A 115,343-nucleotide genomic window follows, 5' to 3' on the forward strand; every position below is an offset into this window, starting at 1 on the left:
TTAAAGCTCTCGTCATTTTCAAAATAATATGATTTTCCTGGGATTTCACCTTTTCGGATTGGTCTTGTAGTATGCGTTACTACACGAGGAATATTATATTTTTCTGTTAAGTATTTTGAAATTGTGGTCTTTCCTACCCCACTTGGTCCAGCAATTATGATAATTCTTTGCAAAATATTACTCTCCCGCTTGAAATCGACTATTATATATAATAGTATTTCACTATTGTAAAACATTTCTGTACAGAAAAGGGAGTTTTTTAAATGAAAAAAGCTGACGTAAAGATTGGACAAATTTTAGCTGCTACTTCTGAAGAGGAACTTAAGCATCCTTTTCAAGGAAAAGTAGAAAAAATTTACGAAAATTCTGCTTTGCTAGCTATTACTTCATACGATCCAGAAGATGAATCTTCAGTTAATGAATTAAACAATAAAATGGTTATTAACTTTAAGAACTTAAAGAAAGTTAAATCACCTGCACGTGGAAAAACAGCTGCAACTAATGATGTAAAAATTTCTAAAGTTCAACCAGATAAAACTAAAAAATCAAAATAAAAATTATGCCTAAACAAGTTTTATTTTTTTAATAAAAGGTATCGATAATCATATGAAAAAAAGGCTACAAACATTCTTATTTTGGTTTATCTTAATCCAACCATTTCTAGATATTTATTGGTTATCCAGACCACCACTTCTAAAATTCTCACTTCCATCGATTTTGAGAGTTTTAGGAGTTTTTATTGCTATTATTTTATTCTTTAGCATCAAAAGTAATTGGCAAAGGTTAAAAAAACAATGGTGGATTATTACTTATATTGCAATTTTAATCCTCTATTCGCTTTGCCATTTATTCTCTGTTAAAAACTTTACTGGTGTAGATCCAACAAGCTTTGGCTATTCGACAAAAGTTGAGATCTTTTACTTAATTCGAGCTTGTTTACCCTTGATAGTTATCTATATCACTCCATACAGTGATTTTAAAACTAAATACTTTTTCAGAGTAATTCAAGCAATTTCGGGTTTATATTCCTTAACGATTGTCATCTCAAATCTCTTGGTTTTTTCGCTAACTTCATACCATACTACAGGAGCTAAGCAAATCAGTGCCAATATTTTTTCTTGGTTTACTCAAACAAATTATCCTTTTAACGCTTTAGCATCTAAGGGAATATTTTTTCAAGCTAACACTCTATCAGCTATTTTATTTATGATTATGCCGATTATGCTCTATATTCTTTATAAAGAGTTTAACCTCTTAAATATAGTGCTAGTGAGTGCACAAGCCTTAGCAATGTTAATGCTAGGAACAAAGGTGGGAAATTTTGGCTTAATTATTAGCTTAGTTATTTTCTTAATCATCTTCTTATTCCATAGCTTAATTTTGAAAAATACCAAGTTTTCAGCCAAATTTCTAATTACATTGATCTGCATCTTAGCTGCTTCTAGTGCTATTTTTCCTTATAGTCCAACGCTTAGAAGATCTTCGCTTGAAAATGGCGTAGCTCAAAAAAGAAGTAATCTTGGTGACAAAAATAGACTCGATCAAGAACTTGACTCTGGATTAAAAAGATATAAGGGGCAAAAACAAGAAGAATATCTAAAGAATTTTATTAAGAAAAATTATTGGGTCTATTCTTTAAAAAATGACTTAGTTTTAGATCATTATTCCTACAAAAATGATCCCTATTATTGGCTTGACGTCATGAAAAGGCCGGCTACTGAGCGATTAAACTATCGACATCTTGAACAAGATATTCTTAGTCGCGTCATGAACAATGATAAAAATAAACTCAATAAACTTTTTGGTATTTCCTTTAGCCGTGAAAATAATATTGCTCCGCTAGAGCGTGACTTTTTAGCGCAGTATTATTCAATGGGATTGCTGGGAACAATCTTATTAGCAGTAATCTACATATTTGTTCTTGGCTATGGAATTTTTTACTGGTTAGTCAATAAAAATTCGAAAACTTTATTGATCTCTTCCCTGCTCTTATCGGGCGGCTTCATTTTATTTGCTGCCTTTTATGCAGGTAATGTTCTTGAATACTTATCAGCAACCTTAGTGATGGCATTTATCTTAGGATTTTTATTACAAAATATCCGTTATAGCAGAACAGCTAAAAAGCTAATGAAGTAATAAACAAAAGACCTTATCCCGAATTTTCAATCTTCGGAATAAGGTCTTTTTCTACATAAATTCTTCTACTTCAATTCTCTCACAAAAGTACGGTCAGGTACTCTAATCAAGTAATATCGAGCTGCAGTCTTACCAGCATGCATTCTAAGGCCGTTATACCAATTTTTCTTGTAAGTAGCAGTATATGTTGCCACATAGGCACTTTGATAGCGCCCATCTGCTTGAACTAATTGCTTAGCAGAATATGGAATAGCTGCTGCTTGAACCGACATTGGATTCTTACCATCAGAAATGGTAGCGTAATTGCTTTTAACAGTTACTCTGTTTCCATTGCTATAGAAAGTATATGTTTGAACAGGCGCTTTCTTATTATCAGATCTAGCGGTAACATAGTATGAACGTTTATTACCAGCTGTTAAAATCAATGGCTGATATTCAATTTTACTAGATAAAACTTGTTTATTTTCTAAATCAGGATTGTAAAATAAAGTGATGCTAAACATATAGATCGCACCGCATAGAAGAACTAAAACCTCTAAGATGTCTAGCAGAGTAGTCTTCCATTCAAATCGCTTACGATCTTTTACAATCATCATTAAGTGACGTTTACGAATATTTTGTACGATAAAAATCAAATACAAAACAAGTATTAACCAGGCCAAAATACCTAAAATATTCCATCCAAGTGTCATAAAGGACCCTCCATTTTCTTTAATTTAAGTATACGGTACTTATGGATGTTTTTAAAACTTTTTTTAATTTGACTTTATTAGAAAAAGTCGCGACAATTGAATACGTAGAAGGTAGTTTTGGTATATAGCGTTAGGCAAAACTATGGTAAAAATAGCTTTTTATACAATTACAGGACAAACGCAACGATTCATAAATAAAACGGGGCTTGATGCACATCGGATTGAGGATGCTCATCCTCAATATCAAATGAATGATAAATATATTTTGATCTTGCCGTCGTATCAAGATTTTATGATGGATTCTGTTGTTGATTTTTTAACATATAAAGATAATAAAGAGAACCTTTTAGGTTTAATAGGATGTGGCAACCGTAACTTTAATGATCTTTTTGCTCAAACGGCAAAAAAGATTTCTGTTACATTGCACGTACCGATTCTCTATTTACTTTAGCTAAGTGGCAACTCGGCTGATGTCAAAAACGTTCGCCAAATTGTCAAAGAAGCTTGTAAAAAGGAACGAGGCGCACAAAAAGATTTGCCAGTTCAAAATCCATCTCTTAGCAATATTAGTTTCTTAAGTGACTTCAGGCAGAAAAATGAATAAAAAATCTTATTATAAAGCAAGTAACTGGAATGCTGTCGAAGATCAAGTAGATCGTTCTGCTTGGGCAAGATTAAATGATATTGTCTACGAACCTCGTCGTGTTCCAATTCATAAAGACCGAGATGAATTTTTCCATCTCCCTAAAGCTGAACAAACTATGCTCCTACATAGCTTTGGTTCTTTAGCTCTTTCATCTACTCTCCAGATGAAAGTTTCACTTTCAAAAATTAAGCAAGATGCGGAAAATTCCGAAGAAGCTGCTGTCTATAATGCATTGCAATATTTGGAATCAATTAATAATAAAGCCTATGGTCATGCTCTGAGTGAATTTTCTATTTCCGATGAGCAACGAGATGAGGCTTTTAATTGGGCAAACCAAAATCCATATCTGCAAAAAAAGATGAGACTTTTAAACACAGTCTATCAGTCAGAGAATGCAATTCAGAAAAAGGCAGCACATGTTTTTCTCTCAACTGGTTTATATCATTCGTCATTCTTTGGACCCCTATATTTATTCGGACAGCATAAATTACCACGAACAGCGGAATTGATTAAATATGCACTTAGAATAACGACTTTAAATGGTATTTATACAGGAATTAAATTTAGACGTGACTACTTCAAACTCTCTAAAGAAGAGCAAGAAAATGTTCACAACTGGGTATATGGGTTATGCGATAGATTATATGCTAATGAGCTTAACCACATTCATCTTTTATATGAAGACACTGGTTTAGAAGATAAGGTTGAACATTATATTCATTACACCTTAAACAAGGCACTTATGAACTTAGGACAAGAGCCCAAGTATCCTGAAAATGTTGAAACTTTAGATCCTACTTTAACAACAGGTTTGATGGAAAGTGCAATGATTGAAGATTTCTTCTTTTATACAAATGCCCATCCAATTCTAAAAATGCGTGAAATAAAGAAATAAGGAGTTAGCCCTCAAGGCTAACTCCTTATTTTGTCTTTTTAGCTTTCGTCTTTGATTCTGGTTTTTGATAATTACGAATGACCTCAATTTTCTCTTCAATTGCTTTAACCAGTAAGTCGCTATACTTATCTGGATCAGCCACAATTTTATCACTTGAGCCCAAAATATCGATTCTAAAGTGTGATACATTTACATATTCTGAAATAGTTTCAAAATAAATATTTACTTCATATTCATCTTCATTATTACAAAAATTGCTAATTTTTTTGTAATTAGCAAAGGGAAGATTAATGATGTTACTCTCTAATGCAAAAGTCATTGGTCTTCTTCCACTAATTGCAAGTTGCGTTTGAATAAGTGAATTATGCTTAAAAGCTTGGACTGCTTCACCAATCATCTTAGTTGCAATTTTCTTTAATTTAGTTTTTGTTATTTCACTATACTTAATTGTTTCAAGATCTTGAAGATAATCTTGTTCTTCAATTTTTTTAGTTAATTCTTCTTGTTTAATTTTCACGATAAAAATTCCTTCATGTATCCTTTTTTCATTACTAAGATACTCAATAAATCTTATTCATGCAACCGAAAAAAGTTAGATTTGATTAATCAAACTGTAAAGCAAAGCTAAGTAGTTCCATTACCTTAAGCATATCTTCTGGTCTAAGATGATCTGCTGGTTTTTCATCTAATAAACGCATTCTAGAAAAGGTTTGAATTTGTGCTGCATTTACTCGTCCATGAACCCGATAGCCTAGCAAGTCTAGATATGTCGGAAAATGATTGCCGTGTGAAGTAATGGGACAGAGCATTAAATAATTAGTTTTCTCATTGTATGAATTAGAGGACACTACAACTGCAGGGTGCTTCCCCTTCATTTCCTGTCCAACCGATGGTGAAAAATCCGCCCATACAATATCTCCTTGTTTAAATCTAATCTTCGGCATGACGTAATTCCTCCATAGCCAAATTTTCCCAAGCTTCCCTTTCTGGTCCTGGTACATCTTCAAATTTAGCATCAGAGGTATAAGGATTCGAAATTTTCGGTATTAAGATCAAACTACCATCAGATTTTTGATGAATTGTATACTCAGTTCCTACCTCTACTTTAAACGAAGCAGGAAGTGAAAAGCCTACTGAGTTACCAACCTTTTGAGTTACAATATGATGAATAGATATTTTCATAAGTTTTTACCTCATTAAGTTACTTTCAAAAATATTGTAGTACTAAAAAAGACTAACTTTCAAAAGAAAGCTAGTCTTTTTGGCGAGAAACATACAAAAGTATGTCAGGGTCTTTGTTTCACAGCCAAAGGAGCCCATCATCAGCACTTCCCGTGCTTTGACTTCTAGAGTCCAGATGATCTCTGTCAAAGAACGCATCTCGCGTTTTCCTCGACTCGTCGCATCTATAATTATACTAAATTTTTCTTATTTTTTCTATTATTGCGCGTCTTAAAAAAGATCTCGCCCATCAATTGGGCCAGCATAAAACCCATTGCAATCGCAATTGTGACAATTGCCACTCGTAAAATTAAGTCTTCTGCATCAGACAGCTGCCCTTCTACCATTGCACGTACTGCCTGATAGGCTGGCACACCTGGCACAAGTGGTACAACACCGGGAATGTTGAAAACAGTTACGGGGCATTTTTTAATTCGAGCAAATACTAAACCTAAAATTCCAACGCACAATGCTCCTAAAAGATTAGATCCTAATCGGCCAATGCCAATTCGATTAGCCAACCAATACAAGATCCAACCCGCACTCCCACTGACACCGCATAACACAAGAGCACGGTGAGGGACATTAATAATTAGTCCAAAGCCCACAGAAGCAAGCCAGGCAAACACTAAATTAACAATTATTTCTAACCAAAAAGGCATCACATCACACCCCATAATAACTTAATTGCAATACCGATGCCGCCACCAAGAGCAATAGCAGTTAAAACTGCCTCTGTTGTTCTAGCCATCCCCGACAATAAATCACCACCAAACAGATCTCGCAGAGCATTAGTTATCGCCACTCCAGGCACCAATGTCATCAAGGATCCGATTAAGATATTATCGACAATAAGCTTAGGAAACAACTTGCAAGCAAAAATGGTAATTACTCCCATAAAAATTGCCGTCACCATTTCAGCTAAAAAACGAATATTAGTATAGCGTTTAATAGCTAAATACACAGCATATGATAAACCGCCAATAACAGCTGCTGCTGGAAAATCAATCCAGTCATAATCATCCATAAATAAGACCATCAAAGTCGGACTCAAAATTGCAGCTCCAATAATTTGAAGCCAAATTGGAAAATCTGGAATAGAAATTGAAATCTGTTGAAGTCTTTCCTGTAATTCCTTCAAAGTGATTTTTTCGGCAGCAAATTCACGTGATAACTCATTAACCCGGTCTACCAACTCTAAATTAATGTTTCTTTTCTTAACTTGCGTAACTTGAGTATAGGAATGTTCACCTAAACTCATAAATATTCCAGTTGGAGTTGTAAAACATCTAGCACCAGTAATACCTGCGTTGCGGGCTATTCTCATCATCGTATCTTCAACTCGATAAGTTTCGCTGCCGCCTTCGATCATTAATCTACCTGCTTTTAAGCAAGTATCGAGCACTTCAGCGGCATAGTCTTGACTCACATGCTCTTTATTCATTTTTATCCTCTAAAATACTTATCTATTCATTATTCATTTTTTCAATATCGATTGTCTTGTCAACCCAGTTTCCTCTAAAGAAGTCTCTTTCGTGACTTACAATAATTACTCCACCTTTAAACTCAACAATTGCCTTTCGCAAAGAATCTTTAGTAGCAATATCCAAGTGGTTAGTAGGTTCATCTAAAAACAATAAATTAGATGGTTCAAACTGCATCTTGGCTAGTTTAACCTTTTCTTGTTCTCCACCAGATAACTCCCTTAAGGGACTCATTGCTTGCTGAGCCGTCAAACCCATTCTAGCTAAAGCTTGACGTAATTCTCTAGGACGCAATCGTGGAAATTCTTCTTGTAAATATTGCAAAGGCGTCATATTTTTATTAGGCCAAACGAGATCTTGCTGAAAATATGCCAGCTCAGCAGTTGAAGATAATTCAAAATTACCATAAATTGGTTTCAATTTTCCTAGCAATGTCTTCAATAAAGTAGTTTTCCCAATTCCATTAAAACCGGTTACTGCTACCTTTTCACCATTTCCAACAGAGAAATTAAATGCTGACTTAACTAACGCCTGATCATACCCAATTACCAAATCCTGAGTTTGCAGCAGCAAGTTTGAAGCTGTATCAACATAGGGGAAAACGACATGCGCTTTTTTATTATTTTGTGGTGGCGTTAAAATATCCATCTTTGCTAGTTGCTTTTCCCGCGACTTAGCACTCTTAGATCTTGAACCAGCTTTATTCTTTCTAATATATGCTTCAGTCTTTTTGATTTTTCGTTGCTGATTGGCATAAGCTTTTAAATAACTCTCTCGGTCAGCTTCTTTTTGTCGTAAGGCATGTTTTAAATCCCCGCTATAGCGAGTAATGGTGCCAAAATCAATATCAATAATGCAGTTGGTAATTCTCCCTAAGAAATCATAATCATGTGATACTACAATAAAAGCTCCTTCAAAATCATTTAAATAATCAGCTAACCAATCAATGTGGTTAACATCTAAATAGTTCGTCGGTTCATCTAAAACTAAAACATCAGGATTTTGTAAAAGAAGTTTAGCCAAAATCAATTTAGACCGCTGTCCACCAGAAAGCTTAGCTACATCTCGCTCATAACCTAAATCAGCTAAGCCCAGTCCTGTTGCTACTCGGTCAATCTTAGTATCAATATCGTAAAATTCCTTTTCTTCAAGGAGAGTTTGAATTTTACCGGCTTTTTCTAAGAGAGAGTCATCCCCATTTTCACCATATTTCACATAAAGGTCATTCAATTCTTTTTCTTTTTGAAAAAGATCGCTAAATGCTGTTTGTAAAAACTCTTTAATTCCTATACCTGCTTTAAGTTTGGCATACTGGTCTAAATAACCGACATGGAGTTTATTTTGCCACTTAACCTCGCCCTCATCTTGGGTAATTTCACCAGTTAGAATCTTAATTAAAGTCGATTTACCAACTCCATTTTGCCCAGTTACCCCCATATGGTCTTCTTTATTTAAAACAAAATTTGCGTCTTCGTATAAAGTTTTATCAATAAAAGTTTGGCTTAGATTTTTAACCGTTAATAAGCTCATTATTTCCTCTAGTCTAGATTATTTTCTTGATCTTTTAATTTATTTTGTTGCTTAGCATCATATTCTTGCAAAGCATTCAACACTCTTGGCCATTGTCTTTTAGGAATAATTAGTTGGAGTTTATTGTGATAAATTGGAAAATCACTGGCTTTCATCCCTGTTATTTTTGCTAGTTCTTCATCTGTTAAATGATACTTGGCCACAATGGCTTTAATTTCATAAGATGCATGTCCCCTAAAATATGAAAGAACATAAAAGAATGCTGCAAAAATACCTGCACATAAAACAGCCATTGGCAGAGAAAAATGAAATGTCCGTTGCGCAATAAAAAACACTGCAATAAATGCAATCAGTGCAGAAATTATCCCGTAAATGACTGGAAAATACTTATTTTGCTTCATTTTTTATCATCCTTTTTATTACACTAGTTTTTCAAATATTACATTCAATTTACGCAAATAACTTTTTTGTAAAAAAATGTAAATTGTGTTTTATTTTACTGCAATAATCCTCTTATATAATACAGTTTGTTAAGTAAATTAAAAATGACTTTTTAAATATCATTAGTGTAACACGATTACCATTCAATTATTATTAAATTTACACTTAAAAGGAGTAAACACTTTGACACATAAGAAGGGAATTTCAGTAGTACTTATTGCCCTACTAGGTTGCGGTTTTCTTACAAATTCAGTTACTTCCAAAGCAGCTGATCAAGATACTAATTTTAATGTTTCTAAAAGCCTAGTTGAAAATACAATTAAACCAACTCTTCTCAGTAAAAAATTTAAAGAAGAACAAATCAAAGAATTTAGAGAAAATAAATTAGTAGAAATTAAGTTTGAAGAAAAAAGAATTAATCATGAAAATTCTAATTCTCAATTAGGTAATTAAAACTTTGCCAACAAGAGTTGCAGTTATCAGACAAAATCACTAAGATAGAATCATCAACAGATATCTAAAAAAAAAGCAGTTAGCGTTTCGCTAACTGCTTTTTTCTTAATTTCCATCCCATGGAATCGTATCAGAATCTTTATCATAAATAACATAATTTCTAAAGTCTTCTGGATCATTCCAGTCTAGACCTTGCTGTAAGCTATTTTGTCTTGTTTCTTGATTACGTAATTTTTCTTTCTTTAAACCTAAGCTAGAACGGACCAAATCTGAGACGCGTTGTAATTCTTTAGTAGAAGCTACTTGCATTGCAGCAGAGCCAATCCAAACATTATGTCCATGAATATAGCCACTCTTAATATCCTGCGTACAACTACGATAGTTCATTGCAATTGAAAGCATATCATCAAAAGTTAGGTTAGTTTTAACATACTTGGCAAAGACTTTGAGAATCTTACGATAATTTGTGATTGAGTTAACTGACATTCCTTTACGTACAATGTCATTAATGACCTGTCTTTGTCGCATTTGTCGGCCGTAATCGCCCTTAGGATCTTCTTTACGCATTCGAACGTAGTCTAGAGCTTCTTTACCATTCAAGTGCTGCTTACCCTTTTTGAAATGCGTGTGATAAGTAAAGGTAAATGGAACATTAACATCTACCCCTCCTAAGGCCTCTACCATGCTCTCTAAGGCTTTCATATTAACTTCCATATAATAGTTAACTGGGGTATTTACTAGTGCTCTAACCGTTCGTGTAGCTCCTTTACTGCCACCAATTTGATAAGCTGAATTGACCCGGAACATGTAGTATCTTCCCTCACCCTTACCATCTCCCTTAATATCAGCTAGCAAGTCCCTAGGAATTGATGTCATCGTTGCTTCTTTTTTCTGCGGATTCATAGTTGCTAAAATCATCGTATCTGAATTTCCGCGATCGTGCCTACCTTCAATTCCTTGGTCAACACCAAGAATTAAAATAGAGATTGGCTTCTTCTGAGAAATTAACTGCGAAGTTTTTCCAGTCCCGCGATAAGCCTGCTGCACCGAACTCATAGCTGAGAAATAAGCATGAGCAAAATAGGCTACGCTTCCGCAAACAAGTAGAATTGTTAAGAGACCTACCAGGCGAGCAAAGTTATTTCCATTCTTAATATTTTTTTTATTCGCCGCAAAAACATTATTTCTTTCTAGTTTTTTATTTGGCTTATTAGGTTCATCTGGTCTCATTAATTTTTGACTCCTCTGGCTATTAGCTTACCTTTTCATATTACAAAAATCACTGGCTAAGCACATTAGTTTCATTATTAAAAAATTTTTATTTTTTAGCAAGCGAAATAATGTTCTATAATGGTGATTAATAAAATTTGTATCACAGAAAGAAGGAAAAAATATGGCTCTTCCAACAAGAAATGAAGTATCCGATGATCTTAAGTGGGACTTAAGTCGTGTTTTTAAGAACGATCAAGAATGGGAACAAGAATATAAGCAGGTTGCACAAGAAATCAAGAACTTAAGTAAATTTAAGGGAACACTTGCCAAATCTGGTAAAGATCTTTACGAAGGAATTACAGCAATTTTAGCTGTAAATCGACGCTTAGAAAAAGTATATGTTTACGCTACAATGTCAAGCGATGTAGACACAAGCAATAATCATTACCTCGGTTTTGTTGCTAAAGCACAAAGCTTAGCTAATCAAATGAGTGCTGCAATTGCTTTTGTCGATCCTGAAATATTATCTATTCCAGAAGAAACCCTTGCTAAGTTTATGCAAGATGAACCACGTTTAGAAAATTATCGACACCGCCTTGAACAGATTACGCAAAAACGTCCTCATACCTTGCCAGCAAATGAAGAAAAAATCATTGCTGACGCTGGAGATGCAATGGGTACATCTGCTAATACCTTCAACGTCTTAACTAATTCTGATATGGAATATGGCTACGTCCAAGATGAAGACGGTGAAATGGTTCAATTATCTGACGGGCTATATTCACTTTTAATCCAATCTCAAGACCGCAACGTCCGTAAAAACGCCTTTGACGTGATGTACGCAAGCTACGGACAGTTTGAAAACAGTCTTGCTTCAACTTTATCAGGTGAGGTAAAAGCTCACAATTTTAATGCTCGCGTACATAAATACAATTCGGCTAGAGAAGCTGCTTTAAGTGAAAATAGTGTACCAACAGCTGTTTACGATACATTGATCAAGGAAGTAAATAGCCACCTTGACTTACTTCACCGTTACGTTGCATTAAGAAAGAAAATTCTAGGCTTAAAAGACCTTCAAATGTACGATATGTACGTACCATTAACCGGGAAGCCAGTTCTTTCTTATAACTTTGAGGAAGCAAAAGCAGAAGCAAGAAAGGCCTTAGCTCCACTAGGCGAAGACTATTTAAAACATGTTGATTATATTTTTAATAACCGCGTAATTGATGTGGTTGAAAATCAAAACAAGGTTACTGGTGCATATTCAGGTGGTGCTTACGATACTGATCCATATGAACTACTTAACTGGGAAGATAACCTTGATTCACTCTACACTCTAGTCCATGAAACTGGTCACTCTGTCCACTCTTGGTACACAAGAAACACTCAACCTTATGTCTATGGTGATTATCCAATTTTCGTTGCTGAAATTGCTTCAACTACTAATGAGAATATTTTAACCGAGTATTTCTTAGATAAAATTACTGATCCAAAGACCCGTGCATTTGTCTTAAACCATTATCTGGATTCGTTTAAAGGCACACTCTTCCGTCAAACTCAATTTGCGGAATTTGAACAATTTATTCATGAAACTGATGCTAATGGTCAGCCGCTAACAGCTGACGTACTCGATGAATTTTATGGCAACTTAAACCAAAGATACTATGGAGATAGCGTAGAACCTGGTGGAGAAATTGCTATGGAATGGTCACGTATTCCTCACTTCTACTACAACTTCTATGTTTACCAATACGCAACAGGTTTTGCAGCTGCAACTGCACTTGCTAATAAAGTTGTCCACGGTACTGAGCAAGAACGTGATGCTTATATTAATTTCTTAAAATCAGGCTCTTCAGATTACCCAACGGAAATTATGAAACGAGCTGGCGTTGATATGACTAGGGCTGATTACTTGAGGGATGCTTTTGATACTTTTGAAAAACGTCTTAATGAATTTGAAAAAATCGTTGATGAATTAAACGCTGAAAAGTAGGGTTCACATCTAAATAAGCTGGTAGATTTAATTTCTACCAGCTTTTTCATTAGCTATTTTATTTATACATAGTGACGATCTTTTCTAGCTCTTTATCAGAAATCAGTTTCAAATTTCTAACAAATTCCGTAGCTTTTTCTAAAGTTCTGCCACTATTCAGTTGATTTTCGAGAATAATTTTGGCAGAATCAATTTTTCCTTGTTCTACACCGTCTTTTCTACCTTCTGCATATGCTACTTTCCCTGCTATTTTAGCAGCAGCCTGTTCACGTTCTAGCATTCTTGTTTCGTAAAGCATAATCTTCTCCCTCGTTTCCGGATCTTCGTTGATTTCTTTAATTCTTCTTTGCGCGTAATCGAAATGCTTATTTAAATTTACAGGTTCATTGTTCATTAATTTAGCCAAGGCTTTTAAGTCTTCACTCTGCCCTTCAGCTGAAACTTGTGAATTAATGATAATCTTTGTTACACCTTCCTGCAATTGTTTTGACCTATCTTGATCGGAATAAGTATGATAAGACTCATAAAATTTATCATCTTTCTTAGGCTTAAAATTACAGAAAAAAATAATATAGGCGTCTTTCAAATTTCGATAGGTCTTGCCTTTATTTAAAGTATAGCGTAGATCAAGTCTTGAAAGATAATAGCGCATGCGTCTACCAATATCATCCTGATCCGTTGTTTGCATTTCTATATTAAACACGCGTCCTTCATGATCTGTAACCAAAACATCAAGTCTAACTTCTTTAGCTTCGTTCTTACGCTCAGAATTATTAATCTCAACTTGCTTATCTAGCCAGTCTATTTTCTTAATTTTCAGATCTGGAATAATAATTTCAAGCAAATACTTGCAGAATTCCTTATTTTCCATCACCATCCCAAAAACTTTATCTTCCGTGAACCCAAACCAGGGTTCAATCTTTTAACCATATGAGCAAATCCTCTCTAAAAATATTTGAGGAGTCATCCCATATGTTTATTACGCAAAGTGAAGATGTTTTTTCTGAAAAAATACTATTATATCCCGATAAAAAAAAGTTCTTAACCCCAATGAAGTTAAGAACTTTTTTTTTACACCAATTTAGCAAACAAACCAACTAAATAAAGAAATACACAAGTAATCAACAAGTATAAGCTTCCCCACTTAACGGTTTCCTTCAAAATTTTTCCCTCTAAGCCTTCTTTATTAATCGCACCAGTAGCTACTGCAATATTCTGCGGTGATAGCATCCCTGCCGTAGCTCCTGTCATATTCGACGCTACAATCCAGTACTTACTTACACCCAAAGATTGAGCAGCCGAATATTGTAAATTACCAAACAAGACATTAGCTGAAGTAGCAGACCCTGTTAAAAATGTACCAAGTGCTCCAATTAACGGTGCAAATAATGGGTAAGCTGGTCCAAGCAAACTTACTAAGGCCAAAGCCAAGGCATTTGTCATCCCCGCATAAACCATTACTTTAGCTAAACCAACAATTGCACACACTGTAACAGTCGTCATGCCAATTGTCTTTAAAACATTGACAAGAATTTTGAACATTTTATTAAAGCTTAAACCCTGGATTTTTCCACCAATTAAGCCAGCTAATAAAATTAATGTTCCTGGAGAAGAAAGCCAGTTAATTGGAAGATCATTTGGATTCTTTCCTAAATAAACATGTAAATGGGTAGTTACACTAGTTAAGAAGTTATTCACAGGTGGACAAAGGGACGAAGCAAGTAAAACAAAAACAAATACTAAGATGAATGGCGAGCAAGCTTTTATAATCTCGCTAATACTTTCATTTTCTACTTCTTCTACTGCACCAGTTTTTCGCTTTGTGAGCCACACTGTAATTAAAATTGAGAACAATGATCCCACTAAAGCTGGAAGTTCTGCACCGGTAAACTTAGCAATAATAACTTGCGGAATTGCCATTCCTACTCCTGACATTAAAGTAATAAAGACAATTCCCTTAAGTGCTTTAACACTTTTACCAGTAAGAATTACCAAGATAAACGGTACTAAAATAACCAAAATGACCAGCTGTAAAGTTACAATAAAGCCCAATTGCACCTCATTAAGATTAGTTACTTCAGCTAATGTCAAAACCGGCAAGCCAATTGCTCCAAAGGCCGTTGCTGTACTATTAGCAACTAAGCAAATTACAGATGCTTGAATTGGCTCTAAGCCTAATGAAATCAAAATACCAGCACAGATTGCCACTGCTGTACCAAAGCCAGCAATCGACTCAAGAAATCCCCCAAAGCCCCAGGCAATTATTAACACTAAAATTCTTTTATCAGTGGTAATAGACGATAGCAACGTTTCAATCGTCTGCATACTCCCTGATTCAGTTGTAATCTGGTAGACAAAAAGCGCCGCCAAAATTACATACATAATTGGCCAAATTCCCATTATAATACCTTCCAAAGCTCCAGAAAGAGTATTAATTAAGGGTTGTTTAAACATTAAAACAGCGTCCGCGATCGTAATAATTAATCCAATCGTACATGCTCTTGAAGCAGACATCCCAATAATTCCAAGCGAGATTATTAACCAAAGAATTGGTATCAATGCCCATAAGAAATTTATCCACATAATTTTCCTCATTTAAAAAAGTAATACTATTTAATTTTATCCTTTTTCCACATTTTAAGGAAATTTAAAAAACAAAAAAACCTACAAAAAAGCTTCTGCTCTTGTAGGTTTCACAAAGATTACTTTTTAATTGCATGTACGCCATAAACGAATAAATAAATTCCAACTTCAATAATTGAAATAAAGAAAGTCACTGGCAAATTAGTTACATATCCTAAAACTAATCCTGCCCAAACACCAACTAAGGCAATCCCAACTGACCAATATAACATAGCCGGGATTGTTTTGCCTAAATAGCGGGCACTTGAAGACGGCAAAGTTAATAAGATAAAGACCAATAATGATCCAACAACTTGCGCACCAATTGAAACAGCTAAGGCCAAGGCGATTAAAAATACTACCGAAACTAAACTGGTATTAATATGATGGCTAATTGCACCAACATGGTCAAACGAATCATAATTCAACTGTCTTAAAACTAAGAAAATGATTGCTAAAACAAAGAGAGACAGGATAACTAATTGAATAACTCCCTCTCTATCAACGCCAATAATTGAGCCAAACAAGATATTAGTAGCATAGCGACTATTACCACCAGCAATAGCCAAAAATAGCACACCTAGGCCAATGAATAAGGCTGAAATTGCACTTATTGCGGATTCCTTCTGGTCGCTTTTCATTGATAATTCACCAACGCTAATTGAACCAAGCAAGGTAAAGAGAACCATTCCCCATAAAGGAACCCAGCCAATCCACACTGCGAAAGCAGCCCCAGCAAAGCCAATTTCTGAAAGAGTATGGGCTAAAAATGAAAATCCTCTAGCCACAACATATACACCGACTATTCCACAAGTAATGGCAATAAAGGTACTAGCTAGAAATGCATAACGCATAAAATCATACGCAAACATTATTCTTCCCCCACCTCCTCAGTTAAGTCTTTAATTTTACCAGCTACTAGACCTTTGTCTTTAAATAAAAGATAGTCCTTCATATATTTCTTTGCTAAAGGAATATCATGAGTTGTGAATAATACAGTCATTGCATGCTTTTCATTCAAATGCTTAATTAACGACATCAATTCTTCTTTAGCAACAGGATCTAAACTAGCGGTTGCCTCATCTAAAATAATAAAATCTGGCTTGTCTAGTAAGGCTTGAGCTAAATATGCGCGTTGTTTCTGACCACCAGAAGCCTCACCCATTCTGGTATTTTGAATATCTAACAGATGAGTTTCTTTTAAAATTTGATTTACTCTTGTCTTTACTTGGGCATTTTTAAACAAAGGAGTATTGAGTTCTACAAAAGCCCTAATTGAAAGTGGGTAATCAGCATCCAAATTTCTAAACTGAGGCACATAACCAACTTTAGTATCAGTTGCAAATTTAAACGAGCCTGTTGTTGCTTGTAGCATTCCCATTAAAATTCTAATTAGGGTTGTTTTACCTGTACCATTTGCACCAAGTAAGGCCGTCATTGATCCCCTAGTTAAGGCAAAATTCAAGTCCTTAAAAATTACCTTATCTTCAAATTTCATTCCCAGGTCTTTAACAGTTAAGATATTAGTCATCTCACCCTTCCTCTCTTTATTTCATAAACTGATCCTATTTATTTTCGATATTAGCTAGATTTTGATAATTTTCCTTCATCCAAGTTAAGTAAGTAGTGTGATTTGGGATAGTTTCACGAACGTTTAGAACTGGAACACCATTCTTTTTGGCTAGATTAACAAAAGATTTAACCGTTGAGCTGCTTGCCTGCGTATTATTAACAAAAAAGGCTATTTTCTTTTCTTTAATATCAGTATTCATCTTGTTAATCATCTTAGGACTTGGATCTGTACCATTCTCAATGGCTTCTTCAAATTCCTTGTCGCCTATCTTATAACCCGCTTCCTTTAAAGCATAATCAAAAACGGGTTCACTAACAAAGACTGGCTTTTTATTGCTCTTATCAGTCTTAACTAGCTTCTTAATTTTATCAACCTTAGCTAAATACTTTTTACCATTAGCCTTAAAGTAAGCTGCATGCTTCTTATCTAGCTTAGATAAGCGTTTAACTAAATAATCCACATACTTAGTTGGCATATTTAAATTGTACCAAATGTGAGGATTATCGCCGTTCTTTAATCCCATTAAGTCTTCACCAACTAAAACTGGCTTTTTATTAACAGATTTAGCTAACTTATTCATCCATGAGTCATACCCTAAGCCGTTAGCAACAATAATATTTGCCTTAGTTAACTTCTTAGCATCAGCAGTTGTTGGATCAAAATCATGTGGGTCAACACTACTTTTATCAATAATTGCCGTAGCTGTACCATATTTTCCAACAATATTTTTAGCAATGTCTGAATAGACATTAGTTGTTGTAACGATCGAGATCTTATCTGATTGGCTAGCCGCTTCTTTTTTATTGGCACACGCTGTAGTCACAAGCGCTAAAAGTCCCACTAGCCCAATAATAGAAATAATTTTTGTAATTTTAGATTTAAAATTTTGCATATATTTTATCCTCCTGTGCAAAACAAAAAAGCATTAAGTTAGAAAATTCAGCATAAATTCTAACTTAAAGTTAGACTAAGCTACTTTTTTTATTATGTCAATAATTTTTAGATAGACAAATAGCACCAAGACGTCTCAGACTTGATGCTATCAATAAGTGTAAATAATAAAAATTTTGCTGAATTTTTAATTTAATGCTTTTCTCTAAAATTACATCTTTATATAAACATATTTTTATATCTTTGTCAAAAGAGATTATTAAAAATCTTCCTTAACGTGCTGTCTTAAAACATCCAAAATCTTAATTACATGTTTATCTTCTAAACTATAGTACCGCTCCTGCTTAACCTGCTCACTTTTAACAAGTTTAGCTTCCTCTAGTATTCTTAAATGTCTAGAAATAGCCGGCTGACTTACATCGAATTGCTTAACTAAGTTATTTACACTGCTTTTTTGGTGATCATTCAAATAATACAGAATTTGTATTCGAATGGGGTGGTTCAAAGCCCTGGTAACTCGAATAATTTGTTCGTTCAACTCGTTCACCTATCTCAATTTATCATTTAATTATGAGAGTAATTCAAGAATTTTCTTCTGGACGCTTGAATCCTCACTTGATCCAATAATTTGATTTGCTGCCTTTTTAGCTTCAGGCAAGGCTGTTGCTGTCGCAAAACTAGTTCCTACGTACTTAAGCATTGCTTCATCGTTTCCGCTATCACCAAAAGCAATCATCTCACTAGATTTTATCCCTAATTTCTTACCAAGATATTCAAGCCCAACAGCCTTATTCATCCCCTTAGTCTGCATATCAATTGAAGTGCTTGCACCTGCTACAAAATCAATTTGCGAATAAAGTGAACGCAACTCAGATAGAATAACTGGCATGATTTCAGCTGGGACGTTTAAACTAACTTTAAAAATACGATCATCAATTTCTTTAAAGTTATCAACAACTTGAATTTTATTAAAAAATTTAGTCATCTCTTGAGCAAATTTTTCACCATCACTTTTTCTTACGTAAGCACTAGTTACTCCAGCGACAACTGCTTGATATGGCAAATTTGAAACAATTTTCAACATTAAATCATAATCGTCATCAGATAGATCTGCAATTTTAAGAATCTCTTGTCCATGAGCAACTAAAGCACCATTTTCCGCAATAAAGTATATCTTACGATTATAGTCTGGAAAACGTGAAAAAATATTCTCATACTGATTACCACTCGCAACTACAAATTTAATATCGCGATCTTGCATAATTTGAAATTCTTTTTCAAAGAGTTTCTTATCATAAGTCTTATTTTCTTTTAACCAAGTACCATCCATATCAGTTGCGATAAGCTTAATCATTTTTAATCTCACTTTCCACTTTTATTATCCACACTCCACTATACTAAAAAACGCCACCCGGAGGTAGCGTTTTTCACAAAACTATTTTTATGCAACTAGCTTAGTCTAATTCTTCTTACGTTTTCTAGTGCCAGCTAAGCCTAAAATTGACGCAATTGTTGCTAAGCCTAGTCCAATAATTCCTACATTAGCATGTTTATGTCCTGTTTGAGGTAATGAAGCCTCATTAGTCGTTGCTGCTTCTACCTTTCCAGGTTCGTTATGTTCTACAGTTGAGACATTCTTAGCTGTATTATCAATAGAAATATTATCTGGAAGAGTATCAGCGTCAGATTTGTCTGGTTCTGTTGTTTCAGTTGGTTGTTTTTCTGAAACTTCTGGCTGTTCGGATTCTACTGGAGCTTCTGGTTCTTCTGGCTTGTCTGGTTCAACTGGCTCTTCTGGCTTGCCTGGTTCAACTGGTTGCTCTGGTTCTTCCGGCTTACCCGGTTCAACTGGCTTTTCAGGTTCTTCCGGCTTGCCTGGTTCAACTGGTTTTTCAGAATTCTTACTGTAAACTACGGTTTCAGTAATATCCTCAGTATCACTATCTACATTTTCAACACTGCCAATTTCTTTTTTATCGGCCGTGTAGCCAGCAATTTCTGGAGAAATAACCTGTACAAATGTTGTGCCATCAAGTGCAGTCCACTTAATTCCATCAGAAACTTTTCTACCATTTTCATCTAAAATAATGATTTCACCAGTCACTTTATCAATTACCGCTGTACCACGGAATCTTAAAGTTTGAACCACATCATCCTTTGCCTTAGTTCCGTCAGCGTAAACGTACTTGATTGTACGAGTAATGGTCTTATCTAAAGCAATTGAATCAAATGGATATTTCGGACCTTCAGGGTTGTCTGGATTAATTGGATCGTCCTCTGTGAACTTATCATCAGGAGTAACAGTAATTGTACCGTGCTTGAATATCACATAGAAGATCTTAGTTGTTTCGCCAAATTTACCACCAGTGTAACCGTCTTTAACTAGTTCGTAGCCTAAACTTTCGTAGTATTTGATCTTGTCAGCTGTACTGTAATTGATTGACTCATTGTATTTGCCATCAACCGTTGCTGTTTCAAGTGCTTTACCTGTAGTTTCATCAACGTAGATAATTTCAGCTTTCGCTGCATTAGCTGTGTAGACAACTTTAGTTTCAATATTCTTGCTGTCTTGGTTAATTCCTTCAACTGCATTCACAACTGGCTGATCTGGAGTGTAGCCACTAATTGTTGGAGAGATCACTTCAATGAAAGTTGTGCCATCCTTTGCTGTCCAAGTTAACTTACCTGGAATTGGTTTACCATTTTCGTCTAACTTAACATTACCGTTTTCATCTACTTCCACGTATTGGCCAGTTACCTTATCAATCACACCAGAACCAGTGAACGTTAAAGTCTGAGTATGACTTGGTTTAGCTACAGTACCGTCTGCGTAAACGTAGTAAATAGTATGTGTTACATCTTTATTCAAGTTTGCAGAGTCAGTTGGATATTTTGGTCCGTCTGGGTTATCAGGATTGATTGGCTCATCTGGTTTTCCTGGATTATCTGGATTTACTACCACTGTACCATGCTTGAATGTTACATAGAAGGTCTCAGTTGCTTCGCCAAATTCACCACCAGTGTAGCCATCTTTAACTAATTCATAGCCTAAGCTTTCATAGTACTTGATCTTGTCTGCTGTACTATAGTTGATTGTTTCATTGTACTTGCCATCTACTGTATCTACTTCTAGCTCTTTGCCAGTAGTTTCGTCAACATAGATAATTTCAGCTTTTGCTACATTAGCCGTGTAAACAACTTTAGTTTCAATATTCTTGCTGTCTTGGTTAATTCCTTCAACTGCATTCACAACGGTCTTATCTGGAGTGTAGCCACTAATCATTGGAGAAACCACTTCAATGAAAGTTGTACCATCACTAGCTGTCCAAACTAGCTTACCTGGAATCGGCTTACCGTTTGCATCTAACTTAATGTTGCCATTTTCATCAAGAACTACGTATTGGCCAGTTACCTTATCAATCACACCAGAACCTTTGAAAGTTAAAGTTTGTGTATGACTTGGTTTAGCGGTTGTACCATCAGCGTAAACATAGTGAATAGTATGTGTTACATCTTTATTCAAGTTAGCTGAATCGCTTGGGTACTTAGAACCATTTGGATCATCTGGATTAATTGGTTCATCTGGTTTTCCAGGATTTTCTGGATTTACAACTACAGTTCCATGTTTGAATGTTACATAGAATTTCTTAATTGTTTCACCATATTCACCACCAGTATAGCCATCTTTAACTAATTCGTACCCTAAGCTTTCATAGTACTTGATCTTGTCTGCTGTACTATAGTTGATTGTTTCATTGTACTTGCCATCTACTGTAGCTATTTCTAGCTCCTTACCAGTGGTTTCGTCAACGTAGACAATCTCAGCCTTAGCAGAATTAGCTGTGTAAGTTACAGTATGAACATAGTTTTCACTATCATGTGCCACATTTTCAACACCATCGATTTGCACGTGACTAGGTGTATGACCTGTAATTTCTGGAGATGTAACAGCTAAGAAACTGTTTCCAAGCGTAGCCACCCAGTTTAACTTACCAGGAACTGGCTTACCGTCTGCATCTAGCTTAATGTTGCCATCTTCATCAACTTCTACATATTCACCAGTTACTTTATTAATGTGGCCAGATCCTGTAAATGTAATTGTCTGAGTATGGCTTGGATTTGCTGTTGTGCCATCAGCATAAACATAATGAACAGTATGTGTCACATCTTTATTTAAAGCACCGGAATCAGTTGGATATTTAACATCTCCGCCTGGATTAATGTTTTCACCAGGTTTTCCAGGATTTTCTGGATGAACGTGAACTACACCATGTTTAAATGTCACATAGAAAGTCTTAGTTGTCTCACCAAATTCACCGCCATTATAGCCATCTGAAACTAATTCGTAGCCCAAGTTTTCGTAGTATTTAATCTTATCAGCTGTACTGTAATTGATGATATCGCCGTATTTTCCATTTAGCATTACAGCTTCTAGTTCTTTACCAGTAGTCTTATCTACAAAAATAACCTTTGCATCGGCATCATTTGCAGTGTAAGTAACCACAATTACATTGCTTGGCATATCATGGGTCACTTTAGTTCCAGCAACATTAGCTTTGTCGGGTGTATAACCAGTTATAGTCGGGGAGCTCACTTCAGTAAACTTAGGATCTGAAACATTTGCATTCCATACAAGTTTGCCTTCAATTGGTTCCCCATCATCGCCAAGAATAACTTTACCGTTTTCATCAAGAACTACGTATTTTCCAGTTGTCTTATCTACAACTCCATAAGCAGTAAACTTAACAGTTTGCTTGTTACTTTCAGCTGCTGCATTTCCATTTGCATAAACATATTGGATCTCTTGAGTTACTTCTTTGTTGTAATCTTCTGATCCATAGACTGGACTGTCAGGATCTTTAGGATCAATAATGATCAAATCTCTAGTTAAATGAACCTTAAACCTGTTCTTGGCCTCTTCTGCAGAATAGTAGTAATCTTTACCGAATTCGTAATCACTACTTACAAGTTTGTAGCCATTATTTTCAAACATTTTAAGCGTAGCTTCAGGATTTAAATTCCAACTAATGATGTGATCAACCTTACCATTAACAGTATCACTACCGATAACTTTTCCAGTTACATCATCAATATATTGAATCTGAGCAGTTTGCTGATTTGCATAGTAAAGAACTTCCTCAGTGATGTTATCCGAGTTACCACTTACTAAAACTGATTCTACTTGCAACCTATTTGCACCGTATCCTGAAATCTTTGGTGAATTTACTTGAGCAAAAGTATAGTTAGCATTGCCGTCTTCTGCAGTCCAAACAATATCGCTAATCCAAACTTTATCTACAAAGTCATATTGACCTTTTCCAATAAAGCTAACCTTTTGAGTAACAGAACTAGCAGCTACTTGCCCTTTATTAGGACCATCAGCATAGACATATGTAATGACACGATTTACTTCTTTAGTTTGTGAGTTTTCAGCTATTTTATGTTTCAGCGTAATTACATAGTCATTGCAGCCTGGGTTATAGTCTGCATCTCCAAAGACCGTAGTATACCCTAAAGGATTATTCACTAAAATGTAGCCATTATTTTCGTAATTCTTAATGCTGCCTAAGACGTTATCAATAACCTGGTAATTAATTACTTCACCATAATTTCCAGCAATATTGATAGTAGTACCAAGTTGTTTTCGAGATGTTTCATCCCAGAAAACAATTGTTCCTACCTGAGCTTTTTTATCGTAAATGATATTTTCTATCTTTAACTTTTCATTCTGCTCTACTTTATCTGCTGTACTCCACTTTTGATTAGTAGTGTAACCAATGATATCTGGAGATTTAAGAGATTCAAAAGTTGTCTTATCAGCAGTCCATTTTAGACTAGCATTTTTATTAGTAATCTCAGTAGCAATTAAGTCATTACCTACTTGTTGGGTACCAGCAACTAGGACAATATTTCCAGTTACTTTATCGCGATAACCAGTAGCAGTGAAAGTTGCTGTCTGAGTAGTTGAAGGACGTAGCTCATTACCCACTGTATCTACATAGTGAATATCTTTTTGAACTGTTTGCGATTCATTAACTGCTTCAAGCACATGCTTTAATTGAATTTCAAAGTTTAAATCATGTACACCAAACTGTGTTCCAGGTCTATAGTTATTACTAATAACTACATAGCCACTATCAAGCAAACTAGAGAGAGTAGCGTCTAAATCCACAAAGTTAATTTGAGCATGTACTTTTCCAGTAGCGTTTAATTGAGCAAGACTATTACGATCATTGTCCATATCAATAATTGTAATTGTAGCTTTTGCATCTTCACGTAAACGGTAAATTACTTTGATATCTTCACCTGGATTTTCAGGAATTACATATTCAATATCAGCAATGTATCCTGCAATAATTGGCGTATCGGTTCTACCAGCCTCTGTTGGATCAGTTAAGTTATTATTAAACTTCACAGCATCTCCAATTTGATTACCATTTTCATCAACTGGAATAATTGACCCCAAGTCCTTGTAAATAAACTGTACTTCATGAGCTGAGTCAGTTACGAATGGATTTCTTGCAGTAAAGTTATTATGAGTAAATTTAACTGATTTACCAGCTTCTACAGTATGACTTTCAATCACACGATCCATGTTACTGCCGTCATACATAAGAACTTCCATCTTACCTGTAGCATCAATTTGACGGTAAACCACAGTAAAGTCAACTGTTAATTGGTTAACAGTACCTTCTGTTCTATTGCCAGAACTGTAGTAAACCTTCTTGTAGTAACTACCATCACCAAATTGAGAAATAGTTCCAGTAAATAATCCACTAGGAATATTTGAGCCATCTAAATAAAAGCCATCAATTAGTTGTTTGTATTGATCAACATTATCGATAACAAATTCTTGTCCTGTCCAACCAGAAACACTAATATTAGGATATTTATCAGTACCTGGAATTTCAACTAAATTACCATCTTTATTATGGTAGTAGTACTTAATTACAGATTCTTCAGTATGAACTGGAATAATTTCACCAACTGAACTTGCATCCAAGTTAGTAATATTTCCTAGGCCATAGACAATTTTTGTGCTACCCACAACTGTCGTAGCATTACCAACAGGCATTGAACTACCACCAACTGTGATATTAGATTTACCACTGTTTACAATTAAAAAGTCTCTATCGCTAACTTCAATTTTTTTGAAATATCCAGCTTTAATGATATGCTCAGCTATCAGATTTTTATAATCAGCATCAGTCACGTAAGCATATAGATTTTCATCAGTTAAATCATTACGGTTTACAGATAGAATAAGTTTCTTATTACTACTATTCCAAGTTCCAGTATTATTTAAATTCAAAATCTGATATATATACTTGTCATTGCCAATTAAAGCACCAGCTTCTTTGGGATATTTATCTGTATCAGTTGCAGGAATAGTCACAGAAGCCTTACTTTGAACTTCTTTAACATCTGTTTGACCGGTAGTTTGATTGTTTTCTTCTACTACAGTTTCTTCAATTGGAGAAACTGCATTTTCAATCTTCGTTTCAGCTTCAACAGGAGCAGTTTCTGCTACCTTATCTGTAATCTCAGTTTTAGGTACTTCTTCTGTTGCAACTATTTCTGTGCTTTCACTTGAATTATTCGTTTCTACGCTAACTGCCTTATATTCTTCGTTAGCTGTTTGAAGATTTTCCACATTAGTAGTTCCTTCTTCAACAGAAGGAATACTATCGTTTTTGGACTCATTATTTTGTTCATATGAGGGAGTTAAATTAAGCTCAACTGATTGACTATTACTTAAGTGTTCAGTTGCTTCTGTACCTCCCCCATTTGTATTTTGAGCAGTCAGATTATTATCAATTGTTGTATTTTCAACTTCATTGTTTGTTTCTATTGAAGCCACTTTTGCTTGTTCTGCATTCAGAGCTTCACTTTGCTCTTCAGTACTTACTGTATTTTCAACATTTTCTTTTAAGCTATCAGCTAGATTACTTGTTACATTTACACTCTCTTCTTGAGCAACTGTAGTATCAGCTTTAACTGTTCGACCATTAACTCCCATAAAGGTTAACCCAATCAATACAGAGGCAGCCCCTACAGTAAACTTACGAATAGAGAAGCGTGGCTTTTGCGGTCTAATTTTCCGCATTTTTTCACTATAATTGTTCTTGGAAACCATAATTTTACCCTCATACTTCTAGTATTAGGTGAGTATTAAGTTATAGCTTTCATGCTAGCGATTAATTTATATAGTAATCGCTTACTTCACCTTTTATAATATTTATTTTTTACAATAAGTAAGTATACTGAGGATCTATGATCCAATTGTGTACAATTTGTGATTTTTGTGTGAATCTGCGGCTTGCCGATGTTATAAATTATTTGCTATATATCAATACATAATGCGGTACCATAAATACCATAATTTTAATCCTATACAAATCGCAAATTTCTATATGTTATTTAATATACAAAAAAGCAAGATCCGATAAAATTGGAATCTTGCTTTTAAATTAATTATTTTTACTCATCTGGATCTTTAGAAACAGGTTTCTTCCAGAAACTCATGATTAATCCAGCTACAATAGAACCAATAATTGTAGCAACAAAGTAAAGTAGAATGTGGTTAGATAATGGAGATACCCATAATCCACCATGAGGAGCTGGTACTTGAATATGCCATAATCCTACAAGTAAGCCGCCCACTGCAGAACCAATTACACAGGAAGGAATAACACGACCTGGGTCAGCTGCAGCAAATGGAATAGCACCTTCAGTAATGAATGAGAATCCTAGAATCCAGTTTGAAACACCAGCACGACGTTCTTCTTTAGTGTAACGATTCTTAAAGAAAGTAGTACCAATTGCAGTAGCAAATGGAGGAACCATTCCACCTACCATAACAGCTGCCATCATAACAGCTGCAGTTGCAGAATGCGGATCATTAGCAAAAGCACCTGAAGCAAAGACGTAAGCAGCCTTGTTGAAAGGACCACCCATATCGATAGCCATCATCCCTGCTAGGATTAAAGTTAAAATTACGAGGTTTCCAGTCCCCATACTATTCAAGAAGTGGGTAATAGCAAAGTTAATTGAACTAAAGATTGGGTTGATGATGTAGAACATAATCAACGCAATGAAGAGTAAGCCCAAGATTGGGTAGATCAACATTGGCTTCATACCTTCTACAGATTTTGGAAGTTTAGCAAACAACTTCTTCAAGCCAATCATCATATATCCAGCGATAAAACCTGCGGCAATACCACCTAAGAAACCTGCTGGAGATACAGCATGAGCTTGAACATTAACTTGTAAGCCGTTAGTCCCATTAACAATGGCTGCCATGTAACCACCAACAAATCCTGGCATCAAAGCAGGCAAGTCACCGATTGACTCAGCAATATAAGCAGCTAAAACTGGAACCATGAAGGCAAAGGCCAAGTTACCTGCACTGTTTAAGAAAATAAATGCAGGATTCTTAGCACCACCAGCCATATAGTTTTCAACGATAAAGGAGATGGCCATTAAGATACCACCACCAATAACGAATGGAAGCATGTGGCTAATACCACTCATTAAGTTCTTGTAGATCGAAGCCCATAAACCTTGTTTTTCTTTGGCACTATCATCGTTAGCACTAGCATTACTATCAGCATGATAAATCGGAGCTTTATTTTCTAAGATATCTTCAATTAACTCTTGTGGATGATTAATACCATCAACAACAGGCTTCATCACAAGTTCTTTGCCATCAAAACGTGGCATTTCAACTTTCTTATCAGAAGCAATAACAACACCTTTAGCGCGCTTGATCTCTTCAGGAGTAAGTCTGTCTTTCACACCTTCAGAACCATTAGTTTCAATTCGAACATCAACGCCTAATTTCTTACCAGCCTTAATTAAAGCTTCTTGAGCCATATAAGTGTGAGCAATACCATTAATACATGCAGTAACCCCAACAATTAGAGGTTTTTGCTCATTAGCAGGCTTAGCTGCTTCTTTTGCAGCCTCTGCTTTTCTTTTTTCAGCATCAGCCTTATCTTGAGCATCTTTTTCAGCTTCAGCCTTTTTAAAAATATCAATTACTTCTTCTGGCTTAGTTGCTGCCTTCAAAGCATTCACAACATCTGGATTAATTAATAAACTAGATAATTTGGCCAATGCTTGTAAGTGCGTATTATCAGCACCAGCTGGTGCTGTAATCATAAAGAATAAGTGGACTGGTTGACCATCAAGAGAATTATAATCAATTCCCTTAGGACTCTTTGCAAATAAAACAGCAGCACGGTTAATATATTTGTTTCTTGCATGTGGCATCGCAATCCCATCGCCAATACCAGTTGTTGATTCTTTTTCACGAGCCCAAATTGATTTAATGAATTCGTCTTCGTTATTTACAACGTCTTGCTTTACTTCAAGATCAGCCATTTCTTTAATTGCTTCTTCTTGAGTAGTAGCCTTAAGATCCATAATCATTAAATCAGGACTTAAAAGATCTTCAATTTTCATGAAAGTAACTCCTTATCCTAATTTTATTTTTAACTACTTTACTTCTTCAACTGTAATTTGTGGCAAAACAGTATCGATTTGACTCTTAACTGCAATGTCTTCAGTAAATGCAGTAGCTCCGCCGCAAGCAGATCCCACTTTTAATGCTTCAACAACATCATGAGTCTTGTAGTAAGTACCTACGAAACCAGCAATCATTGAATCTCCAGCCCCAACAGAGTTAACTGCAGTACCAACAGCGGCACTTGCATGATAAATGTGGTCCTTAGTTACTAGATAAGCACCATCACCCGCCATAGAAATCATGACATTTTGTGCTCCCATATCTAAAAGCTTCTTAGCTGCTTCAAGCATTTCTTGATCATTTGCAAAGCTTGTATTAAACAAAGCAGCTAATTCATGATGGTTAGGCTTGATAACTAATGGGTGATACTTCAAAGTTGCAAGTAAAGCTTCACCAGTTGTATCAATTGCAAATTCGGCACCGGCTTCTCTAATAGTTGGTAACAATTGCTCATAGAAATCTGTTGGTAAACTTGGTGCTAAACTACCGCTTAATACAACAATATCGCCTTCATTAAGATCATCCAAACGCGCCTTAAATGCAGTAATTTCTTGTTCATCAATCTTTGGACCAGCCGCATTAATTTCAGTTTCTTTTTGAGCATGAACTTTTACATTAACACGGGTATCATCAGAAATAGTTACAAAATCACTTTCAATTTTTTTAACGTTTAATTGGCGAACCAATTCCTTGCCAGTAAAACCACCGACAAAGCCCCAAGCGGTATTATCAACATCAAGTTGGTTTAAGATTTGCGAAACATTAATTCCCTTGCCACCAGCTAAAAATTGACAATCATTTGAACGATTAACGCTACCAGCATCAACCTTTTTTAATTGCATAACATAATCTAATGCTGGATTAACTGTAACAGTATAAATCATGACCGAGCCTCCTCAACTCTGATTTGTTTAGGTAGAAGATTCTTCTTGCCTATATTTAAATGGTTAGTGATGAGTATTGCCTCATTGATATGTGCAAAGCTTGCAAAATTTGCTGCTCCAATCTTACTACTATCCATTAAAACGAAAGCTTCTTTTGCTTGTTCAATAGCAGTCTTTTTTATTCCAGCTTCTGCAGGATCTGGAGTAGTAAATTGCCCTTCTGTTGTTAAACCGTTGGCACCAATAAATGAAACAGATAAATTCATTTCCTGCAGTTGTTTCATTGCAGTATTACCTACCACAGCATGTGTTTCAATCTTCGCCTCGCCCCCTAACAAGCGAGTCTGAATACCATTCTCTAAACATGCTAATGCAATATCAACACCATTGGTCAACACATGTAAATCCTTAATTTCTCGCAAAAATGACACCATTTCATACGTTGTCGTTCCAGCGTCAAGGAAAATATGATCTCCACTAGTAATATGGTTTATTACGGCAAAACGAGCAATTTCACGCTTCTTATCAACATTAAGATTAAATCTAACCTGCTGTTCAACATCGCGTGAATAATCTTGCAATGAACGTGCACCACCATGTACACGTACAATTACACCACGTTTTTCTAATTCAATGAGGTCACGGCGAATTGTTGACTCTGACGACTTAGTCAACTTACATAACTCATTAACACGACAGATACTATGATTATTAATATAACTTGCTATCGCTTGTTGACGTTCTTCAGTCAGCATCGTTCATCATCACCTCGTTTAATATGATAAACGCTTTCAATTATAAAATCAATTATTTTTCTTCAAAATCGGTCATATTCATTCATTATTAGTCATAACTAACTTCATGAAAAGCTAAGCCTAAATAAAAAAGCTAACGACTTAATCGCTAACTTTTAATTTATTATCAAATTTGTATATACTTTTGATCCTTAAAAATAAAGTCTATTTTCTTGTCCATAGCTCTAAGCTCAATTCTTTGATAGATCGGTTGATAGCCATGTTTTTTCAAATTAATACTTGTTCTATTTTTATCAATATTTATCTCATACAAATTATATTCACCATTTTTATAAGCAAAATCAGCACCATTATCCTGATAATGCGTATAGTTACCATGTTCGCCAAACACTCTAAAGATCATCTTTTCATCTGGTTTAGATGAAATATGATTCTTCAATTTTCCCCAAGGCAAAATCGTATCTTTCTTAATAAATAAGGGCAATTTATCAAGCGGCGCATTAACTAAAATTGTATTGTTACCACTATACGTAACATTATTCCAAAAATCAATCCATTCACCTTGCGGTAAATAAACAGATCTAAAGTTTTTCCCTTCTTCAACTACCGGTGCAACTAAAATTCTCGTACCAACCATATATTCATCATTCATATTTTTAACCATTGAATCAGTTGGATAGTTTAAAACTAAAGGTCGCATAAGTGGTAAGCCGTTTTTACTTTCTTTGACAAACAGGTCATAAAGGTAAGGAATAAAGTGATAACGAAGCTGCAAATATTTACGGTACGTTGATAAAGTTGGCTCGCCAAATACCCATGGTTCCTGCGAGCGTGTTCCTAAAGCTGCATGATTTCGAAGAAGTGGACTAAAAATTGCAGCTTCAATCCATCTTGTTAATAATTCAGGTGTAGTATCAGCACCAAATCCGCCAATATCAGTTCCTGCAAATGCAAACCCGCTCATTCCAAGATTGCATAACTGCGGAATCATCATTTGTAGATGAACCCATAAGCTTTGATTATCACCAGTCCAAACAGTAGAATATTTTTGCGTTCCAGCATAAGCAGCACGAGTAATCACGAATGGTCGCTTGCCACTTGCTTTTTTTAAGCCATTATAAGTTGCTTTAGCCATATTATGACCATAAACATTGTGTATTTTACCATGTGTTGATTTTTTATCTTCATCACTAAAAATGATATCTTCAGGAATTTCTCCATTAAATGAAGCTGGTTCATTCATATCATCCCAAATTCCGTCAACGCCTAAGTCAACTAAGAACTTACAATTTTCTGCCCACCATTTTCTAACTGCTTTACGACCAAAATCAGGATAAACCGCATCCCCAGGCCAAACCTTATTAACATAAACTTGACCATTTGGCGCCTTGACAAAATAACCTTTTTTAAGTCCTTCTTGATAAATCTGATAAGATTCATCTTTTTTCACACCCGGGTCAATAATTGTAATAATGTGCAAACCTAATTTATGCAATTTATTGATAAATTTCTTGGGATCGTCATAGGTATCCGTCCGCCAAGTAAAAACACGATAGCCATCCATATAATCAATATCTAAATGAATCGCATCACATGGAAGATGATATTTACGCATTTTATCAACAATTTCTCCCACTTTCTCAGCACTAATGCTGTATCCCCAACGAGACTGTTGATAACCTAAAGTCCATTTCTGCGGCAGCGGCGTTCTACCAGTTAAATAGGTATAGTTTTCAACAACCTTTTTTAAACTACTGCCGCCAATAATGTAATAGTCAATATTTCCATCATCAGCTGCATAGTAGTAATACTTATTGCTTTCTTTTCCTAAATCAAAATAACTATGATACGTATTATCGAAAAAAATTCCATAGGGATGATTGTTTTTTAAACCAATTAAAAATGGAACAGATTTATAAAGTCGCATAAAGCTCTCTACTTGGGGCTCTGGATTATCAGTATTCCAATTTTCATAAGCATAGTGGCGTTTATTTAAAAATCCCGTCTTATCTCCCAAGCCGTAAAACTGTTCGTCTGCTGATAATTCCTTAACTAGTTCATAATAATGACTATTCTTTTTTGTACCAGCTACTACCTCATGTCCTTCAGATTCTGCTAATTTTTGATGAGTGGCATCTACTTGCCGATCAAGCGGAATTCGGTTACCGCGATAATCAATAATTAATGGATTTTCTTGTTCATCGTAAACATCAATTTTTTCATCATCATAAATTTTAATAATTAGTTTTGAAGTCTTCAGTTCAAAATAATTAGCTATTTTTTTAACTTTAAAACTTGTTTCTTTAGTCTTACTTCCTTCAATTGCATAAGAATTATTGCTACACCCGCGATCTTGAAATACACGAACTATTTCAGAAGTTAAAACAGATAAAGTAAGAATGGAATTAGTAAACTTTATTTTAACTTGATTGCGATCGATTATATATTTTTCCAAATTATTTCTATTCATATTCAGCCTCATCATCTTGTATTCGCCTCCAATTTTATCATAAAAAAGACCGCTCTCCTTTTGAACGAAGAGCAGTCATCTAATATAAATTTTTATTCTTTTATTCCTTGCAATGCACGTTTCATATTTTTCCACATGCCATTATCATCAGTTTGTAAAATTAAACTTGGGTAAATTTTTCTAATCCACAAAATCGATCCTATTAAAAATATCACTAAGATTACCATTGAAACCCCAGCTTCTAGATTTGTCGCATTTCCTTTAATTAGCCGAAGTGGCATTAAGAAAGAAGATAAAAATGGTACATAAGACATAATTATTGCAAAAATACTGTCGGGGTTATTAGACAAACTCATGCTGCTGAATAAACCAAGTAAAGTCAAATAAACTAGAGGTTGAACCGCCTTATTAGCATCTTCTGCCTTAGTTACAATTGCACCACAAACCGCAGCATAGACAATATATAGGATCAATCCTAAAATCACGAATACTAATCCCCATGAAATTATTTGTCCTAAAACTTGATCAATTGCCGGTTTTACTTGAGCAAAAGTTTCTTTAACTCTATCAATTTGTGGAGCTAAATAATAAAATCCAGAAAACATTAGTGCATAAATTATTAATTGTGTAAGAATTTCCATGAAAATCCCTAAAACTTTACCATCAAAATAATTTCCACCTGGCATACTTGAAAAGATCATTTCCATGATCTTAGTCCCTTTTTCACTGGCAATATCTTGCGCCATAATAGTGCTATAAGTCTGAACCAAAAAGTACAAAACAAAAATCAAAATCCAAAAAGTAGCCGTTTTCAAATTTTTCTCATCATTTGCATCCAGCTTTTTACTATTAGTTTTTTCAGTAAATTTAACTTTTTGAGAAAGTGATTTTAGCTGCTGCTCACTAAGTTTTGCATTCTTTAGATTAAGTACTTGTTGCTGGGCGTTTAAGCCTCGCATCAATTCTTCTTTAAGATCACTATCAAGTCTTTCCGTACCATAGTAAGTCGCTTCTAACTGAGCAAAAGTATTTTCAACGACAATATAGCCGCTAACGTCTCCAGCCTGATATGCTTTTTCAGCTTTTGTCTTATTCTTATACATATCAAAATCTTTGGTTTTCTTTAAAGGCTGAGCTAAACCCTCGTTTTGGCTCACAATACCCACTTTTGTATTATCGTCAAAAGCCGAAGACGAACTCATTCCAAAGAAAAATGAAATAATTAACACAATAAATGGTGCAAAAATCATCAATAAAAATGACCAATTTTTAACTTCCCTGCGGTAGGTTTCTTTAGCTACTAACCAAGTCTTATTCATTATTTTCACCGGCTTTCAATTTAAAGATTTCATCTAAAGTTGGTGGTTCTTGATCAAAAGTTTGCAAATATTCTCCATGAGACAAAATTTTAAAAATTTCTTGGCCATAATTAGCTGCTGCTAGCCAAAGCTTATAAATACCATTATTTTGTAAAATAGCATTTTCTACCCCAGGTAATTTCTTGACCTCATCAAGTCCTAAATCTGTCCTAATAAATAGACGTGTTAGGCCAAAATTATTTCGCACTTCATTTACCATACCATTTAAAACAAGATGACCATTGTTAATCATCACTACATCATCACATAATTCTTCAACATTAGACATATCATGATCAGAAAATATAATTGTTGCACCACGCCTTTTTTCTTGGAGAATTACATTTTTAATTATTTCAACATTTACGGGATCTAAACCACTGAATGGCTCATCTAAAATAATTAAATTTGGCTGGTGAATAAGTGTTGCAATTAGTTGAATCTTTTGTTGGTTTCCTTTAGATAGGCTCTTGATTTTATCAGTAGTCTTGCCCTTAACTTCTAATTTCTGCATCCAGTCTTGCAAATCATGCTTTACAGTATCTTTTTTCATACCTTTTAAACTAGCTAAAAAACTTACTTGGTCTAAAACTGTCAGTTTAGGCATTAAACTACGCTCTTCTGGCAAATACCCCACAGAATTGTAGTCACGGCTTGAAAAAGAATGATTATCAATAGTAATTTTGCCCTGATACTTAACAAACTTCAGAATGCTATGAAAAAGAGTAGTTTTTCCTGAGCCATTTTTACCGATTAAGCCTAATATTTTTCCATTATCTGCTTTGAAGTTAATATCAAATAAAACTTGTTTACTTCCAAAGCTTTTATTCAAATTTTTTACTTGTAACATAGCTTTTTCTTTCTAAATAAATTCTATTAAAGTTATGCCCAATTATATCAATATTCCTCCTAGAAATCTTTTTTTATATCAAAAAAGCCTCTCAGCTGTCTAAATCTGAGAGGCTTTACTTTATTTATACATATATTTTGCAGTTGCTTCTTTAGGATCCATTCCATTACGAATCTTCAAAGCAAGTTCAATTGAAACATCAGCAATAATTGACTGAGGATCAATCACATTATAAGGATGATCTTGTGCCTTTTCTTGAGCAAGCGATAATTCCGTACATCCCAATAAAATTACATTGCAACCATATTTATCATGCATTGTCTTCAAGATCTTATGATACAAATCATGATCAACAATACCCTTTTCCTTAATATCACTGTAAATTAATTCATTGACCATAGGCTGAATTTCGGGACCACCTAATTCTACCTTCTTGCCAACGCGTTCTAATTCGTCCACATACAAATGATCATAGATAGAACCTTCAGTTGCAATTAAGCCAATTTTTTCTTCCTTAGGAAAATCATCTACAAATTTATGCACAGCAATCCGCATCATGTGTAAAAATGGTACATCAGTTAATGCAGCCAAATCGTCATAAAAATAATGTGCGGTATTACATGGCATTACAAAGAAATCAGGATTAAGCTTCGCTTGACTTAAAACATCATCTTTTAAATCATAGAAAAAGTTAGGCTTACTATGATCCATGATATAAGCAGTTCGATCGGGAATTTGAGCATCATTTACTAAAATATAATTCAAATAATCTTGGTCTTTAGCGATTTTAACTCGGTGATTAATTAAGCGGACATAACTTTCAGTTGCGATTGTCCCCATTCCGCCAATAATTGAGAAAAAGTGCTTCATAACTATTCCTCATCGTCTTTTTCTAATTCATTAATTACACTTTCAGCCACTTTAATATCAGTTGGATATGGTGTATCTACTCCGCGAATCTTTTGGAATGGATCTGCACCCTTCCCGCAAATTAAAACAATATCATCTTTATTAGACATTGCAATTGCATCATGAATTGCTTTTTCACGGTCTAATTCAATTGTGACATCAACTTTTTCATGATCAATGCCAGCATCAATTTCTTGAGCAATATCCATTGGGTCTTCAAAACCAGGATCATCGGTAGTCAAAAATGCCTTATTTGCATATGCAGTCAAACTTTCACTAAATCCAGGGCGACGTGATACTCCCTTATCCCCAGGAGCTCCAACAACTACAATGATCTTTGGATTATTGAATTCACGTTGCATAAAGCTCATTAAGGCTATCATTGAGGCCTTATTATGTGCATAGTCAACGATAACTGTTCCATGGTTCTTTGATGGTAAAGTTTCCATTCGACCTGGAATTGTTACGTGACGAATTCCTTTAGCACACTCTGCATAGCTTTCACCAGCAAGACCAGCACCAATAATTGCAGCAGTACCATTCATCTCGTTGAAGTCACCAATCATTTGAAGAGTGTAATCTCCAGCGATTGGTAATTTCTTAGCTTTTTCAGAAGCACAGAATAACTTAAATTCAGTTTCCTTCATGTCTGTTTCAACTGATTGGAAACGGAAATCAATTGGTTGTTTTAAGTTAGGATTTTCGAAATCATTTCTAGCAAACAAATAGATACTATCTGGATTAGTAGTCGTAGTTGCTGCTGCATAAATTTCATCAAAGTGGTCTGACATTGCGTTAATAATACACTTACGCGAGTTAACCATTAATTGTAATTTACAATGCAGATAATCTGCGAAGTTAGGGTGTTCATTTGGACCGATATGGTCTGGAGTAATATTTAAGAAAAATCCTAGATCATAGGTTAAACCAAAGACACGATTTTTCTTATAAGCTTGACTAGAAACTTCCATTACCAAATGAGTCATACCATTATCAACAGCTGTTCTCATATCACGGAACAAGTCTAAACTTTCAGGCGTAGTCAAACTAGACTTGAACTTATCTTCAGGCTTTGGTCCGACAATATCATCTACTGATGAAAATAAAGCTGTTCGACCCCCGTTAATTTGGTCAAGCATCCCTTTCAAGAAATAAGCAGATGTAGTTTTACCTTTTGTACCAGTGAAGGCTACAACATATAAATCATCTTGCGGGAATCTGTAAAAAGCAGCCGATAAAAGAGCCATGGCTTTAGTTACGTCTCTAACAACTAAAGCATGCATTCCTTTACCTTCTGGATATGGTTGTTCTGCTACATAACAAGTAGCTCCACTATCTTTAGCCATTGATAAATAAGTAGGTCTAAAGCCTTTACCCTTACAGAAAAACAAGGTATTTGTTTTTATATCACGTGAATCATATGAAATATAATTCATTTTAGTTGGAACCGCATCTTGTACTGCACTTGACTTAAGCAAGTGGTGTTCCTTCAAAATTAAGATGCAAGTGTTTAAAGAAATGCTAGAATCGCTCATTTTTTCTCCCCAATTTTTTAATCAATTCAGCCTAAATTATAGCACACCATCATTTTGCTTTGGGGCTATTGAGTGGTAGTTGAATAATAAAACTAGTTAATTCTGATGTTGACTGACACTTAATTGTCCCGCCATGTAAGTCAACAATACTTTTCGTAATCGCTAAACCTAATCCAGTACCGCCGGTTTTTAAATTTCTTGAACTTTCTACTCGATAGAAGCGATCAAAGATTTTTTGCAAAGAATTCTTAGGTATCTGCTCCCCATTATTTTCAACTCTAAGTTCTACAAACTTATTATTCACCTTATTGGCAATTAAATTAATTTCAGTTGCGCCATGACCATATTTCAAGGCGTTTGAAATCAAATTATTTAGCATTCGCACAATCATTTTAGCATCAGCATCAATTACTAAATCTCTTGGTCGTGTTACTACATTAAAGGTAATGTTTTTCTTTTCTGCTTCTAATTCAAAACCAGCTGCTACCTGTTCAAGCATTGAATTAACATGGAGCGGTGCTAAGACTAGTTTATTATTCGTTGACGAACGAAGCGTAGTGTATTCAAATAAGTCTTCAGCTAAAGCTTTCATTTGGAGAGCTTTATCATAGGCGATTTTAATATATTTAGCTTGATCCTCATTTAGTTCGCTACTCTTTAATAAACCCAAGTAGCCTATAATTGAAGTTAGCGGTGTTCTGATATCATGAGATACGTTAGTAATCAAATCATCCTTTGATTGCTCAATCTGGCGCTCTTCTTCCATTGAAGCTACGGTACTATCAACTAAAGCGTTAATTGAATCGATTACCTTTTGTAAATCTGTCTTTACTACAAAAGGAATTCGATGATCAAAGTGACCATCAGCTATATAATGTAATTCTTCAATAACATGCCGCAGTTGCATTTGACGATATCTCCTAATTAATCGCCAATAAACAACAATGGCATCGCCCACTAACATAACACCAACAAAAAGTCGTTGCCAAGACCATAAATGCATTCCATTAGCAAAAGTAATTGTCTTTTTGAGAAAGAATATACCATTTTCTAAACGTGGATCATTCAATACTGCCAAATTAAGCAAAATAATAATCGAAAGATTCAATAGCAAAAGCAGAATAACAGTTATAACACCTTCGCCAAATAATTCACTTTTTTCTTTCGTGGTTAGGATTACTTTTTGTTTTTTCATCCTTCCTAAGCCTCTACTTTATAGCCTACTCCCCAAACTGTTTGGATAACTTCTTCTCCATCAGTTGCTTTTTGAATCTTATCACGCAAGTGAGAAACGTGAACCATAACTGTTTTAGCTGAAACAACCGATTCTTGTTGCCATACTCTTTCAAAAATTTCATCTGCACTAAATACGCGATTAGGATGACTAGCAAGCATATATAAAATTCCAAACTCTAAAGCAGTTAATTGAATAACTTTCCCTGTTAAAGTCTTAACTTCATGTGAGTCCTTATTAATTACTAAGGGTCCTACTTCTAATACATCTGGCTTGTCGTCTTTGACTTCTTTTTGACTGCGACGGAGCAATGATCTTACTCGCGCCATTACTTCTAATGGGTTAAATGGCTTAACAACATAATCATCTGCTCCAGTAATCAATCCTTGAATTTTATCCATATCGCTAGTCTTAGCTGAAACAACTAAAATTGGAATTTCTGAATCTTTTCTAACCTCTTTAATAACTTCAATTCCCGACCTTTGTGGCATCATAATATCAAGAATCATCAATGCAATCTCTGGATTAGTAGAAAGTTTAGTTAAGGCTTCTTTACCACTATAAGCGGCAATTGGTTCATAACCTTCATTTTTTAAATATATACTTAATAATTCAACGATTTCTTTATCATCATCAACAACTAAGATCTTCATGAGGAATGTCTCCTTATTCTATATTTATCACGTAAAAAAACTATTATTAATATTTTACCTGTTTTACATCTATTTACCTAAATTAAACCACGTTTTTAAAGAATCATAAAAAATGAACCCTAGAAAAAATATCTAGAGTTCATTTTCTAACTAATCTAATTCTTTTTTACCAGTATACAACTCGTAATAATAGCCTTTTTGCTTCAAAAGTTCTTCGTGATTACCACGTTCAATAATATGACCATGATCCAGAACTAAAATGAGGTCTGAGTTAACAATGGTTGATAAACGGTGGGCGATCACAAAACTAGTTCTACCAGCAAGCAAGTTATCCATCCCTGCTTGAACCATTCGTTCAGTCCTAGTATCAATACTTGATGTTGCTTCATCTAAGATCATCACCGGTTCATCAGCAATCATGGCTCTAGCAATACTTAATAACTGCATTTGACCTTGTGACAAATCGCCACCATCTCCATCAATTACAGTCTCATATCCATCATCTAGCTCATGAATAAATTCATCAGCATGTGCTAAACGAGCAGCTTGATAAACCTCGTCATCACTCGCATTTGGTTTTCCAAATCGAATATTGTCCATGATTGTACCAGTAAAGAGGTGCGTTTCTTGTAAAACAATCGATAAAGAATGGCGTAAATCATTTTTTCTAATTTGAGAAATTGGAACGCCATCATACGTAATCTTTCCAGACTGAATCTCATAGAAACGATTAAGCATATTAGAAATAGTCGTCTTACCAGCACCAGTTTCACCGACTAAGGCAACTTTCATACCCGGTTTAGCATCAATATTAATATCGTGCAAAATTTGCTTTTCAGGAACATATGAAAAGTTCACATGATCAAAAACAATATGTCCTTTAATTGGAACTTTTTTAATATCACCATTCTTCTCAGGAACATCCCAATACCAACTATTTTTAACGTCGGGATTGGCCGACATAATAACGTCGCCATTATCAACTTCCGAAGGCTCATCTTCTAACTCAAAAATTCTCTGCGCACCAGCTAAAGCCAAAACGATTGAATTCAATTGCTGTGAAATCTGAGCAATCGGCATACTAAATTGCCGCGATAATTGTAAGAAAGAAGCAATTGCACCTAAAGTCAATGGTGCCCAGCCGTTAATTGCTGCAGCTCCTCCGATAAAGGCAATTAATACGTACAATAAATTTCCCATATTACCCATAATTGGGAACAAAACGGTCGCATAAGTATTAGCCTTCCCAGATGCTCCACGCAGTTCTTCATTAAATTTATCAAAGCCCTCTTCAGCTTCAGGTTCATGTGAAAAGACCTTAATGACTTTTAAACCATTAAGCATTTCTTCGTCATAACCGTTAATTTGACCTAATTTATTTTGTTGAACCTTGAAGTAGTAGCTAGACTTCACAGTTAAAAATCTAACAATTCCAAATGATAGACCAAAAATAATAAAAGAGAATAAAGTCAATTGCCAGCTTAAACTGAACATTGCCACAATAACAAAAATCAAACTTAGAGCTGAATTCAAAAATTGTGGTAGCGATTGTGAGATCATCTGCATTAAGGTGTCGATATCATTAGTATAGCGACTCATGATATCACCATAATTATTTTGATCAAAGTAAGCAATCGGCAGAGATTCCATGTGGGTAAATGTCTCATTACGAACCCGGAATTGAACTTTTTGAGCTAACACTCCCATTAGCATGCTAAAAAGATAGTTAGAAATAAAGCCAATTGCATAAATTCCAAACATTACTAAAATTGCATTCAGTAATGGACCATAGTTAGGAACCTTTTCATGCAGTAAGGGAGTAACATATGTATCAATTAATCGCTCAATGAATAAGGATCCAATTACCGCTGATCCAGCTGCCAAAATGATAGTAATTACTGAAACGATTAACATCCAAGGACTAGTAGTTAAGACTACTTTTAGCAGACGACCTAAAACTTTAAGACGATTTCCTTTAGTTTGTTGTTTTGCTTGATCCATAAAGTTCTCTCACCTACTTTCCTGCATTATTTTCTTCTTGGAACTTAGCGATTGAGTGATAAAGCTCATTAGTCTTCATTAGCTCCTCATGAGTTCCAATTGCTTGAATGGTACCATGATTCATAACAATAATCCGATCAGCGTCTTTAATTGAAACAACTCTTTGCGAAATAATAATCTTAGTCGTTGTTGGCATATCTTTAGCCAAAGATTCACGAATTTCACGTTCAGTTGTTGTATCAACTGCGGAAGTTGAATCATCTAGAATTAGAATTTCCGGATTCTTTAACAATGCACGTGCAATCGTAATTCTTTGTTTTTGACCACCAGAAACATTATTTCCGCCTTGTTCAATCATAGTATTATAGCCATCTGGCATTTCACGAATAAAGCCATCAGCATGTGCAATTTTAGCAGCAGCTACGACTTCTTCGTGCGTTGCATTTTCATTTCCCCATTTTAAGTTTTCTTCAACAGTTCCACTGAACAAAACATTCTTTTGTAAAACCATTGCAACTTTATCACGAAGAGCCTTTAGTTCATATGACTTAACATTATGTCCAGCCACTCTAACTGCACCAGATGTTACATCATAAAGACGCGGAATCATGGAAACTAAAGTCGATTTTGATGAACCAGTTTCACCAATAATACCAATTGTTTCACCTGGCGTAATATGTAAATTAATATCTTCTAAAGCATAATGCTTTTCATCTGGCGAGTATTTAAAGTTAACATGATCAAAAACAATATCACCGTTTGTCACATCTTTAAGTGGTTTACGTGGGTTTTCAATCGCTGACTTTTCAGTTAAAACAGCTGCAATACGTTTACCACTAGCTTCTGAAATAACCAATTGCGTAGTAATCATAGCTAGGATGTTTAAACTAAATAAAACAGAGTTTGAATATGAAAACATTGAAACTAATTGTCCAGTTTGCAAGCTTCCACCAACAATTTCTTTAGCACCAAACCAGCAGATTGCCAAAGTCGAAATATTAAGAACTGCCATTACAACTAACGCATTAAGTGACATGATTTTCTGCGCAGTTGAGAAAAGCTTATAGATAAAACCTGAAGATTTTTCAAATTTTTCAATTTGAGCTTCTTCTTGAACGTAAGTCTTTACTTCACGAATTCCACGAATATTTTCACGAACATCTTGATTCATTACATCGTATCCTTTAAAAATACGTGGAAAGTAAGGATATGCACTTTTAATAATTAATGCCAAAATTAAAACAAAGATTGGAGCAATTACCACAAAGATTAAAGATAGTCTTGGACTAATTATGACTGACATAATAATTGAAAAAATTAGCATCAGCGGTGCACGAACGGCAATTCTGATTAGCATTTGATAAGCGTTTTGTACATTAGTTACGTCTGTAGTAAGTCGCGTTACCAAACTAGCGCTAGAAAATTTATCAATATTGCTGAAAGAAAAATCTTGAATATGATAAAACATATCTTTTCTTAAATTAGCTGCAAAGCCGGCTGCTGCATGTGCAGAAACGTAACTGGCAGCTGCACCTAAAGATAAGGAAATTAAAGTTAATACGAAAAGGATTAGGCCCCATTTATTGATGTATCCCATATTTCCTTTCATAATTCCCTTATCAATTAAAATACCAACCAAGTACGGGATCAGCATTTCAATTAAAGCTTCACCTGCAACTAGGACTGGGGAAGTCAATGACAATTTTTTATATTGCCGAATTGACTTACGTAACACATTAACCATATAAAACCCCCGTTCTTTTAACTTAAAAAAGATAAAAATAAATAGACGCCTCGCGCCGTCTATTCATTCCTCTAACAAACACATTATTTGCTATCTTTATTTATACTGTAGACTACTTTAATTAAATAGTCACGCTTTAACTTCTGCGATTTCTTCTACGTGCTGCAATCTCATTTTCACGTTTAATTTGCAGTGGATCGACAACGTGATACTTTTGACGGAACCATCTGCGGACAAAGAAAGCGATAACTGCTAGCACAATGTAAACCCATGGATTAAGAACTGGGTTAATCACACGTAAGAATGGCATTGAAGTAATTGTAATCCACACCATAACTATTCCGACTAGGAAGATTCCTATTAAGACTACCTTCCACGTCGATGGTCGTTTGCTCTTTTCTCTGGTTACTAAATCGTTATAATATGCCATCAAAATACCAAACAAGATGGTAACAGAAGCAACAGTTAAAATTCCCATCTGTTGCACACCATTTTGTTGTTTAGAGTTCATATTAAACAATTGTACTACGCCAAAGAACCCTGCAAAGATCACAAAGTAAAGTAAGCCATTATCTACTGCATGCATCCAGAACTTATTCTTGGGTGCTTCTTTTTTTGGATTAGCAATTTCAATTGCTTTTTCTCTTGGAGCTTTTTGGTACAAGCTGGATGCTGGAATACCTTTACGTTGTGCAACAATAATTTCTGGCAAGATTTGATCAATTGCAGGTTCTACTTGATCCATAGTGTAGTTTTGATCTTCTGCCAGAAATTTTTCCAAACGAAAGACATAATCTTGATTTTTATTACTTAACTTCTTTCGTAATTCTTTTGGCGGCATCTTCTTAATCTCTTCTTCACGAGAATTTTGTTCATGTGCCTTTTTTAATTTCTCTTGTTTTACGTTACCTACTGTTGAGTTTTTAGCTGCTTCAGTATTTTCACTCTTGTTTTGATCTTTTGGATCCATTCAAAAAACTCCTAAACATTAAATCTAAATTCAATAATATCACCGTCTTGAACTACGTAATCTTTTCCTTCAAGACGAAGCTTTCCTGCTTCCTTAACTTTTTGCATGGTTTCAAGTTTGTCTAAGTCATCAAATGAAACAACTTCTGCTCGAATAAATCCACGTTCAAAGTCTGAGTGAATAACACCAGCAACTTGTGGTGCTTTCATCCCTTCATGGAAAGTCCAAGCACGAGTTTCAGGACCACCAGCAGTAAAGAAAGTACGAAGTCCTAAAATATGATAAGCAGCCTTGATTAAACGATCAAGACCAGATTCTTCAACGCCTTCCATTTCAAGAAATTCTTTTCTTTCATCTTCATCCATTGAAGCAATTTCTTCTTCAGTAGCAGCACTGATACCTAAAGCTTCAGCATTTTCACTTTCAGCATGCTTTTTGACAATTTGGTAATACTTATCACTTTCAGGATCAGCCATTGAGCTTTCAGCAATATTAGCAACATAAATAACTGGTTTAGAAGTAAGTAAAAATAGCCCCTTTACAATCTTTTGTTCATCTTCATTAAAATCAATTGAACGGGCAGCCTTTCCTTCTTCAAGAACAGGTTTTAACTTGTTCAAAACAGCCATTTCAGCCTTAGCTTCTTTATCACCTTGTTGTGCAACTTTTTGAACTTTTCCAATTCGACGGTTAACTGCATCTAAGTCCGCAATCGCCAATTCAAGATTAATTGTGTTGATATCTTCTTCAGGATCAACTTTACCAGTAACTGAAGTGATATTGTCATCATCAAAAGCTCTTACTACATGAACAATTGCATCCGTTTGGCGAATGTTTTCAAGGAATTTATTTCCAAGTCCTTCACCTTTAGATGCGCCCTTTACTAAACCAGCAATATCAGTAAATTCAAAAGTGGTATGAACAATCTTTTTAGCTGGAATTAATTCTTGAATGCGAGCTAGACGACTATCTGGAACTTCAACCATCCCCACATTTGGTTCAATAGTAGCAAATGGATAGTTTGCCATTTCAGCACCAGCCTTAGTAATCGCGTTAAACAAAGTAGATTTACCAACATTTGGCAATCCAACAATACCTGCAGTTAATGACATTATATTTCTCCTCTTAATTGGTTTTATTCAAAGTGTGGTACAGCAATGTTTTCCTTTGGAACATAATATTCTTCTTTTAAGTTAACTGGATCATTTGCTGAATGCAGCACCTTTTTTAATTTTTTATTGAATTCTGCTCGAGGCATCATAATTAAATGACCGCACCCTAAGCATTTAATGCGAATGTCTGCACCCATCCGCAAGATTTCCCACTTGTTTTCACCACATGCATGTGGTTTCTTCATCTGCACTACATCGCCCAAATGATACATGAAAAATCACTCCTAATTAATTATTTATCTAAATTTATCCCTAGTAAATCTAAAATTCGATTTAATTCATCAGTCGAAGCAAAATCAATCGCTAAATGACCATTTCCCTTTTTGCTTTCTGTAATGTTTACGCTAGTTCCAAATTTATCAGTTAATTGAGATTCGCTAGCTCTGATAAAAGCAGACTTTTTAATAGCCTTCTTCTTAGGCTTCTTTTCTTTTTCATTTAACTTAGCCACTAATGACTCTAATTGACGAACAGTAATTCCGTTCTTAACCACTTTTTTAGCTAAGTCATCGATTCCATCCTTATCTTTTAAGCCAAGCAGTGTTCTTGCTTGCCCCATTGATAATTCTCCTCTTTGAAGAAGACGTTTAGTCTTTTGCGGCAAGGTAAGTAAACGAAGATAGTTTGCAATATATGGACGAGACTTTCCTAATCTTTTTGAAACTTCTGCTTGAGTTAAGCCTAAGTTTTTTTGAAGCATCTCATAAGCTTGAGCTTCTTCTAATGGTGTTAAGTCTTCACGTTGCAAGTTTTCTAGAACTGCAACTTCCATCATTTGAGCTTCATCAAATTTACGAATAATTGCTGGAATGGTCTTTTTCTTAGCTAATTTAGAGGCACGAAAACGACGCTCACCTGCAATAATTTCATAGCCGTTAACCGATTTGCGAATAATAATTGGTTGAAAGACACCATTTTCTTTAATTGATTCAGACAACTCTTTTAGACTCTTGTTATCAAAGGTCTTTCTTGGTTGGTAGGGATTAGGCCTAATTTCATCTAAAGGAATTTCTGTAATTTCTTCAGTTTCTTGCACTTGTGGGCTTTCATCAAATAAGGCTTCTAACCCACGTCCTAACCCACGCTTTTTTGGTTCTTTAGAGTTTCTTACCATGAGCTTTCAACACCTCTTTTGCTAAGGAATCATACACTTGTGAACCCCGAGATTTTGGAGCATATTCTGTAATTGGCTTACCATAACTTGGTGCTTCAGCCAATTTGGTAATTCTCGGAATAATTGTCTTATACACTTTTTTATTAAAGTAAGATTGAACTTCCTTAACAACTTCAGCGCCCAAATTCGTTCTTGCATCTAACATAGTTAGTAGAACGCCTTCTACGCCCAAGTTTTTATTAAAGTGCTTTTGAACTAAACGAATCGTATTTAATAATTGGCTTAGCCCTTCCATTGCATAGTATTCGCTTTGTACTGGAATTAAGATAGAATCTGAAGCAGTGAAGGCATTAATTGAAAGTTGCCCCAAAGATGGTGGACAGTCAATCAAGATAAAGTCATACTCATGACTAACCTCATCAATTCCTTGTTTCAATCTAGTTTCACGTGCCATCATTGATGTTAATTCCATCTCAGCACCAGCTAATTGAATTGTAGCAGGAACTGCATCTAGATTTTTAGTTTCAGTATGATGAATTGTCTCAGACAGGGGAATTTCATCAATTAAAACATTATAGATATCCTTATCTACAGTTGATTTTTCAATACCTAAACCAGACGTTGCATTTCCTTGAGGATCAATATCAACAATTAAAACCTTATAACCATGATTTGCAATGCTGGCACCTAAATTAATTGTCGTCGTTGTTTTACCGACGCCACCTTTTTGATTAGCAACCGAAATAATTTGAACCATATTTACCCCTTTGCTTACTTTTTAAGCAATTCAATAGTAATCTTGTAGGAATCTCCCTTTTTATCTTCTTTATACTTCACAGTCATTCCCGAATCTTTTGCCATTTTAATTGCTTTTTTAATGGTATTAATTTGTACTTTAAAGTCATTAGCTGTTCGAACTTGAACTTTTTTCTTAGGCTTCTTCTCTTTTTCAGGCTTATTCTCTTCAAGCTCTTCTTCTTTGGCCTGCTTCTGTGCTTCAAGGTAGCCGTCAAGATCTTTTACCATCTCTTCAGTTTCTTTTACAGTTAGACCATTTTTAATAATTTCACTGACAGCCGTATCTTGGTCTTCTTCATTTAAAGCTAAAAGTGCACGACCATGACGTTGCGAAATCTTCTTATCAATTAAAAAACCTTGTACCTTAGGAGTTAATTTTAGCAATCTAATCTTATTAGCAATATATGATTGGGTCTTTCCCATTTGCTCTGCTAATTCAGTTTGAGTTAAGTTATTAACTTTCATCAATTGAACATAAGCTTGTGCTTCGTCAATTGGATTTAAGTTCTCACGCTGCAAGTTTTCAACTAATGCCAAAGAAGCGGCTTTCTCATCGTCCATATTCTCAACAATAGCTGGAATTTTAGCCCACTTCAGTGATTGAGCTGCACGAAAGCGTCGCTCACCTGCAATAATTTCGTATTCACCTTCAGGGCCATCAGCTGGCTTACGTAAAATAATAGGTTGAAGTAGTCCTTGTTCTTTCAAAGTAGCCGCTAATTCTTCAATTGATTCATCGCTAAAAGTATGGCGTGGCTGATAGCGGTTAGGCATAATTTTATCTAGTTCAATTTCTTGAACTTGCTTACTTTCAGGAATCTTTTTTTGACGATTGCCAAATAATGAAAATGCCATAATCTAAATCCTCCAATTAAATTTAAAGTGGTTTTCTATTCGGTGTGCCAGCCTGACGTGGATACTTCTTTGGCGTAGCTTTTACTTTTTTAACAACAATCAAGGTGCGTTCATCATCCGTATCAGGAAGCGTCAATTCTTTCACTTCTTTAACGCTTCCACCTAATACTTCAATTGCATTTTTAGCTTCTGCTAACTCATCCTGTGCTTTAGGTCCTTTAAGGGCAACTAAATATCCATCAACCTTAGCTAAAGGTAGACAATACTCGCTCAAAACACTCATTCTTGCCACTGCACGTCCAGTAACCAAATCAAATTTTTCTCGTAAATTTTTATTTTGTCCAGCATCCTCTGCACGACTATGAACTAGAGTAACTTTATCTAAACTTAAATCACTTACAAGTTCATCTAAAAACTTTAATCGTTTACCTAAAGAATCAACGATGGTAATGCTTAAGTCTGGGCACAAAATTTTAATTGGTAAAGATGGAAATCCCGCTCCAGCACCTACATCACATAAACTCTTCTCACCTTTAAATAAGTCTGAAAATTCTAAAAGAGGTGTAATGCTATCAAAGAAATGTTTTAAGTAAACTTCGTTTTTATCAGTAATTCTAGTAAGATTGACCTTTTTATTAAATTCAATTAATTTGTTATAGTATGTCGCAAACTGTTCTTTTTGCTTACTACTAAGCTTAAAGCCGTAATTTGCGAGTTCTTCTGCAAAAATTTCTGGATTCATTTTTCACCCGTGAAACCTAGTTTCACACTCCTAATTTACCGCAATTAAAGTCGGTTAACAATACTATCATCATCATAAACTAACGTATTTAATTATGTAGTATTTTTTAAGAATCGTCAAAAAACAACTAAGTCTGAAAAAATATGTATTTAAATCAATATCTATAGGCTATAATGATTAGCAAAAGGGGTTAAATTCATGATTGTTACGCTTATTGTGATTCTTTATCTTGGCTACCAAACCTACAAAGGATACCAGCTGGGATTTGCTCAACGTGTTATTAATATGATTTTTGGGGCAATTGTCTTTGCTGCTGCAATTTTAGGTCAAAATAGCCTAGGAAATTGGTTCTACCAACAATTCTCAGGTAATCTAGTTCCAACAACTGGTAATGTTAGTCTGGAATTAATCGGTTACCGTTTCTTAGCTTTCTTCGTAATTTGGTTTATCGGAAAGATGATTCTAAAAATATTCAAAGGCTGGCTCCCTAAACGAGATCGTACTAATAAAGGGCTAAGTAATCTGTTAGACAATGTCCTCGGAGCAATTGTTTCATTTATTGCAGCTTACTTCTTAATTTACGTTGCCTTATCTATGTGCCAAGCTTTTCAAAATCCTTGGTTCATCCAGCAAACAGTCGATTCACCAATTTTACGAGTGATTATTTACAACACTCCAGGTTTATCTAACGGGGTCTTTAAGACAATCTTTGGTATTAGTCGAACTGTAGGTTAATATTTCACAAAAAAAGATTCGGAAATTTCCGAATCTTTTTTTATACGCCGATTCTTTCAATTGAATCATCATCGTACACAAATATTGCACCATAGCGACCGGCTTTATCATTTTTCCATCCAGGAATAGATCCACCAGCAAAAAATAGTCGTTTACATTCAATCTCTGCTTGAACCGAATCCCTAGTAAATAATGTAACCCCTGCCACATGAGTCTGAACTGGATATTCAGTCTTAGGGTCAATAATGTGGTGGTATTTTTTTCCATTAATTTCTAAAAAGCGTTCATATGTCCCACTAGTTACAGCTGAGCATTCGTGAACTGTCGCAGTTGTAAGGTTATCTCCACGCTTCTTTTTCGGATCTTGAACACCTAAAATCCATTCGCCACTTGCCCTTTTTGGAGAACTATTTACGAATAAAACATTGCCGCCTAAATTGATAATCCCAGCTCGTACATCGTATGCACGCCAAAGGTCTCTAATTCTATCTGCAATATAGCCTTTAGCAATACCTCCTAAATCAAGTTCCATCCCTTTTTTAGTTAGGAAGACAGTCTGGTTAGCATCATCTAAAACAACATCATCAGGATTAGTTAAGCCCATCTTCGCTTTAATCTGTGCATCAGTAGGAACATGTGCGCCTTTAAAGCCAATATGCCAGAGTTTTACAACTGGTCCAATAAGCGCATTAAAGCCAAAATTTTGCTTACTTTCATAAACTGCTAATTTAATTAAGTTATATGTACTTGCCGAAACTTGAACAGGATGAAGACCTGCGGCATGATTAATATCCATCACTTCAGAATGATCACGATTTACAGTTAAGCGATCCTCATATCCCGCAATTAAATCAAAGCTCTGATCTAGGATTTTTTCGTTTTGATCGCCATAGATCTGTAAAGTAATAACAGTACCTAAACCACGACCAACTTTTGAAATTGGAGTTGAAGCATAGTTCTCTATCATTTTGATGCCTTCTTTGGCTCTAAATATAATTCTCTTAGGCTTTGAATCAATTCATCATCAATCTTCAAAACATTCTTAATATAGTTATCAAGACCAGCATATTTTTCATCAATTAATAAAAGAGCTGTATCTAAGTATTCATTTGCAACACTTGCTAAACTTCTAACGTTGGCACGTAAAACCACACCGCCGCCTTCATCAATTATCTTTTGATTCATCATAGCCTGATATCTTCCGAGCATTAAGTTTGAAAATAGATAATCTTGTCTGATAGTTTCCATATCAACGCCTAAAAGATACAAAATTAAAACTGTAGCTAGACCAGTACGATCTTTTCCTTCAGAACAATGAAAAATAATTGCACCATCTTTAGTGTTAGCAAAAATATTCAGCAAACTTCTAAATGCCTTTTGTGAGTATTCTTGGCTAACGGAAGAATAATATTGATGACACATCGTTTTAAAACCAGCATATTGATCTTTAGTATAGGTCTTCTTTAATTGCGCTATCTTTTGATCCGTTTCTGCACTTTGATTGCCATGAATTGGATTATCAATATGTTCTATTCCCGCTGGTATAACATCAGGAGTAATTTTGATTTCTTTAGGTGAACGTAAATCAATAATTTTAGTTAAGCCATAATTAAGTAAAAAAGTTTCATCTTCTTTGGTCATTTGACATAATTTACCAGTTCTAAGAAGACGGTGCATTTTAATTTTACGGCCATCAAAACCTACATAGCCTCCCAAATCACGTGCATTAGGCACATGCTCTAGTGGTAAAACGTTGGGCCTAATCATTTTGTAATCCCTACTTTTCTAATTTTTTAAAAACAACTTTTTGTCCTGGCTCAATATGTGAAAGCAAACTACACTCATTAGCACAAACCTTACCAACTATTCTTACTTCTTTATCAGCTGGTAAGTTACGCTTAGCAATATGGACTTCATCGCTGTTTAAGCCATTACTATTAATACTAATAGTTCCAGCTGGACGGTCTAAAGGCAACTCTTGAGCTTCAAGTTGGGGCAATTTTCCTTCACAATGTAGTCTAACGATATCTTGAGCGAGATACAAATAATTATGCCACTGATTTTCTTCAAGAAGTGAACTTTCTTCATCTATTACATGAAGTGTAATTGCATGTTCTTTAGTATAACGCGCGAAAGACTTGATTGTTTCGCTAGTTAGACGATCACCTACAATAACATTGCTGCAAGCTAAGCCTTTCAAGTTAAGAGCAGCAGCTAAGGGGTAAACACCTCGTTGAGATTCAAGCGTAGTCTCTCCAGCAAAAAATGGACCTCTCTTAACGCCATCTCCTGAAATAAAAGCTGCCGTTTCTAAATTACATTTACGTAGCCATTGATTTTTCTTCTTAAACCAATTTTCATCCATTCCAGTTTCTGATTGAGAATAAAAATCAAATAAAGCCCTAATATGATCAAAGTTAGCTGCTTCTTCTTTTAAATGGGTAATATCTTCTGGCTGCAAATAAATTGCATTTAAAGATACCCACATAGATTTAGATAATTTAGATACAAACCGCATCAATACTTGATCATTAATTCTTAAGCCTGCAACATTGAGTGTCTTTAATTTTTCTACATCAGCTAAATCATAGCCTAAATAATGTAAATCATCTTGCGACACATCAGCCATGACCTTTAATTCTAGATCCTTGCACCAACTAGTTAACTGATTTAATCGCTTTAAAATTGTCTCTGCTTTGTCATTTAATCCGGTCAACGAAGTAAATACCTCGTTAAAACCAGCGTTTCTCATTCCCAGCAAATAATTATGGTCATCCGCTGTTAAATCTTTATCCAAGTAAACTGAAAAACCGAGCATCTCAATCTCTCTTTTCTAAGCTTTGTGAAAATGCTTTCTTTCATTAAAATGATAAACTTTAATGACAAAAAAAGCTAGATAGAAAATATCCATCTAGTTCTTTTTCACAATGCAAAAATAAGACTTTACTTATTTTTTAGCTTGTTCAACAAATTTGACAAAATTGTTGAATGCCAAGTCAATCGCATGGATTGTTTCTTGGTCTAATAGATCCCCAGTATTTTTATCAAATTTATCTGCAGCATGCCCAATTAAAACTTCATTTCCTGGCAAAACATTAGCACTTTGATCAGGTGAAAGTAAAATTTCACGCATTTCTTCTTGTGCTCTTGAAGCTCCTTGAATACCATAAGATGCACCCAAAACCATAACTGGCTTCATTTTCATCACATCTGCATTTCCTTGAGCGTGGCTACCAGTCCATTCCATTGCGCTCTTCAATGAAGACGGGATTCCGTGGTCATATTCTGGTGTAGCAAAAATCACACCATCGGCTTCACGAATTTTATTTTTAAATTCTTCAACCTTGCTATCTGGTTGTGCTTCTTTCTTGAAACGAGGTAGGTCAGCAATTTCATATACTTCAATTTCAGCTTGATCTTGATAACGTTTAGCCATAAATTGTTCCAAAAATCTGTTATATGAAAAATCTGCATTCGTACCAACAATTGCTAATAATTTCATGTTCTACCTCCCTACTTGCAGTTACCTACTTCAGAATAGAAAACGTCGAATTCATCAAAGAAATGGTCTAAAAACTTAACAGTTCCATCTGGTAAATCACCATTTTCATCAAATTGTTCTGGAGCAGTTCCCATCATAAATTCATCTCCATTAAACACTTTAGCGCTAAAACCTGGAGAAGAAAGTACCATCTTTAAATGACTTTGTCCACGAGCAGAACCTTGTGGCAAAACTGAGGTCCCTACAATAACCACTGGTTTATCCTTAAACGGATGCTCAGCTGATGAAAGCCATTCTAAAGCACTCTTTAAAGATGAAGGAACTGAGTGTTGTTGCTCTGGCGTAGAGATTAAGACTGCATCAGCTTCAGTTACTTTCTTAGCAAAACTAGCCACTTCAGCAGGTTCTTCGACTCCCTCCTTAAACATTGGAAGATCTCTAACTTCTCCTAATTCAATGTCATATCTACCAGTAAAATGCTTTTTAATAAATTTTAGCAAATCACGATTATAAGAATGATCTGCATTGCTACCCACAATTGCAAAGAGCTTCATTTCTACGTCACCTTTCTCTTAACTATCTTTCCCTTAAATTATACGTTTTAACTTTATAATTTTGAAAGCTATATTTTAATTTTAACAAAAAAACACCACTTTCACTTGAAAGCGGTGTTTAATTAATTCATAAAATTAGCCTAGACGTTCTTCAAGAGAAGCATCGGTGTCTGCAGCAAATAATGGATTTTCTTCCACATTAGTAAGACGGTCATTTAGCATCGCATCATGGATTTGCGCCTTCAAAACGCTAACCATTTGCGCTTGCGTAAAGTTTGCCATCTTGTTAATGAGTAAAGTTGCTAATCCAGTAGCAGCAATCCAGTTGGCAATGACAATATGCTTGAGTCTTTCATCAGAATATTGTTCTGCATCAAATTGTTGCTTGAATTTTTCGATTCCAAGTCCCATCAAAGTATCAACAATCATTTGATTGCCAAACTTACCATCTACAAACATTGCTCTAAATAAATCAACATGTTCTTTTGCAAAGTACAAGTATGAAAGATCTAAATCAATCAATGGTTCACCTGTAAAGTTCTGTTGAAGAGTGTTAGACTTCAATTCATCAGAAATTCTTGCTAGAACTTGATTACGTAAATCCTGCATATTTTCAAATTCAAGATAAATTGGTTGGGTTGAGCAGTTAACTGCCTTTGCAATATTTCTTGCAGTTAAACTTTCAATTCCACCACGAACTGCTAATTTATAAGCAGCATCGAGAATTCTTTGCTTGTCTATTTCTTTTTTTCTAGCCACTTTAATTACCTCACTTAATTATATTATCAACATCAACACATAGAGATCATCTAAAAATAGCAGAAATTGTCTAACATCTGTTATTTTCTCCGTGACTATATTATAACAAAAAAATGAAAATGTGGAGAATTTTATCTCAATTTCTATAATCTTTTAAATAAACTCGAATCATCATCCCCAGTAAATTGATCATAATGGGAATTGACCATTTCAATAACTTGTTGTTTATCTAGGCCTTCATTTGCAGCAAATGCAAAAAATGCGGCTGAAAGAATATATCCTTTTTCACGATTATCAACTAAATTGTCAGAAAATTCCATATTAATGGTATTATCTTTGTAATCAGTTGTAAGAATAATTTTTTTATCTTCTGGTAATTCTGCCATTTTAATGCCCTCACTTATTTTTAAGTTTTATACGTTATACAATATAGATTATATTATATCAATAGAAAGTGTGAAACCTATGACATCTCCTGTTGGACGTTCTTCTTGTACATCGATTTTAATTGGTAAAAAAGCCACTGTTGATGGCAGTGTAATTATTGGCCGTAATGAAGATGCAAAAACCGCCTGGCCAAAGCATCTTGCGTTTAACCAACATCAAATAAAGAAAAATAACATTTTTAAATCAAAAGATAATAAATTTCAAATAACACTACCTAATGAATGTTTTTCTTATTCCTCTACTCCTGAATGGACAGATAAATATGGTGTATTCGAAGAGGACGGAATCAATGAATATCACGTTGCAATGAGTGCTACAGAAAGTGCTTATGCTAATGACCGTGTCATGGCTGTTGATCCCTTCGATGAAGAAAAAGGCATCCTAGAAGAAGCAATGATAACGGTTGTTCTACCTTTCATTAGGTCTGCTCGAGAAGGAGTAGAACGCTTAGGTAAAATCATCCAAAAACATGGAGCTGCCGAAGCAGACGGGATTTTATTCGCAGATAGAGATGAAGCCTGGTATATGGAGATTGGTTCTGGTCATCATTATGTTGCTCAGCGTATTCCCGACGATTCTTATGCCGTAGTAGCTAATCAATTAGCAATTCAAGTAATTGATTTTAATGATAAAAAGAATTTCATTACCTCTCCTGGCATTCAAGATTTCGTTTATCAAAATAATCTCTGGCCAAAGAATAAACCATTTAATTTTAGATTAATTTTTGGTACACATGATGATTCAGACTTAACTTACAATACGCCTCGTGTTTGGAGTGGGCAAAAACTTCTAACTCCATCTGTAGAGCAAAATCCCGAAAGTTTTGACTTGCCATTTATTAGAAAACCCGATCATCCTGTGTCAATTCAAGAAGCACAACGTGTCTTAAGCGACCACTTCAATGGTACAAAATATGATTTAACTAATTCTAAAAATGAGGGTCAGCCTGCTTATCGCCCAATCGCGGTAGCTACTACTCAAGAATCACATTTACTACAACTTAGAGATAATGATATGGTTCATTGGCTAGCAATGGGAATAGCTGCTCAAAGCGTTTATATTCCTTTCTATCCTCAAGGAACTAAAGTACCTACGATGTTTAAATATGGCAAAGAAGAATTTACAACTAATTCTGCCTACTGGGTATTTAAAATGGTTAGCGTCTTAGTTGATCGAAATTGGAGTAAATATGCGACTGATTTAGTTAATACACAAAAAGCAACTAATCTAACTTTGAATAAATTACGAGTTGAATACGACAAAAAATTAGCTCAAGAAAAAGATAATGCTAAAAAAATTGATCTAGTCAATGAAGCAAACAAAAAACTAGCTGATGTTGCTATTAAGAACTATCAAAAATTAATTGCAAAACTTATCACTGCTCAAACGGCAGATTCTCCATTGAGATTTAGGATTGATCCTAATTTGTAATACGTTCATAAAAAATACGCAGACACTTTATTGGTGTCTGCGTATTTTTTTATTTATCTAAATAATCTTTAGGAATTTTATCTCCAAAAGATAGCAACTTTTGATACCAAAAGTAGGAGTCCTTTAAGTAACGTCGATAGCTTCCATTTCCTAAATCATCCAAATCAACATAAATCAAGCCATATCGCTTGGACATTTGGGTAGTTGATGCTGAAATCATATCCGTCATTCCCCACATACAATATCCCATCAACTCTATCCCATCATTTTCTAAAGAAATTAGCATTTGCCTAATATGCTTACGCAAATAATCAATTCGATAATCATCATGAACTTTTCCACTTTTAGTCAAACTATCTTTTGCGCCTAATCCATTTTCTACAATAAATAAAGGTTTTTGATAGCGGTCATATAAATTAATTAATATGATTCTTAATCCCACTGGATCAATCTGCCAACCCCAATCACTAGTCGGTAAATATTTATTATAAACTCCCTCAGTTCTATTTGCTTTCGTAATTTTTAAGCCAGTAGTATCAAAAGCAGTACAAATAGAAGAGTAATAGGAAAATGCCACAAAGTCTGCCGTATTATCTCTAATTACTTTTAGTTCTTTTTCCGTTATCTTCACATTAAGTTTTTTGAGTTTTGATAATAAATTTAACGGATAGTTACCACGAATTTGAATATCGCTAAAATTATAACTTTCTCGCATTACTTGTACACTTTTTAGGCTATTTCGAGGATCGCTATTGTAAGGATAAACCATCGTGCTAGTAATCATCGAGCCAACCAATAGATCAGTATAGTTCTCATGAATATATTTTGTAATTAACGCAGCTGCAACGAATTGATTATGCATTGCTTGGTATATAACTTTTTCAAAATTTTTATTTGGAAATCTATCTTTAACTAACCCCGCTGAAGAAAACGGATGACGTAAAATACTATCAATTTCGTTAATAGGAATCCAATATTTCACTTTTTTATGAAAATGATCTACAACAATTTTCGCAAATCTCATAAAATAATCTCTGACTTTTGGATCATACCAAGCATCATAATTTAAAACTAAATTTAATGGCATTTCATAATGTGACAGCGTAATAATTGGCTCAATATTATATTTATGTAGCTCATCAAATAAATTGTCATAAAATTTTAGACCTTTTTCATTAGGTTCAGGATCATCACCATTTGAAAAAATTCTACTCCATGCAATTGAAGTTCTAAAGGTATTAATTCCAGTAGCAGCAAGTTTTTTTATATCTTCAGGGTATGTATGATAAAAATCGACCCCGTGTCTCTTTCCCCAGCCATCGCTTTTCTTGTCTTTAATAGCTTTTTGAATCTCAGAGCTGGTTATATCATTTGCAACTTTATAACCTGCCTTAGCTTTTTTAGGATCATAACGTTCACAATCAGCAATTGAAAGTCCTTTGCCATCTTCATTCCAAGCACCCTCTACTTGATTAGCTGCTGTCGCAACGCCCCACCTAAAGTCTTGAGGAACATGATAATATTTCATACTATTTTCTCCTAAGCTAATACAATGACATTGCTACTCGTTGTAACATCTTTTTTCTCATCCTTTTTATTTACAACTGGCAATACTTCTAAGAAATCTTTACTATTCAACACAATCATCATAACTGTTGGATCATAGCCGGCTTTTTTAATTTTATCAATATCAAAATCAACTAATTCCTGTCCAGCTTTTACATGGTCCCCCTTTTTTACTAATTGTTTAAATCCATCACCATTCATTTGAACAGTATCAATACCAATATGAATTAAAACATCTGCATCATTGTCTAAATGTAATCCAATTGCATGCCCAGTATCAAAAGTAGCTGTAACTACCCCATCATCAGGTGCGTATATTTTACCTTCACTAGGAACAATTGCAATTCCTTTACCCATTACTCCACTAGCAAAAGTTTCGTCATTAACCTCACTAAGTGGTTCAACAGTTCCCTTTACAGGGCTCTTTAAATCATGCTTTTCATGAGTTTGTTCAAATTTTTCTTTTTGCTTATTTTTTTCTGACTTTTCGTCTACAGGATCATCAAATCCGATTGCCCAAGTAGCTATAAATGTAGCTACACTAGCAACAATAATTACAATAATAGCTTGAATGACAAAATTTTCAGTTTTAGAAACCCACATTGGCAAACTTAAAAATGCAGGAGTTACGTAAATAAAGGCTTTAATCTTCATAAAACTTGCAACAACACCAGCAATTGCACCACCAATCATTGCACCATACATAGGTTTCTTTAATGGTAAGTTAACACCAAACAATGCTGGTTCTGTAATTCCGCCTAAATAAGCAGTAGCACTTGATGACAATGCTAAACTCTTTAATTCTTTGTTCTTACTCTTCATACCGACAACCAATGAAGCAGCTGCTTGAGACATATTTGAACATAATGCGACTACACGAATAATTGGATCGAATCCTTGAGTAGCTACTAATTGAATACTAATTGGACTTAAAGCTTTGTGAATACCGATTGAAACAAGCCATGGATATGCAGCTGCTAAGATCGGAATAGCCACAATACCTGCATTGTGGAATAGCCACATAGAAATAAATCCAATTCCTTCTGAAATCATGTTAGAAATTGGCCCAATTACTAGGAAGATTAGTGGAGCCGTAATTAACATTGTTAACATTGGCACCATAAAAATCTTAACCATGTTAGGAGTATATTTCTTAACATACTTGTAAATGTAAGACATAATCCAAACAGAAATAATCGCAGTAATTAAAGTAGAAGAGTACTTTATCAACTGTACCGGCATCCCTAAGAACTCCACTGGCTTTTTAGCTGCAACCATTGCTGTCCAAATTGGGTGCTCAGTTACTAAGCCCATAAAAGCGCCCAAATACTGATCAGTATTGAATACTTTAGCGGCAGAAAATCCAATAAAGGCTGGCATAAAGAAATATCCAGTATCAAAAATTAAATTCAAAATTTGATATGTCTGACTTTTATCTGACAGTAGGCCACTAATTGTTAAAATCAGGAGTAAAACTTTACCCATACCAGCACCAGCAAGTAATGGAATAGCTGGCGCAATGGATCCTGTAATAACACTGATTACAGTGTCGAAAATATTTTTCTTTTCTTTAGGCGTAGACTTATAATTATCGTCATTTTCAATATTAATCATTTTAACCAAATCGTTGTAAACATCTTCTACGGTGCTTCCAATAACTAATTGATATTGTCCAGCCTTTTTTACAACTTGCAGAACGCCCGGAATTCTTGCAGCGGCTGCATCATCTGCTTTACTTTCGTCTTTCAAAACAAATCGTAATCTTGTTGCACAGTGGACAACTGATTGAATATTATCTTCTCCACCAACAGCGGCTATGATTTGTTTGTTCATCTTTTCATAACTCATTTTTCTTCTCCGTGTACGATCTTGTTAATATGTATAGCTAAATACATAATTTCTTCATTGTTTAATTCATAATTGTATTTTTCCGAAATATACTCTTTTATCTTCAAAGCACATTTATAAGCTTCAATATCACTATTTTTTATTACATTTAAAATTTCTCTACTTAAGTCTCCAAAGCTTGATTGATCTTTTTTATACATCATTGCCTTCCAGAAGAACTTCAAATGAACGGCAAAACGATTATAATTTAAGGATTGATAGTCAATATCAATATGAAAATAGTATCTAACAATCTTAGTAATTGACTTTATAAAATCAACAGATTTACTAAAGTCACTGATATCATTCCCAAGCTCTCCACTAATGATATGTACCGCAATAAAACCTGCTTCATCTTCTGGAAAATTCAAATCAAATTGCGCATCTAACAACTTTAAAGCCCATAAACCATATCTGTATTCTTTTGGATAGTAATTTTTAACTTCCCAAATAAATTTATTACTTAAATACAAACCCTTTTTCGCTCTTTCTACACTTGTAGCAAGGTGATCTGTCAAAGTAATATATACACTATCAGCTAATTCGATATTCTCTTCATGTTTCAATCTATCCACAATTTTTTGTGAAATTTGAAAGAAAATAGGATCTGTTTCATGAATTGTCTCTAGCAATAACTTTCTTTGACTATCAGACAATGGCGTAAAAATTTTATATATCTTCCGCTTATCAAACTCATCCCCAACTTTTTTACCATAAGCAATACCTTTACCAAGAGCTATAATTTCTTCATGATCTTGGTTTTCACTAATCACAGCGCTATTGTTTAAAATTCTAGTTATCTTCATCTTGCCTCCTTTAAAGCAACAAAAAAGCCCACTTAGCCCTTTATCAACAGGGTTAAGTGGGTTTTGTGCAAAAAGTTGCTACAATCTCACTACATTCACTTTTCGCATATTATGTTACCGCTTTCTTGAATATAGTTCAAGATGAATTTTATCCTTTTTTCAAACTTAAACGTCCATCTAACATTTCATAGATTTTATCAGAATACTTATTAAGCCTTAAATCATGGGTAACTAAAATAATTGCCTTTTCTTTTTGTTTAGCTAGGCTTTTAAATAATTTTCCTACTTCTTCAACTTTTTCACTATCTAACGAAGCTGTAGGCTCATCAGCTAAAATAATTGCTGGATCTGCATATAGAGCTCTTGCGATTGCAACTCTCTGCTGCTGACCACCAGATAATTCTTTAGGATATTTATTTATTAATTGCATAATTCCTAATTCATTTAATAAATTATCCAATCTGTCTTTACTCATATTGCCACTTTTTTTAACTTTATCTACTAAAATAAATTGCTCTTTAACAGTCAAATATGGCACCAAATTATAAGCTTGAAGTACAAAGCCTATTTTATCTAATCTTAAGGCATCAGCTTGTTTAGGCGAATAATTCGTTACATCTTTTCCACCAATAAAAACTTCACCAGAAGTAGGTTTCTGAAGGGCTCCCGCAATCGTTAAAAAAGTACTCTTACCAGCTCCGGAAGGACCTTCAATTAGAACAACTTCTCCCTCTTTAGCTTCAAAGTTCACATCTTTAAGAGCGTCGACCTTAGCATTTCCTTGGCCGTATGATTTACTGATATTTTTTAATTCAATTACTGACATATAGAACTTTTCCTTCCTTAAACAGCCTTTGAAGGGTCAACTTTAAGAATTGATTTAATTGGAATCAAACCACCGATTATTCCCATTAAAATCATCCCAGCAAAAGTCGAAATCATAATCCATGGTGCAAAATTAATTGGCACAGTAGCCGGCATCACGCTAACTGTAATGAGCATCAGAATATATGCTAAAACCGTACCTAAAATCACCAAAATAAGCGATTGACTTAACGTTGCGCCAATTAAAGTCTTGCTTGGAATTCCTTGTGCTCTTAAAACCGCATAATTTGGCATCTTTTGCATCGTTAAAATATATAAAAATACCGCAATAATAATTAATGAAATTACGAACAAGAAACCAATCATTAATTCAAAAGTTGAATTTTGAGCAGTATAGCCGGGCAACTTATTAATAAAAGTTTGCTTGTCATAAGATTTAACATTCTTAGCTTTGAAATCTAGGTTCTTTTTAGAAATAATCCCAGAAGCTTCAACATTTGGGGCCATTGGACGTAATTTTCTCCAAGTTGCCATCGTACCATAAGCAATTGGAGCGATATTAATTTTGGCATTTTTTAAGAAACCAACAATTTTATACTTTTGATCACTTCCATTTAAGGTAACTTTATCACCCAGACGATAACCGCGATCCCACATAATTTGATCAACAGCTATTTCATTGTTATGTCTAGCTTTTCGACCAGAAACAAGTTCTAAATCTTTATATATGTATTCGTCTTTCTTTAAACCGACAAATTGAGCAGAAATCGTCTGATGTTCCTTCTCTTTAACCACAATAGGTACTAAGCCAACGAAGCTATCATTACTGGTCTTTTTAAAGTCTTTCAAATCTGCCTTAGTAAGAAGTGACTGACTCAAACTTACATTAGCATTGTCATTCAATACAACTGATTTTGTTTGCCAACTGTTAACTGCCTGCGTATTTTGCGAAGCTAAACCAACTGCTAGCGATGAAAGCATAAAAATTAAATATGAAATTAAAAAAATCATCAAAGTAATTAAGCCATAACGCAATTTTTCGTATTTTATTTCTTTTAAAGCTAAAAACATTTTTGCCTACTTTCTTTGCAATAAACATAAACTTTCATGATAACGTTTAAGGATTTTTGCTTTATTCTTTTTATCAAACAAGGCTAAATCGATTGCTTCATGAGTTAAAACCATCGCAGCCCAAACTTGAGAGTTCAAATTTAGAAAAGCATCTTTTTGCTTCTCATCTTCTCCTATAAAGGCTTGATTTTGACTAAGGTGCAATTTAATTAAATCAAAATAAATACTATTTTCTGTCTGATCAATAAAATTAACAGTCATCTTATAAAAAAATTCTGGGTCAAATTCTTTTAGCCTTGTTGGTGGTCCCATATGGACCTCTTTCATTGCTAAACTATAGAGATAACCATATGCATCTTTTAAATCTCCAAAATATTTATAAAATGCTCCCCTAGCAATACCTGCATCCTTTACAATCCGCGCTACTTGAGCCTTAGCTAAAGGATAAGTACTAAATTCTTTCAAGAGTGCCTGTGCAATTTTTTGCTTTTTTTCATCCGATAGATTTATAAATGTTTCACTAACCATATCATTTCCTCTTGTGACACCGTGTCATTTTTAATACAGCTTAAGTTTATTCTTAAAGTGACACCGTGTCAATATTTATGAATAAAAAGATCTCATGCCCTCTTTCTGCATGAGATCTTAATTATGCTAAAACTCGATTATAGTAAACTAAAGTACCAAATTCTTGGTTAATATCCAATTCTGCTAGTCCACAATTTTGCATTTGATCAAAGCACTTAATATCACCATTAGTTAAAAAGTGAGCACAAATCATTCTACTTACCACACCATGGCAGACTACTAAAACTGTGTCAGTTTAATGCTTTTGGTACAAATCATCAAAGAATGAAGCAATTCTTCGTCTGAAATCTTCTCGTTTTTCAACGTCTGAAGCATACTTATAAATATTATCGGTAATTAGACCTTTTTTATTAAAAGCATCTGGATACTTCTTCCGATATTCAAACGAAGATTTTCCATCCCAAGAACCATAATTTAATTCTTCAATTCGCTTATCGGTTTTGATTGGAGTTTTATTACCTACAAAAATTCTGGCAGTTTCTTGCGCTCTTTTTAAAGGACTAGCATAAACTGCATCAAATTGACTAGGATCAAAATTTTTAGCTGCTTTTTCTGCATAAGCACGCCCTTCTTCGCTTAGATCGGGATCAACGCTTGATCCTTGAATCATCCCTTGCTTGTTCAATTCAGTAGTTCCATGACGTAAAATTACTACTCTCATAAAATCTTATTACCTCTTAGTTCCGTAATATAAAGGCTCTGTCCGATTAAATGTCATTAACCGTGGTCGCTCAATATCATCTTTTTCAAAATGAAGTTCAGTAAAACTGACATTTCTGACTGTCATTACATCTTCAATTTTTAGTTTAAACCATCTAGCTATTAAACTCCTAATTACAAAACCATGACAGACAACCATAATCGTTTTGTCATTAGAATATGGTTGAATTTCAGCTAAAAATTCTTCAACTCGATCAGCTACCTGCTCAAAAGTTTCGCCATTTTTAGCATATTTTGTATATTTGCTATTGATGGTTCCTAAATCATCAAATGCATCTGGATATTTTACCTTCAATTCTTCCGCATGTTGACCTTCCCATGAACCGAAATCCATTTCTTTAAGCCGATCATCAGTAATAATATCTTTTTGAAAATCAGTTAAAATCTGCGCCGTTCTTTTAGCACGAATTAAGGGACTAGCATATACTTGGTCAATTTTATTATTATCAATTATTTTACTTACTTCTTCTACTTGTTTCACGCCAGCTTGGCTTAAGTTAGGGTTACTAGTACCGCCGGAGATTACATCTGAAGTATTGTGCTCACTAACTCCATGTCTCACTAATAACAAATCCATATCATCACAATCCTTTATTTACTATTCAAGAAAATATTATACTAAAGATTCATTAAGCTACTAAATTATCTCACATGTCAGACTATAATGAAGTTAAAGAAAAAGAAAGTAGGCATTTATATGGCAACAATTACAATTGAGCGCGATGGCTTGAACTTAGTTGGAACTCGTGAAGAACCTTTTGGAGAAATCTATGACATGGCAATTATTTTTCACGGTTTCACTGCTAACCGCAATACACTCCTTCTAAAAGAAATTGCTGATGAACTACGTGACGAAAATATTGCTAGTGTGCGTTTTGATTTTAACGGTCATGGTGATTCTGATGGAGAATTTGAAAACATGACTGTTCTAAATGAAATTGAAGATGCTAATGCAATTTTAAATTACGTTAAAACTGATCCACATGTACGTAATATTTATTTGGTAGGGCATTCTCAAGGTGGTGTTGTTGCTTCAATGCTTGCCGGACTCTATCCAGATATTATTAAAAAAGTAGTCCTTTTAGCTCCAGCTGCTACTTTAAAAACTGATGCTCTCAAAGGGAGTACGCAAGGCGTAAAGTATAATCCGGACCATATTCCAGATCGCTTACCATTTAAAGATCTAACATTAGGCGGTTTTTACTTACGCGTTGCGCAACAATTACCTATTTACGAAGTATCAGCTCACTTTACCAGACCAGTCTGCTTAATACACGGTACAAATGACACAGTTGTCTCCCCCGATGCCTCAAAAAAATACGATCAAGTCTATGAAAATAGTACTCTTCACTTAGTTGAAGGTGCAGACCATAGCTTTACTGATACTTATCAAAGAACTGCAGCTGATCTAACTGCAGAATTTTTACAAAATAGTAATACTTTTTAATTATAAGCAAAAAGAGAAATCGACACCGATCTCTCTTTTTTATGCTTCAATAGTCTTTTTGAACTGATCACCAGCTAATTGGCGGTAGTAATTTGCTTTAGTTGCTTGATAATAAGGAGTAAGCCAGAGCCAACCTAAACCTAACGGAATAGTAGCTAAAATTGCCCAACCAATAAAACTTAAATCTAATAAGAATAACTCACCCTTATGACCATCCATTAATTTGCGGCTTTCACTAATTGCTTCAGTTGGTGCAATATCTTCGCCGGCTTCAGCCAGATCCTTAACAATGTATGGTGCCATTGAATAAGAATATCCTTTAACAATTCCTGGGATAATTAAAAGAATTGTCCACAAAGAAATAAAAATATTAACGAGCAAAGATGTTAATAACGTTGGCAAAAACTTACGACTAGTAAATCCAGAAAACATAGCGCTAAAAATATTTTCAATCTTTTTACCATCTGCTAAGGTTAAAAACGTATAGGTAACACCATATAAAACCATTCCGCCTAGAATTCCAACGCTAAAGGAACTAGTCAAACTAGCCATAATTGCGCCAACCAAACATAAACCAACTGCCCAGAACCAATTACCACGTAATTGTTCTTTCGCATTTGATTTTAACTCAGATCTTTTCATTTTTATTCTCCCCAAAATTAGATATAAGAAGAATTTAGCATTTATCCATATTAATTACAAGTGTTTTTTAAAGACGTAGGTTTCTTTGGAAGAATCTGCTGCAGAAAATAGATAACCAAAATCAGAAAATTTTTTCAAATCTTCTGGATCATTAATTTGTTCTTTAGCCATAAAACGCACCATTTCTCCACGCGCCATCTTCGCATGAGTAGCACTTTGACGCCATTTTCCATTTTTATTCTCTAAAAACTTAATTGTGATCATTTTTTGACCATCTTTTAAATACGGAGAAATCAAACGTGAATACTCTAAAGATGCTAAATTAATAACAGTTTCTGCATTATTAAATAGTTCTTGATAAGGTAAGTCTCCCCAAAAATGATACAAACTATAGTCTTTAAATCCTGTCATTTGCGTTTTTAATTCTAAGCGATAGGAAATCACACCATCAAATGGTCTCAAAATACCGTAGAATCCCGATAAAATACGTAAATGATCTTGAAGATAATCTAATCCTTCTTGAGGTAAAACATCTCCAGCCAAATATTGATATTGAATCCCTGAAAATGCCAAAATCGCTGGAGTCAGATTTCTATCAAGCTTACTGATCAAAAAATTCCTTTGATTTGCTCGGACAATATTATTATTTGCTCTCCACAAATTTTGTAACTGCTCGAAATCTCTAGTCTTCAAAAAATCTAACAATTCTTGCGTCTTGTTTAAAAAAGCAGGCTTAGATCTAACTAAAAAAGTGTCTTGATCAACTTTCATTTTCTTAGCAGGAGCGATAATTATTCTCATATTATCTGACATTAGCAACCACGATAAATAAAATAATTAAACTAATAACTGCTAAAATAGCAGAAATAATTAATTCCACTTTTCTCTTTTTCTTATCTTGCGGATTAGCTGCAATGTACCTAGCACTAGCTGCCACGCTAATAAACAAGAACATAATGAACAGCCATAAAAACAACCCAATAATATTTGGTAATGCCCAATAAATTTGTAAAGAAACTAAAACTGCCAACACTAACGTACTAATAATTAAGCCACGCAAAAAATTAACATTTTCATGCTTATGATAATGAAGTACTGTTTGATAGCCAAAATATACGATAAAACCAATTGTAATATATAAAATAATGTTGAAAATAACCATTTTTTTCCCTTCTATAGTCATCTTAATTATACGTGAAACTATTTTGCTTTGCTTAAAATTTCTTTTCCACTTATAATCAATCTTGAATACGACATAGAAAGCGAATAATAAAATGTGTGAAAAAGAAGATTTAAATATTGGGCTTGTTTTGCAATATCAAGTTGCTCCTAAAGGTACGATTAATGCCGACGCTCTGGTACGCCATGCACGCGACTTCGGTTTTAGAGGAGTAAGTATTAAAGATGGCGACGACTCACAAGTGGCTGCTTTACAAGATGCTTGTCAAAAATATGCAATAAAGTTTTGTCAAAAACGTCCAGCAGAAAAATTAATCTCTCCTGACGTATTAGCTAAATTAATTGCTGCTCGTCTAGATGACATGAATATCTATTTTGAAGTTAAATTAAACCAAGATGGATCAATTAATAACGAATCAGAGCCAGCAATTGAAACTTTGCGTAAGTGGATTGATCGCTTCGGTCATGCATATTATGAAAGCCGTGCTGACCACGAAATTAAAGCAGATGAAGATAATGTGCACGTCTTCTACAATGCGATTGCCAAATATCAACGCTATATTTTTATTCATATTCCACTTGAAGATAGCATTGAATTAAAGCACGTTCCTCATGTTGAAGAAGCAGCTTGGATTGATACTCGAAACGAAGTAGAATTTGATCAAGATGGTGACCATTTGCATTTAAAGCTGAATCGTAAAGCTGATAGTGAAAAATTTTCTGTCTATGGCTTACGTCTCCAGCTCCACCGTCCAGAAGATGATTTAGGTAAAACTGAATATTAAAAAATAAAGAAGATATCACGAGCCAATTTTGCCAAGATATCTTCTTTATTTTCTTTATCTATTAATTGAACGTGCCATTCGAGAAATCGTATGGTTCATCCCTCTAATCGTCTTACTTAATTCAAAAATAGTCTCAGTAGGCGAAACTACTCCCCAGGCTGCATCACCAATATGTTGCACGTCAACGCCGCAGATTTTATTTTGTAAGGCAATATCATGAACAGTTTGAGCACCAGAACTTTCCTGACTAGTTCCGATTGTACTCATCACTAATCCTCCATGTTCATGAACCATTTTTACTATTTTGATTAATTCTTCGCTAGTAAAACCTGGAACTGTGCCAACAGCTGGAACTAAAATCACGTCTGCTCCTGCATCTAGAAAAGCTTTAACTGATTCTTCATTAGCAACTGGTTCATCTACTCCAGCTCCATGCATTTTTCCGGCAATAATCAATCCTGAAAAGTTTTCCTTAGCTGTTTTTACAGCTTTAGCAATCATTTTATTAGTTACGCCTGTACCAGGATTTCCAGTAAAGCAAACAAAGTTAAATCCAAGCTTTTCGGCAGCTTTTATTGAGTCAGCCGTTGCAGTCCTACCTAATGAAATTTGTAATTTTGTCGATTCCATCTTTGCACTATTATCGACAGGCTCTAGATTTACTCCAATTGGTCGACCTGTTAGTTTTTGAAGTTTCTTAACTGTATCTTCTGGCTTGTCCACTGTTAATCCACTTACTTTAGGGTTCAAAGTATCGAATAAATTCAATAAGATTAAATCAGCCCCAAAAGCAGCCGCAATTTCTGAAGTCGTCAAGCCATCAATTGCCGGCTCAATAACTACATTTTCACTTAGTACAGTTCTACCTTCACTAGCTTTGATGCTTTGTTTTAATTCTGCACCATTCATCTTTAAAATTTCACTGGCATTTGCACTTATAATTCTAGTAACCATTTCTCTAGCCTCTTACTTTTTTCAACCAATTGACGTTTATTGAATGCTGCCATAAATGGGAAGTAAATCAAAATATTGGCGTAGCAATAACTGGTATATACCCATACTATCATGAAGCGCTTTCGTCAGGCAATATCAAAATAAAGTTTAATAACTTATTCGCATAACTCCGATTATCTTCAAAATCTTTAATAGTTTCATTTAATTCAGCAAGTTGATCGGTAATAATTCCATTTACATTGTCATACATCATCTTCATCATCATATTTGGGGTATTAACCGTCCAAGCATAAACAGGCTTGTTCTGTAATTGCGCTTGCCAAATAAAGTCATTATTTAAAGTTGAGTATTCCATAGAGTATCCATTGGCCACGCTTTGAGGATAGGTGAAATTATATGGCTGAATATATAAAACAAATAACTTAGGATTAATCTGATGCAAACCTTCAATCACTCTATAGTCTAACGATTGAACTTGATATTTTCGTTTAATAATTAATTTTCCATATTTCTTATTAAAATTCTGAAGCATCTTAGGCGAATCATTTGGCGTTGTCTTAACTTCAATCAACAATTTTTGTTTTATTTTAGCAGCGGCTTTTAAATACTGATCAAAACTAGCAATTTTGGCCTGATGTCCATCTTCATGAAGCGTAATTCTAGTTAGTTGCTTTAAAGTTAGATCTTTTGGCGTTTTATTAATTCCAGCTAATTGTTTTAAATTTTCGTCATGCATAACTACGAATTGCTTATCTTTTGTTTCATGTAAGTCAATTTCTACATAATCTGGATGAAGCTTGGCCGTCTTTTTCAAAGCTGGAATAGTATTTTGTACGCCATTTTTATTACTTACTCCGCGGTGTGAAATGGTAAGCGGACGCTGCATATCGATTTCTTTTAAATATAAAACATTGTTTGCACCAGCAGCAAGTGTAAAAACTAGCATTAAACATAAAGCTAGCATTTTTAGTTTTATTGTTTTTTTAACTTTACTTTGAAGCTTAAAACTCTTTAATGGCGCCACCACAATTAAAAGTGAAACAACGCTAATCCAAATTGCAACTAACTCACTGACTAATTGAACCAGTAAAAGATTAAATACAGCAAAGCTAAAACTGATATTTCTCGGCAAATGATCTAAGCCTAATTGGCAAAGATAAATTAACAGATTAAAAATCAATAAAATTATACTTACACTAAGCCCTAATACTAACAGGCGACTCAGGATCTTCCACCAATACTTATGACTAGTTAATTTCCAACTTTCCTTCATAGCAAGAAAAGTCTTTTTTCTTTGATAGATCATAATTGGAAGCGTCAAAATAAGACGAATACCCAAAATGAAAGCCAACAAGTAAAAGATTATTAATCCACTAGCAAGCCAAATATTCCGTGTCATAAAATCTAAAATAAATTCTGGAATTTGAACCTTAGCTAGTAATGGTGTTCGATAAACTAGATCAGCAAACGGAACAATTAACAAGAAATACACTGCTAGTAGCAAAACTGAACTAATTCGAACTGATCGATATGATTGCCATAGTTCTTTAAATAAGGCCCTCAATGAAAATCTTCCCTGAGAAATTTCCCTAATTCCTAATAATATCAGTGAAAATTCACCATAAATTACTAGAAGTAAAACAATCAATTCAAGAATTAAACAGAGAAACATCAAAGTGTGTGTACTGATAATCGTAATAATATTTTGATATGAAATAAACGGAATTGCGCTAGCTTTTAAAATAGCTGTAGTAAGATACCTAAAAAGCGGAATAATAAGCACCTGCGTAAAAAGATCAATTCCAATAAATAAAGCTATATATTGAAGCCAATATTTTCTGAAATTATTAGTATACTTATTTATTTCTTGAAAAATATTCTTCAAAAATCTATCCTCCATCGTTATGTTCTTGTTGCTATTGTATCCTTTAGAGCATAAAAATAGGAATCCTAATTCTCCCCGGATTCCTATTTTTCAATCTTAGCAGTTTTTACATGTGAAAAGATCAACTTACTTAATTCTTGGAAGAATAAACGATCTTCTATATCTCTTCCCTTATAACTACTTAATACAGTACAAAATACTGGTGCTTTCTTAGTCATAAACGCACAAACTTCATGACGCGCCCGCCTATCTCGACCCAATTTATTGTAGGTAAGAATATTATCACCATAAAAAGTTAAATCAGTTGGAATAGTATGATTGCTTAAGGCGTTACGAATCAATGCACAGAATGGATTTTGAGTGGTCATCAAATGAGTAATTAGTTTATCAACACTAGTGGCTGTACATTCATTATCTTGCCCACTAGCTGAATAACGCATTAATTCTCTTCCTAATCTTAAACCAGGATAGTTTTTCTTTAGCCACTCATCAATTTCATAAATATCAAATTTTTCAATTAATAAATTAGTAGCCACATTATCTGTTATCGCACTAGTTAAGTAAACTAAATCTCGAACACTCCAATTAGTGCGACGCAGATCCCCAATAATTCCGGCACCTCGTACCCGTGATAGATCAGTGACTTCCATTTCTTCATTCACAATTTCAGGATTGTTTTTCCACTGGTCCTCAATATATGCAGCAATCGCAAGGTCAATCAAACTTCCTGCTGGGAAAACCTTCTCAGCTTGATGTTGATACATTACTTGGTCGCCATATTTAACAATTACACTTGCATCGATATCATACTGTTGGATGATTTCAGTAATTCCATCCTTTAACATAAAGCTATCGCCTTCCTTATAGAATTAGACAAAACTTAACTTATGTTATCTTATATATTATGTCAGTAGTTTTATTTATAAAATCATTTTAAAACTTTTTATTATCCTGCCGCAAGATAGCTGCAAATATTCAAAGAAAAAAGCTGCTTAAAGCAACTCTTTATTAGCTATTTACAATAATTATTTAATATAATAATGGAATACCGTATTATTCATTTAATTGTTTTAATTGATTAGTTATTAATTCCGTTTCTCTAAATCTTTCTTCTAATCTTGGTAGTTCCTGGTTAATTGTTGCTAAAAATAAAACACTTGAAACAAACATCTCAGAAAAAAGTGAATTAATAGCCCCTACTCTGAGTAGCTTTTCATCAGTTGATACACCTAATACAACATCTGCGAGCTCGACTAAAGGAGACTGACGTGAACGTGTAACGACAATAATTGGAGTATGATTTTTACGAGCTTGATCCGCCATTAACAATATTTCCTGCGTTAATCCACTATAAGAAAAGATTACTAAAGCATCCGTAGAATGCGAATAGCAAATTCGCTCTAAGGCAATATGAATATCCTGATTAAAAACCACATTCTTATCACTACGAATAAATTTATAATAAAGGTCTTGGGCTGGTAAACTTGAAGCCCCTACTCCAGCTAAATAAATTCGATCAGCATTCTTCAAGAAATTAATCGCTTGATTCAAGGCAAGCCCATCAATTAAATGAGCTGTCTGCTCTGTATTTTTCTCAATACTTGATAAAAGTTTCTGTAATACAATATGTGGATTATCATGATGATCCACAATTGGATCAATAGTTTCTTCGTTGTCCTGCGGCGTATCTTGAGCTAATTGAATTTGAAAATCCTTAAGCCCTTTAAAACCAAGTTGCTGACAAAACCTAATCATTGAAGCAGCGCTGGTTTTAGTCATCTTTCCTAGTCCTTGGGCATCTTCTTGTAAAAATGTTTTAGGATGGGCCAGTAAGTAATCGGCAATCTTCTTAGATGCCCCTTTAAAGTTAGGATAATTATTTAAAACTTTTGTTGATAAATCCATAGTGTACCTCTTTTTCTAATACAACATTTTAAGGTACTGAAATATTATTTCAAGACTTTTGCACAAAGTTTAATAGCCTATTGGCTTCTCTTCTTAATGTCTGATTATCATTACATTCAGATAATTTATAACCTACAAAATATGGTGGGGCATAAAATCGTGGAATGATCTTGCAACAGATTCCGTCTTCATTGGGATAGAAGAATAGATTATAAGAATCGCATCGACCGCCATACATTTCTTCTAAAATATATCGCACGCCGTTTTGAATCCAATCTGCCCAAGAGTTTAAGCCACTGTTTTTTAATAAATTGATATTTATTTCCTGAAATCCTTGTATAGGGTGAGTTGCAAAATTAACATCCATATTATTTGTTTCAAAGACCTTAATTCCAGTAAAATTATTGGCATGAATATACTTATAGCCGTCTTCTTTATCTAATCCTACAATTTGCATATGTGGATGCGATAAGGATCCATTAGACTTGGGACCAAAATTTTTATACCAAAGGACTGACTCAAATTTGCCACTTTGCCGCATTTTATTGAAACACTTCAAGGCAAATTTCATCAATTCTCGGTTATATTCTTTTGAATAGTTGCTTACATCCCCATCATGGTCATCAGATTCAATCAGTACTGTCTGTTTTGTATCTTTCAATGTTGGGAATCGGTTAGCTAGCCAAATCATTGGTCCATTTATTTGATAGATATCGGTTAAGTTATCAACATCGCAAAAAGGGCAAGTATTATCTCTTTCAGCATTAAAACTGGACGGCTTATCTTTAGCTATTGCAAATTCAAATATAAGTGGATCGTTATTCAAGTTTTTACTCCTCTCCCTAAAAAACATTTGCACTTCAGTCCCTACTCTACTATAATAATCTATGAAGGCGATTAAAGCGCTTTCATATAACATTTTGTAGCTTTCCTTAACTTTACTCTTTCGGTCACTTTTCCGAAAGAGTTTTTTGTTTGCTTAAGAAAGTACAACTCCTAGCTCCTTAGCCTTAGCATCTTGAATCAAACCTGCTATTCGATCAGAAACATGATCATGCTCGATATCAATTGCATTTCCTAGTTTAAAATCAATAGCAATTTTTACTAAATTTAGATATGCATCTTCACTATCCAGTTCAGTTTTTCCGCCGAATTTTTTACTGCGGAAAGTAATTAAAATCGGCGTTTTATCCATAATCGTCTTAACCTTATTGGCTACTTCCAGCAGTCTGTTCATTAAGACTACATCCTTAAAATAATCAATTCTCCATTCCATCATTTCGGGCTGGAGTTTTTTTATTTCTTGCGCCTGTTTTATTACATCCTCTTCACTTAATCCTTTATTAACTAATGTCAAAAAGGTTTGATCATTCACTGCTACTTTTTTCTTCTCAAAACTCATCTTTTTTCTCCAAATAAAAAATTGCTACCTAAATTATAGTAGCAATTTTATTTTCATTCATTAAAAATTATCTCGTTTAATACTACGGATAATTGCAATTACAAATACCAAAATACTACATCCCATTCCAAAGTAGGCCATATAACCAACACTAAACATTTGTCCAATTTGAGCCGTATTAATTTGGTGATTAATCGCAAATTGATTAGCCCATTGATGAATTAAAGTTGGAGTCAAAATGAACAAAACTGTTGAAATACCAGATCCAACCAGCATGGCACGACGTGAATAGGGTTCTCTAAAGAATTGAGCTAAAACACAAATTGCAGGTGCGACCATTAAAAGAAAGGTCCAAATCATAATCCATCTACCTGCAGAGTCATTCATAAATTGACCACTATTGGCAGCATAACGATATGTTCCCCATAAACTGCCACCCAATAAGTTATCAAGTAACCCAACTGCATTTGCTCCTTGAGCAGCATAAACATTATTGGTACTAGCAGCTGCACCTTGCAACATTTTTAGCATATCTTGCGAGCCAGTAGTTTGAAAATTAATGGTTACAACTTGCCGCATATAAGTAGATAAAAACATAATCATCGATGCTCCCAGCTGCAGTGCCTTGAGTAAATGAAGCGTCTTATTTCCACCTAATTTAAACTCTAAACTAAGAGTACGGTCAGGATTTTTACTTTTGACAATAATAAATACACCTGCAATTGCCACAACGATTAAAATTGCAAGACCAAGCCACCACTTAGTCATAATAAAGATAATTGCCAAGACGATTAAGGTTACTGAAACATACGGACGATTTAAGAATAAATCCCAAACATTTACCTTACCGTGACTTGCTAAACGTTGACGATATTCTTCTCTTGTTAAGACATTTTGATTTTTTTTATCTTTAGAATCTTGTATTTTGCTCATTACTCTCAACCTTTACCTTATTGTGCTAATCAATATTAGCATGTTACACCATGTTCCGCATTAACTTTTTAAGAAAATTAACCAACTTAAGCAGATCGTGACATTTGTCTTTAAGGCACTATGCTATAATATTACTATTGAAAAGTAAGAAGTAAGTTCAGGATTGGGATGACTATGTGAGCAAATCACACGCTTATAATTTGCCAAATGGATGGCATAAAACATTCTATACACTTTGGCTAGGCTGTTTTATTACTGGTTTAGGGTACTCAATGACGATGCCCTTTATTTCCTTATTTATGGCTGAACTGGGTCACTATAATAAACTACAATTGAATTTATATTCTGGTCTAGCTTTTGCCATGACTTTTATTGCCCAAGCCATTATTTCACCTTATTGGGGAAACTTAGCTGACCGCAAAGGTAGAAAATTAATGTGCATGCGTGCTGCTGGCGTTATGAGCTTAACCATATTTATTACTGGTCTTGCTCAAAGTGCTTTCTTTATTATTTGTATGCGATTCTTACAGGGACTATTTTCTGGCTATATCAACAATGCCACTGCTTTAATGGCAAGTGAAACGCCGCATCAACGTAGTGGTTGGGTAATGAGCCAAATGATGACTGCGGGAACGGCTGGTAATTTAGTTGGCCCACTAATTGGTGGAGCTTTGTCTAGTGCCTTAGGTTACAGGATTCCTTTCTTTATTACTGGCGGACTAATGTTTTTAACATTTTTAGGAACGTGGTTATTAGTAAAAGAGGACTTTACTCCAGTTTCTCGTGAAAAGATGAAGCCAATGGGAGAAATAATGCATGGTTTACCTAATGTTAAGTTAATCATCATTATGTTTGTAACCACAATGATTGTTCAGTCATCAACTATGTCAATTGATCCCATCGTTTCTTTGTACGTAAAATCTTTAATGCCCCACAGTAACAATATTGCCTTGATTGCCGGTATTGTTGCAGCTACACCAGGGCTTGGTACAATGCTTTCGGCTTCTCATATTGGTCATTTAATGGATCATATTGGAGCTGAGAAAGTTCTGCGTTGGGGATTACTGATTGCAACAATCTTGTTTATCCCGATGACTTTCATTCCTAATGCCTGGTCACTAGCTTTCTGGCGATTTCTTTTAGGTATTGTTAGTGCTGGATTACTTCCTGCTGCTCAAACAGTTCTAACTTTAAATGTTCCACCAGAAGCATTTGGTAGAGTATTCTCTTATAATCAATCTTTCCAAGCCGTCGGGGCTGTCTTAGGGTCTTTACTCGGTTCAACAATTTCTGGTATGTTTACTTATGAATGGGTATTTGCAGCAACTGGAATTACGCTATTGATTAATTATTTAATCATGCAACTTTCCGCTCACCATCAAAATGCCTAACTTGTTAAAGGAGTAATTGTAATGAAAACTATTGGTATTACTGCAAGCATCAAAAACAATCAATTAGTCGTTGATCGTAGCATTATTGATACTGTTGTAAAGCTAGGTTATCTTCCGCTTGTTTTTGCTCCAGTGAGTTTAAAAACAATGCCATTACCTAACGTTAATTTTGATGCTTTAATTCTTAGCGATGGTCCTGATATTACACCAATTTTTTATAATGAAGAGCCACTTCCCGAACTCAGAGAAACGGATCCACACCGAGATCAGTTTGAATTAAATTTGATTAAAAATACTCATGATTCAAACCTCCCAATTCTAGGAATTGGGCGCGGGATGCAAATGTTAAACGTAGCCTTTAACGGAACGCTTTTCCAAGATATTTATGTTCAAAATTCTGGAGCAGGTATTCAGCATATCCAAAAGAATGATTTATCTTTAGAAAGTCATCATGTCAATGTAACTGAAGAAAGCGAACTTGCTAAGGCTGTTGGTACACATCCTTACGTGAACAGTAATCACCATCAAGCAATTAAGACAATTGCTAATAACTTTAATATTGTAGCAACTGCGCCTGATGGCATTATTGAAGCCATTGAATCAACTGACCAAACAATGCTAGGAATTCAATGGCGGCCTGATAAATTATTAGATGATCCAAAGCAAGAAAAGATCTTTACTAACTTTTTTGATAAATTGCAATAATAAAATAAGAGCTAGAGAAAAACATGATTCTCTAGCTCTTATTTTATTTACTAATCTTTTTTACCCTCACATAAATTCAAACGAACTATCTTATTAAACATTGCCTTTTCTTCAGGTGAAATCTTATGAGCAACTTCAATTACTGCTACATGAGGATTTTTTAATAACGTTTCATGGATTGCAAAAGATAAATTAGGATCTAGTGCACTTGTTGCTTCATCTGCTAGTAAAATTGGCCGGCCTGATAAGAGTGCCCGCGCAATTTCAATTCGTTGAATTTGACCACCAGACAAGCCGTTTCCGGCTTCGCCAACCTTATGATCTAGACCTTCTTTTTTTACTAATTCATCTAATCCTGCTAAATGAATAACCTTCTTTAGCTTCTCATCACTAACTTTTCTACCTAAAGTAATATTAAAGCGTAAGGTATCATCGAACATAAATGGTTTCTGGTTAACGTAAGAAAAGTAATTATGAGCCTTAGCCCAATCCCCAGTTACATTTTCTCCATTGATTAAAATTTTACCTTCTACTGGGCGCTTTAACCCTAACATTAATCGTAATAAAGTAGTCTTTCCCCAACCACTTGGAGCCATAAGTAAAATTTTTTCACCAGGCTTTACCTGTAAATTAACATCAGTAAAAATCGTATGCTTATCAGATTTAGTTTGATAAGCAAGATGTTCAACATCTAGTCCTTCAAACTTCTCTGGTTTTTCTGAGTTTTCAATTGCTTCATAGTTAAGAGCCTTTTGCGTCTTCTTCCACATTGGCACAGTAGATTTAACTTGATTAAATTCATTAAATAAAGTTACAACAGGCGTAATGAAGTTCATTGCTAAGTCAACCATCATAAATAGTGTACCCACGCTTAGGCTTCCCTGCATCATCATGATGCCACCAATTGTACATGGAATAATAAAGCAGAATAATTCTGCAGCAGAATAAATTAATTCTAGTGCCCAAGCTTGCGTTAAGTTCATATTACGCAAGGCATTTTCCATATTTTGAGCTGAATGCGTTGCTCTCACTACAATGTTATTTCTAACATTATATAGCTTAGCTGACTGGGCACCATTTAAAGAATCAGAAACATTTTGCGTATAGCTTGCATTGGTTTTGGCCCAAATTTTTGACTTTTTAGTAATAATTTTACTAGTAAAAATTTGCACAACTGCTGGAGCTGCCATTGCTACCACAAAAATAATCGTCATTTGCCATGAATTATACAAGGCAAAAGCTAATGAGCCAATGAAAGTTAAGCCTTGATAAATCATATCAAGTTGCGCTGTAATTCGATTAGTTTCAATTTGCTTTAAGTCGTTAGTCATAAGCGACAAACCATTTTTAATATCAGGATCACCTTGATCAACTAAATATTGCAAATTAGCCCGTTTAAAGACCATATTAACATCACGAATTATGCCCATTTTTACCCGCTCATAGATAAAATTACTCAGCATAAAGCAGAGCTGTCCTAAGGCAGTCAAAGCTGCTAAACGCACTAAATGCATTACATCTTTTGAATGTGATGATGCCACATTTAGCATAATTTTAATCATATAAGCTACAAATAAAATGTTACAAGCCTTGATCGCAGCTAAGATGGTAAAACAGATCACCTGACTTCGTCTTGCATATTTTAAGCTCATCTAAAACTCCTCACTTTAGTTAAGACGTTAGTTTATTATATATGGCTTTATTTTCTGAATCAAATACACAAAAATAGATCTTAATATTAAAATTTTGTTGTTTAAGCCAATTCTTGGTAGTTTCGACCGCAATTTTTGCAGCCTCTACTTTTGGATAACCATAAACGCCTGTTGAAATACACGAAAAAGCAATTGAATGAAGATTATATTGCTTAGCTAAGTTCAAACTATTTCGATAGCAAGCTGCTAATAACTCAGCATCTTTTTGAGCAAAATTAGGATTATACACAGGACCAACTGTGTGGATAACATATTTAGCAGGTAAGTTATAACCCTTAGTAATTTTAGCTTCTCCAGTATCACAGCCATGAAGTGTTCTACATTCTGCCAGTAATTCTGGACCAGCCGCACGGTGAATCGCACCATCTACTCCACCGCCACCTAAAAGCGTTCGATTAGCTGCATTGACGATTGCATCAACTTTTAATTTGGTGATATCTGCTTGAATTACTTGAAGATCATTCACTAACTCTCACCCTTTCTAATATTTCATATTTATATTTTATCTCATATACAAAAATAAGCTCATCCCCACACGGAAATGAGCTTATTTTGATTTAATCATCAATAATTATCTCTTAGTAACTGCGATTAAATCGTCGCCATGTTTCTTGTCTACGCCATCAATACGTTGAACATTTGCATAACTAGCTGTGTTAGTAATAACAGTCATAACAGTTGTGTCGTATCCTGCTTTCTTCACAGCATCTAAATCAACAGTTCCTAACTTTTCACCTTTTTCAACATGTTGGCCTTGTTTTACATCACTAGTAAAGCCTTCACCCTTCATGTTGACAGTGTCAATACCAATGTGAATCAAGACTTCTGCACCTTCATCAGACTTAATTCCGTAAGCATGCTTAGTTTCGTAAGCAACGGTGATTTCACCAGTGACTGGAGAATAGATAGTTCCTTCACTTGGAACCATAGCAGCACCCTTACCCATTGCTTCAGTTGAGAAGACTGGATCTTTAACATCTTTTAAGCTTTCTGCCTTACCTGAAACAGGTGCAACAATTACTTCATCATGTAATTCTTTATCTTCTTTGATAATTTGATCAGCCTTTTCTTGTTGTGCAACTTGATCACCAGCTGATTCAACAGTACCAGATTCTTCGACTACATCTTCTTTGAAGTGGCGCTTACCATATACAAAAGTTAAAGCAAAAGCAACAATGAAACTAATTGCTACTGAAAGTGCCCACATTGGAATGCTCTTTGGCACCATTGATAAGAAGCCAAGGAAACCAGCTGAACCAAGAGCAGCAGCAGTAACATGCATTAAGCCAGCAAAAGCGGCACCTACACCTGCACCAATTAAAGCACAGAAGAATGGGAACTTGTACTTCAAGTTAACACCAAACAATGCTGGTTCAGTAATACCCAGTAAGGCTGAAACACCAGATGAACTTGCTAAGCCCTTAACTTTTTCATTCTTAGTTAAGAAGTAAATCGCAAAAGTAGCAGCACCTTGTGCAACGTTAGCCATACATGCAGTAACAAAGATAAAGTCACCAGAACCACGGCCACGTGCATATTCAGCTAAAAGTTGAGTTTCAACTGCTGGGAAACTTTGGTGAAGACCGGTAGTAACAATTGCTGAGTAAGATAAACCAAAGATACCCATACCAAAGGCACCAGTTGTGTTATATAACCAAACAATTGCAGCAGTAATTGCATCTGACACACCTTTAAAGACTGGTCCAATAATTGTAAAAGTTAAGAAACCAGTAATCATGATTGAAAGAAGTGGTGTGAATGTGAAGTCAACTGCTGATGGTAACCACTTGTGGAATCTCTTTTCTAAGAAAGCCAAAAGCCAAACAGCTACTAAAACTGGGATAACTTGGTATTGGTAGTTAGTTTGAGAAACATGTAAACCAAAGATGTCCCAATATTTACCAGCCCCACCTAAAGCAGGCGTGGTCATAATCATACCAATAGTTGCACCTAAGAATTGGTTAGCTCCAAAACGTTTAGCTGCAGACATACCAACTAGGATAGGCATGAAAATAAATGGAGCAGCTGACATTACCTGAATGATCTCAGATAATCCCTTAACGTTAGGCGCCATTTGAACAACTGATTTTGCTCCGAATAAACCTGGAGAAGTTAAGAAGTTGTTCAAAGCCATTAACAAACCACCAGCTACTAAAGCTGGAATAATAGGAACAAAGATGTCAGACAAAAGTTTAATAAAGGCCATTACTGGATTAAACTTTTGATCCTTTTGAGCAACTTTCTTTAAGTCGTCAGTTGAAAGTTCTGATAGACCTGTCATTTTAATTAATTCATCGTAGACGTTGTTAACATCCCCAGGTCCTATAATAATTTGAAATTGACCATTAGTTTTGAAAGTTCCCTTGATATCTGGATCGCTATCAAGCATCTTCATATTTACTTTACTATCGTCTTTTAAGACTAAGCGTAGACGCGTAGCACAGTGAGCAGCGGCTACTAAGTTGTCGCGACCAACAGCTTCAATGACTGTTTCAGCAACTTTTTTGTGATCCATGTCTGTCTCCTCCTCAAAATTGTGTAAGCGTTTTAAATATTTTACATATATTATGATAGCGCATTCTAGTTTTATGTCAAGCGCTTATCACAAAAAATATCAGCATTTTGATACTTTCTTGCCATTTTCAAGGTATGTTATCAATGAAAGTGCTGCTATTCGTTTGACATACATAATATTTTTAGTTACTATCTCTATATAAGAATGCGTTTACATATTCAATGAGGTGAATAGTTATGGAATGGACAAGAGAACAACGTTATCGTAAATACAAAGATTGGGATGCACAGACCTTATTAGATCTCCAAGCTCAAGCAGCAACTTCCCCGTATCAGATGCACTATCATATCCATCCACTTTCAGGATTACTAAATGATCCTAATGGTTTTTCTTACTATAATGGCGAATATCATTTATTCTGCCAGTCATATCCTTTTGGTCCAGTTCACGGAGTTAAATCATGGATTCACTTTGCTTCTCCTGATCTAGTTCATTGGCATTATTTAGGACCCGCAATTGATCCCGATAGCGACTTAGACAATGCTGGAGCATATTCCGGCTCAGCAATGGAACATAACGGAAAACTTCTATTAATGTATACGGGTAATCACCGCGATGAAGACTGGACTAGAATTCCTTATCAAGTAATTGCCGAAATGGATGAAAATAATCACATTACTAAACCTGATAAGGCAGCAATCTTACCACCAGATCATGTTAGCGAACACTTCCGCGATCCACAATTATTTCAACATAATGGTAAGTATTATGTTTTACTTGGTGCTCAAGATGCTAAAACTAAGAGCGGTCATATTGATATTTATGAATCAGATGATCTTGAAACTTGGCATGAAAATGGTTATTTAGACTTGGGTAAAAACGAAATGGGCTACATGATTGAATGCCCTAACTTAGTTTTCGTTGACAACTACCCTGTTTTAATTTTTTGTCCTCAAGGTTTAGATAAATCAATTGCCGACTATCAAAATATTTATCCAAATATGTACTGGATTGGCAAAGATATTAACTTAAGTAAAGCCCAATTTACTCCGCTTCAAGATCATCCAGCTAATTTAGATGATGGCTTTGATGTATATGCCACACAAGCCTTTAATGCTCCAGATGGAAATGCTTATGCCATTTCTTGGGTAGGTTTACCCGACTGTACTTATCCAACTGATAAAGAAAATTGGGCTAATTGCTACAGCCAAGTTAAACGTTTAGAAATTAAAGATGGCGTGTTATATCAACATCCTGTAGACGCAATCAAAAATTTACGTCATAATGAAAAACAGCTCAATGATGAAAAAATAATTAGTCAAAAGGCCGGTAAACAATATGAATTAAAACTTCACTTAGCTGCTGGTCAAGCTGGAAAATTACATCTAGCTTCTAATGAGGATTTATCTGCAAGTTTAGTAGTTGACTTCAATACAGCTCAAGATGCTAAATTAACGATTGATCGTGCTTCAAGTGGTCCAGCTGTTAACCCAGATTACGGTGCAACTAGAACAATTGAACTTAATGCCAACCAAGACTTAGATCTAGATATTTTCGTAGATGGCTCATTATGCGAAATTTTCATCAATGATGGTCGCCATGTTGCAACTTTACGATTCTTTGCACCAAGCTCAAATCAAAAAATTACCTTTGACAAAGATACCAAGTACACAGGACGATTATGGAGCATGAATTCTATATTATAGGAAGATGACAATGGTTAAATTAACCGACGTAGCTGCTAAAGCAGGCTGTTCTGTAACTACCGTTTCACGAGTAATTAACAATTATGGCTATATTAGTCAAAAAACAAGAAAAAAAGTTCACGAGGCAATGAGAGAGCTGAACTATCAACCAAATTCTGTTGCCCGCTCTCTTCAGGGAAAGAAAACCAAACTTATTGGTTTAATTTTTCCAGATGTATCTAATCCATTTTTTGGTGAATTAGTTTCTAAAATTGAAGATCAATTATTTAATCATGGCTACAAGACGATCCTTTGCAATGCTGGCAGTGATACAGAGAAGGAACGTACCTATCTGCAAATGCTCATGGCTAATCAGGTAGATGGGATTATTGCTGGAGCTCATAATCTGGGCATTGAAGAATATCAAAGAACGGGTTTGCCAATCGTTTCGTTTGATCGTAAACTCTCAGATAACATTCCAATTGTTAGTGCCGATAACTTCAAGGGTGGCAGTTTAGCTACTCAAGAACTTTATAATCATGGTGCCCGTCATATTTATTTTGTAGGAAATCCAACTCTAGATGGGCATCCTACGCAAAAGAGATTGCTTGGCTACAAAGAAACAATCAAGGAATTGCAATTAACGGAACATATTCATCCAGTAATTTTTAATGAAACTCTTGCACTAAAAGAAATGGCAATTAAAGACTTACTGGAGAATCATAAAGTAGACGGGATCGTAGCATCTGACGACCTTACTGCTCTTTTGATCATGAATATTAGTCACGAATTAGGAATTAAAATTCCTAAAGATTTAAAGATTATTGGATTCGATGGAAGTAAAGTAGTACGTGATTTTGAACCACGTCTGTCTACAATTGTTCAACCTATTCCTTCAATTGCACAACTACTTGTTAAGCTTTTAGAAAAGCGAATCGACAATCCTACTGAAAAATTAGATAACTATACATACTACTTGCCAGTAGAATTACTTAAGCGCGAATCTAGCGGAAACTAAGAAAAAGACTTTAGACATTTTTAGTGTCTAAAGTCTTTTTTACTCCAAATACAATTTTCTAAAATCTTTCAAATCCTGCTTTGAAAAACCCAATTCCTTCGTAAAATAATTTTCAAAACCACCATACCCAGCATCAATTGTTTGCGTAATTCCTTTAACAGCCGTTCCCTCTCCTTCAGTAACATTCATTCGATTAACCATTTTAATCATCTCAGAATCACTTGGGAGCTGCTTTTTAAGGCCAAAAGTATACAACTCATTAGTTAATAAATAGTCGCGTGCAATGGTATGCTCGTCAATTCCAAGTCCTTTTAAAATTAGAGCTGTTGTCATCCCTGTACGGTCTTTTCCAGCACTGCAATGATAGACTAAGGCTTCATTTTCAGGCAAAGTAAGTAATGCTGCAAATACGCGTGCAAAAGCTTTTTGACTAGCTGGGCTCAAAATCACATTTTGATAAATCTCGCCTAAATAACTGTCAACTTTAGGAATGTGATGCAAAAAGCGATACAGCTTATGACTATCATTAACAAAATTACCACTGCTATCTTCCGCATAGACATGACAATCCCAAACTTCAACACCCTGCCATTTTCGATCTGGCGCCATTACTTGTTCATTGCTAGTCCTTAAATCACAGTCTACTGTGACATTCATTTTTGCTAATTTTTCTTCGTCGCGTTCAGTTAAGCTGCTTAATGAGTCAGAGCGATAAATTTTTCCCCACTTCACATGTTTACCTTCATTATTTTCATAGCCACCGATATCACGAAAATTTACAGTACCGTCAAAAGTAATTAAGCGATTATGTTCCATAGCTTCTCATCCTCTATCTTATTGTCTCTCATCTTATATTCTAGCTTATTTTCTTAAGGAATTAAGTATTTAAGACTTAGGCACTTACTTTATTTACAAAATCTCTAGCGATAGTTTTAGACATAAATACAGAACACTTTCACTTTGTTAGTTTCTTATCTATAATTAATAGTAATAATTTACCAGTAAATAACTTTCAAGGAGGATTGCACAATAATGTCAAATGAACACATAGAAGCTCTAACAATTGCTGGTCATGATAGTGATGGTAGCGCTGGGATGCCAGCTGACTTACATGCCTTTTACGCACGTGGCGTTTATGGTATGGGGCTCTTAACTGCTGCCGTTGCTGGAAATTCGCAAGGAATTTTTGCTCAACAATTAATGCCATTAGATTTTATTCAAAAGCAATTCGATGTCTTAAATGATGATTTCAAAATAAAGGCCGTTAAGACTGGAATGCTTGCTAATAAAGATATTATCGATGTAGTTGCTAAAAACTTAAAACATTATCAAATGCAAAATATTGTACTTGATCCAGTGATTATTACTAAACATGGTGCCACCCTTTTAGCAGATGATGCATACCAAGCATTTCTAAAAAAATTAGTACCACTTGCCACAATTATTACACCAAACTTTTTTGAAGCACAAAAGCTAACCGGTCTTGAATTGAAAAACGAGTCTGAAATCAAGCAAGGCGCTAAAATGTTACAAAAAATGGGTGCAAAAAATGTTTTAATTAAAGGCAGTCATCATAATGACAGACAACCAGAAGTTAAAGATTACTTACTGTTAGATGACGGCTCAGACGAATGGCTAACTAAACCTTACTTTAAGACTGATCGAGTTAACGGTACGGGGGATACTTTATCAGCAGTAATTGCAGCCGAACTTGCAAAGGGGAACAATGTAAAAACTGCGGTTAAAATTGCCAAAGATTTCACCTATGAAGCACTTTCACATCCCATTAACGTTGGTGCAAAATATGGTCCCATTAACCATCTAGCTGCTCAAGAAGAAATGAAACAATAATTTTTACTAACTATGATTTAAGACAATTTTAAGTTATACTTTGAACATACAATTTAAATAGGGATGATAATTATGGCAGATAAAACAATTAAAATTGCATACTTATATGAAGACTTAATGAATACTTATGGAGATTCAGGTGACGTCAAAGTAATTCGTTACTTACTTGACAAACAAGGCTATCAAACTGAAGTTGATAACATTTCTCTAGATGACAAATTCAATGCTAACGACTACGACTTTTTATTCTTTGGCGGCGGTCAAGACTTTGAACAAACTGTTGTAGCTAAAGATCTGCCACGTCATAAAGAAACAATTGAAAACTATATCAACGCTGGTAATCCAATGCTTTGTATCTGTGGTGGTTATCAATTAATGGGAGATTATTACAAGACTAATTCTGGGATTACAATCAAAGGCTTAGGTATTCTGCCCCTTCATACTGTTTTTAAGGCTGATAAGCGGATGATTGGCGATACTCGTTACATGACTGAATGGGGCGAAGTAAAGGCCTTTGAAAATCACTCTGGACAAACTTACTTTGATAATACTGATATGCTTCATCCTTTCGGCGAAATGATTGAAGGCTATGGTAATAACCCACAAGATAAAGTTGAAGGCTTACGTTACAAGAACTTTATTGGTTCATATTCTCACGGACCTTTGCTTCGAAATACAAATGTCGCAAATGCGATTGTTAAGATGATTCTAGAACGTCACAAGGAGCGTACTGCTAATGAAGTTGAATCCGTTTAGAAAAGAAAGCCTCAAGCGTTATTTGGGTACTGATAAGCACTTTGCCAAAACGCTTGGGGCTTTTGACTTATTAACTATCGGTATTGGCGCAGTTATTGGTACTGGAATTTTTATTTTACCAGGTACTGTTGCCGCTAAAGAAGCTGGCCCTGGTGTAACTTTATCATTTTTAGTTGCAGCTTTAGTTTGTACTCTAGCAAGTATGTGTTATGCGGAACTTTCCTCTAGCATCCCAGTCGCTGGCTCAGCCTATTCCTATGGAAATATTCTTTATGGAGAAGTCATTGGCTGGATTCTAGGCTGGGCACTGATTCTAGAATATATGCTATCCGTTGCGGCTGTTTCTGCTGGCTGGGCTTCTTATTTTAATTCGCTGCTCCATAGTTTTGGTTTACATATACCACATCATTTTGAAGGACCGTTTGATCCCCTAAATGGTACGTACCTAAATTTATGGGCGGTTATCAGTGTTTTATTAATTGGAATTTTACTCTCACGTGGAATGAAAACATCCATGAAATTTAATAATGCAGCAGTTTTAATTAAGATTGCTATTATATTTATATTCATTGGTGTTGGTTTATTTTTCATTAAACCGAAAAATTATCAACCTTTCACTCCCTATGGTACAACTGGTGTTTTACGTGGCGCTACAACGGTCTTTTTCGCCTTTCTAGGCTTTGACGTTGTTTCATCCTCAGCTGCCGAAGTTAAAAATCCTAAGAAAAATATGCCAATTGGAATCATTGGTACCTTAATTGTGGCAGCCCTTCTTTATATGGGAGTATCAGTTGTTTTAACTGGAATGGTAAACTACAAGCAGCTAGATGTAGCAAATCCCGTTGCCTACGCTTTAAAATTAGTTAACCAAGGCTGGGTAGCTGACCTCTTATCAATTGGAGCAATTGTGGGAATGAGTACAATGATGCTTACCATGATCTATTCAAGTTCACGTTTAATTTATTCTATTGGCCGTGATGGATTATTGCCAAATTTTTTAGGAAAAATTGATAAGCATGGCCTTCCAGAAAATGCTCTTTGGATTGTAACCATCGTTATTGCTTTAATGGGAGGGTTATTTTCACTAGAAGAACTTACTAGCTTAGTTTCAATTGGAACGTTACTTGCCTTTACTTTCGTATCTTTCGGCGTCATTTTATTGCGCAGAAGAAAAGATATTCCTGAAGGCGACTTTAAAGTCCCATTTTACCCAATAATTCCAATTCTTTCTGGCCTAGCCTGCATTGGAATGATGTGCTTTTTATCAGTTAAAACTTACATTTTTGCTGGTATTTGGTTCCTATTTGGATTATTTATTTACTGCGTTTATGGATATAAGCATAGCAAGATTAGTAAAAGAAATAATTAGTTAGCAAAAAAGCTTAGTTACTGCACAAATACGTGTGCTATCAAGTAACTAAGCTTTTTCTTATCTTTTATGTTTGGGTTCCCAGTTAAGGGCTAAAACGGCACAAATAATCATAATTGACCCAATCCAATCAATTGGCGCCATCACCAATCCAAAAATAATTACAGAACCAATTGTAGCTGAAACCGGCTCAAAAGCATCTAACAAACTAGCAGTTGATGGTTTAATATAGCGAAGCGAGCCCATCATCCATTGAAAAGGAATTAAGGTACCTATTACAATCACGCCAGCCATCAGCCAAAAAATATTAATATTGTTTGGAATCTTCGGCCATACAGGATGTGCAAGTGCCAAAGCTATTCCTGAAAAAAGTAATCCCCAACCTGTAACTACAAGACTTGAAGTATGATCAAGCAATCTACGTGGAATCAAAGTATTAGTAGCTACGCCGACTGCAGAAATAAGGCCCCAGAATAAGACTGATGGGGTCAAAGATAGTTGATTAAAATGACCATGTGTAGCTAAAAAGAAAACACCTAAAAAAGCGACGATAGCTGCAATAACATCTACTGCCCGCAATACTTGGTGTTCAAATACTACCATATAAAATAAGACAAAAAATGGCCCAATAAACTGTAAAACGGTCGCAACTGAAGCATTTGCCTGTTGAACCACGATAAAGTAACAATATTGCACAGGCAATAAACCTAATAACCCATAAGCAATAACGGTAATCGCATCTTTTTTATCAGTCATTGTTTTTAATGGCTTTTTTCCAGTTACCTGGGCAAAAATCAAAAGCAAAATTCCACTTAATACCATTCTTACCTGAGAAATCCAAATCGGCGTTATACTTGCACTGATATTAAAGAGTCCCTTAGCAAATAAACCCGAAATCCCCCAAAAAACACAAGCTAAAGCAGCTAAGCATGTCCATAATCTCTTTTTCGTCATATCTTTCCAACTTTCCTAATCTTATGCAAGACTCATCATAACATACTGCCAAAAAATTATCTTTTTCCTCTTGCTTTTTCAAAGTAAATCGATTTAAATATAATTAATATAAAAATTAAAAAGCAATGAAGAGACGAGTAGATAATTTTATTCTTTCAGTGAATTAGCGTTAGTGAGAAGCTAGTAGACCCTGAATTATCGAATAACACTTTTTCGCTGTGCTGCTAGCCTAAATTACAGTAAGCTACGCCGTCATCGGTACGTTATCAAGCCGAGGAGCATGATTGTGCTCTATTAAGCTGGTCTATTTTTAGACAATTTAGGTGGTACCGCGGAAAAAAGCCTTTCGTCCTGAGAACATCAGGAGTGAAGGGCTTTTTCTTTACTCTTAATATTTTTTCTAAGGAGTATATAATTATGACATTGATATTACCTAAGGACTACCAACCAAGTCTAACCATTCGTGATACTGAAGCCGCAATTGTTTTCATTAGAGAAACTTTTCAAGACAAAATTGCTGAAAAATTAAATGTTCAACGAATGTCAGCACCAATGTTTGTTGAAAAATCTACTGGATTAAACGACAACTTAAATGGTGTTGAACGCCCCGTTTCTTTTGATATGAAAGCTATGCCTAACGATACAATTGAAGTAGTTCATTCACTAGCCAAATGGAAACGTCTGGCACTTAAGCGCTACGGATTTGGAATGCATGAAGGTCTTTACACTAATATGAACGCAATTAGACGTGATGAAGATTTAGATAATTTCCACTCAATTTACGTAGACCAGTGGGATTGGGAAAAAATCATTTCCAAAGATGAGCGTAATATCGATACCTTAAAAGATACTGTTAAGCAAATCTTTAAAGCAATCAAAGAGACAGAAAAAGAAGTTGCAGCCCGCTACCCTAGCTCTACTTATCGTTTACCTAGCGAAATTACATTTATTACTACGCAAGAACTCGAAGACCGCTGGCCTGATTTAACACCTGATGAGCGTGAAGATAAAATTGCTAAAGAGAAAAAAGCTGTATTTTTAATGAAGATTGGAGATAAGCTAAAACGTAGTGGTAAGCCACATGATGGTCGCGCACCAGACTACGATGATTGGCAATTAAATGGTGACCTCTTATTTTGGTATGAACCTTTACAACGTAAATTAGAAATCTCTTCAATGGGAATTCGTGTCAGTGAAGAATCACTAAAAACGCAACTAAAAAAAGCCCATGCCGAAGAAAGAGCAGCTTTGCCATTTCATAAAATGCTTTTAAACGGAGAGCTTCCTTATACAATTGGCGGAGGAATCGGACAATCTCGTTTGTGCATGCTTTTACTCGGAAAAGCCCATATTGGAGAAGTTCAAGCTAGCATCTGGCCTCCAAAAATGATTGAAAAATGTGAAGCAGCTGGAATGCAAATGTTATAAAAAAGGAGTATCGGTTGATACTCCTTTTTTAATACATTAAATTATTAGTTACTGGTTGTAAGATACGCCTACTATTTTCCTGCATTACTAACTTTCGTTTTCCCGTAATCATCCACAAATAAATGCATACCGGAACGACTACTGAAATAATGGCAACTAACCATTCACCTGTGCTCCCATTCCAAGTACCAGGTTGATCTCCATTTTCTTGTAAAAAGATCAAAAAATCCATAAAGAAGTGCATCAACATTGTCAGCCATAATTTACCAGTATATAAATAAACAATCGCAAAAAACAATCCTATTCCAAATGCAAATGTAACTTGAGCAACAGTTGGTGCCAATTTTTGCCATCCCAAATTATCGAAATGAAGTAAGCCGAAAAACAAAGCACTGATAAAAATAGTTATTGGGACCTGCCATTTGCTCTTTCTCAAAGCATATAGCAATATGATAATCATTAAGTACCGATTCATTTCTTCCATTAACCCAGCTTCAGCTGCTTCGCTAAAACTATTTAGAGTAAACTTCATTGGATCAGCATGATAGGAAAAAAGGATAGAAAATAGATTATTACCCTGTCCACCAAATGCATTCCACAAAATATCAACAATCCCAAAAGCAATCAAAAAGACCAATACACTGTTAGAGAAATTAATTGATCTGTGGAATTTCAAATTGAAGTTAAAACTATAGCCCCATCCCTGTGCTAAAAAACAGCCTAAAATGATATAAGCTACGGCAGCCCAAAGACCAGTTGATATAATAGTATTAAAGAATTTATTTCCCGGGATATGACCTAATGTGCTAGCTTCCATTACATTTTCCATCATTAAAAAGACAAGAATTATGCGTGGAATAATCCAATTAACATCCCCAGCTATTGCGATGATAAAAGGCACTAACCATACTAAGCCGATTAGTAAAAAGACACTTGCTACTAAAATCCCCATTTGTGGCCAAGTTTTAGCTACTGCATTCATTAGTTCAATCCAGCCGCCTAAGGACAATAACGGCCAAAAGATAATCATCAACCAGCGATTAAAAGTATTAACTTTAGGTGGCTTTCTCTGCCAAAGAACTAGTAGTAACATCAAAACTAACACTGGCGAGAAAAAGATTAATAAAAATACTTCGTTATGTTGCACCCATAATTGATGTCTCAAACCTGGATTAAGATAGAGAAAAATATAAAAAATTATACTTAGGACTAATTCCGCAATTAATGCATAGCGTGCTTTTTCTTTCATGTGGTTTAACTTCTTCCTAGTATTACTAACATATTCTCTTCAGTATACAAAAAAGGACTACCTAAGCCAAACTGCCTAGTAGTCCTTTCTTAAATTATTTACTAGCCTTACGATCTTTTCTAGAGATAATGAACATAATTAATGGTAAAACAATAAATCCAAAAATCATCATTGCTATTGCATACCAATTAATTCCAGTTACTTGTCCACTTGCATTAACCACACCAAATTGTGCTTTCCAGTTATATTCAACTAATAAGAAAATAACTAAGACGATTGAAAGAATTGGAACAACAATATCAGTCCATATGTTCTTCTGGGCATCTAAGACAGGTTCTGCAGTCTTTCCACGATAAAATTGGATAACTGCTAACGGAACTACAATGAAGCCTAGAAAACGTACCATTGCACTTAATGTAATCAAGTTAACCATGTTATATTCAAATGCCATTGGAATTAAAATTGCAAGTAATACTGAAATAAAGAACGTTCTAATTGGAAAATTATTCTTGGTTCTCTTAGTTAAACTCTTTGAAAATTGGTTTTCACGCGCCATTGCTTCCAAGATTCTTGGTGCATTAAAGCTAGAAGCAACGTTAATACCAAACATTGAAATTAAAGCACCTACTAGAATAACATCCCTTAAAATCTCATTTTTAAAAATTGCTGCAATCGCTACAACCTGCTTAGTTGTCATCAAGGCCTTAGGATCAAGCACCATCGCAACTGCAACAACACCTATATAAACTATCGCAATTACGATGATTGCTAAGGGAATAGCACGTGGTAAATTCTTAGCTGGATTTTTCATATCCTCTGAACCAGAAGCAACGGATTCAAATCCAGTAAAGGCATAAAAAGCTGATACAATTGCCATTACAAAGCCTGTAGTAGTTAAAGTTGGCACAATCTTTTGACCATTTTGAGTAATTTGATCTACTTCATTTAAGTTGCTTGAAGCCCCAGTCATAATTAATAATACTACTCCAGCAACAATAATTAATACTAAGGCAGCTAACTTACCAAGTGTTGCTAAATTCATGACATACTTAACAACCTTTTGACCAAATAAGTTAATGATCGTAATAACAGCCATTAAGATCAAAAAGCCAATGGTCACACTCATCGTTTTGTTTGGATTACCACCAAAAATAGAAATTGTTGATTTGATAACTCCAACTGCCATAACACCCCAAGCTACACTTGCAGAAAAGTAACGTAAAATCCCCATATAGAAACCTACATTATTTCCAAAAGCTGCCTTTGAATATGCATAAGCAGCACCAGATTTAGTTACATATTTTGCAGCCGCCGCAAAAGAAACAGCTAAAATAGAAGCAAAAATTGCCGCTATAAAGTATACAATTAACGCTTTTGATCCAGCCTGTTGAACAACGCTACCTGGCGTCAAGAATATTCCTGAACCAATAATTGAATTAATGGCTAAAAGTACAATCGACCAAAAGCCTAATTTACTTGTTTCATTCTCATTCATCTATTATTAACTTCTCTCTACTCTCTTTTTGCATTATCAATAATATGTTTAAATAAGTTATTTTGATAAGAAACAACGCGGTGAAGCATTTCAGGATGCCATTGAACAGCAATCACTGAAGCATCTTTATTTTCAATTGCTTCTACTACTCCATCAACACAACGAGCTGAAACCTTAAACTCAGGTGCAACATCTTTAATTAATTGATGGTGAAAAGAATTTGTCTGTATTTTTTCTTTTCCCAACAATTCAGCAATCTTAGTTCCTGCAACTGTTTCAACAGTATGAGTAAGTAAAGTTGGCGTTTGTCCCTGATTGTGTTTTAAAGTTTTTCCTTTTCTATAGCTTAAGTCTTGGTATAACGTTCCCCCGTGATACACATTTATTATTTGCGCTCCACGACAAATTCCTAAAACAGGGACCCCGTTTTCTTCAGCTAACTTTAACAATAGCATGTCAAATTGATCTCGTTCAGGCCAAATATCTCCTAATTTTTGTTCTGGTTCTTCCTTATAATTATGAGGATCAACATCATGTCCACCAGATAAAATTAGACCCTGCACATTTAAAAGTTGTTCCTTAATCACTTCTTCATTTTCATTAAAGGGAATAATATAAGGAATTCCGCCATTCTGGATAACAGAATCAACATAATCTTCATTAACATAGCTACGACGATAACCTGGAAAAATACCACTATCATCAATGATTACAGAACCAGAAATGCCAATTATTGGTTTCATGTTGCACTCTCCTTTAACTTACTTTTTACCAGTTAGATTTAATTATAGAGTATATATTCTACTACGTAAATACCACAAGTTAAAATTAGCACTTTTTTCTCACAGTTCACTAATTTTTTGTTTCAATAAAAAAATCATCCTTTTACAGGATGATTTACAAGCTATTTTTTCTTTCGGTGCTTAATTGCATAAACAATTGCTGCTAATACTAGGACACCGGCTCCCACAGCAACAGAAACTCTAGTTTCTGGATTAATAAACATAAAAATAACGATTATTAGCAACATTACAAAGGCAAAATAATTTGAATATGGGTATAGCGGCAGCTTAAATGGATGTTTATTCATCAAATGAGCATTACTTTTTCTAAATTTTAATTCAGCAATCAAAATTACAAACCATGCTACCATCCCTGGTAAAACTGAAGAACTATAGACGATGACAAATAATTCTCCCATTGATTTATTCATTGTTGAGACAATTAGGTTTAAAACGAAGCCGAGTAAAATACCAACAGTAATACCAATAATTGCACGATCAGGAACAATATGCTTTGATAGCTTACCAAATATCTTTGGCGCTTCTCCTTCATGAGCCAATTTAAAGAGCATTCGACTAGAGGAATAGATTCCAGAATTTGCACCCGATAAGGCTGCTGTTAACACAACGAAATTGATAATCCCTGCCGCTGCTGTAATTCCGACCTTAGTAAAAGTTTCTACAAATGGTGACCCAATATTACTTAGCTGGTTCCATGGATAAATGGTGACAATAACAAAAATTGCTCCAACGTAAAAAATTAATATACGCCATAAAACAGACTTTACGCTCTTCACTATTGCTTCTTGCGGATTTGCAACTTCTCCAGCTGAAATTCCAATTAATTCTATTCCTTCATAAGAACCTGCAATAATTGCCATTGAAAAAAAGAAGCCTTTCATTCCACCCGTGAAGAAACCACCATGCGACCATAAATTACTAAAACCAAGTGGTTTTCCATGATTACCTACACCAAGTAAAATTACCAGCAAACCCAAAATAATCATTAATATAATTGTTACCACTTTAATCATTGCAAACCAAAATTCTAAAGCTCCATATGCTTTAGCACTAGCCAAGTTTGCTAATAGCAAGAAAGCAATAATAATGATACCCGACCAAAACACACTAACTTGGGGCCACCAAAATTTTAAGTATTCTGTAGCAGCGACAACTTCAGAAATACCAACAACAATGTACTGAAAAACATTGGCCCATTCTGCCAAATATCCGGCTAAAGGAGAAATATATTCTGTAGCATAATCAGCAAATGAACCTGTTCCAGGACTAACATAGAGCATTTCGCCAAGTGCCCGCATTACAATATATAAAATTAACCCCACAAACATATACGCTAATAATACTGAAGGTCCTGTCCATTTTATAGTTGAAGTTGATCCCATGAACAAGCCAACACCTATTGCCCCACCGAGAGAGAGCATTTCCATTTGGCCTGCAGTCATGGATCTTTTTAATTTAGGAGGATGATTTTTCTTATTTTCCATCAACACCATCCTTTCTATGACGAATCAGATATACAATTGTAGCTATAATTAATACCGCTGCTCCAACTAGTACAGAAATCCGAGTTTCTGGATTAATAAGCATAAATACTACAATAACAATTAACATTAAAAATGCGAAATAATTAGAAATAGGATATAGCGGCAACTTAAACGGATGATCAACTAGCAAATCTTGATTATTATGTCTAAATTTTAGTTCTGCAAGTAAAATTACAAACCATGGAATCATGCCTGGTAACACTGAGGACGAGAACACGATTACAAATAAATCCTGCGTAGATTTATTAATCGTAGCAGCAATCATATTTACAACAAATCCAATCAATATTCCCCCGGAAATACCTAAAATTGCATGATTAGGAACAATACGCTTGGATATATGACCAAATGTCTTAGGCGCATCCCCATCATGAGCTAATTTAAAGAGCATACGACTAGATGAATAAATTCCAGAATTTGCACCTGATAATGCGGCCGTCAAAACCACAAAATTAATGATACTTGCTGCTGCTGTAATTCCTACTTTGGCAAACGTAGTTACAAAAGGTGATCCAATACTGCTTAATTCATTCCATGGATAAATGGTAACAATGACAAAAATTGCTCCAACATAAAAAATTAGAATTCTCCATAAAACGGATTTGACGCTTTTTATGATTGCTTCTTGTGGATTAGCAACTTCACCAGCAGAAATTCCAAGTAATTCTATTCCTTCGTAAGAGCCAACGATAATTGACATTGAAAAGAAAAAGCCTTTTACGCCACCAGTAAAGAAACCACCATGTGACCATAAATTGCTAAAACCAGTTGGTTTTCCTCCATTACCTACACCAAAGAAAATCACAATGAAGCCCAAGATGATCATCAAAATAATAGTTACAACTTTGATCATAGCAAACCAAAATTCAAGAGAAGCATATGCTTTTGCACTTGCTAAATTTGCTAAAACTAGAAATAAAATGATAATTATTCCCGACCAAAAGACATTAACCTTGGGCCACCAAAATTTTAAATATTCAGTTGCCGCTACCACTTCAGACATTCCAACAACAATATATTCAAATACATTAGCCCACTCTGCTAGATAGCCAGCTAATGGATGCACATACTCAGTTGCATAATCAGCAAATGACCCAGTACCTGGATTTACATATAGCATTTCTCCTAAGGCACGCATTACAATGTATAAAATTAAGCCGACAAACATATACGCTAATAAAACGGATGGTCCCGTCCATTTTATTGTAGAGGTAGATCCCATAAATAATCCGACCCCAATTGCACCGCCCAAAGATATCATTTCCATTTGACCAGCAGTCATAGAACGCTTTAACTTCGGAATTGACTTTTTATTTCCCATTACTTAATGCCACTCCTATAAAAAAAACTAGCAGTCACTCGAGAGCTAGTTTTAAATATCAACAAATTGATTAATGTCATTTTAATACAGGTAAGCAGCAATTCCAAGAACTTTTTGACAAAAAATAAGGAACTCAGTCCTAAAACCAAGTTCCTTTTTAATTTCGTGTAAAATTACGTTTGATCTTTTGCCAAATTGTAAGAGCTCTTCTCATATTGTTTGCTGGAACATGCTTTCGAATAGCACGCAAAGTTGGCTTTACATGTCTTGCAGCAAAGATAAAACTACCATTTTTTTTAGTGCAAATCTTAAATCGTGGAATATATTTTCCACCAAAATATACATCTGCTACTACAACAGTTACTTCGTTCCAAGGAATCTGAACATAATCATTAGGATTGTTATCACTATAGAATTCGAATCCCTTGTCACCAACAAGAATTTTTCCATATGTAGGAATTCCTCTAAACCAAGTCGCAGTATCAACATATTCTGATTTTGTATTTAGTGATTGAACCATATAAAAACCTTTTCATATATAAGAAAAACGGTCTAGAGCAGACCGTCTTTTACTTATTATTGTTATAGTAAGCCAATTACGTGACCTAAAATACCAACAACGAAGATACCAATAATAATAACAATTGGTGAAACTTTCTTCTTTAGTAACCACATACATAAGAAAGTTAATAGCAATGCAGCAAGACCAGGAATTAAACTATCTAAGTTTTGTTGCAAAGTTGTTTCCTTAATTTTATCTAAGGCCATACCATTACCTAAATTATATTCAGATAATGCTTTGTGAATACCTTCTGCTCCCTTTGGAAGAGCGTTCCAATCGATGTAAGCACCCTTTTGAAGTGGAACACTTGAAACAACTGGCTTAAAGTTAATCGTTACCCAACGTTCAATTAAGGCACCGATAACAAACATACCCATCATTGAGGCACCACGAGTGATCTTTTGTAATAAACCACCTGAAGCATCTTCAGTAATCTTAGTACCAGCTTTGTAACCCATTTCTTGAGTGTACCATAAGAATGCCATACGAATTACATTCCATAATACAAAGAATAAGATAGGACCTAAGATGTTTCCGCTCAAAGCAAGTGAAGCACCTAATGATCCAATAATAGGACGAACTGTGTACCAGAATACAGGATCACCAACACCAGCTAAAGGACCCATCATACCAACTTTAACACCTTGAATGGCGGTGTTATCAACATCAGCACCATTAGCCTTATCCTCTTCTAGAGCAAGAGTAACACCAATAATAGGTGATGCTAAGTAAGGGTGTGTGTTAAAGAATTCCAAGTGTCTCTTTAATGCAAGAGATAAATCCTTCTTTTCTGGATACAATTTTCTTAAGGCTGGGATTAAACTGTATGCCCAACCACCGTTTTGCATTCTTTCATAGTTCCATGAACCTTGAAGGAAAGTAGAACGCCACCAAACCTTAATACGATCTGATTTACTTAAAGTTAATTTCTTTTTTGCAGTTTCAGTCATTTATAATTAGCCTCCTCTCGCTCAAATTTTAATAGTCATCCAGGATGTCGCCCAATGGGTCGCCTGAACCAGAATTAGAGTTATTATTGTTTCCACCCTTAGAACCTTCAAGAGCAAGGTACATAATAGCAAGTGAAATACCAATACCACCAAGAGCGATCAAAGTTAATTCCTTAACAGCTGCTAAACAGAAACCAATAATGAAGAATGGCCATACTTCACGGCTAGCCATCATATTAATAACCATTGCGTAACCTACGGCAACAACCATACCACCACCAATGGTCATACCTTCGTTCAACCATGCAGGCATTGCGTTTAAGCCAGCCCGAACAACGGAAGCAGGAATGGCAAGTAATAAAGCTGCTGGAATAGCAATTCTTAAACCTTGTAAAGCAACAGCAATCATTTGCCAACGATCAATAGCTTTCCAGTTAGCTTCTTCTGCTTTTCTATCCATAATATGAACAATAGCAACTGAAATAGTACGAACTAACATAGTTAAGAATAATCCAGCAACAGCCAATGGAATAGCAATACCAATAGCAGTACCAATACCCTTTTGTCCTTGTCCACCTTGTACCAAAATAATAGTTGAAGCAACAGATGCTAAAGCAGCATCAGGCGCAACAGCAGCACCAATATTAGCCCAACCTAAAGCAATCATTTGTAGTGAACCGCCAAGAATAATACCTATAGTTAAGTTACCAGTAACTAAACCAATTAAAGTACATGCCACTAGAGGTTGATGGAATTGGAATTCGTCAAGAATCCCTCCCATACCTGCAAAGAAGGCAACGATCACTACCAGAATCATCTGAATAGCATTCATTTATAAAAATCCCCCTATAATTTATTTCTTTTCATCAACTAATTTTTGAGCTTTTTCCAAAAGTTCATCCATATTTTGCTTACCATCAGAAGGAACTTTACGGACATCAAACTTAACGCCCAAATCTTTTAATTTTTTATATGTATCAATATCTTTTTGATCCATTGCCAAAACAGTATTGACATTAACTTTACCATCGCTATAAGCCATGGAACCGATATTCAATTCTTTGATATCCATTCCACCTTCAATAGCTTTAAGCGCGTCTTCTGGATTTTCAAATAAAATTAATGCTTTAGTATTTCCAAACCGTGGATCTTTTACTACTTTAAGCATTTTATCGATTGGAACAACGTTTGCAGGTACACCAGCTGGAGCGGCTTCCTTAATCATTGTCTTACGAATTTTATCCTTAGCAACATTATCTGAAACAACAATAATCCGATTTGGATTCATTGCTTTAGTCCAACCAGTTGCAACTTGACCATGAAGAAGACGTGAATCGATTCTAGCTAAAACATATTTAATGTGGCCATCACCGATAACAGTGCCTTCTGGAATTGCACCTTGTGGCTGTGCGTCAGAACTAGAAGCTGATTTAGCAGTAGTCTCTTTAGGCATAAGAGATTCAGGTTGCGTCTTAATTCCATCACGACCTGGCTTAACAATGGCTTTGGCAATATCATGGGCATTATCACTTCCCATTCTTTGACCTAAAGCTTCAATAACCATTGGTAAGTTCATACCAGAAACAATAGCCCAAGTATCTTCATGTTCTTTAACAAGATTGTTTGCTTGGTTAAATGGCGTACCTCCCCATAAATCGATCAAAAACAAGACTTGGTCTTGATCATCAAAAGAAGCAACCGCCTTTTCCATCTTAGCTCTAATATCATCAGGACCTTCATCCGGCTTCAAAATCACATGAGCAAGATTTTCTTGCTTACCGAAAATCATCTCAGCAGATTGAAAAATTCCATCAGCAAAGCCACCGTGACTAGCTAGGACAATTCCTACCATTTGATTTCCCCCTTAATCAAAATATCTTCACGAATACTTTATAGCGGAATAAATGTATACGTTTACTTTTAATATCATACCATTTTTTTGCTGAAAATGCTTGCATAATAGCAAAAAAATTCAAAAAATAATATCTATACAGAATAAAAAAAGAGAGAATGAAAATATTTTCGTTCTCTCTCTTTCATTTCTTCATTTACTTACTCCGGCTGTCAGACTCGAACTGACGACAACCTGATTAACAGTCAGGTGCTCTACCAACTGAGCTAAGCCGGAATATTAAAAAAGAGCACGGCGACTGCCTACCCTCGCAGGCAGTTTCCCACCAACTACTCTCGGCGTTAAGAAGCTTAACTTCTGTGTTCGGCATGGGAACAGGTGTATCCTTCTTGCCATCGCCACCGTACTCTTTCTGAGCTTTTACACTCAAAACTGAATATAATCTTCCGCTCTAAACCTTTGAGCTTTGGTCAAGTGCTCGACTGATTAGTACTAGTCCGCTCCACATATCGCCATGCTTCCACTCCTAGCCTATCTACCTCATCGTCTTTAAGGTGTCTTACTGCTTGCGCATCGGAAATCTCATCTTGAGGGGGGCTTCGCACTTAGATGCTTTCAGCGCTTATCCCTTCCATACATAGCTACCCAGCGATGCCTTTGGCAAGACAACTGGTACACCAGCGGTATGTCCATCCCGGTCCTCTCGTACTAAGGACAGCTCCTCTCAAATTTCCTACGCCCACGACGGATAGGGACCGAACTGTCTCACGACGTTCTGAACCCAGCTCGCGTGCCGCTTTAATGGGCGAACAGCCCAACCCTTGGGACCGACTTCAGCCCCAGGATGCGACGAGCCGACATCGAGGTGCCAAACCTCCCCGTCGATGTGAACTCTTGGGGGAGATAAGCCTGTTATCCCCAGGGTAGCTTTTATCCGTTGAGTGATGGCCTTTCCATGCAGTACCACCAGATCACTAAGCCCGACTTTCGTCCCTGCTCGAGGTGTACCTCTCGCAGTCAAGCTCCCTTATACCTTTACACTCTGCGAATGATTTCCAACCATTCTGAGGGAACCTTTGGGCGCCTCCGTTACATTTTAGGAGGCGACCGCCCCAGTCAAACTGCCCACCTGACACTGTCCTCCAGAACGCTCAGCTCTGCGAGTTAGAGGATCCATCAAACAAGGGTAGTATCCCAACATTGCCTCCAGTAAGACTAGCGTCCTACTTTCTCTGGCTCCTACCTATCCTGTACATGTTTAACAAATACTCAATATCAAGCTACAGTAAAGCTCCATGGGGTCTTTCCGTCCTGTCGCGGGTAACCCGCATCTTCACGGGTATTATAATTTCACCGAGTCTCTCGTTGAGACAGTGCCCAAATCATTACACCTTTCGTGCAGGTCGGAACTTACCCGACAAGGAATTTCGCTACCTTAGGACCGTTATAGTTACGGCCGCCGTTTACTGGGGCTTCAATTCAAACCTTCGCTTACGCTAAGCTCTCCTCTTAACCTTCCAGCACCGGGCAGGTGTCAGCACCTATACGTCATCTTACGATTTTGCAGATACCTGTGTTTTTGATAAACAGTTGTTTGGGCCTATTCACTGCGGCTGATCTTTTACCATCAGCACCCCTTCTCCCGAAGTTACGGGGTCATTTTGCCGAGTTCCTTAACGAGAGTTCTCTCGCTCACCTGAGTGTTCTCCACTCGACTACCTGTGTCGGTTTGCGGTACGGGTAAAATTGCTCTGGCTAGAAGCTTTTCTTGGCAGTGTGACATCATGACCTTCGCTACTTTGATTTCACTCCGCGTCACAGCTTGAAATCTAAAAATAAGCATTTGACTCATCTTTTTTCTTACTGCTTGCACATGTTTTTCCAGCTACATGCGTCATTAGCCTCCTGCGTCCCTCCTTTGCTCTTATCGAACAATTTCAGTACAGGAATCTCTACCTGTTGTCCATCGGCTACGCCTCTCGGCCTTACCTTAGGTCCCGACTTACCCTGGGCGGACGAGCCTGCCCCAGGAAACCTTAGTCTTTCGGCGGATAGGATTCTCACCTATCTTTCGCTACTCATACCGGCATTCTCACTTCTAAGCGCTCCATTAGTCCTCTCGATCTAACTTCTCCGCACTTAGAACGCTCTCCTACCACGCATATCCTTTGATATGCATCCACAGTTTCGGTACTATGCTTAGCCCCGGTACATTTTCGGCGCAGCGTCACTCGACTAGTGAGCTATTACGCACTCTTTAAATGGTGGCTGCTTCTAAGCCAACATCCTAGTTGTCTACGCAACTCCACATCCTTTTCCACTTAGCATAGATTTGGGGACCTTAACTGGTGATCTGGGCTGTTTCCCTTTCGACTACGGATCTTATCACTCGCAGTCTGACTCCCGTGCATTGATATCTGGCATTCGGAGTTTATCTGGATTCAGTAACCCCTGACGGGCCCCTAGTCCAAACAGCGCTCTACCTCCATTATCATTCACACGAGGCTAGCCCTAAAGCTATTTCGGAGAGAACCAGCTATCTCCAAGTTCGTTTGGAATTTCACCGCTACCCACAACTCATCCCCGCGATTTTTAACTCACGTGGGTTCGGTCCTCCAGCGTGTTTTACCACGCCTTCAACCTGGTCATGGGTAGGTCACTTGGTTTCGGGTCTACGTCATGATACTCTCTCGCCCTCTTCAGACTCGCTTTCGCTCCGGCTCCGTCTTTTCTGACTTAACCTTGCACCATAACGTAACTCGCCGGTTCATTCTACAAAAGGCACGCCATTACACTTTAATGTGCTTTGACTACTTGTAGGCACACGGTTTCAGGTTCTCTTTCACTCCCCTTCCGGGGTTCTTTTCACCTTTCCCTCACGGTACTGGTTCACTATCGGTCACTAGTTAGTATTTAGCCTTGCGAGATGGTCCTCGCGGTTTCAATCGGGATTCCTCGTGTCCCGACCTACTCAGGATCCTGCTAAGTCTCTCTGCAATTTCGCTTACGGGGCTCTCACCCTCTCTGGCTTATCTTTCCAGATAATTCTGCTATCGCTTCAAGTACTTTATTGCAGTCCTACTACCCCAACTGGCAAGCCAGCTGGTTTGGGCTCTTTCCTGTTCGCTCGCCGCTACTTGGGAAATCGATTTTTCTTTCTCTTCCTGCAGCTACTTAGATGTTTCAGTTCACTGCGTCTTCCTTCAACAGCCTTAACAGCTCTTGATAATACCTCGCGGTATTGGGTTCCCCCATTCGGATATCTCCGGATCATCGCTTACTTACTGCTCCCCGAAGCCTTTCGTGGTTCGTCACGTCCTTCATCGGCTTCTAGTGCCTAGGCATTCACCATGCGCCCTTTTCTACTTGACCTATTTCAAGTTGAGTTTCTCTCTCTTCTCGGTCGCTCTTCAATCTGTTTTTTCGATTGTCTCGGTTTTTTGCTTTAGATTATATTCAGTTTTCAATGTACTAACCCTTGAGACACAAGGTCTCAATGGAGGCTAACGGGATCGAACCGATGACCTCCTGCGTGCAAAGCAGGCGCTCTCCCATCTGAGCTAAGCCCCCATCATTGCCTTTTATCAAAGCTTTCACTTTGAATGGGCCTAAATGGACTTGAACCATCGACCTCACGCTTATCAGGCGTGCGCTCTAACCAGCTGAGCTATAGGCCCGATTGTGCTTGGCTTGTTATTCAAGTTGTTTGAGGTAATACCCTCAAAACTAAACAAAGTTTCTCAGTGTGCTTCCGCTTGGCTTTCTCGATGACTTCTCTTTAGTGCTCTCGCACTCTCCATCATCTTTCGCCTTCCTTAGAAAGGAGGTGATCCAGCCGCAGGTTCTCCTACGGCTACCTTGTTACGACTTCACCCTAATCATCTGTCCTACCTTAGACGGCTGACTCCTATAAAGGTTATCCCACCGGCTTTGGGTGTTACAGACTCTCATGGTGTGACGGGCGGTGTGTACAAGGCCCGGGAACGTATTCACCGCGGCGTGCTGATCCGCGATTACTAGCGATTCCAGCTTCGTGTAGGCGAGTTGCAGCCTACAGTCCGAACTGAGAACGGCTTTCAGAGATCCGCTTGCCTTCGCAGGTTCGCTTCTCGTTGTACCGTCCATTGTAGCACGTGTGTAGCCCAGGTCATAAGGGGCATGATGACTTGACGTCATCCCCACCTTCCTCCGGTTTGTCACCGGCAGTCTCATTAGAGTGCCCAACTTAATGATGGCAACTAATGACAAGGGTTGCGCTCGTTGCGGGACTTAACCCAACATCTCACGACACGAGCTGACGACAGCCATGCACCACCTGTCTCAGCGTCCCCGAAGGGAACTCCTAATCTCTTAGGTTTGCACTGGATGTCAAGACCTGGTAAGGTTCTTCGCGTTGCTTCGAATTAAACCACATGCTCCACCGCTTGTGCGGGCCCCCGTCAATTCCTTTGAGTTTCAACCTTGCGGTCGTACTCCCCAGGCGGAGTGCTTAATGCGTTAGCTGCAGCACTGAGAGGCGGAAACCTCCCAACACTTAGCACTCATCGTTTACGGCATGGACTACCAGGGTATCTAATCCTGTTCGCTACCCATGCTTTCGAGCCTCAGCGTCAGTTGCAGACCAGAGAGCCGCCTTCGCCACTGGTGTTCTTCCATATATCTACGCATTCCACCGCTACACATGGAGTTCCACTCTCCTCTTCTGCACTCAAGTTCAACAGTTTCTGATGCAATTCTCCGGTTGAGCCGAAGGCTTTCACATCAGACTTATTGAACCGCCTGCACTCGCTTTACGCCCAATAAATCCGGACAACGCTTGCCACCTACGTATTACCGCGGCTGCTGGCACGTAGTTAGCCGTGACTTTCTAAGTAATTACCGTCAAATAAAGGCCAGTTACTACCTCTATCTTTCTTCACTACCAACAGAGCTTTACGAGCCGAAACCCTTCTTCACTCACGCGGCGTTGCTCCATCAGACTTGCGTCCATTGTGGAAGATTCCCTACTGCTGCCTCCCGTAGGAGTTTGGGCCGTGTCTCAGTCCCAATGTGGCCGATCAGTCTCTCAACTCGGCTATGCATCATTGCCTTGGTAAGCCGTTACCTTACCAACTAGCTAATGCACCGCAGGTCCATCCAAGAGTGATAGCAGAACCATCTTTTAAACTCTAGACATGCGTCTAGTGTTGTTATCCGGTATTAGCATCTGTTTCCAGGTGTTATCCCAGTCTCTTGGGCAGGTTACCCACGTGTTACTCACCCGTCCGCCGCTCGCTTGTATCTAGTTTCATTTGGTGCAAGCACCAAATTCATCTAGGCAAGCTCGCTCGACTTGCATGTATTAGGCACGCCGCCAGCGTTCGTCCTGAGCCAGGATCAAACTCTCATTTTCCTTCTTGAAAATGAGCTTTTTATCGTTTAGCTCTAAAACTTTCTTTGAGTTATCTCAAATTTATTGCTTGCGAATTGACTTCGCTTTTGTTTGGGATTTTTATATCCCGCACACTTTCAGCGAAACTTTGTTCAGTTTTCAAGGTACTACCGTTGCCGTGTGACAACTTTTATATTATATCATGCCTCTTGAGTTTTGACAAGTCTTTTTTCTCTTTCTCATCTCTCTCAAATGACAGCTTTATAATATTATCATCTTTCTGCTCTCTTGACAAGCTTCTCGTTTTGCCTCCTCGCTCTGCTTCTTGCTTGCCTCAAACAGCATGTATTACTTTACAGACTTTTCTCCTTTTCGTCAACCCCTTTTTTCTAAAAATTAGCAATATTTTTTTAGAGTGCTAAAAAAGGTCTCATTTTGTGAGACCTTTTATTGTTTTTGTAATTTAGAATGTCTTACACCATACGTTACATATACAACTATTCCAGCTATTAACCAAATTCCTACCATAATTTTTGTCATTTTTGGCAGCATCCAGATGAAATATACGCTCAGCAATCCAGATATTATTGGTAAAACCGGATAAAATGGCATTTTGAATCCATTATTTACAATATTTTTTCTATGACGAAGCGGAATAATTCCAAAAGATATTAAAGCAAAAGCAATTAAAGTGCCAGCATTTATTAAAGACGCTAATTCCATCAATGGGACTAACCCAGCAAAAATAGCTGCTACTATAGTAGAAACGATTACAGCATGATCAGGAATCATCTTTTTAGCATGTACACTCCCCATTGAGTCAGGTAATAATCCATCTCTTCCTAAAGCATAGAGTAATCTTGATCCACCTAGTAGCATTGTAATCATTGCCGTAAAAATTCCTACCAACGCCCCAACTGTGATTAACTTATTCCAAGCAGTTAATCCGACAACTTTTAGTGCATATGCCGCTGGATCGTCAACATTTAATCGCTTATAGTTGACCATCCCAGTCAAAACTAAAGAAAAACTAACATAAAGTAATACTGCAATAATTACTGTTCCCATAATTCCTTTAACTACATTTTTAGCAGGATCTTTAGTTTCAGCACTATTAGCTGCTAAAGCGTCAAAGCCAATGAAAGCAAAGAATACTGTCGCTGCTGCTGTAGAAATTCCACCCATTCCTAATGGCGGAGTTTGAAATTTCTTAGGATAAAAAGGAACATAATTTTCTGCCTTAATATAGAAAAGTCCAATCACAATAAACAAAATGATAATAGCAACCTTAATAATTACTGCTATGTTTTCTACCCGTTTCGATAAATTAGCGCCTTGATATAAAATTAGAGCTACAATCAAGACAATCAAGACTGCAGAAAGATTAATTACTCCGCCCTCCATTGGTCCCGCTTCAAGAGCCTTAGGCAAATGAATACCAATTGGCGCCAAAATATTATTATTAAAATAAGAAGCAAAACCTGTTGCTTCGGCAGAAACAGCCAAGAAATATTCTAATAGTAGTCCCCATCCGATTATCCAACCCACAATTTCTCCGTAAATCACTGAGCCAAAAGAATAAGCAGATCCAGCCACTGGCATAGCAGAGGAGAACTCAGCATATGCCATTCCAACCATACCAGAAACAATTGCCGCTAGCAAAAACGAAATCGCAACAGCAGGTCCAGCATGTTGAGCAGCTTCATGACCAGGTAAAATAAAAATGCCTGTTCCAATAACTGCCCCAATTCCCAGTGCAACTAAATCACGTGCATTTAAATGTCTAGTTAAGCGAGAATCCGCTTTTAAAAAAGTATTTACTGGAACTTTCTTAAAGAAATTTTTCATTCCAATTCTCCTTAATTTATTTTTAATTATTATACCTGATTTTGTCGGGAATTCTACCCTATAATTAAAATTAATTAAAAAAAGAGACGGTGAATTAATCCACCGTCTCTTTTCAAGCAAAATAGTATTAACTATTTATTTTCTTTTTTATCAGCTTTTTCAGCTTCTTTAACGTCTTTCTTTTCTTGTTCGCGTGTTTCTTTATCAAACAATACGTCTTCAAGTACTTCACCATTTAAGTATAAGTGCTTATCGTCGATGGTGAACTTAACTTCCTTAGTATCAGGCTTAGAAACAATTAACTTAGCAGCTGGGGTTTCAAGATCTTGTTCAACAACTCTTCTCAATGGACGAGCACCGAATTCTTTATCATATCCCTTCTTAGCCAAGTACTTCTTAGCATCAGCAGTAACATGAAGTTTGATGTTTCTCTTAGCAAGTGATTTCTCCATCTTAGCTAAGTAAAGATCTAAAATCTTAAGCATATCTTCGCTAGTCAATGAATTGAATGGCACAATTGCATCAAGACGGTTCAAGAATTCTGGTCTGAAGTAAACTTCAAGTGCCTTACGTAAAGCATCTTGATCGTCACCCTTAAGTAACTTGTCAGAGTATCCAGCGTTTGAAGTCATGATGATGATAGTATCCTTGAAGGAAATTGTTCTGCCTTGTGCATCAGTCAAGCGACCATCATCCATAATTTGAAGTAAGGCATTGAAGACTTGTGGGTTTGCCTTTTCAATTTCGTCAAGCAATATCAAAGAATATGGTTGGTGACGAATCTTTTCAGTCAATTGTCCGCCTTCACCATAACCAACATAACCTGGTGCTGAACCAATTAACTTGTTAACAGCCATTTGGTCTTGGTATTCTGACATATCCAAACGTACTAAGGCATCAGCCTTACCGAACAACTTAATTGCTAACTGCTTAGCCAATTCAGTCTTACCAACACCAGTAGGACCAGTAAGTAAGAATGAACCAGTTGGACGGTTAGAATCCTTAAATACTTGCTTACGAGCAATTGCATCAGTGATGATATCAATGGCCTTATCTTGGTCAATGACAACCTTCTTCAAGTCAGCAGCTAAGTTAGCGTTCTTTTGAGCTTCATTTGCATTAATTTCACTCATTGGAATACCAGTCTTAGTTTGAATCAAAGAGTACATATCTTCTGGTGTAACTTTAAGTTCACTAGCTTTACCCGCAGTCTTGAGATCTTTCTTGAGGTCTTCAATTTCTTTCTTAAGCTTAGCAGCTTCATCATATTTTTCATTTTTAGCTGCTTCTGCCTTTTTACCTTCTAAGGCATGAATCTTATTCTTGATTGAAGTTTCATCCTTTTGATCCATCCCTAAGGACTTCTTAGCACCAGCTTCATCCATTAAATCAATGGCCTTATCTGGTAAATGACGATCATTGATGTAACGATTTGAAAGTTCAGCAGCAAGCTTTAATGCTTCTGGATCGTATTTTACGTTGTGATACTTCTCATATCTTGGAGCTAAGCCTTTCAAAATTTGAACAGCATCTTCAATCGTTGGTTCTGGTACTTGAACTGGTTGGAATCTTCTAGCTAAAGCTGGATCCTTTTCGATTTGTTGGTACTCACTAGTAGTAGTTGCACCAATCACACGAATTTCACCACTTGCTAATGCTGGTTTCAAAATATTAGCAGCATCCCCAGAATTGTTTTCTGAGTCAGTAGAACCTGCCCCAACAATATTATGTAATTCATCGATAAAGAGAATAACATTCTTGTCACCCTTAGCTTTATCAATAATCTTCTTTAATTTTTCTTCAAAACTACCACGAAGAGAAGTACCTGCAACTAATTCATTAATGTTCAACTCAATAATGTGGGCGTTCTTAAGTTTTTCAGGAACGTCTCCATCAACGATTCTTTGAGCTAAGCCTTCAACTACTGAAGTTTTACCAACACCAGCAGGTCCAGTTAAAACAGGATTGTTCTTCTTACGTCTACTTAAAATTTCAATAACTTGGTCAATAACAGCTGTACGTCCAATGACAGGATCATATTTACCCTTTTTAGCTTGTTCAGTTAAATCAACACCAATTGGCTTTTCCTTTTGTTGTTGGCCATTTTGTGCTCCTTGTTGAGGTGCTTGACCAGCACTATATCTCATTGGTTGTTGACCATTGGTCATTCTTCCATCATTGAAAAAGTCTCTGTTTAATTCATTAAACAAATCATCAAAATTGTAGTTTCCATTGTCAAAGTATGCCATGCTTTACACACTCCTCATATTCTCAAAAATTTTAGCACTTGTAACTAATGAGTGCTAACTACTCACATTTTTTATTATAACAGGTTATCCACAGAAAGCCAAATATTATATCATGTTTTTTCCACAGATTATTTTAATTTGTGAACAAAAGAAGCACAATACGCTATTCAAAGTGCATTGTGCTTAAATAATTTGTGAATTAATATGTCAGATTTGTTTCTAAATTATTTGTTTTTATTATTTTTCCAATCTTTTAATTATTTAACTTTTGGTCTTGCTTTTTTCGACTTCCTCTTGGTCTTTGACCATTTCCTTGCGTGTTATCTCCAATAGTGCTTTCAAGCAAGTATTGTTCAATTAGCTGAACTACTTGCTTATTCTGCGGCAATGATGAGTGCTGAGCATCAGCTCCAGTAACAGTCATCGTAGTATAATGTTTTACTTGATTTTGGAAAATATATTTTCCTGCAGCTACACTACTTTCTGGAACCAACCCATCAGATTCATAATTCTGTCCGCCTGATACAGAATATACATCTAAGTTCTGTGGTATTTTCTTTCGATTCTTAATAAAATCATTTAACATTTCAGTCTTATAATCAATATTACTTTCATTAAAGTTATACGGAGTACCTAAGGTCATTAATTTCTTGATCCGAATTTCATCACTATAATCGTCATAATAATTTTCTAGCCAATAAGTCCAAATCAATCCCCCATTAGAATGTCCAAAGGCCTTAAAATTATTAAATTTGTACTGCTGACTAAGTTGCGCAAATGCTTCATCAAACCAACCGGCTTGTTTTTTAATATTAGCATAGCCATCATGATTGTTTTCAAAACCTACAACAATAAAAGGCTCATTATCATTACGGTTGATTTTTCCACTATATTTCAGCGTTCCATCCTTTTTTACTTGAATTTTCAATAAACTATGCTTTTTAAAAGTATCTTTATTCAGTAAATTAACTAATTCATTAAATCGTTCAGTCGTAGCACTAGAGCCCGGAATCATAATGACTGGTGACATTTGTGATTTTCTTCTTTCAGCTAAATCATGATTGGCACTTTTGATCCAGAAAAAAGTAGGAATGGACAAAACTATTAAAAAAATAAATGTTCCTAGTAAAAGTAGGCGGTTTTTTGACACCCTTTTTTTATTTAACATGTTTATACCCCGCCTCCTTATCATTTAACAAATCAATTTCATCCTGGACATCCTTAGACATTTTAATGATCGGTAAATATAACAAAATATCCAAAGCAAAGAGTAACATCGAAAATACTAAAGCTTGCCACGTTCCATTTGTAGCAATAAATGCTACTAAGGGGCCTGGTGTGCCAGATAAGACATTATAAGCCGAAGCTGGAACCAAATGGACTGCAATCATGCTAGCAGCTAAAAGCATATTCATAACTGGCAAAATTACATATGGAAATAAAAATAGTGGATTAAGCATAATAGGTATACCTAGAAAAGCACCCTGATTAGAACCGAATAATGTCGGTATAAAGCTCCAGCGTGCCACTCTAACAATGCTGCTTTTTTTAATAAAAATTAAAATACCAATTAATAAAACTAAAGTTAAACCGCTACCGCCAAATTTTCCATAAGATTGATATAAAGAATTACCAATATAAGGATTAGGTACATTCCAGCTTGAACCATGAGTTAAAGCATAGTTCAGATTAGCAACATTAGTCGCACTATCGCTACCTGCCGTCAAAGATGCTAAAGGTTGACCAATTCCTAGCCAATTAAGTAGAAGTGCCAAGAGCAATAAAGGAATAAATACTCCTAAGTTTAAATTATTCTGACCTTGACTTTGGAAAAATTGATAAAAATTAGTTGCTACTACACGCACATGCACCAAACTAGTTAAAATTCCAACTATTAAGCCAATTACCCAAGTTGCAAGCATTGGGCGGAAAGAATCAAAGGCTCTTTGCTTAATTTGCTGTGCGCTCTCTGTATGCCGATGGTGATACTCAACTCCTAAAAATCTAAAAATAAGCCCAGTACCAAAACCTATTAAAAGGGCAAATAAAAAGCTATTAATATTTAAAAAACGCCAATTAAAAGAAAGCTGAAAATCTCTCGTGTCTCTAAAACGATACGCACACAAAAGCAACGCTAACATTCCTGAAACTCCAGCCATTTGAGCATCTTTTTGATAAAGACGAGCAGTATACTGAGCTGAAAAATAGGCGGTAAACAAACCAAAAGTGCCAAATATTACACTGGTAATGCCTTGACAGGAATACCATGCCGCATTAAACAAATGGTCAGGCAACCATTTATCAAAATAGAAAATATTTGATATCAAACTTGTAGGTGAAAAAACACTCTGCCATAAAAATTGGAAAATACTTCCGACAACGGCCAAAGGCATTAGCATCATCAAAGTTCGATCTGCTACTCTAAAAAACGCTAGTCTCCGAAGTCGAACGATAGTTTTAAAAATTATTTTCTCCATATTTCTCTAATCCTTAGTTCTTTAAGTCTAACCTTTAGTTTAAATTAAATATAAAAAGAAACCTATCATTTTTCATTAAAATATCGCAAAAAATACAAAATTCGGGAATCATTGATTCGATAAAGAACATGATATAATGATAAAGAAGATAACAAGGGAGAAAAATTATGGCTAAACGAAGTTTTTCTATTAATGATGAAACTGACCGTCTACTCAATTACTACTTAAATCGTTCCGAAAAGGATTGGGACTCAGTAATTAATGAAGCAATTAAATATTATATCTGCGATCATTTAACACAAAAGCAAGTTCATGAAGCAATAAAGCATACAGGAAAAGATGCTTTTCCAGCAGATGAAGTTCTTCGTAATTTTAATAGCAGCTGGATGAACGGCGATGCTTAATATGGATTGCATAAAAGACTATCTTAGGTCAAAATGAAAGTAGCATTATTAAAAAGAAGCTGACAAACGTCAGCTTCTTTTTATACGATAAATCTTAATTTAAAAGGAGGAACACCCATGTTAAAAAAGCATGCGCTAGACCCTATTAAGTTAATTTGGCTATTTGCTGGTTCTTTAATCATCAATACCGGCGTTAGTTTTATTTGGCCACTAACTACAATTTATATTCACAATTATCTTCATGAAACGCTTACTATAGCTGGTATTGTATTATTTATTAACTCAGCTTTTACAATGGTAGGAAATGCACTAGGTGGCTTTTTATTTGATAAGTGGCATCCATATCAAACGCTTTTAACTGGCGTAAGCATTTCTACACTATCCACTTTTTTATTAGTCCTCTTTCATGGCTGGCCAGCATATCCAATCTTGTTAATTACTCTAGGCTTAGGGAATGGGATCGTAGTTACTGGTCTAAATTCTATCGCTACTCTAATTAGGAGTCGAAATGCTTCTTATGTTTTTAATGTTTTATATTTTACACAAAACCTAGGACTAGTATTTGGCTCGTTAATGGTTGGATTTATTTTACCCTTTGGTATTACTTATATTTTTCTACTTGCCTTTATTATGTTTGCATTCTTAAGTATCGTGGTTTTTCTTGAATATCGCGGTTTAAATCAGGCTCATGCTGCAAAAGGTAAAAAAGTAGCTGAATCAGAATATCAAGAAAAAATTCCCTATGGTGCAAAAAAAGCTATTTTCTCTATCTTAATTTGTGTTCTAGCAGCGTGGATCACATATGAGCAATGGAACTCGAACATTTCTTCCTACATGTTAGGCTTACATATGAGTGTGCGTTTATACAGCTTGCTTTGGACTTTAAATGCTGTTTTAATCGTACTCATTCAACCTCTTTTAACTTACTTCGACGATTGGCTAACTCAGCACTTACACGGTCGTTTATATATTGGCTTTAGTCTATTTGGACTAGCTTTCTTGTTGCTAATCGGAGCAAATCACTATTTCAGCTTTGTCTTAGCTATGGCTGTCCTTACTTGCGGAGAAATTTTAGCCTTTCCTGCTGTCTCCACTTTTGTTAATGATCGGGCAAGTAATAAAGATAAGGGAAAATATCAAGGTATTGTCCAATCAGTTACTTCAGCTGGTCGTGCTTTGGGACCACTAATTGGTGCCTTAGTAATTGATAATTTTTCTTACTTAGTTTTATTTATCTTTTGTACCGTTCTAGTTTTAATTTCCGTCCTTCTATTTGCAATGATTAATACCTATAACAAGAAAAAGATCGCTAAATAGCGATCTTTTATTTTATCTAATTTCATAAGAAAAGCCTAATTCCACCAACATCGGAATCAGGCTCACACAGTGTTAGGTACCGTTATTCTGACCAAATAAAAAGCGACGTTTTCGCTACCGTAGAAAACGCACTTTGTTACAACGGTACAGGTAAATCTTAGCACAGCAATCTTACTTACACAACCAGTTTTAGCGATGCTTAAATGGCAAAAAAGAGATGGAAAACATGTTTCCATCTCTATGAAGTAGCCTTTATCAAATTTTCCATAAGATCATTACACATCTGTCTTACTTTAAAATAATCCTTAACCGGATAATTAGACTGAATCACTAATACATCCCTTGTATCATTAGAAATTCGATAGTATGTTGTGTAACCATCTCCAGAACCATTTGAAGAATGAAAATCAGGGAAATTGTAAAAACCAGCATTATACTTAGCAGGATCAGAAGGAGTATAGACTTTTTGTACTGAAGAAGGTTTGATTATTTCTCCATTTAAAATAGCACTAGTAGCTCGATACAGGTCTTTATTGGACATTACCAAGCATCCTGCTCCTAAGTCCCCATGTACCTTATCAGCTGAGATAAAGTGCGGGACTAAGTATCCCTGAGAGCTCTTTGTATAAGGGATTGCAACCTTAATTTGCTTATTCTTAGGAATATCCCAATAAAACTCAGTTTCAGACAGACCCAATTTTTTAATATAAGTATCTTTCACAAGGTTTTCATAAGAACGATGAGTTACTTTTTCCAAAATACCTGATAACAAAATGTAATTAATTGACGAATATACACGTTGATTATAGTGCCGTTTATCAAAAATTACATTGTGCTTGATGTCATACTTAATCCCTGCTTGGTTGTTTTTGAAGACAGGAGTTCCATAATTTGACTCATCTTTTCCTTGTAAACCAGCCTCCATAGTTAGAAGCTGCTCAATCGTTATTTGATTAGCATGCGGAACTTGAGGATAAAATTTCGATAATTTGTCACTAAGCTTTAGTTTCTTTCGCTCAACCTGTTTCATAACTAAAGTACCAGTAAAAACTTTATTGACTGAATTAATGAAAAAAGCAGTCTTCGGCGTATTACGCACTTTTTTACTGATATTAGCATAGCCAGTTGACTCATTAAGAATTACTTTATTATTCTTAATCGCCAAGACGTTACCAATAATTCCTGCCTGTGCTAGTTTTTTTTTATATCTGTCGCTACCTTACTTTTAGTATTTGGCATTTTTACGTCAGATTTATTACCCCAGGCTTTAGTGAAGTAGTAACTATCAAGTTTGTAATTAACCGGATGGTTCTTTTCTTCCATAAATGGCTTAACATATTGATCTACTTTTAACCAACCGTTCCAGCCAAGGTGAATCGTATCTTCCATGAAGAACTTCTTTCCACCATCTTTTGATAAATCGGCGATATTGTTAAAGCCCTGAGAAGTAAGTTGTTTAGTAATTTTAGCAACGCACTCTTGATACATTGTTTGAGATAAGCCGGTGTACTTAGCCCATTTTTCATTAACAGGTGGAATAATAAACAGAACATTCACATGTTCATGAGCTAACTCATTTAATACTAATTCAAAGTCAGCATATTCTGGCGACTTAGTGTAGTCAAAGCTTCGCTGGGAATCTTTTAACTTCTTTAAGTGCTTATTATTTAGTTTCTTATCAAAGAAACCATTAGAAATACCGAATTTATTGTTCGTAGTACCTTGCTTACCTTGTTCATTAGCGAATTGACGCAAATTATCATATGCGTAAGTACCTGGTAATTTACCAGCTTCTTTTTGAATCTTAGGGATATTGTTAGTCATCCCTATAGAAGAAAAGAAGTTATCCTCATTAGCTAGCATTCGACGTCTAGCCTTCAAGTATAAGGTTTGATACTTAGACAGTTTTTGTCCTGAAGCTAATGTCATTAAGGCATACTTCGTAGTTTCACTAGCAGTGCCAGCAGGCATATCTAATAAACGTCTTGCAGCATAGCGCGTAGCAACACTATCTTTAGCACCTAAAATCCAGTCAACAGCTTGAAGCTGAGAAAAGTACATGCCAAAAGCAGCTGGATTTTGTCCCTGTTTAGTAAACCACTGCGGAGAAATAATAAATACAGCCTTCTT

100 protein-coding genes, 3 tRNA genes, 3 rRNA genes, 2 pseudogenes and 1 other annotated feature (2 of these 109 cut by a window edge) are annotated in these 115,343 nt (G+C 35.6%); of the genes and pseudogenes, 20 read left to right on the plus strand and 88 right to left on the minus strand.

Annotated elements, in window-relative coordinates:
• A protein-coding gene (locus LpgJCM5343_RS08450; RefSeq protein WP_003651275.1) for a guanylate kinase crosses the window boundary here: on the minus strand, window positions 1-173 show its 5' portion. It extends 385 nt beyond the left edge of the window; only the first 173 of its 558 coding nucleotides appear in the window; it begins with the start codon at window positions 171-173; its stop codon lies off the left edge, out of view.
• Between the two features lie 90 nt (window positions 174-263).
• Here LpgJCM5343_RS08450 and LpgJCM5343_RS08455 point away from each other — a divergent pair, with 90 nt between their 5' ends.
• Complete coding sequence (locus LpgJCM5343_RS08455) at window positions 264-554, plus strand: DUF2187 domain-containing protein (RefSeq protein ID WP_003649982.1); 291 nt, start codon at window positions 264-266, stop codon at window positions 552-554.
• A 52-nt stretch (window positions 555-606) separates the two neighbouring features.
• Entirely contained in the window at window positions 607-2,136 is a 1,530-nt protein-coding gene (locus LpgJCM5343_RS08460) for an O-antigen ligase family protein (RefSeq protein ID WP_049151205.1), read from the plus strand.
• 65 nt (window positions 2,137-2,201) lie between these two features.
• Here the strand turns inward: LpgJCM5343_RS08460 and LpgJCM5343_RS08465 are convergent, their stop codons facing one another.
• Entirely contained in the window at window positions 2,202-2,828 is a 627-nt protein-coding gene (locus LpgJCM5343_RS08465) for an LVIS_2131 family protein (RefSeq protein ID WP_003651272.1), read from the minus strand.
• A gap of 142 nt (window positions 2,829-2,970) precedes the next feature.
• On the opposite strand from LpgJCM5343_RS08465, the pseudogene nrdI reads away from it, so the two are divergent.
• Window positions 2,971-3,432 (plus strand): annotated as a pseudogene (gene nrdI / locus LpgJCM5343_RS08470) (class Ib ribonucleoside-diphosphate reductase assembly flavoprotein NrdI).
• Window positions 3,425-4,369 (plus strand): ribonucleotide-diphosphate reductase subunit beta, encoded by a 945-nt coding sequence (locus tag LpgJCM5343_RS08475; protein WP_049151206.1) that lies wholly within the window; start codon window positions 3,425-3,427, stop codon window positions 4,367-4,369. Before nrdI ends, LpgJCM5343_RS08475 begins: the two are co-directional and overlap by 8 nt.
• Window positions 4,370-4,394: 25 nt before the next feature.
• Here the strand turns inward: LpgJCM5343_RS08475 and LpgJCM5343_RS08480 are convergent, their stop codons facing one another.
• From LpgJCM5343_RS08480 to LpgJCM5343_RS08510, 7 genes are all read right to left on the minus strand, one after another.
• Complete coding sequence (locus LpgJCM5343_RS08480; RefSeq protein WP_003649977.1) at window positions 4,395-4,886, minus strand: hypothetical protein; 492 nt, start codon at window positions 4,884-4,886, stop codon at window positions 4,395-4,397.
• 85 nt (window positions 4,887-4,971) lie between these two features.
• Window positions 4,972-5,313 (minus strand): type II toxin-antitoxin system PemK/MazF family toxin, encoded by a 342-nt coding sequence (locus LpgJCM5343_RS08485; RefSeq protein WP_003649976.1) that lies wholly within the window; start codon window positions 5,311-5,313, stop codon window positions 4,972-4,974.
• Window positions 5,300-5,551 (minus strand): type II toxin-antitoxin system PemI/MazE family antitoxin, encoded by a 252-nt coding sequence (gene mazE / locus LpgJCM5343_RS08490; RefSeq protein ID WP_003646734.1) that lies wholly within the window; start codon window positions 5,549-5,551, stop codon window positions 5,300-5,302. Before mazE ends, LpgJCM5343_RS08485 begins: the two co-directional genes overlap by 14 nt.
• A gap of 230 nt (window positions 5,552-5,781) precedes the next feature.
• Window positions 5,782-6,252, minus strand: coding sequence for a threonine/serine exporter family protein (locus LpgJCM5343_RS08495; RefSeq protein ID WP_003646733.1), 471 nt, complete (start codon window positions 6,250-6,252; stop codon window positions 5,782-5,784).
• Complete coding sequence (locus LpgJCM5343_RS08500; protein WP_039157653.1) at window positions 6,252-7,034, minus strand: threonine/serine exporter family protein; 783 nt, start codon at window positions 7,032-7,034, stop codon at window positions 6,252-6,254. Before LpgJCM5343_RS08500 ends, LpgJCM5343_RS08495 begins: the two co-directional genes overlap by 1 nt.
• A 22-nt stretch (window positions 7,035-7,056) precedes the next feature.
• Window positions 7,057-8,604: an ABC-F family ATP-binding cassette domain-containing protein gene (locus tag LpgJCM5343_RS08505; RefSeq protein WP_048686201.1), complete on the minus strand. Its 1,548-nt coding sequence runs from the start codon at window positions 8,602-8,604 to the stop codon at window positions 7,057-7,059.
• Window positions 8,605-8,612: 8 nt separating this feature from the next.
• Complete coding sequence (locus tag LpgJCM5343_RS08510; RefSeq protein ID WP_101891050.1) at window positions 8,613-9,005, minus strand: hypothetical protein; 393 nt, start codon at window positions 9,003-9,005, stop codon at window positions 8,613-8,615.
• A 223-nt stretch (window positions 9,006-9,228) separates the two neighbouring features.
• On the opposite strand from LpgJCM5343_RS08510, the gene LpgJCM5343_RS08515 reads away from it, so the two are divergent.
• Window positions 9,229-9,498: a hypothetical protein gene (locus tag LpgJCM5343_RS08515; protein ID WP_020807069.1), complete on the plus strand. Its 270-nt coding sequence runs from the start codon at window positions 9,229-9,231 to the stop codon at window positions 9,496-9,498.
• Between the two features lie 105 nt (window positions 9,499-9,603).
• Here LpgJCM5343_RS08515 and LpgJCM5343_RS08520 read toward each other — a convergent pair whose 3' ends face one another.
• The gene (locus tag LpgJCM5343_RS08520; RefSeq protein ID WP_101891051.1) at window positions 9,604-10,728 is read right to left on the minus strand and encodes an LCP family glycopolymer transferase; all 1,125 of its coding nucleotides are present in this window, start codon (window positions 10,726-10,728) and stop codon (window positions 9,604-9,606) included.
• A 163-nt stretch (window positions 10,729-10,891) separates the two neighbouring features.
• Between LpgJCM5343_RS08520 and pepF the strand changes: the two genes are divergently transcribed.
• On the plus strand, window positions 10,892-12,703 hold the full coding sequence (pepF, locus tag LpgJCM5343_RS08525) for an oligoendopeptidase F (RefSeq protein ID WP_101891052.1): 1,812 nt from the start codon (window positions 10,892-10,894) through the stop codon (window positions 12,701-12,703).
• Between the two features lie 58 nt (window positions 12,704-12,761).
• Here pepF and LpgJCM5343_RS08530 read toward each other — a convergent pair whose 3' ends face one another.
• The 27 genes from LpgJCM5343_RS08530 to rsmG form a co-directional block, all read right to left on the minus strand.
• Window positions 12,762-13,622 (minus strand): Rpn family recombination-promoting nuclease/putative transposase, encoded by an 861-nt coding sequence (locus tag LpgJCM5343_RS08530; protein WP_257966054.1) that lies wholly within the window; start codon window positions 13,620-13,622, stop codon window positions 12,762-12,764.
• A 152-nt stretch (window positions 13,623-13,774) separates the two neighbouring features.
• Entirely contained in the window at window positions 13,775-15,286 is a 1,512-nt protein-coding gene (locus tag LpgJCM5343_RS08535; RefSeq protein WP_167435366.1) for an L-lactate permease, read from the minus strand.
• Window positions 15,287-15,405: 119 nt separating this feature from the next.
• Entirely contained in the window at window positions 15,406-16,197 is a 792-nt protein-coding gene (locus LpgJCM5343_RS08540; protein ID WP_003649965.1) for a metal ABC transporter permease, read from the minus strand.
• Window positions 16,197-16,856: a metal ABC transporter ATP-binding protein gene (locus LpgJCM5343_RS08545; RefSeq protein ID WP_003649964.1), complete on the minus strand. Its 660-nt coding sequence runs from the start codon at window positions 16,854-16,856 to the stop codon at window positions 16,197-16,199. Before LpgJCM5343_RS08545 ends, LpgJCM5343_RS08540 begins: the two co-directional genes overlap by 1 nt.
• 34 nt (window positions 16,857-16,890) lie before the next feature.
• Window positions 16,891-17,790, minus strand: coding sequence for a metal ABC transporter solute-binding protein, Zn/Mn family (locus LpgJCM5343_RS08550; protein WP_101891055.1), 900 nt, complete (start codon window positions 17,788-17,790; stop codon window positions 16,891-16,893).
• Window positions 17,791-18,048: 258 nt separating this feature from the next.
• Window positions 18,049-18,327 carry an ArsR/SmtB family transcription factor gene (locus LpgJCM5343_RS08555; protein ID WP_020807075.1) on the minus strand — a complete coding sequence of 93 codons (279 nt, stop codon included), beginning with the start codon at window positions 18,325-18,327 and terminating at the stop codon, window positions 18,049-18,051.
• Window positions 18,328-18,357: 30 nt separating this feature from the next.
• Window positions 18,358-19,143 (minus strand): Cof-type HAD-IIB family hydrolase, encoded by a 786-nt coding sequence (locus LpgJCM5343_RS08560; RefSeq protein ID WP_077959489.1) that lies wholly within the window; start codon window positions 19,141-19,143, stop codon window positions 18,358-18,360.
• A 105-nt stretch (window positions 19,144-19,248) separates the two neighbouring features.
• The gene (locus tag LpgJCM5343_RS08565) at window positions 19,249-25,926 is read right to left on the minus strand and encodes a mucin-binding protein (RefSeq protein ID WP_101891056.1); all 6,678 of its coding nucleotides are present in this window, start codon (window positions 25,924-25,926) and stop codon (window positions 19,249-19,251) included.
• A 344-nt stretch (window positions 25,927-26,270) separates the two neighbouring features.
• Entirely contained in the window at window positions 26,271-28,256 is a 1,986-nt protein-coding gene (locus LpgJCM5343_RS08570) for a PTS fructose transporter subunit IIABC (protein ID WP_003652109.1), read from the minus strand.
• 33 nt (window positions 28,257-28,289) lie between these two features.
• A complete protein-coding gene (gene pfkB, locus LpgJCM5343_RS08575; RefSeq protein WP_077959492.1) occupies window positions 28,290-29,204 on the minus strand; it encodes a 1-phosphofructokinase in 915 nt (304 codons plus the stop codon).
• Window positions 29,201-29,959, minus strand: coding sequence for a DeoR/GlpR family DNA-binding transcription regulator (locus tag LpgJCM5343_RS08580; protein WP_003652113.1), 759 nt, complete (start codon window positions 29,957-29,959; stop codon window positions 29,201-29,203). Before LpgJCM5343_RS08580 ends, pfkB begins: the two co-directional genes overlap by 4 nt.
• Window positions 29,960-30,125: 166 nt before the next feature.
• Entirely contained in the window at window positions 30,126-32,429 is a 2,304-nt protein-coding gene (locus LpgJCM5343_RS08585) for a glycoside hydrolase family 31 protein (RefSeq protein ID WP_113532469.1), read from the minus strand.
• 92 nt (window positions 32,430-32,521) lie between these two features.
• A complete protein-coding gene (locus LpgJCM5343_RS08590; RefSeq protein ID WP_101891058.1) occupies window positions 32,522-33,748 on the minus strand; it encodes an ABC transporter permease in 1,227 nt (408 codons plus the stop codon).
• Window positions 33,741-34,637: an ABC transporter ATP-binding protein gene (locus LpgJCM5343_RS08595; protein ID WP_077959495.1), complete on the minus strand. Its 897-nt coding sequence runs from the start codon at window positions 34,635-34,637 to the stop codon at window positions 33,741-33,743. The genes LpgJCM5343_RS08590 and LpgJCM5343_RS08595 overlap by 8 nt, the downstream gene beginning before the upstream one ends.
• A 120-nt stretch (window positions 34,638-34,757) precedes the next feature.
• Window positions 34,758-35,507: an aspartate/glutamate racemase family protein gene (locus tag LpgJCM5343_RS08600; protein ID WP_113576219.1), complete on the minus strand. Its 750-nt coding sequence runs from the start codon at window positions 35,505-35,507 to the stop codon at window positions 34,758-34,760.
• 2 nt (window positions 35,508-35,509) lie between these two features.
• Window positions 35,510-37,081, minus strand: a complete 1,572-nt coding sequence (locus LpgJCM5343_RS08605) for a UDP-N-acetylmuramoyl-L-alanyl-D-glutamate--2,6-diaminopimelate ligase (protein ID WP_003649952.1) — start codon at window positions 37,079-37,081, stop codon at window positions 35,510-35,512.
• 49 nt (window positions 37,082-37,130) lie between these two features.
• Complete coding sequence (locus LpgJCM5343_RS08610) at window positions 37,131-38,276, minus strand: sensor histidine kinase (RefSeq protein WP_101891059.1); 1,146 nt, start codon at window positions 38,274-38,276, stop codon at window positions 37,131-37,133.
• A gap of 5 nt (window positions 38,277-38,281) precedes the next feature.
• A complete protein-coding gene (gene croR, locus LpgJCM5343_RS08615; RefSeq protein ID WP_113576218.1) occupies window positions 38,282-38,968 on the minus strand; it encodes a response regulator transcription factor CroR in 687 nt (228 codons plus the stop codon).
• Window positions 38,969-39,118: 150 nt separating this feature from the next.
• Window positions 39,119-40,969, minus strand: coding sequence for an ABC transporter ATP-binding protein (locus LpgJCM5343_RS08620; RefSeq protein WP_020807081.1), 1,851 nt, complete (start codon window positions 40,967-40,969; stop codon window positions 39,119-39,121).
• 13 nt (window positions 40,970-40,982) lie between these two features.
• Window positions 40,983-42,713, minus strand: coding sequence for an ABC transporter ATP-binding protein (locus tag LpgJCM5343_RS08625; protein ID WP_049161094.1), 1,731 nt, complete (start codon window positions 42,711-42,713; stop codon window positions 40,983-40,985).
• A 136-nt stretch (window positions 42,714-42,849) separates the two neighbouring features.
• Window positions 42,850-43,683, minus strand: coding sequence for a DUF1129 domain-containing protein (locus LpgJCM5343_RS08630; RefSeq protein WP_020807083.1), 834 nt, complete (start codon window positions 43,681-43,683; stop codon window positions 42,850-42,852).
• Between the two features lie 11 nt (window positions 43,684-43,694).
• Window positions 43,695-44,795, minus strand: coding sequence for a redox-regulated ATPase YchF (gene ychF, locus LpgJCM5343_RS08635; RefSeq protein ID WP_003649946.1), 1,101 nt, complete (start codon window positions 44,793-44,795; stop codon window positions 43,695-43,697).
• A 23-nt stretch (window positions 44,796-44,818) separates the two neighbouring features.
• A complete protein-coding gene (locus tag LpgJCM5343_RS08640; RefSeq protein WP_003649945.1) occupies window positions 44,819-45,067 on the minus strand; it encodes a DUF951 domain-containing protein in 249 nt (82 codons plus the stop codon).
• 20 nt (window positions 45,068-45,087) lie between these two features.
• Window positions 45,088-45,969, minus strand: a complete 882-nt coding sequence (locus LpgJCM5343_RS08645; RefSeq protein ID WP_113532471.1) for a ParB/RepB/Spo0J family partition protein — start codon at window positions 45,967-45,969, stop codon at window positions 45,088-45,090.
• A complete protein-coding gene (locus LpgJCM5343_RS08650; protein ID WP_003649943.1) occupies window positions 45,953-46,726 on the minus strand; it encodes a ParA family protein in 774 nt (257 codons plus the stop codon). Before LpgJCM5343_RS08650 ends, LpgJCM5343_RS08645 begins: the two co-directional genes overlap by 17 nt.
• A 14-nt stretch (window positions 46,727-46,740) precedes the next feature.
• Window positions 46,741-47,622, minus strand: a complete 882-nt coding sequence (gene noc / locus LpgJCM5343_RS08655; RefSeq protein ID WP_003652133.1) for a nucleoid occlusion protein — start codon at window positions 47,620-47,622, stop codon at window positions 46,741-46,743.
• A gap of 22 nt (window positions 47,623-47,644) precedes the next feature.
• Window positions 47,645-48,364, minus strand: a complete 720-nt coding sequence (gene rsmG, locus LpgJCM5343_RS08660; protein WP_020807087.1) for a 16S rRNA (guanine(527)-N(7))-methyltransferase RsmG — start codon at window positions 48,362-48,364, stop codon at window positions 47,645-47,647.
• A 198-nt stretch (window positions 48,365-48,562) separates the two neighbouring features.
• On the opposite strand from rsmG, the gene LpgJCM5343_RS08665 reads away from it, so the two are divergent.
• Window positions 48,563-49,099, plus strand: coding sequence for a CvpA family protein (locus LpgJCM5343_RS08665; RefSeq protein ID WP_101891061.1), 537 nt, complete (start codon window positions 48,563-48,565; stop codon window positions 49,097-49,099).
• A 40-nt stretch (window positions 49,100-49,139) separates the two neighbouring features.
• Here the strand turns inward: LpgJCM5343_RS08665 and LpgJCM5343_RS08670 are convergent, their stop codons facing one another.
• The 7 genes from LpgJCM5343_RS08670 to LpgJCM5343_RS08700 all read right to left on the minus strand — a co-directional run bounded on the left by LpgJCM5343_RS08670 (window position 49,140) and on the right by LpgJCM5343_RS08700 (window position 54,300).
• On the minus strand, window positions 49,140-50,066 hold the full coding sequence (locus tag LpgJCM5343_RS08670) for an FAD:protein FMN transferase (RefSeq protein ID WP_101891062.1): 927 nt from the start codon (window positions 50,064-50,066) through the stop codon (window positions 49,140-49,142).
• Window positions 50,063-50,866: a tyrosine-protein phosphatase gene (locus LpgJCM5343_RS08675; RefSeq protein ID WP_101891063.1), complete on the minus strand. Its 804-nt coding sequence runs from the start codon at window positions 50,864-50,866 to the stop codon at window positions 50,063-50,065. Before LpgJCM5343_RS08675 ends, LpgJCM5343_RS08670 begins: the two co-directional genes overlap by 4 nt.
• 10 nt (window positions 50,867-50,876) lie before the next feature.
• Window positions 50,877-51,917: a MupG family TIM beta-alpha barrel fold protein gene (locus LpgJCM5343_RS08680; protein ID WP_101891064.1), complete on the minus strand. Its 1,041-nt coding sequence runs from the start codon at window positions 51,915-51,917 to the stop codon at window positions 50,877-50,879.
• 129 nt (window positions 51,918-52,046) lie between these two features.
• Window positions 52,047-52,601 (minus strand): NADH-dependent flavin reductase subunit 2, encoded by a 555-nt coding sequence (gene nfr2, locus LpgJCM5343_RS08685; protein WP_003649936.1) that lies wholly within the window; start codon window positions 52,599-52,601, stop codon window positions 52,047-52,049.
• Between the two features lie 11 nt (window positions 52,602-52,612).
• On the minus strand, window positions 52,613-53,155 hold the full coding sequence (locus LpgJCM5343_RS08690; protein ID WP_003652143.1) for an NADPH-dependent FMN reductase: 543 nt from the start codon (window positions 53,153-53,155) through the stop codon (window positions 52,613-52,615).
• A gap of 135 nt (window positions 53,156-53,290) precedes the next feature.
• The gene (locus tag LpgJCM5343_RS08695) at window positions 53,291-53,914 is read right to left on the minus strand and encodes a TetR/AcrR family transcriptional regulator (RefSeq protein ID WP_003649934.1); all 624 of its coding nucleotides are present in this window, start codon (window positions 53,912-53,914) and stop codon (window positions 53,291-53,293) included.
• Window positions 53,915-54,057: 143 nt separating this feature from the next.
• Entirely contained in the window at window positions 54,058-54,300 is a 243-nt protein-coding gene (locus LpgJCM5343_RS08700) for a hypothetical protein (protein ID WP_011678984.1), read from the minus strand.
• 79 nt (window positions 54,301-54,379) lie between these two features.
• Between LpgJCM5343_RS08700 and LpgJCM5343_RS08705 the strand changes: the two genes are divergently transcribed.
• Window positions 54,380-55,792 carry a C69 family dipeptidase gene (locus tag LpgJCM5343_RS08705; RefSeq protein WP_101891065.1) on the plus strand — a complete coding sequence of 471 codons (1,413 nt, stop codon included), beginning with the start codon at window positions 54,380-54,382 and terminating at the stop codon, window positions 55,790-55,792.
• Window positions 55,793-55,841: 49 nt separating this feature from the next.
• On the opposite strand, the gene LpgJCM5343_RS08710 is transcribed toward LpgJCM5343_RS08705, so the two are convergent.
• The 8 genes and pseudogenes from LpgJCM5343_RS08710 to LpgJCM5343_RS08745 all read right to left on the minus strand — a co-directional run bounded on the left by LpgJCM5343_RS08710 (window position 55,842) and on the right by LpgJCM5343_RS08745 (window position 63,832).
• Window positions 55,842-57,320 (minus strand): glycoside hydrolase family 1 protein, encoded by a 1,479-nt coding sequence (locus LpgJCM5343_RS08710; protein ID WP_101891066.1) that lies wholly within the window; start codon window positions 57,318-57,320, stop codon window positions 55,842-55,844.
• A gap of 11 nt (window positions 57,321-57,331) precedes the next feature.
• On the minus strand, window positions 57,332-59,206 hold the full coding sequence (locus tag LpgJCM5343_RS08715; RefSeq protein WP_101891067.1) for a PTS beta-glucoside transporter subunit IIBCA: 1,875 nt from the start codon (window positions 59,204-59,206) through the stop codon (window positions 57,332-57,334).
• Window positions 59,203-60,051: a PRD domain-containing protein gene (locus LpgJCM5343_RS08720; RefSeq protein ID WP_003652150.1), complete on the minus strand. Its 849-nt coding sequence runs from the start codon at window positions 60,049-60,051 to the stop codon at window positions 59,203-59,205. Before LpgJCM5343_RS08720 ends, LpgJCM5343_RS08715 begins: the two co-directional genes overlap by 4 nt.
• Before the next feature lie 148 nt (window positions 60,052-60,199).
• Entirely contained in the window at window positions 60,200-60,877 is a 678-nt protein-coding gene (locus LpgJCM5343_RS08725; RefSeq protein ID WP_049161104.1) for an ABC transporter ATP-binding protein, read from the minus strand.
• 17 nt (window positions 60,878-60,894) lie between these two features.
• A complete protein-coding gene (locus tag LpgJCM5343_RS08730) occupies window positions 60,895-61,947 on the minus strand; it encodes an ABC transporter permease (protein WP_101891068.1) in 1,053 nt (350 codons plus the stop codon).
• 6 nt (window positions 61,948-61,953) lie between these two features.
• A complete protein-coding gene (locus LpgJCM5343_RS08735) occupies window positions 61,954-62,475 on the minus strand; it encodes a TetR/AcrR family transcriptional regulator (RefSeq protein ID WP_020807095.1) in 522 nt (173 codons plus the stop codon).
• 121 nt (window positions 62,476-62,596) lie between these two features.
• Window positions 62,597-63,196: pseudogene (locus LpgJCM5343_RS08740) on the minus strand (histidine phosphatase family protein).
• A gap of 9 nt (window positions 63,197-63,205) precedes the next feature.
• Window positions 63,206-63,832, minus strand: a complete 627-nt coding sequence (locus LpgJCM5343_RS08745) for a histidine phosphatase family protein (RefSeq protein WP_003652157.1) — start codon at window positions 63,830-63,832, stop codon at window positions 63,206-63,208.
• A gap of 120 nt (window positions 63,833-63,952) precedes the next feature.
• On the opposite strand from LpgJCM5343_RS08745, the gene LpgJCM5343_RS08750 reads away from it, so the two are divergent.
• Window positions 63,953-64,702: an alpha/beta hydrolase gene (locus LpgJCM5343_RS08750; RefSeq protein ID WP_162496243.1), complete on the plus strand. Its 750-nt coding sequence runs from the start codon at window positions 63,953-63,955 to the stop codon at window positions 64,700-64,702.
• A 39-nt stretch (window positions 64,703-64,741) separates the two neighbouring features.
• On the opposite strand, the gene LpgJCM5343_RS08755 is transcribed toward LpgJCM5343_RS08750, so the two are convergent.
• From LpgJCM5343_RS08755 to LpgJCM5343_RS08765, 3 genes are read right to left on the minus strand one after another with little or no spacing between them, the layout of a single operon-like run.
• Window positions 64,742-65,344: a DUF975 family protein gene (locus tag LpgJCM5343_RS08755; RefSeq protein ID WP_020807099.1), complete on the minus strand. Its 603-nt coding sequence runs from the start codon at window positions 65,342-65,344 to the stop codon at window positions 64,742-64,744.
• A 54-nt stretch (window positions 65,345-65,398) separates the two neighbouring features.
• Entirely contained in the window at window positions 65,399-66,157 is a 759-nt protein-coding gene (gene yaaA, locus LpgJCM5343_RS08760; protein ID WP_101891071.1) for a peroxide stress protein YaaA, read from the minus strand.
• Window positions 66,147-66,506, minus strand: a complete 360-nt coding sequence (locus LpgJCM5343_RS08765) for a hypothetical protein (RefSeq protein ID WP_003646643.1) — start codon at window positions 66,504-66,506, stop codon at window positions 66,147-66,149. Before LpgJCM5343_RS08765 ends, yaaA begins: the two co-directional genes overlap by 11 nt.
• A 112-nt stretch (window positions 66,507-66,618) precedes the next feature.
• Between LpgJCM5343_RS08765 and LpgJCM5343_RS08770 the strand changes: the two genes are divergently transcribed.
• The gene (locus LpgJCM5343_RS08770; protein WP_020807101.1) at window positions 66,619-67,308 is read left to right on the plus strand and encodes a hypothetical protein; all 690 of its coding nucleotides are present in this window, start codon (window positions 66,619-66,621) and stop codon (window positions 67,306-67,308) included.
• A gap of 54 nt (window positions 67,309-67,362) precedes the next feature.
• Here LpgJCM5343_RS08770 and LpgJCM5343_RS08775 read toward each other — a convergent pair whose 3' ends face one another.
• The 7 genes from LpgJCM5343_RS08775 to LpgJCM5343_RS08805 form a co-directional block, all read right to left on the minus strand.
• Window positions 67,363-68,262 (minus strand): DUF7916 family protein, encoded by a 900-nt coding sequence (locus LpgJCM5343_RS08775; protein WP_101884496.1) that lies wholly within the window; start codon window positions 68,260-68,262, stop codon window positions 67,363-67,365.
• 109 nt (window positions 68,263-68,371) lie between these two features.
• Window positions 68,372-70,162 carry a glycerophosphoryl diester phosphodiesterase membrane domain-containing protein gene (locus tag LpgJCM5343_RS08780; RefSeq protein ID WP_101891072.1) on the minus strand — a complete coding sequence of 597 codons (1,791 nt, stop codon included), beginning with the start codon at window positions 70,160-70,162 and terminating at the stop codon, window positions 68,372-68,374.
• A gap of 68 nt (window positions 70,163-70,230) precedes the next feature.
• Window positions 70,231-70,992: a serine hydrolase gene (locus LpgJCM5343_RS08785; protein ID WP_020807103.1), complete on the minus strand. Its 762-nt coding sequence runs from the start codon at window positions 70,990-70,992 to the stop codon at window positions 70,231-70,233.
• A gap of 208 nt (window positions 70,993-71,200) precedes the next feature.
• Window positions 71,201-72,052, minus strand: coding sequence for a MurR/RpiR family transcriptional regulator (locus tag LpgJCM5343_RS08790; RefSeq protein ID WP_003649915.1), 852 nt, complete (start codon window positions 72,050-72,052; stop codon window positions 71,201-71,203).
• Between the two features lie 49 nt (window positions 72,053-72,101).
• Entirely contained in the window at window positions 72,102-72,878 is a 777-nt protein-coding gene (locus tag LpgJCM5343_RS08795; protein WP_162496244.1) for a DUF4931 domain-containing protein, read from the minus strand.
• Between the two features lie 153 nt (window positions 72,879-73,031).
• Window positions 73,032-73,454: a type I 3-dehydroquinate dehydratase gene (locus LpgJCM5343_RS08800; protein ID WP_101891074.1), complete on the minus strand. Its 423-nt coding sequence runs from the start codon at window positions 73,452-73,454 to the stop codon at window positions 73,032-73,034.
• 60 nt (window positions 73,455-73,514) lie between these two features.
• Entirely contained in the window at window positions 73,515-74,387 is an 873-nt protein-coding gene (locus LpgJCM5343_RS08805; protein WP_003649912.1) for a hypothetical protein, read from the minus strand.
• Window positions 74,388-74,563: 176 nt separating this feature from the next.
• Between LpgJCM5343_RS08805 and LpgJCM5343_RS08810 the strand changes: the two genes are divergently transcribed.
• Together LpgJCM5343_RS08810 and LpgJCM5343_RS08815 are read left to right on the plus strand one after the other, a co-directional pair.
• The gene (locus LpgJCM5343_RS08810; protein ID WP_003649911.1) at window positions 74,564-75,778 is read left to right on the plus strand and encodes an MFS transporter; all 1,215 of its coding nucleotides are present in this window, start codon (window positions 74,564-74,566) and stop codon (window positions 75,776-75,778) included.
• Between the two features lie 21 nt (window positions 75,779-75,799).
• Window positions 75,800-76,483, plus strand: coding sequence for a gamma-glutamyl-gamma-aminobutyrate hydrolase family protein (locus tag LpgJCM5343_RS08815; protein ID WP_003649910.1), 684 nt, complete (start codon window positions 75,800-75,802; stop codon window positions 76,481-76,483).
• Window positions 76,484-76,533: 50 nt separating this feature from the next.
• Here the strand turns inward: LpgJCM5343_RS08815 and LpgJCM5343_RS08820 are convergent, their stop codons facing one another.
• The 3 genes from LpgJCM5343_RS08820 to LpgJCM5343_RS08830 all read right to left on the minus strand — a co-directional run bounded on the left by LpgJCM5343_RS08820 (window position 76,534) and on the right by LpgJCM5343_RS08830 (window position 80,710).
• The gene (locus LpgJCM5343_RS08820; protein WP_020807105.1) at window positions 76,534-78,135 is read right to left on the minus strand and encodes an ATP-binding cassette domain-containing protein; all 1,602 of its coding nucleotides are present in this window, start codon (window positions 78,133-78,135) and stop codon (window positions 76,534-76,536) included.
• Between the two features lie 19 nt (window positions 78,136-78,154).
• Window positions 78,155-78,661 (minus strand): O-acetyl-ADP-ribose deacetylase, encoded by a 507-nt coding sequence (locus LpgJCM5343_RS08825; protein WP_077959509.1) that lies wholly within the window; start codon window positions 78,659-78,661, stop codon window positions 78,155-78,157.
• 105 nt (window positions 78,662-78,766) lie between these two features.
• Window positions 78,767-80,710, minus strand: coding sequence for a sucrose-specific PTS transporter subunit IIBC (locus tag LpgJCM5343_RS08830; RefSeq protein ID WP_077959510.1), 1,944 nt, complete (start codon window positions 80,708-80,710; stop codon window positions 78,767-78,769).
• 236 nt (window positions 80,711-80,946) lie between these two features.
• On the opposite strand from LpgJCM5343_RS08830, the gene LpgJCM5343_RS08835 reads away from it, so the two are divergent.
• Window positions 80,947-82,416: a sucrose-6-phosphate hydrolase gene (locus LpgJCM5343_RS08835; RefSeq protein ID WP_101891075.1), complete on the plus strand. Its 1,470-nt coding sequence runs from the start codon at window positions 80,947-80,949 to the stop codon at window positions 82,414-82,416.
• A gap of 10 nt (window positions 82,417-82,426) precedes the next feature.
• Window positions 82,427-83,413 carry a LacI family DNA-binding transcriptional regulator gene (locus tag LpgJCM5343_RS08840; protein WP_003651800.1) on the plus strand — a complete coding sequence of 329 codons (987 nt, stop codon included), beginning with the start codon at window positions 82,427-82,429 and terminating at the stop codon, window positions 83,411-83,413.
• Window positions 83,414-83,452: 39 nt separating this feature from the next.
• Here the strand turns inward: LpgJCM5343_RS08840 and LpgJCM5343_RS08845 are convergent, their stop codons facing one another.
• A complete protein-coding gene (locus tag LpgJCM5343_RS08845; protein WP_101891076.1) occupies window positions 83,453-84,229 on the minus strand; it encodes a tyrosine-protein phosphatase in 777 nt (258 codons plus the stop codon).
• A 216-nt stretch (window positions 84,230-84,445) separates the two neighbouring features.
• On the opposite strand from LpgJCM5343_RS08845, the gene thiD reads away from it, so the two are divergent.
• From thiD to LpgJCM5343_RS08860, 3 genes are all read left to right on the plus strand, one after another.
• Complete coding sequence (thiD, locus tag LpgJCM5343_RS08850; protein ID WP_101891077.1) at window positions 84,446-85,264, plus strand: bifunctional hydroxymethylpyrimidine kinase/phosphomethylpyrimidine kinase; 819 nt, start codon at window positions 84,446-84,448, stop codon at window positions 85,262-85,264.
• Window positions 85,265-85,336: 72 nt separating this feature from the next.
• Entirely contained in the window at window positions 85,337-86,020 is a 684-nt protein-coding gene (locus LpgJCM5343_RS08855; RefSeq protein ID WP_035430244.1) for a type 1 glutamine amidotransferase, read from the plus strand.
• Window positions 86,001-87,389, plus strand: a complete 1,389-nt coding sequence (locus tag LpgJCM5343_RS08860) for an APC family permease (RefSeq protein WP_039157784.1) — start codon at window positions 86,001-86,003, stop codon at window positions 87,387-87,389. Before LpgJCM5343_RS08855 ends, LpgJCM5343_RS08860 begins: the two co-directional genes overlap by 20 nt.
• A 60-nt stretch (window positions 87,390-87,449) precedes the next feature.
• Here the strand turns inward: LpgJCM5343_RS08860 and LpgJCM5343_RS08865 are convergent, their stop codons facing one another.
• Window positions 87,450-88,343, minus strand: coding sequence for a DMT family transporter (locus LpgJCM5343_RS08865; RefSeq protein WP_003651819.1), 894 nt, complete (start codon window positions 88,341-88,343; stop codon window positions 87,450-87,452).
• Window positions 88,344-88,459: 116 nt separating this feature from the next.
• Window positions 88,460-88,700, plus strand: a binding site (T-box leader).
• 60 nt (window positions 88,701-88,760) lie between these two features.
• Here LpgJCM5343_RS08865 and asnA point away from each other — a divergent pair.
• Complete coding sequence (gene asnA / locus LpgJCM5343_RS08870; protein ID WP_003651821.1) at window positions 88,761-89,771, plus strand: aspartate--ammonia ligase; 1,011 nt, start codon at window positions 88,761-88,763, stop codon at window positions 89,769-89,771.
• A 28-nt stretch (window positions 89,772-89,799) separates the two neighbouring features.
• On the opposite strand, the gene LpgJCM5343_RS08875 is transcribed toward asnA, so the two are convergent.
• The 19 genes from LpgJCM5343_RS08875 to LpgJCM5343_RS08965 all read right to left on the minus strand — a co-directional run bounded on the left by LpgJCM5343_RS08875 (window position 89,800) and on the right by LpgJCM5343_RS08965 (window position 111,492).
• A complete protein-coding gene (locus tag LpgJCM5343_RS08875; RefSeq protein ID WP_101891078.1) occupies window positions 89,800-91,020 on the minus strand; it encodes a CPBP family intramembrane glutamic endopeptidase in 1,221 nt (406 codons plus the stop codon).
• Window positions 91,021-91,114: 94 nt separating this feature from the next.
• Complete coding sequence (locus tag LpgJCM5343_RS08880; RefSeq protein WP_020807123.1) at window positions 91,115-92,515, minus strand: APC family permease; 1,401 nt, start codon at window positions 92,513-92,515, stop codon at window positions 91,115-91,117.
• Window positions 92,516-92,532: 17 nt separating this feature from the next.
• The gene (locus LpgJCM5343_RS08885) at window positions 92,533-93,258 is read right to left on the minus strand and encodes a gamma-glutamyl-gamma-aminobutyrate hydrolase family protein (RefSeq protein ID WP_003651826.1); all 726 of its coding nucleotides are present in this window, start codon (window positions 93,256-93,258) and stop codon (window positions 92,533-92,535) included.
• Window positions 93,259-93,419: 161 nt separating this feature from the next.
• Complete coding sequence (locus tag LpgJCM5343_RS08890; RefSeq protein WP_113576217.1) at window positions 93,420-94,802, minus strand: amino acid permease; 1,383 nt, start codon at window positions 94,800-94,802, stop codon at window positions 93,420-93,422.
• Window positions 94,792-96,183 carry an amino acid permease gene (locus LpgJCM5343_RS08895; RefSeq protein WP_020807126.1) on the minus strand — a complete coding sequence of 464 codons (1,392 nt, stop codon included), beginning with the start codon at window positions 96,181-96,183 and terminating at the stop codon, window positions 94,792-94,794. The genes LpgJCM5343_RS08890 and LpgJCM5343_RS08895 overlap by 11 nt, the downstream gene beginning before the upstream one ends.
• 157 nt (window positions 96,184-96,340) lie before the next feature.
• A complete protein-coding gene (locus LpgJCM5343_RS08900; protein WP_003649885.1) occupies window positions 96,341-96,703 on the minus strand; it encodes a DUF956 family protein in 363 nt (120 codons plus the stop codon).
• A 62-nt stretch (window positions 96,704-96,765) separates the two neighbouring features.
• Window positions 96,766-97,695: a PTS system mannose/fructose/sorbose family transporter subunit IID gene (locus LpgJCM5343_RS08905; protein ID WP_003649884.1), complete on the minus strand. Its 930-nt coding sequence runs from the start codon at window positions 97,693-97,695 to the stop codon at window positions 96,766-96,768.
• 28 nt (window positions 97,696-97,723) lie between these two features.
• Window positions 97,724-98,527, minus strand: a complete 804-nt coding sequence (locus tag LpgJCM5343_RS08910) for a PTS mannose/fructose/sorbose transporter subunit IIC (RefSeq protein WP_003649883.1) — start codon at window positions 98,525-98,527, stop codon at window positions 97,724-97,726.
• 21 nt (window positions 98,528-98,548) lie between these two features.
• The gene (locus LpgJCM5343_RS08915) at window positions 98,549-99,547 is read right to left on the minus strand and encodes a PTS sugar transporter subunit IIB (RefSeq protein WP_039157800.1); all 999 of its coding nucleotides are present in this window, start codon (window positions 99,545-99,547) and stop codon (window positions 98,549-98,551) included.
• A gap of 203 nt (window positions 99,548-99,750) precedes the next feature.
• Window positions 99,751-99,823: transfer RNA gene (locus tag LpgJCM5343_RS08920), tRNA-Asn, on the minus strand.
• A 13-nt stretch (window positions 99,824-99,836) separates the two neighbouring features.
• Window positions 99,837-99,953 (minus strand): 5S ribosomal RNA (gene rrf / locus LpgJCM5343_RS08925).
• Window positions 99,954-100,013: 60 nt separating this feature from the next.
• Window positions 100,014-102,919: ribosomal RNA gene (locus LpgJCM5343_RS08930) — 23S ribosomal RNA — on the minus strand.
• A 125-nt stretch (window positions 102,920-103,044) separates the two neighbouring features.
• Window positions 103,045-103,117: transfer RNA gene (locus LpgJCM5343_RS08935), tRNA-Ala, on the minus strand.
• A gap of 33 nt (window positions 103,118-103,150) precedes the next feature.
• Window positions 103,151-103,224: transfer RNA gene (locus LpgJCM5343_RS08940), tRNA-Ile, on the minus strand.
• A gap of 142 nt (window positions 103,225-103,366) precedes the next feature.
• Window positions 103,367-104,939: ribosomal RNA gene (locus tag LpgJCM5343_RS08945) — 16S ribosomal RNA — on the minus strand.
• Together the 16S, 23S and 5S rRNA genes with 3 tRNA genes alongside form the textbook arrangement of a ribosomal RNA operon.
• A gap of 426 nt (window positions 104,940-105,365) precedes the next feature.
• A complete protein-coding gene (locus LpgJCM5343_RS08950) occupies window positions 105,366-106,766 on the minus strand; it encodes an APC family permease (RefSeq protein ID WP_077959227.1) in 1,401 nt (466 codons plus the stop codon).
• Between the two features lie 131 nt (window positions 106,767-106,897).
• Complete coding sequence (locus tag LpgJCM5343_RS08955) at window positions 106,898-109,015, minus strand: ATP-dependent Clp protease ATP-binding subunit (RefSeq protein WP_003649834.1); 2,118 nt, start codon at window positions 109,013-109,015, stop codon at window positions 106,898-106,900.
• A gap of 253 nt (window positions 109,016-109,268) precedes the next feature.
• Complete coding sequence (locus LpgJCM5343_RS08960; RefSeq protein WP_113576212.1) at window positions 109,269-110,183, minus strand: alpha/beta hydrolase; 915 nt, start codon at window positions 110,181-110,183, stop codon at window positions 109,269-109,271.
• Window positions 110,173-111,492: a PTS transporter subunit EIIC gene (locus tag LpgJCM5343_RS08965; protein ID WP_101891045.1), complete on the minus strand. Its 1,320-nt coding sequence runs from the start codon at window positions 111,490-111,492 to the stop codon at window positions 110,173-110,175. The genes LpgJCM5343_RS08960 and LpgJCM5343_RS08965 overlap by 11 nt, the downstream gene beginning before the upstream one ends.
• A 167-nt stretch (window positions 111,493-111,659) precedes the next feature.
• Here LpgJCM5343_RS08965 and LpgJCM5343_RS08970 point away from each other — a divergent pair, with 167 nt between their 5' ends.
• Both LpgJCM5343_RS08970 and LpgJCM5343_RS08975 read left to right on the plus strand, forming a co-directional pair.
• A complete protein-coding gene (locus tag LpgJCM5343_RS08970; RefSeq protein ID WP_003649831.1) occupies window positions 111,660-111,896 on the plus strand; it encodes a hypothetical protein in 237 nt (78 codons plus the stop codon).
• 117 nt (window positions 111,897-112,013) lie between these two features.
• On the plus strand, window positions 112,014-113,213 hold the full coding sequence (locus tag LpgJCM5343_RS08975; RefSeq protein WP_101891044.1) for an MDR family MFS transporter: 1,200 nt from the start codon (window positions 112,014-112,016) through the stop codon (window positions 113,211-113,213).
• 238 nt (window positions 113,214-113,451) lie between these two features.
• Here the strand turns inward: LpgJCM5343_RS08975 and LpgJCM5343_RS08980 are convergent, their stop codons facing one another.
• Both LpgJCM5343_RS08980 and dltD read right to left on the minus strand, forming a co-directional pair.
• A complete protein-coding gene (locus tag LpgJCM5343_RS08980) occupies window positions 113,452-114,378 on the minus strand; it encodes a serine hydrolase domain-containing protein (protein ID WP_077959230.1) in 927 nt (308 codons plus the stop codon).
• A 26-nt stretch (window positions 114,379-114,404) separates the two neighbouring features.
• Window positions 114,405-115,343: the 3' portion of a D-alanyl-lipoteichoic acid biosynthesis protein DltD gene (gene dltD, locus LpgJCM5343_RS08985; RefSeq protein ID WP_003650905.1), read on the minus strand. 363 nt of this gene lie beyond the right edge of the window; 939 of the gene's 1,302 nt are visible here — the last part of the coding sequence; its start codon lies beyond the right edge, outside the window; it ends in the stop codon at window positions 114,405-114,407.

It is taken from the genome of Lactobacillus paragasseri (genome assembly GCF_003584685.1).
Taxonomy (GTDB): domain Bacteria; phylum Bacillota; class Bacilli; order Lactobacillales; family Lactobacillaceae; genus Lactobacillus; species Lactobacillus paragasseri.

Coding starts and splice junctions, on each gene's coding strand:
- LpgJCM5343_RS08855 (WP_035430244.1), top strand. CDS start 85,337: ATGGCAGATAAAACAATTAAAATTGCATACTTATATGAAGACTTAATG.
- LpgJCM5343_RS08570 (WP_003652109.1), bottom strand. CDS start 28,256: ATGAAAATTGAAGATCTTTTAAGTCCTGATTTAATGATTATGGATCTT.
- LpgJCM5343_RS08680 (WP_101891064.1), bottom strand. CDS start 51,917: ATGCTCGGTTTTTCAGTTTACTTGGATAAAGATTTAACAGCGGATGAC.
- LpgJCM5343_RS08820 (WP_020807105.1), bottom strand. CDS start 78,135: ATGAGCTTAAAATATGCAAGACGAAGTCAGGTGATCTGTTTTACCATC.
- LpgJCM5343_RS08910 (WP_003649883.1), bottom strand. CDS start 98,527: ATGAATGCTATTCAGATGATTCTGGTAGTGATCGTTGCCTTCTTTGCA.
- LpgJCM5343_RS08560 (WP_077959489.1), bottom strand. CDS start 19,143: ATGATTAAGCTTATCGCAACTGATATGGATGGTACTTGGTTAAAAGAA.
- LpgJCM5343_RS08670 (WP_101891062.1), bottom strand. CDS start 50,066: ATGATAGAGAACTATGCTTCAACTCCAATTTCAAAAGTTGGTCGTGGT.
- LpgJCM5343_RS08455 (WP_003649982.1), top strand. CDS start 264: ATGAAAAAAGCTGACGTAAAGATTGGACAAATTTTAGCTGCTACTTCT.
- LpgJCM5343_RS08510 (WP_101891050.1), bottom strand. CDS start 9,005: ATGAAGCAAAATAAGTATTTTCCAGTCATTTACGGGATAATTTCTGCA.
- LpgJCM5343_RS08705 (WP_101891065.1), top strand. CDS start 54,380: ATGACATCTCCTGTTGGACGTTCTTCTTGTACATCGATTTTAATTGGT.
- LpgJCM5343_RS08780 (WP_101891072.1), bottom strand. CDS start 70,162: ATGGAGGATAGATTTTTGAAGAATATTTTTCAAGAAATAAATAAGTAT.
- LpgJCM5343_RS08675 (WP_101891063.1), bottom strand. CDS start 50,866: ATGATTAGGCCCAACGTTTTACCACTAGAGCATGTGCCTAATGCACGT.
- asnA (WP_003651821.1), top strand. CDS start 88,761: ATGACATTGATATTACCTAAGGACTACCAACCAAGTCTAACCATTCGT.
- LpgJCM5343_RS08965 (WP_101891045.1), bottom strand. CDS start 111,492: ATGGAGAAAATAATTTTTAAAACTATCGTTCGACTTCGGAGACTAGCG.
- LpgJCM5343_RS08585 (WP_113532469.1), bottom strand. CDS start 32,429: ATGAATAGAAATAATTTGGAAAAATATATAATCGATCGCAATCAAGTT.
- LpgJCM5343_RS08580 (WP_003652113.1), bottom strand. CDS start 29,959: ATGCTGACTGAAGAACGTCAACAAGCGATAGCAAGTTATATTAATAAT.
- LpgJCM5343_RS08890 (WP_113576217.1), bottom strand. CDS start 94,802: ATGGAAAATAAGAAAAATCATCCTCCTAAATTAAAAAGATCCATGACT.
- LpgJCM5343_RS08710 (WP_101891066.1), bottom strand. CDS start 57,320: ATGAAATATTATCATGTTCCTCAAGACTTTAGGTGGGGCGTTGCGACA.
- LpgJCM5343_RS08590 (WP_101891058.1), bottom strand. CDS start 33,748: ATGAATAAGACTTGGTTAGTAGCTAAAGAAACCTACCGCAGGGAAGTT.
- rsmG (WP_020807087.1), bottom strand. CDS start 48,364: ATGAATCCAGAAATTTTTGCAGAAGAACTCGCAAATTACGGCTTTAAG.
- LpgJCM5343_RS08830 (WP_077959510.1), bottom strand. CDS start 80,710: ATGGATCACAAAAAAGTTGCTGAAACAGTCATTGAAGCTGTTGGTCGC.
- LpgJCM5343_RS08915 (WP_039157800.1), bottom strand. CDS start 99,547: ATGGTAGGAATTGTCCTAGCTAGTCACGGTGGCTTTGCTGATGGAATT.
- LpgJCM5343_RS08950 (WP_077959227.1), bottom strand. CDS start 106,766: ATGAAAAATTTCTTTAAGAAAGTTCCAGTAAATACTTTTTTAAAAGCG.
- LpgJCM5343_RS08755 (WP_020807099.1), bottom strand. CDS start 65,344: ATGAAAAGATCTGAGTTAAAATCAAATGCGAAAGAACAATTACGTGGT.
- LpgJCM5343_RS08895 (WP_020807126.1), bottom strand. CDS start 96,183: ATGGGAAATAAAAAGTCAATTCCGAAGTTAAAGCGTTCTATGACTGCT.
- LpgJCM5343_RS08650 (WP_003649943.1), bottom strand. CDS start 46,726: ATGGTTCAAATTATTTCGGTTGCTAATCAAAAAGGTGGCGTCGGTAAA.
- LpgJCM5343_RS08505 (WP_048686201.1), bottom strand. CDS start 8,604: ATGAGCTTATTAACGGTTAAAAATCTAAGCCAAACTTTTATTGATAAA.
- LpgJCM5343_RS08595 (WP_077959495.1), bottom strand. CDS start 34,637: ATGTTACAAGTAAAAAATTTGAATAAAAGCTTTGGAAGTAAACAAGTT.
- LpgJCM5343_RS08800 (WP_101891074.1), bottom strand. CDS start 73,454: ATGAGTTTTGAGAAGAAAAAAGTAGCAGTGAATGATCAAACCTTTTTG.
- LpgJCM5343_RS08520 (WP_101891051.1), bottom strand. CDS start 10,728: ATGAGACCAGATGAACCTAATAAGCCAAATAAAAAACTAGAAAGAAAT.
- LpgJCM5343_RS08475 (WP_049151206.1), top strand. CDS start 3,425: ATGAATAAAAAATCTTATTATAAAGCAAGTAACTGGAATGCTGTCGAA.
- LpgJCM5343_RS08720 (WP_003652150.1), bottom strand. CDS start 60,051: ATGAAGATAACTAGAATTTTAAACAATAGCGCTGTGATTAGTGAAAAC.
- LpgJCM5343_RS08565 (WP_101891056.1), bottom strand. CDS start 25,926: ATGGTTTCCAAGAACAATTATAGTGAAAAAATGCGGAAAATTAGACCG.
- LpgJCM5343_RS08805 (WP_003649912.1), bottom strand. CDS start 74,387: ATGAGCAAAATACAAGATTCTAAAGATAAAAAAAATCAAAATGTCTTA.
- LpgJCM5343_RS08465 (WP_003651272.1), bottom strand. CDS start 2,828: ATGACACTTGGATGGAATATTTTAGGTATTTTGGCCTGGTTAATACTT.
- LpgJCM5343_RS08970 (WP_003649831.1), top strand. CDS start 111,660: ATGGCTAAACGAAGTTTTTCTATTAATGATGAAACTGACCGTCTACTC.
- LpgJCM5343_RS08735 (WP_020807095.1), bottom strand. CDS start 62,475: ATGGTTAGTGAAACATTTATAAATCTATCGGATGAAAAAAAGCAAAAA.
- LpgJCM5343_RS08765 (WP_003646643.1), bottom strand. CDS start 66,506: ATGGTTATTTTCAACATTATTTTATATATTACAATTGGTTTTATCGTA.
- LpgJCM5343_RS08535 (WP_167435366.1), bottom strand. CDS start 15,286: ATGTGGATAAATTTCTTATGGGCATTGATACCAATTCTTTGGTTAATA.
- LpgJCM5343_RS08730 (WP_101891068.1), bottom strand. CDS start 61,947: ATGTTTTTAGCTTTAAAAGAAATAAAATACGAAAAATTGCGTTATGGC.
- LpgJCM5343_RS08610 (WP_101891059.1), bottom strand. CDS start 38,276: ATGAAAAAACAAAAAGTAATCCTAACCACGAAAGAAAAAAGTGAATTA.
- LpgJCM5343_RS08540 (WP_003649965.1), bottom strand. CDS start 16,197: ATGTTTGCGTATGATTTTATGCGTTATGCATTTCTAGCTAGTACCTTT.
- nfr2 (WP_003649936.1), bottom strand. CDS start 52,601: ATGAAATTATTAGCAATTGTTGGTACGAATGCAGATTTTTCATATAAC.
- LpgJCM5343_RS08775 (WP_101884496.1), bottom strand. CDS start 68,262: ATGGTTACTAGAATTATAAGTGCAAATGCCAGTGAAATTTTAAAGATG.
- thiD (WP_101891077.1), top strand. CDS start 84,446: ATGTCAAATGAACACATAGAAGCTCTAACAATTGCTGGTCATGATAGT.
- LpgJCM5343_RS08785 (WP_020807103.1), bottom strand. CDS start 70,992: ATGTTAAAGGATGGAATTACTGAAATCATCCAACAGTATGATATCGAT.
- LpgJCM5343_RS08545 (WP_003649964.1), bottom strand. CDS start 16,856: ATGACTAATATCTTAACTGTTAAAGACCTGGGAATGAAATTTGAAGAT.
- LpgJCM5343_RS08885 (WP_003651826.1), bottom strand. CDS start 93,258: ATGAAACCAATAATTGGCATTTCTGGTTCTGTAATCATTGATGATAGT.
- LpgJCM5343_RS08845 (WP_101891076.1), bottom strand. CDS start 84,229: ATGGAACATAATCGCTTAATTACTTTTGACGGTACTGTAAATTTTCGT.
- LpgJCM5343_RS08715 (WP_101891067.1), bottom strand. CDS start 59,206: ATGAGTTATGAAAAGATGAACAAACAAATCATAGCCGCTGTTGGTGGA.
- noc (WP_003652133.1), bottom strand. CDS start 47,622: ATGGCATTTTCATTATTTGGCAATCGTCAAAAAAAGATTCCTGAAAGT.
- pepF (WP_101891052.1), top strand. CDS start 10,892: ATGGCTCTTCCAACAAGAAATGAAGTATCCGATGATCTTAAGTGGGAC.
- LpgJCM5343_RS08900 (WP_003649885.1), bottom strand. CDS start 96,703: ATGGTTCAATCACTAAATACAAAATCAGAATATGTTGATACTGCGACT.
- LpgJCM5343_RS08620 (WP_020807081.1), bottom strand. CDS start 40,969: ATGGATCAAGCAAAACAACAAACTAAAGGAAATCGTCTTAAAGTTTTA.
- LpgJCM5343_RS08745 (WP_003652157.1), bottom strand. CDS start 63,832: ATGGATTTGTTATTAGTGAGACATGGAGTTAGTGAGCACAATACTTCA.
- LpgJCM5343_RS08625 (WP_049161094.1), bottom strand. CDS start 42,713: ATGGTTAATGTGTTACGTAAGTCAATTCGGCAATATAAAAAATTGTCA.
- LpgJCM5343_RS08550 (WP_101891055.1), bottom strand. CDS start 17,790: ATGCAAAATTTTAAATCTAAAATTACAAAAATTATTTCTATTATTGGG.
- LpgJCM5343_RS08960 (WP_113576212.1), bottom strand. CDS start 110,183: ATGTTAAATAAAAAAAGGGTGTCAAAAAACCGCCTACTTTTACTAGGA.
- LpgJCM5343_RS08955 (WP_003649834.1), bottom strand. CDS start 109,015: ATGGCATACTTTGACAATGGAAACTACAATTTTGATGATTTGTTTAAT.
- LpgJCM5343_RS08630 (WP_020807083.1), bottom strand. CDS start 43,683: ATGGATCCAAAAGATCAAAACAAGAGTGAAAATACTGAAGCAGCTAAA.
- LpgJCM5343_RS08835 (WP_101891075.1), top strand. CDS start 80,947: ATGGAATGGACAAGAGAACAACGTTATCGTAAATACAAAGATTGGGAT.
- LpgJCM5343_RS08905 (WP_003649884.1), bottom strand. CDS start 97,695: ATGACTGAAACTGCAAAAAAGAAATTAACTTTAAGTAAATCAGATCGT.
- LpgJCM5343_RS08880 (WP_020807123.1), bottom strand. CDS start 92,515: ATGAATGAGAATGAAACAAGTAAATTAGGCTTTTGGTCGATTGTACTT.
- LpgJCM5343_RS08840 (WP_003651800.1), top strand. CDS start 82,427: ATGGTTAAATTAACCGACGTAGCTGCTAAAGCAGGCTGTTCTGTAACT.
- LpgJCM5343_RS08975 (WP_101891044.1), top strand. CDS start 112,014: ATGTTAAAAAAGCATGCGCTAGACCCTATTAAGTTAATTTGGCTATTT.
- LpgJCM5343_RS08875 (WP_101891078.1), bottom strand. CDS start 91,020: ATGAAAGAAAAAGCACGCTATGCATTAATTGCGGAATTAGTCCTAAGT.
- LpgJCM5343_RS08665 (WP_101891061.1), top strand. CDS start 48,563: ATGATTGTTACGCTTATTGTGATTCTTTATCTTGGCTACCAAACCTAC.
- LpgJCM5343_RS08750 (WP_162496243.1), top strand. CDS start 63,953: ATGGCAACAATTACAATTGAGCGCGATGGCTTGAACTTAGTTGGAACT.
- pfkB (WP_077959492.1), bottom strand. CDS start 29,204: ATGATTTATACTGTTACAGTTAATCCAGCATTAGATTATGTTATGCAA.
- LpgJCM5343_RS08815 (WP_003649910.1), top strand. CDS start 75,800: ATGAAAACTATTGGTATTACTGCAAGCATCAAAAACAATCAATTAGTC.
- LpgJCM5343_RS08645 (WP_113532471.1), bottom strand. CDS start 45,969: ATGGTAAGAAACTCTAAAGAACCAAAAAAGCGTGGGTTAGGACGTGGG.
- LpgJCM5343_RS08860 (WP_039157784.1), top strand. CDS start 86,001: ATGAAGTTGAATCCGTTTAGAAAAGAAAGCCTCAAGCGTTATTTGGGT.
- LpgJCM5343_RS08460 (WP_049151205.1), top strand. CDS start 607: ATGAAAAAAAGGCTACAAACATTCTTATTTTGGTTTATCTTAATCCAA.
- LpgJCM5343_RS08485 (WP_003649976.1), bottom strand. CDS start 5,313: ATGCCGAAGATTAGATTTAAACAAGGAGATATTGTATGGGCGGATTTT.
- LpgJCM5343_RS08640 (WP_003649945.1), bottom strand. CDS start 45,067: ATGTATCATTTGGGCGATGTAGTGCAGATGAAGAAACCACATGCATGT.
- yaaA (WP_101891071.1), bottom strand. CDS start 66,157: ATGTCAGATAATATGAGAATAATTATCGCTCCTGCTAAGAAAATGAAA.
- LpgJCM5343_RS08690 (WP_003652143.1), bottom strand. CDS start 53,155: ATGAAGCTCTTTGCAATTGTGGGTAGCAATGCAGATCATTCTTATAAT.
- LpgJCM5343_RS08495 (WP_003646733.1), bottom strand. CDS start 6,252: ATGCCTTTTTGGTTAGAAATAATTGTTAATTTAGTGTTTGCCTGGCTT.
- ychF (WP_003649946.1), bottom strand. CDS start 44,795: ATGTCATTAACTGCAGGTATTGTTGGATTGCCAAATGTTGGTAAATCT.
- croR (WP_113576218.1), bottom strand. CDS start 38,968: ATGAAGATCTTAGTTGTTGATGATGATAAAGAAATCGTTGAATTATTA.
- LpgJCM5343_RS08770 (WP_020807101.1), top strand. CDS start 66,619: ATGTGTGAAAAAGAAGATTTAAATATTGGGCTTGTTTTGCAATATCAA.
- mazE (WP_003646734.1), bottom strand. CDS start 5,551: ATGAAAATATCTATTCATCATATTGTAACTCAAAAGGTTGGTAACTCA.
- LpgJCM5343_RS08700 (WP_011678984.1), bottom strand. CDS start 54,300: ATGGCAGAATTACCAGAAGATAAAAAAATTATTCTTACAACTGATTAC.
- LpgJCM5343_RS08725 (WP_049161104.1), bottom strand. CDS start 60,877: ATGTCAGTAATTGAATTAAAAAATATCAGTAAATCATACGGCCAAGGA.
- LpgJCM5343_RS08865 (WP_003651819.1), bottom strand. CDS start 88,343: ATGACGAAAAAGAGATTATGGACATGCTTAGCTGCTTTAGCTTGTGTT.
- LpgJCM5343_RS08500 (WP_039157653.1), bottom strand. CDS start 7,034: ATGAATAAAGAGCATGTGAGTCAAGACTATGCCGCTGAAGTGCTCGAT.
- LpgJCM5343_RS08790 (WP_003649915.1), bottom strand. CDS start 72,052: ATGGATTTATCAACAAAAGTTTTAAATAATTATCCTAACTTTAAAGGG.
- LpgJCM5343_RS08605 (WP_003649952.1), bottom strand. CDS start 37,081: ATGAGCGATTCTAGCATTTCTTTAAACACTTGCATCTTAATTTTGAAG.
- LpgJCM5343_RS08600 (WP_113576219.1), bottom strand. CDS start 35,507: ATGAAGCACTTTTTCTCAATTATTGGCGGAATGGGGACAATCGCAACT.